This is a genomic window from Streptosporangium sp. NPDC000563 (assembly GCF_040299985.1).
In the GTDB taxonomy this organism is placed as follows: Bacteria; Actinomycetota; Actinomycetes; order Streptosporangiales; family Streptosporangiaceae; genus Streptosporangium.
This window is the reverse complement of sequence record NZ_JBEPDA010000016.1, coordinates 1-115,343: the sequence shown is the minus strand read 5'-3', so window position 1 is coordinate 115,343 and position 115,343 is coordinate 1. Positions and strand designations below refer to the sequence as shown.

Genomic DNA, 115,343 nt, shown 5'->3' with positions numbered 1-115,343 from the left:
TCGCAGGCCCGCATCGTCGCCGGCGGGCCCCGGCCTGCTCGGTGCTCGGTGCTCGGTGCTCGGTGCTCGGGACGAGCTTCAACATTTCCGTCACCAACGCCTCATTGGCGATATCGCCCGGTAGTCGTGGAAGGATCGCATCGTGCAGGACCGTTCCGCGTTTCCTCCCGGCCCAGAAGGACCGGGCCTTCACGCTGCAGGTGTTGAGTGAAGAACCTGCTCGACCGGATCAACACCCCGTCCAGGGCCGTCGTTCTGGCGTTCCTCGCGGTGGTCCTCACCGGTACGGGGCTCCTCTCGCTACCGGTCGCGGTCGCGGCGGGTGAGAGCGTCTCGTGGACGTCGGCCCTGTTCACCGCCACCTCCGCGGTGTGCGTGACCGGGCTCGCCGTGCACGACACCGCGACGCACTGGTCGTTCTTCGGCGAGATCGTGCTCATGGTGCTGATGCAGATCGGCGGCTTCGGGATCATGACGCTCTCCTCGATCCTCGCGGTGATCGTCTCGGGAAAGCTCGGTCTGCGCGCCCGTCTCAACACCCAGGCCGAGACCAAGACCCTCGGTCCCGGCGACGTGCGAAAGGTGATCGTGGGGGTCGCCAAGGTCACCCTGGTCGCCGAGGCGCTCACCGCCGCGGTGCTCGCCGCCCGCTTCATGATCGGGTACGGGGAGCCGTTCGGCCGCGCCGCCTATTACGGGATTTTTCATGCGATCTCAGCGTTCACCAACGCCGGATTCGCGCTCTGGCCGGACAGCATGATGAGGTTCGTCACCGATCCGTGGATCTGCCTCCCGCTCATCACCGCGGTGGTCGCCGGAGGTCTCGGCTTCCCCGTCTACGCCGTGCTGCGGCAGAACTGGCGCCGCCCGGCGCGCTGGACACTGCACGCCAAGATCACACTGGGGATGACCGCCGTCCTGCTGTTCGGCGGGGCGGTGGCCATCACCGCCACCGAGTGGAACAACCCGGGAACGCTGGGACCCCTCTCCCCCGGCCTGCGGATCATGGCCGGGTTGTTCCACAGCACGATGACCCGCAGCGGCGGCCTGAACTCCGTGGACACCTCCCAGATGAGCGAGAACTCCTGGCTCATCAGCGACGTGCTGATGTTCATCGGAGCGGGCAGCGCGAGCACCGGGGGCGGCATCAAGGTGACGACGTTCGCGCTGCTCGGATTCGTGATCCTCGCCGAGTTGCGCGGCGAGCCCGACGTGTCGGCGGGCCGCCGCCGCGTTCCCGAGCAGCTGCAGCGGCAGGCGCTCACGATCGCCCTGCTGAGTGTGGCGTCGGTCGCGATGGGCACGTTCGCCCTGATGACGGTGACACCGTTCAAGCTCGACCGCGTACTGTTCGAGGTGGTCTCCGCCTTCGGCACGGTCGGGCTCTCGACCGGGATCACCGCCGACGTCGGCACCGTGGGACACCTCATCCTGACCATCCTGATGTTCGTCGGACGGCTCGGTCCGGTGACCCTGGGCGCCGCGCTGGCACTGCACGTACAGACCCGTCGGTTCCGATACCCGGAGGAGCGTCCCCTCGTTGGTTGACAGGAAGGGCCGCAGCGACGCGGTCGTGGTGATCGGCCTCGGCCGGTTCGGCGGCGCGCTGGCGGCGGAACTCGTGAGCCGCGACGTCGAGGTGCTCGGCGTCGACAGCGACCCCAAGAACGTGCAGCACTTCTCCGGGCGGCTCACCCACGTGGTGTGCGCCGACTCCACCGACCCCGACGCCCTCGAACAGCTGGGCATCAGGGAGTTCGGCAGGGCCGTGGTCGGCATCGGCACCGACATCGAGGCGAGCATCCTGACCACCTCGATCCTCACCGACCTGGGAGTGGCCGACATCTGGGCGAAGTCGATCAGCCTGCAGCACAGCCGGATCCTGCGGCGGGTCGGCGCGCACCACGTGGTGCAGCCGGAGCACGACATGGGCGAGCGGGTCGCGCACCTCGTCACCGGGCGCATGCTCGACTACGTCGAGGTCGACGAGGACTACGCCATGATCAAGACCCTCGCGCCCCGGTGGGCCGACGGCAAGAGTCTGAGCAGCCTGGGCATCCGCAGCGAGTACGGGGTCACCGTGGTCGGGATCAAGAAACCCGGCGGCAGGTTCACCTACGCCACCTCCGACACGGTGATCCACAACGGCGACACCCTGCTCGTGGCGGGCGACACCGACAAGGCCGAGCGGTTCGCCGAGGAGACCTGAGCGCGGGAACGCGCCGGTGCGGACCGGAACTCGGCCCCGTCGCGCACCGGCGGGTTCCCGCCGCACCGCCTACCGGGCGGTGCAGGTCACCCCGGTGGGGGCGGTGTTGGCCCCGGACCAGGCGCCGTTGAACCCGAAGGAGGTGCTGCCGCCCGAAGACAGCGCGCCGTTCCAGGACAGGTTGACCACGGTGACGGCCGAGCCGCTCGCGGTGTGCGAGCCGCTCCACAGCTGGGTGATGGTCTGGCCGCTGGGGAAGGTCCACGCGACGGTCCAGCCGGTGAGCGCGGCGGTGCCGGTGTTCTTCACCTCGACGTTGGCTCCGAAGCCGCCGTTCCACTGGTTGGTGACGGTGTAGGTCGCGGCACAGGCCTTTCCGGCCGGCGTCGGGGTCGGCGTCGGAGTCGGAGTCGGAGTGGGCGTCGGGGTTGGAGTGGGCGTCGGGGTCGGGGTCGGGGTGGGCGTCGGTGTCGGCGTCGGGCCGCTGGTGCCGGCCTTTTCGGCCGTCCAGGCGCCGACCCAGGCCAGGACCGCGTTCCAGTTGATGGCGACCTCGTTCACCGACCAGGCGTCGATGTCGTCCAGGTAGCACTTCTGCGGCCGGCAGCCGCTGAGGCGCTGCTGGGCGACCGGGTCCTCCAGGCCGCTGTTGGGACCGCCCGCCAGGGCGCCGGGCGGCGCGATGGGCAGGGAGGAGTTGATCTGGTTGGCCCAGAACCGGTGGTGGACGTTACGGGAGGGCTTGTCGCCGTAGCCGGTGACGTAGGAGTAGCCCGTCGGGTTGCGGCCGAGCTGGTACGCCATCGTCTCGAACACCCCGGTGCGGAACCGCTCGGCGCCGGAGAAGTCGTGGGCCAGGGCCAGCACGACGGTGTTGTTGAGGATCAGGTTGTTGGACCCCCAGATGTAGCCGCCGCCGGACGGCTGGAAGGGCACCGGGTAACCCTGGCCGCGCATCACGTTCAGCAGGCCGTCGGCGGCCGAGACGAAGGAGGCCCGCAGCTGCTGGCCGATGGAGGAGGTCAGGCCGTTGGGCACCAGCGCCAGGGTGATGTCGCCCAGGCTGCCGACCTCCGCCCACAGGGCGCCCTCGTTCGTGAAACTGCGTCCGTAGTACAGCGAGGAGGAGGTCAGGTCGGTGCGGTAGGCCTGCTTGCCGGTGGTGGTGTACAACTCGGCGGCGGCCCAGTAGAACTCGTCGGTCACCTTGCCGTCGGCGTAGGAGCCGCCGCCGGTGCCGTCGGAGGCCGGGGCGAACCGCGAGGGGTTGGCCTTGGCCGCGGCGTAGGCCTTCTCCGCCGCGGTCAGGCAGCGGGCGGAGAACGCGGAGTCGATGGACGCCCACACCCGGGCGCACTGGGCGGCCGCGGCGGCCAGGTTCAGGGTGGCGGCGGTGCTGGGCGCCGACAGCACCCGGGCCTCGGGGTCCTGGGCGGGCAGCAGCGGCAGCCCGGTCCAGTTGGCGTCGTGGATCTTGTGGTGGGCCATGCCGGCCAGCGGGCGGCCGTCGGGGACCTGCATCTTCAGCAGGAAGTCGATCTCCCAGCGGGCCTCGTCCAGGATGTCGGGCACGCCGTTGCCGCGCTCGGGGATGGACATGGTGCCGTCGGCGAAGGCGCCTGTGTCGGCGCCGGGGATGTTCCTGGCCCGCTCGTAGGTGTTGACCAGCTGCCAGGCGGACATGCCGCCGTTGATCACGTACTTGCCGTGGTCGCCGGCGTCGTACCAGCCGCCGCGCACGTCCAGCCGGTAGCCGCAGTCGCTGCGGCACGGCACGTTGTTGTCACCCTGGTTGGGAGAGACGTTCAGGTGGCCGGCGGCGCGGGCGTACTGGCTTCCCCCGGCGTACTGGGAGGTGATCGCGATGCCGCTGCGCTGGTGGTAGAAGAACGCCAGCGCGTCGTAGGGCAGCTTCTTCCAGGCGGCGGTGCCGATGTCGAAGGGGTGGCTGGACTCGTTGTTCACCGTGAGCACGTAGTTGGTGCCGGTCCCGGTGTAGGACGAGAAGTCGATCTTGTGGACGGAGTCGCCGGAGGGGGAGTCGGCGCCGAAGACGGTCGTGGTGCCACTGGACACCACCTGGTCGGAACCGTTCAGCAGGCTCCAGGTCAGCGGTGATCCCGAGTTGCTGATCACGGTCGCCTGCTTGGCCGCGTCGGGCGCGTAGGCGACCTGGTTGACCTTGATGTTCTGGCCGAGCGCCGGTCGGACGACGGCATGGGCGGTTCCTGTGGTGACGGCCGCGGTGATCGATGCCGCGGCCAGGGCTACGGCCAGCGCCGCCGCCGACAGCCGAATCCGGCCTGACGTGTTCACGTGGAGTCCTCTCGGCCTGTACTGCGTGGGCTTCGCATCTTGGAACCCTCAGACCGGGAAAAGACAGTCACCACCATCGAAGAGAACGCTTCACGCAGCTCACAGCGATGTTTCCGGCGAATGACCGTGTAACTTTCATGGGGTTCCAGCGATTCGCGGAACCGGGGCGTGACCGCTTTTCCCACGGCCCGCACACATCTCCCCGCGTCCCCGCCGGGAGGTCACGTTCGCGCACATCACCAAGCCGACCGGCTCCGGGACCCCCGGGAAGGCCCGGCGGGCTCGGCGGGCCCGGCGGGCCATTGGGCCCCCTGAGCCCCCGCAGGGCGGCTCAGCCGGTCTCGGACGCCTCTCCGCGCTCCCTGATGAGGGCGGCGAGCTCGCGGACCTGGCGGACGGCACGGTCCTTCTCCGAGCCCTGCAGGCCCATCGCGCCGACCGTGGCCCCGTCGGTGAAATCGATCTTCGCCCAGGGCTCGTGCTCGATCAGGGTGACCCCGAGCACCTCGGGCCACTCGTAGCGGTGCACCCGCAGCGGGTTGACGACGGTGACCCCCTGCTCGTCGGCCTCCACCCGGACCCGTCCCAGCAGGTGCAGGACCCCGGCGACCACCCCGCCCAGCGCGATCATCGCGATCCTGTCGGCCAGGGTGAACTGCTCGGACAGGAAGATCGCCATCAGCACCGCGCCGAACATGATCAGACCGGCGAAGCCGTAGGCGGCGATCCGTCCCCTCTTGGGCCGCCACACGACGGGCAGCGGGGGCGGGGAGACGCTCTCCTGGCTCACTCTCAGATCACGATCCTTCGGAAAACCACCGGCAGGAACGGCTGTGACAGCTGGTCACGACGCCGTTGGCAACCTACCGCACGGCCCCGCCGCACCGACCACGAGGCACGGTGGAGCGGGGCCGCGAGCGATCTCTAGGAACGGAGTTCCCGCAGCAGCAGCGCCGTCTCCAGCGCGGCGACGGTGGCCTCGTAGCCCTTGTCCTCGTGGCTGCCGGGCAGGCCCGACCTGTCGAGGGCCTGGTCGAGGGACTCGCAGGTCAGCACGCCGTTGCCGACCGGGACCTCCTCGTCCAGGGAGATCCGGGTCAGGCCCGAGGTGACGGAGTCGCACACGTAGTCGAAGTGGGGGGTCTCACCGCGGATCACGACCCCGAGGGCGACGACCGCGTCGTACTTCCTGGCCAGGACCTGCGCCACGACCGGGATCTCCAGCGATCCGGTCACCCGCACCACGGTCATCTCCGCGCCGCTGTCCCTGCCCGCCTGCTCGGCCCGCGCCACGAGCTGATCGGTGATCTTCTCGTGCCACCGGGCGGCGACGACGCCGACGGTCAGCCCCTTCGCCCGCACGGCCTCGGCCGCCGGCCGTCCGACCCCGCTCACGCGATCACTCCGTGCCCGCTGCCCCGCTCCGCCCGGTGCACCCGCTCACTCATGCGCCCTCCCTGGGAATCTCGTGGCCGAGGCGGTCGCGCTTGGCCGACAGGTATTTCTCGTTGTGCGGGTTCATCGCCACCGGCATGGGCTCGCGGCCGAGCACCTTGATGCCGTAGCCGTCCATGCCGCGCAGCTTGGCCGGGTTGTTGGTCAGCAGCCGGATCGACTTCACCCCGAGATCGGCGAGGATCTGCCCGGCGTTGGAGAACTCCCGCGCGTCCACGGGCAGACCGAGCTCCAGGTTGGCGTCGACGGTGTCGCTGCCGGCGTCCTGGAGGCCGTACGCCCTGAGCTTGGCCAGCAGCCCGATGCCGCGCCCCTCGTGCCCGCGCAGGTAGACGACCACCCCTCTGCCCTCGGCGGCGATCCGCGACATGGCGTGGTCGAGCTGCACCCCGCAGTCGCACCGCAGCGACCCGAGCACGTCGCCGGTCAGGCATTCGGAGTGCGCCCTGACCATGACGTTCTCGCCGTCCTCGATGTCGCCGAGGACGAGGGCGAGGTGCTCTCCGCCGTCCAGCGAGCTCGCGAAGCCGTAGGCCCGCCACTCGCCGTACCTGTTCGGCAGCCGTGTCTCGGCGACCCTGGTCACCATCCGCTCGGTGCGGCGTCTGAACTCCACCAGCTGCTCGATCGAGACGAGCGCCAGATCGTGCTCGTCGCAGAAGTCGCGCAGCTGCGGCAGCCGCATCATGGTGCCGTCGTCGTTGACGACCTCGGCGAGCACGCCCGCCTCGCTCAGCCCGGCGAGCCTGGCCAGGTCCACCGACGCCTCGGTGTGGCCGCGCCTGGCCAGGACGCCGCCCTCCCGGTAGCGGAGCGGGAAGACGTGTCCTGGCCGCACCAGCTCGGCCGGCTCGGTCGCCGAGTCGGCCAGCGCGCGGATCGTGCGGGCCCTGTCGGCGGCGGAGATGCCGGTGCTCACCCCGTCCCTGGCGTCCACGCTGATCGTGTACGCGGTGCGCAGGCGCTCCTTGTTGTCGTAGACCATCAGCGGCAGGCCGAGCCTGTCGAGGTCCTCGCCGCGCATCGGCACGCAGACCACGCCGCTGCTGTGCCGGATGGTGAAGGCGAGCAGCGCCGGGGTGGCCCTGGAGGCGGCGAAGATGATGTCGCCCTCGTTCTCGCGGTTCTCGTCGTCGACGACCACGACGGCCTTGCCCTCGCGGATGTCGGCGATCGCGCGCTCGATCGGATCCAGCTTGATCACGAGGCCTCCTCGGGGGCGGGCACGGCGCTCCGGACGGATTCACCGGCCGGGACGTACGCCCCGACGAGCTTCTCCACGTGCTTGGCGATCACATCGACCTCGAGGTTCACCGGGTCTCCCGGCCGCTTCGCGCCCAGGGTGGTGAGGCTCAGGGTGGTGGGGATCAGGCTGACGGCGAAGCCTCCGGAGCCGACGCCCATCACGGTGAGGCTGACGCCGTCGACGGCGATCGAGCCCTTCTCGACCACGTAGCGGTCGAGCTCGGGCGGCAGGGAGATGTGGACGACCTCCCAGTGCTCGGCGGGCTCCCGCGACAGCAGGACGCCCGTCCCGTCCACGTGGCCCTGGACGATGTGGCCGCCCAGTCGCTGGTCGGCGCGGACGGCGCGCTCCAGGTTGACCGGGGAGCCGGGTCTCAGCGCGCCGAGGGAGCTGCGGTCGAGGGTCTCCTTCATCACGTCGGCGGTGAACACCTCGCCCTCCACGTCCACCACGGTGAGGCAGACGCCGTTGACGGCGATCGAGTCACCGTGCCCGGCGTCCGAGGTGACCGTTTTACCGCGGATCGAGAGCCTGGCCGCGTCGGTCAGCGGCTCGATTCCGGCGATCTCTCCCAGTTCTTCGATGATTCCGGTGAACATTCACAACTCCTTGCGGGGGACCGCCCGGACGGCCGGGCTCGGGAGAGGCGTCCGGGACGCCCAGGGACGCGGGCCGGGGGGCAGAAGACCGACAGAGCGTGTCCCAGGAAGGCGGGGCGCGCTCGGGAAGCTCAGGAAGGGGGAAATGCCGATGTGCCCGGACCGTGAACGGCCGGGCGGGGAATACGGGAAATGCGGGGAATGCGGGGAATGGTGGGGGCCGACGGCGCCGCGCCCGTGAGGGGCACGTCCGACCGCCTGGCGCGTCCGCGCCGGATCAGTCACCCGAGGTCTCCTACTCGCCAGTAGCTTTTCGCCACGGCGGGCCCCGGGGGATCAACGGATGCGTACACCCGATCGGTGAAGGGTGCCCGAAGACACTCCTTCACCCGCGCGCTTCCTCCCATCCGGACTTTAACCGTCGGTCCTGGAGTTTCACCAGGTCAACCGGTCGATGGCTTCGACCGGGTCGCGGACTGTAACCGCCGGCTCGGAATTTCACCGACCCCGGAGCACGCTGCTCTGCTTTTCTCGTTCGATCGAAGGGCACACCGCGGACGGCTCACCCTCCTCTACCAGTGTGCCATGTCCGGAAAACCGGACGACACGCTCTTCCATCATGTGGAACAAGCGAGCACTTGGTCGAGTTACGCCGCGCGCTCGGCGACCGCCTTCCGCGCCTTCAGCGCGTCCGGGGAGTAGCGCACCTGCTCGGGCACCAGGCCGATCCCGGCGTGCAGGGCCCGCAGGGAGGCCGTCGCCCACAGATCGCCCAGCGGGGTGGCGGGCAGGCCGTACAGCCTGCGGGCCCAGCGCGGCAGGGTCGCGAAGGCGAGCCCGGTGATGAGGGGGAACATCGGCTTGAGAGCGGTCAGGCGCGCCGGGAGCGGCGCGTTGAGCGACCGCAGGAGCGGGTGGGCCACCTCGGGGACGAAGTAGAGGCCGGGGCGACTGGCCCGGATGTAGTCGTCCATCTCACCGACCGAGCCGGGCACGTCCTCGGGACGAAGTCCGACCACCTCGGCCACCCGACGCCACTCGGCGACGAACCTGTCGGCCTCCCCGTCGGTCAGGCGCACTCCCGCGCGCCGGGCGACCGAGAGGTAGGAGTCGACCTCGCCGACGTGGACCCAGAGCAGCGCGTCGGGGTCGTCGAGGCGGAACCGCTCGCCGGTGTCGAGGTCGAGGGCGGTGAGGCCGGCATGGATCTTCCGAACCCTGGCTCCCGCCCGGGCGACCTCGGCGGTCGTGCCGTAAACGCGGACCCGGACGAACTCGGTGGTGCGCACGAAGCGGGACCACGCCTCGGCCGGGTCCATGAGCGCGGAGTTCTGCGCGACCCCGCGCATCGCCCGGGGGTGCAGCCCCTGCATGAGTAACGCGCGGAAACCGGCGACGAGCAGGATCCGCTCGCCCATCACCTTCCAGGTCACCGACTCCGGTCCGAACAGGCCGTGATCCATGCGTCGCCTCCCTCACACGTACTGACGACGTTACAGGAGGGGTCTAAACCCATATGTCCCGAATCTGCGACACAAGCGAGACGAGATCCGGGCAGGGGTGTCACGACCAGGTCATCAAAGTGTCACAGATCCGTGAAAACCACCATTTATGTGCGCCGATTCTTTCACTCCGCCCCCCCATCACGTCAACGGAATTGACGCTACGAACAGATGGAAATTACACAACGATAAAATGAGTAAGGAGCAGACCATTGATTTGACCTTCACTGCTTTGCGATGGTTCCAAGGATCAGGCTCAACCATGCTCGTTGGGAGCGCCCGCACGATGACCATCCCTGCACCAGCCGCGTCCACCACCGAGGACCCCCTCTCGGTGAAGGCAACGGAGACGGTGGGCCGTTCCCCCGGCCAGTTGATGTGGCTGCGCTTCCGTCGCGACCCCACCGGAATCGCCTCGGCCCTCGTGGTGATCTTCTTCTTCCTCGTCGCGATCCTCGCGCCGGTCATCTCCTGGCTCTACGGAAAGGACCCCTACACCCTCTACGGCCAGGACACCCCCGGGCTGCTGAACGACTTCGGCTACCCGGTGCTGCCCAACGGCGGTATGAGCTCGGACTTCTGGTTCGGCGTCGAGCCCGGCCTGGGCCGCGACGTGTTCATGCAGCTCGTCTACGGCATCAGGACCTCGCTGATGATCGCGATGGCCGCGACGCTGCTCATCTCGATGATCGGCATCGTGATGGGCATCGTCGCCGGGTACATCGGGGGCAGAACCGACTACTTCATCGGCCGCCTGATCGACATCGTCCTCTCGTTCCCCTCGACCCTGTTCATCATCGCGTTCATGCCGGTGGTGGAGAACCTCTTCGTCGACCCCTCGGAGGAGACGCCGGTCTGGCTGCGCGCGGTGACGCTCATCACCCTGCTGACGGCCTTCGGCTGGGCCGGCATCGCCCGGCTGCTGCGCGGCCAGGTGCTCTCCATGCGCGAGCGGGAGTTCGTCGAGGCCGCCAAGGTGACCGGCGCCTCCCCCGCGCGGATCATCTTCAAGGAGCTGCTGCCCAACCTGTGGACACCGATCCTGATCCAGTCGACCCTGCTGCTGCCCGCGATGGTGACCGCCGAGGCGGCCCTGTCCTTCCTGGGCGTCGGCATGATCGAGCCCATCCCCGACTGGGGCCGGATGTTCCTGCGGGGCACCGAGGTCTACCAGAACGACATCACCTACCTCATCTTCCCCGGCGCGGCTCTGCTCATCTTCGTGATCGCCTTCAACCTTCTCGGTGACTCGGTCCGCGACGCCTTCGATCCAAAGCTCAAGCGTTAGACCCGATAGGAGAGAGATGAAAGTCCGTACGCGGTCAGCGATGGCCGTACTCGCCATAGGCGCGCTCGCACTCACCAGCGCGTGCGCCGAGGGCAACCAGGGCGCCCCCGCCGCTCCCAGCGGTTCCGCCGGCGCGTCCGCCCCCGCCGCGGAGCCCTTCAAGCCGCCGACGATCACGGTCGGCACCGCGGAGGACTCCAAGGGTCCCGCCATCGAGCCGGAGGGTGTCGTCAAGGGCGGCACCGTCACGATGATCGACCGGGACGACTTCTCCCACCTGGACCCTGCCCAGCTCTACGTCAACACCGAGACGAACTTCTCCCTCCTGATCGCGCGTACCCTCACCGGCTACAAGCGCACCGACAAGAGCGAGTACAAGCTGGTCGGCGACCTCGCCACCGACACCGGCACCCCCTCCGACGGCGGCAAGACCTGGACCTTCACCCTCAAGGACGGGGTGAAGTGGGAGGACGGCACGCCCATCACGTCCGAGGACGTGAAGTGGAGCATGGAGCGGACGTTCGCCCCCTTCGTCACCCAGGGCCCGACCTACATCCAGCAGTGGCTCACCGAGGTCGACCACAAGAAGGCCTACCAGGGGCCCTACGACGGCAAGCGCCTCGACAGCATCGAGACGCCGGACGACAAGACGATCGTCTACAAGTTCAAGACGCCGCACGCCGACGCCAACTACGCCTTCGCCATGGGCGGCTACGGCATCGTCCCCAAGGAGAAGGACACCAAGGAGAAGTACGACAAGGCCCCCGTCTCCAGCGGCCCGTACATCATCAAGAACCACGTGGTCGACAAGTCCATCGACCTTGAGCGCAACCCGAACTGGGACCCGGCCACCGACCCGATCCGCGGCGCCTACCCCGACAAGTGGCGCCTGGAGTTCGGCCAGGAGAACCTGCAGATCACCGACCGCCTGATCGCGGACGCGGGCCCGGACCAGACAGCCTTCACCTTCTACGCGACGGTCCCGCCGGAGCGTCTGCAGCAGGTGCTCGGCGACGCCAGCCTGGCCCCGCGCCTGATGAAGAGCCCCTCCCCGTACGGGAACTACTACTACTTCAACCTTGACCGGGTGAAGGACCAGAAGATCCGCCAGGCCATCAACTACGCGTGGCCGTCCAAGCAGATCCAGCAGGTCTACGGTGGCCCGCAGGCGGCCGCGCTGCCGACCACCATCCTCAACGAGAACACCACGGTCGGCTACCAGCCCTACGACCTGTTCGGCAAGGAGGCCAAGCCCGAGGGTGACATCGAGAAGGCCAAGCAGCTGCTGGCCGAGTCGAGCAACCCGACGCCGACCATCGTCTTCGCCCACAACCAGACGCCGCTCCAGGAACAGATCATGGTCGTGATCAAGAGCGCCCTGGAGAAGACCGGCATCAAGGTCGTCGCCAAGCCGCTGGACCGCAAGACCTACTACGACTCCATCGGCCTGGTGAAGAACGAGTTCGACATGTACTGGGGTGGCTGGGGCGCCGACTGGCCGTCCGGCTCGACGGTCATGCCCGTCATCTTCGGCCCGATCGCCGACGGTGCGCCGAACTACGCGCACCTGAAGGACGAGGCGCTCACCAAGGAGATGGACGAGATCACCGCGATGACCGACATCGACGCCCAGAACAAGGCGTGGATGGACCTGGACAAGAAGATCCAGGAGACGATCACCCCGCTCGTGGTCGCCGAGAACCGGATCGCCAACACCCTGCACGGCTCCAAGATCGGCGGCGCGGAGATCGACCCGCAGTCGTGGGTCGTCCAGCCGAACAGAATCTTCGTGAAGCCGTAACGCCCACGAAGCCTTAGGAGACACCGGCGGCCGTGGCCTCGCGGGAGGGCGACACCTCCTCCCGCGAGGCCACGGCCAAGGGGCCGTCGGCCCCAGCAGCGGTCCCAGCCACCTCGGGAAACAGGCAATGCTTCCATTCATCACTCGCCGCACGCTCGGCGCCGCGGTCACGCTTCTGATCATCTCCGCGGTCACGTTCTTCCTCTTCTTCGCCGTGCCCGCCGACCCGGCGAGGCTCGCCTGCGGCAAGGTCTGCCCGCCCGAGCTCCTGGAGCAGGCGCGGCACAACCTGGGACTGGACCAGCCCCTGTTCGCCCAGTTCGTGGCCTGGCTGGCCGGTATCTTCGTCGGCCGCGACTACGAAAGCCTGGGCCACTGCCCGGCCCCCTGCCTGGGTTACTCGTTCGTCAACCGCGAGCCGGTGTTCGAGACGATCCTGGACCGGCTGCCGGTCACCGTCTCCCTCACCATCGGCGCGGCGATCGTCTTCCTGCTCTTCGGCATGGCGACCGGCATCGTCGCGGCCCTGCGCCAGGGCAAGCCGCTGGACAAGATCGCCAGCGTGGCGTCCCTCATCGGCGCCTCCGTGCAGATCTACTTCATCGGCACGCTCGCGCTCTACTTCCTCGTCTACAAGAACCAGATCCTCCAGCGGCCCCAGTACCTGCCGTTCACCGAGAACCCCGTCGCCTGGGCGAGCGGGCTCGCGCTGCCCTGGGTGGTGCTGGCGATCATCTTCACCGCCAACTACACCCGTATGACGCGCTCGACGATGGTGGAACAGCTCAGCGAGGACTACGTCCGCACCGCGCGGGCCAAGGGCATGTCAGGGCGGAGCGTGGTGCTGAGATTCGCCCTGCGCGGCACCCTCACCCCCATCATCACGATCTTCGGCGTGGACCTCGGCACGCTGATCGGCGGCGCGATCATCACCGAGACCACCTTCGGGTTACAGGGGCTCGGGCGGCTCTCCATCAAGGCCGTCGACAGCTCCGACCTGCCCATGCTGATGGGGACGGTGCTCGTGGCGGCCGCCGCGATCGTCTTCTTCAACATCGTCGTCGACGTCCTGTACGCCTTCATCGACCCTCGCGTCCGGCTGAGCTAGGAGTTCTGAAAAAGTGTCAACTCCCTTCCTCTCGGTCCGTGACCTGACCGTCGACTTCCACACCGAGGACGGTGTCGTCCACGCGGTGGACGGGCTCTCGTTCGACGTCGAGAAGGGCACCACCCTGGGTGTCGTCGGCGAGTCCGGGTCCGGCAAGTCGGTGACCAACCTGACCGTGCTCGGCCTGCACAACCCGGAGACCACCAAGATCAGTGGGGAGATCCGGCTGGACGGCGAGGAGCTGATCGGCGCCTCCAACTCCACCATGGAGAAGCTGCGCGGCAACAAGGTCGCGATGATCTTCCAGGACCCGCTGACCTCGCTCTCCCCGTACCACACCATCGGCAGGCAGATCTCCGAGGTCTACCGCAAGCACACCGGCGCGAGCCGCGCCGAGGCGAGGGACCGCGCGATCGAGATGCTGACCCGGGTCGGCATCCCCCAGCCGAAGACCAGGGTGGACGACTATCCCCACCAGTTCTCCGGCGGCATGCGGCAGCGCGCGATGATCGCGATGGCCCTGGTGTGCGACCCGGACCTGCTGATCGCCGACGAGCCCACCACCGCCCTGGACGTGACCGTGCAGGCCCAGATCCTGGACCTGCTCAAGGAGCTCCAGGACCAGACGGGCGCCTCGATCATCCTGATCACCCACGACCTCGGCGTGGTCGCCAACACCGCGCACGACGTGCTGGTGATGTACGCCGGGCGGGCGGTGGAGCGCGGGACCGTGAGAGAGGTCCTCCGCGAGCCCCGCCACCCCTACACCTGGGGTCTGCTCGCCTCCATGCCCCGCCTGAGCGCCCCCGTGGACGTGCCGCTGCGGCCGGTCCGCGGCACCCCGCCGAGCCTGATCAATGTTCCCTCCGGCTGCCCCTTCCACCCCCGGTGCGACTACATGGAGCTGGCCGGTCCCGAGCTGTGCCGCTCCGAGCGGCCGGAACTGTCCCCGCACCGCGGCCACGGCGACGCGTGCTACCTGACCCTCGCCCAGAAGAGGGAGATCCAAAAGTGAGCGAGACAACCGGTGAACCCCGCGGCGAGGCGCTGCTGGAGCTGTCCGGCCTGAAGAAGCACTTCCCGGTGATGGGCGGTCTCGTCTTCAAACGCCAGGTGGGCAAGGTCCACGCGGTGGACGGCATCGACCTGACGGTGCACGCCGGCGAGACGCTCGGCCTGGTCGGCGAGTCCGGCTGCGGCAAGTCCACCGCCGGGCGGCTGGCGTCCCGGCTGCTGGAGCCCACGGCGGGCAGCATCAGGTACGCCGGGCGGGAGATCGGCCACGCCACGCGCAGAGAGCTGAAGCCGATCCGGGCCGAGATCCAGATGATCTTCCAGGACCCGTACTCGTCGCTGAACCCCCGGCACACGGTGGGCAGCATCATCGGCGGTCCGATGGAGATCAACGGCATCAACCCCCCCGGCGGCAGGGAGAAGCGGGTCCGGGAGCTCCTGGAGATCGTCGGGCTCAACCCCGAGCACTTCAACCGCTTCCCGCACGAGTTCTCCGGCGGCCAGCGGCAGCGCATCGGGGTGGCCCGCGCGCTCTCCCTCGACCCCAAGCTGATCATCGCGGACGAGCCGGTCTCCGCCCTCGACGTCTCCATCCAGGCGCAGGTCGTCAACCTGCTCCAGCAGCTTCAGCGGGACCTGGGCATCGCGTTCCTGTTCATCGCGCACGACCTGGCGATCGTGCGGCACTTCTCCCAGCGGGTCGCGGTCATGTATCTCGGCAAGATCGTCGAGGTCGCCGACCGCGCCTCCCTGTACGAGCGCCCCCGTCACCCCTACACGCACGCGCTGCTGTCGGCGGTGCCCGAGGTGCTGGAGGACGAGGCGCCGCGCGAGCGCATCCGCCTGGCCGGGGACGTGCCCTCCCCGATCAACCCGCCGTCCGGCTGCCGCTTCCGCACCCGCTGCTGGAAGGCCCAGGAGAAGTGCGCGACCGAGGAGCCCCCGCTGCTCAGGCTGGAGGGCAACAGGGAAGGTCACCTGACAGCCTGCCACTTCCCCGAGGAGCCGACCGTGCACGGCGAGGACGTGGTGCTGGACCCGGCGCTGCAGACCTGACGGTCCCGCGCCTCGCCGCGCCTCGCCGCGGGACGCCTGGCCCGCGGCCGCGGACCCGGCGGTCCGATGGCGGCGTTTCCCCCGATCCTCACCGTTTTCCGGCACCGGCCGCCACCTCGGCGGCCGGTGCCGTCGGCTCGACGGCTCAACGGCCGCCCGCGGGGTGAATCGACGGCCGGCGGTCCAGCGCCGGGTGATCCGGTGGTCAGCGGCTCGGCGGCCGGCCACTCACGACTCGGCGGAGGTGGCGAGAGCGCGCAGGCCGTCGACCGCGCGGGCCGGGTCCTCCGCGCCGTAGACGGCGTTGCCCGCCACGAAGACGTCGGCCCCCGCCTCCGCGCAGCGCTCGATCGTCGTGTCGGAGACGCCGCCGTCCACCTGGAGCCAGACCTGCCCGCCGTGCCGGCCGATGAGTTCGCGGGCCCTGCGGATCTTGGGCAGCACGATGTCGAGGAACCTCTGCCCGCCGAAACCGGGATCGACGGTCATCACCAGCAGCATGTCGATCTCGCCGAGCAGGTCCTCGTACGGCTCGACGGGGGTGGCCGGGTTCAACGCCAGGCCCGCGCGAGCGCCCGCCTGGCGGATCTGGCGCAGCGTACGCACCGGGGCCTTGGCCGCCTCCACGTGGATGGTCACGCTCCCGGCACCGGCCTCGGCGTAGCCGGGTGCCCAGCGATCCGGGTCTTCGATCATGAGATGGCAGTCGAGTGGCGTCGAGGTCGCCTTGAGCAGAGACTCGACGACCGGCAGCCCGAGGGTGAGGTTGGGCACGAAGTGGTTGTCCATGACGTCCACGTGCAGCCAGTCGGCGTTGGGGACCGCCGCGGCCGCCTCGGCGAGGCGGGCGAAGTCGGCGGACAGGATGCTGGGCGAGATCTGTACGGCCATGATTGGCCGATTCTAGCGGCGGGCCCCCCTCCTCCGTCCGGCTCGGGTCCGCGACGCCCAGGACCGCGCGGCCGAGGGGCTACCGCCTGTCGCCCGGTCCCCCGTTCTCGCCGCTCCCGCCGGAGGCCGGCGGCAGGTCGCCCGGCCCGCCGCCCGCACCAGGAGGAGGCGGAAGGTCGTCCGGCCTGTTCAGCTCGCTCTTGAAGACGCGCAGGGAGCGGCCCACCGACCTGGCGGCGTCGGGCAGTCTCGCGGAGCCGAACAGCAGCACGAACACCGCCGCGATGATGAGCAGTTCGGGCAGTCCCAGGTCGGCCATGGGACGACCTCCTTTCGATCGGGCGTCCCCGTCTCCGGAGTCTGCCGGAGGACGGGGTGCGCCGCCGTGCCGCCGACGGTCGACGGTCCGGGCGGGTCAGATGTCGATCCGGACGCGGTATCTCTCCAGCCAGGCGTTGAACTGGAGGAGTCCCTCCAGCGACGCCCTGCCTCCTCCAGGGCCGCCGCCCGCCTCCGGCCGGTCGATCACGGCCCGTACCTTCTCCCTGTCGACGAACGGCGCGGCGGCGAAGTGGCCGCCGCCGAGCAGCCGGGCCGCCTCCGCGCGGACGGCCTGCTCGTAGGCGGGGTCCTGCGTCGAGGGGTAGGGGCTCTTGCGGCGTCCGACGACCGAGGGCGGCAGGACGTCCGCGGCGGCGGCGCGCAGCAGGCTCTTCTCCTGCCCGTCGAACGTCTTCATCGCCCAGGGGGCGTTGAAGACGTACTCCACCAGCCGGTGGTCGCAGAACGGCACCCGGACCTCCAGCCCGACGGCCATGCTCATCCGGTCCTTGCGGTCCAGCAGGATCTGCACGAACCGGGTGAGGTGCAGGTAGGAGATCTCCCGCATGCGCCGCTCCAGGCCCTCCTCGCCCGGTAGCCGGGGCACCTCGTCGAGCGCCCGCCGGTAGCTGTCGGCGCGGTAGCCGGGGATGTCCAGCTTGCGCATCAGGTCCTCGTCGAGGAGCGCCCCCACCCCCGCGAACCGTCCGAACCCCGGGGACGCCAGCCACGGGAAGGTGTCGGCGAAGACCGCCTCGGGGTCGAAGAACCACCGGTAGCCGCCGAAGACCTCGTCGGCGGACTCACCCGACAGCGCCACCGTGGAGTGACCCCGGATGGCGCGGAACAGCAGATGGAGGGAGGTGTCCATGTCCCCGATGCCGATCGGCAGGTCACGCGCCCTCAGGACCGCGGCGCGCACCGCGGGGTCCATGAGATCGGCGGAGTCCAGGACGATGTCGGCGTGCTCGGAGCCGATGTGCCGTACGACGTCGTGCACGTACGGTGTGTCGGGGGTGTCGCGCATCTCGTCGGGCGTGAAGTTCTCGCTGTATCCGGTGAAGTCGACGGAGAACGACCTGATCTTCCCTCCTCCCTGCCCCTCCAGCCCGAGCGCGGCGAGCGCCGTGATGGTGCTGGAGTCGAGGCCCCCGGAGAGCAGGGTGCACAGCGGCACGTCGGAGATGAGCTGCCGGGTGACGATGTCGTTCAGCAGTTCGCGCACGGTCCCGACGGTGGTGGTGAGGTCGTCGGGGTGCTCGCGGGCCTCCAGGTGCCAGTAGGGGCGCCGGCACAGGAAGTCGCGGGTCACCCGGACGGTGTGGCCGGGGCGCACCTCGTACATGCCCCGGTAGACGGCGTGTTCCGGGTTCTTCACGAAGGCGATCAGCTCGCGCAGGCCGTCGGCGTCGACGGCGGGCGTCCCGATCAGGGGGTTGGCCAGGATCGCCTTGGGCTCGGAGCCGAACAGCACACCGTTCGGGAGCGGGTGGTAGTACAGCGGCTTGATGCCCATCCTGTCCCGGACGAGCAGCAGCTCCTCGCGGCGGACGTCCCAGATCGCGAAGGCGAACATGCCGTTCAGCCGTTCGGGGAAGCCCTCACCCCATTCGAGGTAGGCCCGCAGGAGGACCTCGGTGTCGCTCCGGGTGGAAAAACGGTGGCCGTGGGCGATCAGTTCCGCGCGCAGCTCGACGAAGTTGTAGATCTCGCCGCTGTAGGTGAGGACCGCGAGTGTCTGCCCGTCCTCATCGGCGATCATCGGCTGGCGCCCGCCCTCGATGTCGATGACGGCGAGACGCCGATGGCCTATCGCGGCGTGCGGGGCGAGCCACAGCCCCTCGTCGTCGGGTCCGCGGCAGGCCATGGTGTCGGTCATGGCCTGCGCGATGGCCCGTGACTGTCGAAGATCGCGCTCGAAGTCCACCCATCCGCTGATTCCACACATTTCGCCACCCCGCATCCTGCTCGGAAGCAGTTACATTCAGGCGAACAGCCCTCAGTGTCGATATATGCCCAAATAATGTCCTCTGACCTGCGGTGATGATCTCATCCGCCCTCCTTCGCCAGGAGGGCGGCGTTCGTTCAGCGGCGGCGCAGCAGGGCGAGGAACATCGCGTCGGTGCCGTGCCGGTGCGGCCAGAACCGCGCGTACGGCCCCTCGCCCAGCCCCTCGACCTCGGGAAGCGGATCGCGGGCGTCCAGCGCCTCGACGTCGTCGCGGCGCCCCAGGACGTCACCGACCACGGCGACGGTCTCCGCCAGGTGCGGCGAACAGGTCACGTACGCGACGACGCCGCCGGGACGTACCGCGTCGATCGCCGAGTCGAGCAGGGCGCGCTGGATCCTGCCCAGCTCGGGAAGGCTCCGGGGATCGCGGCGCCAGCGGGCCTCGGGACGGCGGCGCAGCGCGCCCAGGCCGGTGCAGGGGGCGTCGAGCATGACCCGGTCGAAGACCCCCGGCCGCCAGGCCGGCGCGGTGCCGTCCGCGGTGATCACCGCGGCCTGCCGGGTCGTCTGCCACACCAGCCGCGCCCGGTGGTACTGCAGCTCGGCGGCGAGCAGGCGCGCCTCGCCCTTCCGGGTCGCGAGGGCGTCGAGCAGGCCCGCCTTGCCACCGGGACCCGCGCACAGGTCGAGCCAGCGGGAGTCGGAGCCCTCCAGCGGCACCCGCGTCAGGGCGAGCGCGACGAGCTGGCTCGCCTCGTCCTGCACGGCCGCGCGCGACTCGGCCACGGCGAGGATCGCACCGGGGTCGCCCTCGGCCAGGTAGGCCGCGTACGGGGAGTATCTGGCGGGTTCCGCGCCCGCCTCCAGAAGCTCGGCGACCGAGGAGCGGCCCGGGCGCGCGACGAGGGTCACCTTCGGACGCTCGTTGTCGGCCGCGAGCAGGGCGGCCGTCTCGTCGAAGTCACCGCCCACCGCGTCGCGCAGGGCGTCGACGATCCACCTCGGGTGGCTGTGGGCCACCGCCAGGTGACCCACCGGGTCCTCGGCCGGGTCGGGCGCCACGATCGGGATCCACTGCTCCAGAGAGCGGGTGGAGACCTTGCGCAGCACGGCGTTGGCGTACTTCGACGCGCCGATGCCCACACGCAGCCGCACCAGGTCGACCGTGGTGCCGACGGCGGCGTGCGGGGGCACCCGCGTTTTGAGCAGCTGGTGCACGCCCAGGCGGACGGCGTCGAGCAGCGGCGGGTCGACGTCCTCGGGCGCCCGGTCGCTGCAGGCCGCGATGACCTCGTCGTAGGTGCCGAGGCCGCGCAGGGTGCCGTAGGCCAGCTCTGTGGCCAGGCCCGCGTCGCGCCCGGAAAGGCGGCGCTCGCGCAGCAGCGCGGGCATCAGCAGGTTGGCGTAGGCGTCCCGCTCGTCGACGGCGCGCATCAGGTCGTACGCGGCGTTGCGCGCCTCGTCGCGGACCGGCTTGGGCGGGCGCCCGCCTCTGCCCCTGCCCCCGGCGCCTTTGCCCCCGGCGCCGCGTGAACCGCCCGCCGGGCCGTGACCCCCGCCGCGCGGGACGTTACGGCCGTTACCACTGCTCATGATCTTCAGGCCAGCCGATCCTCGTCGGTGGGCCGCACGCCGCGGGCCCACTCCCCCGCGCCCATCAGACGCTTGCCCTGCGGCTGCACCTCGCCCAGCTCGACCGGGTAGGTGGCGGTGCCGACCAGGACGGAGTTCTTGGACGCCGCGATCTGGCCGGGGGCCAGGCCGGAGGCGTCGGGAACCGGCCGCACGGGCCCCAGCTTGATCCGCCCGCCGCGGAACCCGGTCCACGCGCCCGGGGCGGGGGTACAGGCGCGGACCAGGCGATCGACCCGCATCGCGGGCGCGGACCAGTCGACCCTCGCGTCGTCGACGCTGATCTTCGGGGCGAGACTCACCCCCTCCGCGGGCTGCGGCACGGCCTCCAGCTTGCCGTCCTCGATCCCGTCGAGGGTGGCCGCCAGCAGCCCCGCCCCGGACTCGGCGAGCCGGGCGAGCAACTCCCCGCTGGTGTCGGTGGGGCGGATCTCCTCGGTCACCACGCCGTAGACCGGACCCGCGTCCAGCTCCTTGACGATCCGGAAGGTGGCCGCGCCGGTGATCTCGTCGCCGTGGAGCACGGCGTGCTGCACCGGCGCCGCGCCGCGCCAGGCCGGCAGCAGCGAGAAGTGCAGGTTGACCCAGCCGTACCGAGGGATGTCCAGGGTGGCCTGCGGCAGCAGCGCGCCGTAGGCGACCACCGGGCAGCAGTCGGGGGCGAGCTCGGTGAGCCGGTCGAGAAACTCCGGGTCGCCCGCCTTGGGCGGCCTGAGCACCTCGATGCCCGCCTCCTCGGCGAGCTCGGCGACGGGGCTCGGATGGACCTTGCGGCCCCTGCCCGACTGGGCGTCCGGGCGCGTGACGACGGCGACGACGTCGTGGCGAGGCGAGTCGATCAGTGCCCGCAGCGAGGGCAGGGCGGTGTCCGGGGTTCCGGCGAAGACCAGTCGCAAGGTTTCTACAGAGCCTTCCCTTGGGTGGCGTGCGGGGAGAACTTGAACGTGGGGGCCGACAGCCCGCTCCAGTCGGCCTCGCGGATCGCCTTCATCGCGAGTTTGCGCTGCTTGGCGTCCATCCGGTCGATGAACAGCACGCCGTCCAGGTGATCGGTCTCATGCTGGAAGCAGCGGGCCATCAGGTCGGTGCCCTCAAGGGTCACCGGCTCGCCGTGCATGTTGAAACCGGTCGCCACGGCCCGTATCGACCTGGGCGTGGGGAAGGACAGGCCGGGGAACGACAGGCAGCCCTCCTCCCCCTCCTCGTCCTTGTCCTCCGACAGGTCGAGGTTGGGGTTGATCAGATGCCCGAGCTGGTCGTCCACGTAGTAGGTGAAGACCCGCAGGCCGACCCCGATCTGCGGCGCGGCCAGCCCGGCTCCCGGCGCGTCCATCATCGTGTCGGTGAGGTCCTTGACGAGCTTGCGCAGCTCCTTGTCGAAGTCCTTGACCGGGTCGGCGGGCGTGCGCAGCACCGGATCGCCGAAAAGACGGATCGGCTGAATGGACAACAGGGGTCTCCTCACACTTCATGGGATGCCGCCAGTCTAAGGGCGGCGGCCGCCTCCCCCGGGCCCTCTTCAGGGCCGGGCACGAGACCGGCCGGACGAGCCGTCGCCGCGGAAGGACGGGCGTTCACCCGAGCACGTCCGTCCCCGGGGACACGGACATATCCGGGCGAGCCGTCGCCGGGGACCGGGAGGTGCCGGGATCAGCGGGAGCGGGCCTTCATCGCCGCCTTGCGGGCGGACTTGGCCACCGCCGCGTCACCGTGGCGAGAACCCAGCAGATCCAGGACGGCGAAGGTGTCCGGGTGGTCCACCAGAGCCATCTCCTCGATCACCCGGACCAGGTCCTCACCGGGTTCGAGGGTGTCGAACTCGCAGATCGCCTCCGAGGCGTCGCCGCGCTCGAGCAGCGAGGCGAGCGAGTCGACCGCGAGCCAGGTGTTGTCGGCGGGCGTGAGGGCGGGCGCGGGCAGGTGGCGGATGTGCAGCCAGGAGGCGGCGTAGCGCCACATGGCGGGCTCGGAGAGGGCCTCTCTGAGCGGGGCCTCGGCCTCGGGGCCGAGCTCCTCCAGGATCGTGCCCACGGCGCCACGGCGGCCGGCCGTACCCGAGGCGGCGACCTTGACCAGCTCGCGGGCGGCGGCCTCGGGGTGGCGGGACTCCAGCCACACGGTGACGGCGCTGGGCGCGGCGGAACCCTTCATGATCGCCTCGACCAGCTCCGCCGCGCCCAGGTCGGTGAAGACGGCGACCTCCGCGCCCGTCGGCGCGTCGTGGCCCTCCCGCATCAGGTCCTGGCGGACGGCCCACATGCCCAGCGGGGTCAGCCTCGGCCGCCCTGACCGCGAGGTCTCGACCAGCCCGCAGTAGCCCAGCAGCGACAGGGCCGACTCCAGCTGGGCGGGAAGCGCGCCCGTCAGCACCCGCATCTCCGCCTGGCGGGCACCGCAGGCCACCTCGTGCGACTGCAGGATGCCCTTCACCAGGGTCGCGGTGGACAGCCCCTCGCGCACGGCGTACAGCGTGGCGAGCATCTCGGCCAGATGGTCGTCGATCACCGGGGAACCGGTCAGGTCGTCGTCGGCACGGTCGAGGACGTCCATGACCACGCCGTCCCAGAATCCCAGCAGCGCCCGGGGCGGCAGGTCGGCGGAGAGCACGAGCGGGCCGGGCGTCACCTCACCGCGAACGATGCGGAGCATGCCGGTGTTGACGGCGACCACCCAGAGCAGGTGCAGCCGCGCGGGGCCCGGCAGTCCGAGCTCGGCGCACGGCGTGAACGGGTCGGGCAGCAGCCCCTCGGGGGTCACCCGGCGGGTGCCGGTCCAGACGGCCACACGCTGGGCGTCGATCACCAGCGGCACCTGCGGGACGTGCGCGGCCAGCTCCTCGTCGGCGGCGAGGTCGACCGGGGGAAAGCTCAGCGCGTCGCCGCGCGGGGGGCGACCTCGGCCCGTGGTGGTGACGGACTCCTCGAGAACGGCCGCCCGCAGCTCGCGTGGTGCCGTTCCCAGCTCGTCGACCAGCCTGCGCAGTTCGCCGATGTCGAAGACGTTCCCACTGTTCCCGCTCTTTGCCACTCGTGAAACTTACTGCACTCGCGCCTCACGCATACACGGCTCAGCCGATGGCGCGGGAACGCGCCTTGAAGGCCGCCTTGCGGGCAGCCTTGGCCGCTTCGTGATCTCTGAGGGAGCGTCCGAGCAGCTCAAGGACGTCGACGACCTCCGGATGGTCGACCCTCCACATCTCCTCGATCACGTGTGGCGGAGGACCCGAGGCGGACATGTTCTCGGCGAACGTCTCCGGATCCTCCTCGGCGGCGGGCATGGCCAGGGCGAGCATGTCCACGCTCATCCAGAGCATCTCCTCCTGGGTGAGCGTGGGAGCCGCCAGGCCGCGCGAACTCAGCCAGTGGATGGCGTGCGGGCGCAGCTCGGGCTCCTCCAGGAAGGCGCGCACCGCCTCTTCGGCGTCGGGGCCGAGGCGGTCGACGATCGTCACCGCGATGCCCCTCGCGACCGACGGCGCGCCGGAGACCGAACCGAACAACTCGGTGACCGCCTGCTCCGGTGTCCTGTTCTCCAGCCAGCCCCCGATGTCGGCCTCGGCCATCTCGGCGGGCATTCCGGAAAGCAGCCCCTCGATGAGCTCGGGCGCGTCGGCGGTGGTCAGATCGGCCGCCTCGGGGGCCTCGACGCCCAGGTCGGTGTAGAGCTCGCGCAGTCCCCACAGGGCCAGCGGGGTGAGTTCGAGCAGTTCCTCGCCCGGCTCGGCCATCCCGCAGTAGGCGAGTCGCCTGACGGCCTCGGGAACGTCGATCTCACCGCCCTCGACCAGGCCGATCTCCTCCAGGTAGTCCCTGACGAGGGGGATCGGCACGGGCGCCTGGAGGCGGTAGAGCATGTCGCACAGACCGTAGAGCTCCTCGTCGAGGGAGACGTCGCCCGTCACGGCGCCGCCGGTGTCCTTCTCGACGACGAACTCGACCGTGGCGGCCCAGATCTCGAGCGGATCGAAGTCCTCGCCGTCGAAGATCGCGCTGCCCTCGACCTGGACCAGGCCGGTGTGGACCGCGAGCTCCCACAGCAGCCCCGGGTCGGCCACCGAGAGCTGGGCGGCCGCCTCACCGGCGTCGCGGACCCGCAGGCGGCCCTTGAGGGTCGGGGTGCGGCCTCCGGCGAGCATCCACTGGACCAGCCTGCGCGCGTCGGTGACCAGCGGCACCCGCAGGGCGCTCTGGACAAGTGTCTCGCGGGGCGCCAGGCGCACGGGGGGAAGGGGCGAGCAGCCGGGACAGTCGCAGTGCTCGACGGCGGGCTCCTCGCGCACCGCGGAGACGGAGAGGATCGCGCTCCCGGCGTCCTGCTCCAGCGAGTCGGCGCCGATCGCGCTGAAGAGGCTCTTGGCCATGCCGAACCGGGAGGTGTCGGCGAGGGCGACGGGCATCTCGGGTTCGATCCGGTCGAGGACGGTCCTCATCCGGACGGCCATCTTGCCGCCGATCTCCTCGGTGGCGAGCAGGAAGTCGACCAGGGTGCGGGCGGCGGCGACGGTCTCCGGGGCGCTCTCCGGGGGGGCGATGACCTTGCGCGGGTAGATGTTGAGCAGCAGTTCCTCGAAGGTGACAGGGGTGAAGTCACCCAGCTCGTTCACGTCCAGATAGTCACTCGCGTAGTCGCAGAGCAGCCGCACCTCGTCCACGTCAACGTCAAGGCTGTGCGCACGCCCCCACGCGCGCAGGTCGTCTACGGCCCGATTCACCCATTCGATCGACACAGGGGAAAATTAACGGCTTACTGCCAGCACCGCGAATCGGGGAAACAACTCAAATCACATCTAGGGGGTCTATGCACACCTTGACCACCTCCGCCGCCTTGCGCGCGGAGCGTACTCCGGCGGCCCCTTTCAACGCCGCGGCCAGCGCCGGTCCCGAGCCCTGCGCGATCCGGACCATGGCACGTTCCCGCACTTGATCCCCCTTGGGAGAGGCCACCGGGACGGGGCCGAGCACCTGCGCCCCCGGGGGCAGGGTCATCTCGCCGATCATTTCCCGCACCGCCGCCGGAGATCCGGTGAGCGTCGCCATTTTCACCGCCGGGGGGAAACCGAGTTCTGTCCTGTCGGCCAGTTCTCTCTCGGCGTGGTTCACCGGATCCCAGCGCAGCAGAGCCTGTACGGCGGCGAGTGAGGAATCGGCCAGCACGACCAGTTCGGCCGAGGTCCGCAACAGGGCCGCCGCGTTCATCCACCGGCGCAATGTCTCCTCCGCGGCGCGCAGATCGGGCCTGCCGAGCAGCGCCCAGCCGTCCAGCAGCACCGCCGCCGCGTACCCCCCCTCGGGCACCGGCTCGGCGCCCGGGGTCGCCACCACCAGGGCGCGGCCCGCGCCGACGGTGGCGAGCACCCCGTCCCTGCCCGACGTCTTGACCTTCACCGAGGGGAAGGCCCTCCCCAGCTCCTCGGCCGTGCGGCGGGCACCGATCACCAGGGCCCGCACCCGGGCGCCGCCGCAGGACGTGCAGCGCCAGTCACCCGCGATCCGGCCGCACCAGCGGCAGTACGGGGCCACGTGACCGCCGCGCAGCGCGAACGGGCCGCCGCAGTGCCCGCAGCGGGCGGTCGCCCGGCAGCTCTGGCAGGCCAGCGCGGGCAGGTAGCCCCGGCGGGGGACCTGCACCAGCACGGGACCGCTCTCCAGCCCGGCACGCAGGGCCCGCCAGGCGAGGCTGGGCAGCCGGGCGGCCCTCGCCGCCTCGTCCCTGGCCAGCTCCGAGTCCTCTCCCGCCGGACGGACCCTCGGCGCCCTCGCCCTCACCGTCGCGCGGGCCGCGACGATGGGCCCCGCCCAGCCCGCCGCGATGAGCCTGGTCGCCTCCGCCGTACGGGCGTACCCCCCGATGAGCAGGCCCGCCCGCGCCCGGTGGGCGCGCAGGGCGAGAACCTCCCTGGCGTGCGGGTAGGGGGCGAGCCGCTCGGAGTGCAGGTCGTCGCCGTCGTCCCAGATGACCGCGAGCCCGAGATCCCTGACCGGGGCGAACGCCGCCCCCCTCGTCCCGACCGCGACCCGCACCTGCCCCCTGGACACCCGTAGCCATCGCCGGTAGCGCTCGGCGGGCCCGAGGTCGGCGGTGAGCGCCACGTGCGCGCCGGGCTCCAGAACGGCGCTCAGGGCCGCGTCGAGCAGACCCACGTCCTTACCGTCGGGAAGCACCACGAGGGCTCCCCTGCCCCCACGCAGGGTCTCCCGTGCGGCAACCGCGACCGCCTCCGGCCACGCGGGCCCGCTCTCCCCGGTGCCCGGCAGGGCCGTCCACACCGCGCGGGGGGCGTCCCCCTTCGCCAGGGCCGCCAGGAACGCCTCCCCCTCCGAGTAGTCCGCCCACGGCCCGGGCCCCTCTCCCCGCACCGGATCCTGGGCGGCTCGGGCCGGTGCGCCCTGGGCCGGGACGGCCGAGGGCGACACGGTCAGGACCGGGGTGACCGAGATCGAGTCGGCCGGGGTCGGGGCGCCCTGAGCCGGCGGGACCGAGGTGGTCTGGGCCGGCGGGACCGGACTCGGAGCGGCCTGAGCCGGTGAGGCCGGACTTGAGACGGCCGGGGTGGGGCTCTCGGCCTCGACCCTCGCGTGGCGGGGCGGGATGGCGAGGCGCAGGACGTCGGCCATGGTCCCGGCGTAGTGGTCGGCGACGGCGCGGGCCAGCGCGGCGATCTCCGGGGTGAGCACGGGCTCGGCGGAGACGACCCTCTCCAGGCGGGTCAGCTTGCCCTCGTGCTCGGTGGTCTCGGCCCGCTCCAGCAGGAACCCGTCGACGAGCTTGCCCGCGAACCGGATGCGGACCCGGGTCCCCGGCACGGCGGCGGCGGCCAGGGGGGCGGGGACGAGATAGTCGAACAACCGGTCGAGGTGCGGCAGCGGCGTGTCGACGAGGACCCGCGCGACCGGCAGTTCGGCGGCCGGCTCCGGCACCCCTCTCACCGGCTCGGCCACCCCGGAGGCTTTGGCCGTCCCAGCGGCCCTGACCACCCTGGCGGCCCTCACGGCCCCGGCGCGGCCACCCCGCGTCCTCGTGGGACCGCCCGGCACGTGCCGCTCACGGACCGCGTCGAGCGGCAGCAGGGCGTCGTCGTCCGGCGAAGGGCTGGCGTGGGTCACCCACCTGTCCTACCAGACCCGGGCACCCCCTCCAGACGACGGCGGGAGGACGGGCCGGTCCCTGCCGCCGGCAGCCCGGTCCCCGTACCGGTGACAGCCCGGTCCCGTGCCGCTGACGGCGGAAGGCGGACGCGGCGCGATCGCCCGCAGGGCCGGTCGAATGGAGCGGCCCTGTCGCAATCGTCCGCTGAGCCGATCAGATGGAGCGGACGCGGCGCGATCGCCCGCGAGTCCGGTCAGATGGAGCGGCGGTGGGTCCAGCGGCCGCCGAGCAGGGTGCCGAGGATCGGCATGTGCCGCAGGCCGTTTCCGTCCAGCCCGGCCGGATCGTACTCGGTGATCACCAGGTCGGCGGGGTCTCCCGGGCGCACCCCCGTACGTCCCCTGGCCGACGCCGCGAGTGCCACCGGCAGCGGGATCGCCTGCTCCGGGTGCCACGGCGGCCGCTCGTCGTCGGTCCTGGCCACGGCGGAGGCGATCCCGTCCCACGGGTCGAGCGGCGCCACCGGGGCGTCGGAGCCCAGCTCGACGACCGCTCCGGCCGCCAGCAGGTCGGCGTAGGCGAAGGCCCTGCCGGTCCGTCCCCGCCAGTGCAGGTCGGCCACGTCGCGATCGTCCGGCGCGTGGGCGGGCTGCACGCCCGCGACCAGACCCTGCCTGGCGAACCTCCCGAAGTCCTCGGGGCGGACGAGCTGCGCGTGCTCGATCCGCCCCGGGCAGCCGACCCGCTCGAAGGCGTCCAGCGCGATGCCCACCGCCAGATCGCCGATCGCGTGCACCGCCGGGTCGATCCCGTGCCCGGCCGCCAGGGCCATCACGCCGTACAACTCCTCGGGCGCCGTCTCCAGCAGCCCGCGCGCCTCGCCGCCGGGGTACGGGTCCTCGCAGTAGGCGGTCCTGGTGTTCAGCGACCCGTCCACGAACGTCTTGACCGGCCCGACCTCCAGCAAGCCCTCCACGCCGGCGACGGGATCGCCGGTACGCAGCCCGCGGCCGATCGCCTCCTCCAGCCGGTTCACCGGGATCGAGCAGCCGACCCGGACGTCGATCCGCTCCGCCCCCACCCGCCGGGTCCAGTCGGTGACGTTGTCGGCGAACTCGAAGTCCAGCACGCCCACGACGCCCCTCGCCGCGGCCGCGGTGGTGGCCTCGGCCACCCAGCGATCCAGCTCGTCCTGCGGCGGCGGGGGCATCTCCGCCATCGCGTCGTAGCAGTCGCGCTCGCGCAGCACCCCCGTCGGGTGCTCGCCCCTGCCGACCACCGCCAGCGCGGCCGGGCTGAACCAGGCGGTGTGCAGATCATTGCTGACCAGGACGATCGGGCGGTCGGGTGCCGCCGCCTGGAGCAGCGACTTGTGCGGCGTGTCCGGCCACAGGCCGTCGCGAAAGCCGTAACCGACCGTGAACCCGGACGCACCGGACCCGCCGAACGCGACAGGCGTACCGGATGTGTCCGCCCGCGAGACGACGAGATCGACCGCCTCCCGCGCCGACCGCGCCGAGGTGAGGTCGATCCTGCGCCGGGCCTGCGCCCACTGTACGGAGTGCACGTGCGCGTCCCACAGCCCCGGCAGGAGGGTGCCGCCCTCGACGTCGACCGACTCGTCGCAGGGGGGCGGCTCCGCGGCCACCTCCGCGACCCGGCCGCCGACGATCAGGACATGGCGGAGCGGCCCTCCGGGACCGATCCGTACGTCGCGCAGCAGCAAGCGGAAGGAGGAAGAAGTGGACATGGACCGACTTTAGGCGGACGGTCGGCCGGTCCTTCTTCTCGTTCATCACGGGTACCGACTCCGCCGGTGTGGTGGTTGCCGTGCAGCGGCGTCGACAGCTCAGCGGAGCAGAAATTTTCAATACCAGAACGGCGAAATCGGAGACTCAGGGACGAACTTTCCCCTGCCTATTCCCCCGAGGGCTCGATACAGGCGACCGTCCAGGCACGATGGTCAGGCGGCGTCGACACCTGCGGCGAAGTCATGGATGACCTTAGCCAGTTCTTCGGGGGCTTCCATCGCGGCGTAGTGACCGACGCCGTCGAGTGACACCGAGCTGACCTCGGTCGACGCGGCCCGGGACATGGTGTCGGCGGTGAACGAGCCTCCGCCCGCGCCGACCGCGAGCACGGGCGCACTCAGCCCAGGGCTCTCCGCGAGGGCATTGATTTCAGGGCCGTCCTTCAGCATCGACCTGTAGAGACCGATCGCTCCACGCCAGCCATGAGGGCGCGCATAGGTGCGGACGAACTCGTCGATGTCGGCGTCGGTGATCGCGCCCGGAGTCGCGCTCATGCCGGGGAATGCGTACTGGCCGAGAAACTCGCGTTCACGGCCGACGAGCAGCATCTCGGGAATGCCCTGCGCGACGAGAACACCGATGTGCCAGGCACCGCCGTGAGTGACGTCGGCCAGCATTTCAAGGCCGAACCCAGGCAACCCCATCTCGATGGCGGTGAAGCTGAGCACATCTTCCGGATGGGTGGTGGCCAGGCGGAAGACCGTCGCCCCGCTGATGTCCTGTCCGGTGAGGTGGACCGCTCCGACGCCGAGTCGTGCGATCAGCAGGTGCAGATCCTCTGCCGAGGTCCTGCTGTCGTACTCGCCCGGCCCGTTGTCCGAGTCGCCGAAGCCGCGCAGGTCGACGGCGAAAACGCGGTGGTCGACCGCGAGCAGCGGGATGAGCTTCCGGAAGGCCCACCAGGTCTCGGGGAAGCCGTGGACCAGCAGGATCGGCGATCCACCGGTTCCCGCGGCCACGTAGTGCAGGGTGGTTCCGTTGACCGCGACGCGGTGGTGGGTGATCTCCGGGGCGGTGGGACCAACCGGTGTGAGGGGCATGCCTCTCCCTAATTCGACAGCCTGGGTGTCGAATAATAGACACCCAGACTGTCGTTTGTCCAAACGCTGCGGTAGCCTGCTCCCATGTCCCGCTCTGGCGCCGATTTGGCACTGCTACTGCTCGGAGGCTTCCGCACACTCGTCGACGCGGCGATCGCCGAGCTGGCCCGGCGCGGCTACGAGGACGTACGTCCCATCCATGACTTCGCCATGCGGGCCATCGCCGCGGGAGCCGACAGCGCCTCAGAACTGGGTCGCCGCCTGTCGATCTCCAAGCAGTCGGCGGCGAGGACCATCTCGGTGTTGCAGGAACGCGGATACGTGACACGCGACACGGACCCCCTCGACGCCCGCCGCAAACGCCTTCAGGTCACCGCGCTCGGCTTCGACGTGCTGCGACAAGGCGAAGCGATCTTCGACGAGCTACGCGATCAGTGGGAACAGCAGATCGGCGCCGCCGAACTCGCGGCCCTTGAGACACACCTGACCGCCCTCGTGGGCGCCATGCCCATACGCTTCGACACCCCCGGCTGGATTGCCCAAGACCTCGGCGAGTCGATCTAGACGACGAAGGCACCCCCACCGAGACCGCTACTCCCAAGGCTCCCGAACAATCAAATTCCTATCCGGCTGCGATCCGGACGCCTAAAGTAAAATCGGGGATTGCCTTCGGCGGGAGACTTTCGATATGGGACCGAGCTCGCCTGCTCCATCGGAAAACGGGTCATCTCCGGATGAATACTCTGGAATCAATCCAGAGCTCATGGAACAATTCATCGCCTCACTGGAGCATGCGCGAAAGGTGATAGGTGAGCAGCTCCCGGCGATCCTCCGGCTGCTTTCCTCGGTGGACGCCGACCGGTCCGCGGCGTTGCCGATCCGCGAGATCGAAGGCTGGCTGGACCAGGAGATCCCGCGATTGCGCAGACGAAACCAGCTGATCCAGGAGCCCGACCTCCTGACGAACTGGGCCCCAAGCCTGACCGGTCCTGGTCTGCCGGGCCTCACGCCGGGACCGGGGCGCGAAGGACTCATCGCCTTCGACGAGAAGACCCTGGCCAGATCCGCTCTCGCCACCAACGAGGGCAGGCAGCTCGCGGAGACCCTCGCCGCCCAGGGGCACCCGACTCCCTATTCCTCCAAGAAACTCTATGACGGGATCTTCGGCCAACTCGCCGAGAGGCGGCAGGACCCCGACTTCACCGCGGGATTCTTCGCCACCCTCGGCCCGAAGGGCGCGGCCGCCGCGCTCAGGAAACTGAACGACTACCACGGAGAATCCGCCAAGAAGCACTGGAAGACCATGGGAGAGGCCCTCGCCACGGCGGTGGCCCGGCGCCCGAAAACGCTCGGCCCGTCCTGGGAGCCGGAGAACCTCAGGAAGATACAGGCGGGCAACCTGGGCCTGGTGCTCGGCCATGGCAGGTTCCCCTTCACGTGGCTCGCTAAGGTGATCCGTCCCCTCACCCAGAGATCCCCCGGCGCCGGGGCCTTCACCCGCCAGGCCGCCGACCTGAGCCACTTCCTGTCCGCTCTGGCCAACAATCCGGAAACGGCCAGGGCATTGTTCAACGGCATGTCTCCCGAAGATCGCAAGGACCTGTTCTCCGCACTCAACCGGGAGGTCGCCCTCTACACCAACGAGCACGACGAGATCGCCTTCGCCCCGGAGGCGGAGTTCGGCCGGATGCTCGCCGCCGGAGCCGGTGTCTTCGAGAAGCGCTCCCCTGGCCCCGAGGCGGTGCGATTCGCCTTCAACGCCATGACGACCATGGGCAATCTCCGGACGGAAGCGGACTTCCGCAATCCGGAGGGGCAGCCGATGGAGGTGGCGAAGGGCGCGAGAATCTTCATGTCGATGCTCGCGGGCGCCTACCCCGCCGAAATGATCGAGGGCGCCAGCTTTCGGGACGCCAACCGAACCAAGGACAGCGTTTTCGACAAGACAGACACGCTCATTCTGGGACTCAAACCGAAGTTCGTTCTCAGTCCAGGCGACACTTATCGGTTCATGAAGACATTTGCCGACTCCGTAGAGCGGATGAAGCCATTCACGGAGGGGATGGGGAAGTTCTCCAGACATCTCATGGACTCGGCCGCAGCAAAGGACCAGGGAAAGAACACTGAATACATGGGGCGCGCTTTCATGGGATTGGGCTATTTGGCAGGAATGCAGATCGCCGCCGCGAACGAAGTCCAGGGGAAAATGGATGAGTACGACCAGAAGGTGCGGGACCGAATCTTCTTCCTCTTGGGCCTGGGCGTCGACCTCGTAGGGTTCGGCATCGGGGAGGGGGGTGCCGCGTTGTTTGACCTCTCGGGTCCTCTCGTCGAGATGGACGGGGCCGACGAGCTGATCTGGTTGATGATCAGCAAGACCGCGAGCGAGACCATCGACTCGCACAAGGACATCGAAGGAACCCGCCTGGACAAGCTCAAGGAGAGCAACCGCCTGGCCACCTTGGGCAGCGAATACTGGATATTTCACGAGCTGAAGCGCTACGGGTTCTCGTACAAGGTGCCTCCCAGCGACCCCGCCTTCAGCGATCCACCCATCACCGGAGCCAATGGGAACCTCCTCCCCTTCGGCACGCTGGCAAAGGATCCGAAGGCACTGAAGAACCTTGCCAACTGGCTGATCAGCAACGGCTCGGGAAGTGGAGACAAAAGCACAGCCGGAGAAGCCGCAGCAGAAATCGACCTCCTCTTCACCGGCGCAAAGGGAAAAACCAGGGATAACCCCGCACCATGGGGGTGACGACAGTATCAAGAGGTTCTTAGACACTCGGTTTCCCCGGAGAGAACGAAGTTTTTTTCTTTGGGCGAAGTGGTCACCACTTTAACGTACGACTCTTTCTTGACCAGCTCGTCACGCGGCGCCACCGGATCAGCAGAAGCGACTTTATAGCCTCGCTTGATCAGGCCGCCGGCCAACAGATTGAGCGTACCTACCGGATCATCCACACTGGATGTGCTCACTCCAGTAATTCCATACGTCCGCTTGGACTTACCTTCCCCGCAAGGAATGTTCCTGCCACCTTCATTTGTCACTTTGACATCTTCCGCTTGAATCAGATTCATCAACCAGTCGATGTCCGCCTTCAGTGTCATCTCGGCCTGCGCCGCCGTCGGCCCTGGAGGATCGGAGGAGCACGCCCCCAGGGCCAGCACTCCCAGGGCAGCGACCATAGCTGACCCGATACGAGCGAATGCAGGATGCGCCACGAATCTCACCGTCCACGTCGGCCGACATCACTTAGCTCCCATGATGTCCGAGAGTTATGAAATTTCCAGGCAGAATTCCTTAAACGTCACTCACGATGGCCAGAGAACGTAGTCGCTCGTCCAGATCTCGAACATGTCTGCTCTCCGCCCATGGCTGAAGCCGGGCGCGCACCTGTCGGACGGACTTCGCGAGCCTCTCGGAGCTGTGAGTCGTGATGATGTTCGTGGCCTGACCGATCACCGCGACAGCCTCGGGAATCTCGCGCTTCTGGATCAAGGCGGTTGCGTATTCCAGTTGCAGGATGCCCCGTTCCCGAACAGAGTCGGCCCCCATCCTGGCGAGCCGCCGCTCGGCTTCGGTTATCGCCCGGTCTGGTTGCTTGAGTTCAAGGAGACAGAACACACCGTAGGAAGCGACGCGATCCTGGGTGAGCCAGAACAGGTGACGGAGGTTCGGATCATTTGGCTTCGCGCCCGCCAGGTCGGTGGCGCGATCGAGGAGTCGGAGCCCGCCGTGGTCTCGCCTGGTGCTGGAGATCACCCGAGCCACCTGGATGGAGGTCGCCGCCTGCTGTAGGGGGTTGCCGCTCTCTCTGGCCCAGCCTTCAGCGGCGAAGACGTGGTCCATGGCCACCGTGGGCTTCTTTTCATAAAGCGCCATGTAGGCCGCCAGCCCGTGCAGATGAGCAAGGAGGGCAGGAGCACGCAGTTCGTGGGCCGCTGTCAGCCCTTCGGCATACCGACGAGCAGCAACGGCGTAGTCCCTCAAATCAAAGTGACACCAGCCCGTCATGTGGCTCAGGCTCCAGTAAAGGCGCAGCAGCCGCTCGCGCAGGGGTGAGGTGAGAGAGCCCCGTTTCAGCAGGTCGTCGACCATGACGCGCTTGGCCTCGGCTATCGGCAGGACCCGCTGGGGGCCGGATGCCTCGTCCATGGCCCACAGCCGGGCCGTGAGTCGCTCCAGCACGTCGATGGTGGCCGCGTCGATCGGGTGCTGGTGGCGGGCGGCGACTGCCAGGCGTTCCCGTTCCGGTGGGGTGAGGTGGCGCAGCAGGCCCAGGGCCGGGGTTCCGCCCAGGAGCAGGGCGAGTTCGAAGAGCAGTTCGCGGCGTTTCACGTCGGCCTCCTCTGCGCCGACCGCGCGCAGCAGGTCGGCGCAGAGGGTGGGCGCGGGAACGAGTGGGGGAAGTGCCTTCGTTCCCTTGGTTCCCGGGATGGCCGGTGCGGACACCTCGCGGCGGTAGTGCGCGTCGAGGTGACGGTGATCCGTCTGGTCGATCAGGTCACGGTCGCGTACCCCGTAGGAGGCGTAGACCTCGTCGGTGACCAGGCGGCGGGCGGTGGTCTGGTAGATACGCGCGAAGATGGCGATCGCCCCGGCACCGGGACGTCGCCCGGCCTGCGGCCATGCCTCGTAGTCGTAGAAGCGCGCGGCGCGCAGGGTCGCGGTGCCCGCGGGGTCGAGGTCGTTGTAGGCGGCCACCACGTCGCCCGCCGTGCGACCGTGGGCGTAGCGGTACAGGCGCAACGGGCTGACCTGGTGATCGAGGGCGAACACCCCGGCGATCTGGTCGAACGTGAGGCGGCAGGCCCGCAGCACCTCGCTGCGCCGCCTGCATCCCAGCAGGATCCGGTATCCCTCTCCGGGCATCCTCGACTCCCTTCCCCGAATACACACGGATCGTATGCCTGTGGTCACGGAGAATGACAGCCTGCGAGGGAAGTGGGGATCCTCGACCGTTGAATGCGGCGTTCTCGCAGGTCAGCGCCACTGTGCGCGGAGTATCCGATCGGCGGCGTCCCGGAGGGCTACCGCGCGGGAGCGCCGGGCCACTGTTCTGCCAACGATTTTCCCCTGACCAGGAGAGCAGGAGAGCGCGCATGACCGCTGCCCACGACGGCGTGGCCCCGGAACTCATCGAGGCGATGGTACGGCTCAGCCCCGGCGGCATGACCTGGCGGCGGACCTTCCCCGGTCATCCCCGTCAGGTTCCCGAGGCTCGACGCTTCGTCCGGTTTCTCCTGGTCGACTCCCTCTTCGGCCAGGACGCGGAGCAGGTCGTCGCCGAGCTCGCCGCCAACGCGATCCGCCACACCGCGAGCGGGCGACCGTACGGCACGTTCGTCGTCGAGGTCGTCCGCAGGCCCGAGGTCACCCGCGTGACGGTCTACGACTCCGGCCAGGGCGCCGTCCCCACCCTCCTCCACCCCACCCTTCTCCGCGAGGGCGGCCGAGGTCTTCCCCTGGTCGTCGCCCTCGCCTCCCGGGTCGGCTGCCAGGGCACCCGGTCCCACGGCCACGCCGTCTGGGCCCAGTTCACCGGCGAGAAGCACCCCGCATCCCCCGAGTGCTCATGACGAGCGGGCCGTCATGAGCACTGGGGCCTGCTCGGAGTTCGAATTCTCAGCCGGCGTTCAGCCTGGTGATGAGCTCATGCGCGACGTCCATGAACTGATCGCGTGAGGACGTCGTCGTCTGCAGGTCGACGAACGCCTCGTGGGCACCGGCCTCGGCGAGGGTCAGCAGGTAGTCACCGATCTGCCGCACGGTTCCGACGTGCGGTACCTGGTCGTCGGGCGCGGGAGAATCGGTGATCTTCGGATTGACGCGCACCACCATTCGCAGGGCCGACGGGTCCCGGTCGACGCGTGCCGCGGTCTGCAGCGCCATATCCCACAGGGAGGTCAGATAGGGCATGGGTATCGCCGCGCTCAGCCAGCCGTCGGCTCGCCTGCCGATCCTCTCCATGGACGAGGGCGTGTAACCGGCGAGCAGGATCGGGGGGCGCGGCCGCTGGAAGGGCTTGAGGTCGATGTGCGACGGCGGCACGGTCCACAGCGCACCCTTGTGCTCGACGACCTCACTGCTCCAGGCGGCCTCCATCACGTCGAGCGTCTCTTCGAGCCGGGCTCCCCTCCCCTGCCAGGGCACCCCGGTCGCGGTGTATTCGTCACGCAGCCATCCGAGACCGATGCCGACGTCCAGCCGTCCGTGGCTGAGCAGGTCGAGCGAGGTCAGCATGCGGGCGAGCAGGACCGGCGGTTGCCACAGCGCGTTGAGCGTGCTGGTTCCCAGCCGGACCTCCCGAGTGCTGACGGCGGCGAGTGTCAACGCGGTCAGCGGGTCGAAGAACGTCGCGAAGGCCGGAGGGATCTCGCCGTCTCCTCCCGGGTAGGGGTCGCTGGGTTCGAGCGGCACCATGATCCGATCACCCGCCCACAGGCTGCTGTAACCCATGGCCTCCAGATCCGCGCTGGCCTGCCGGATGAAATCCGGGTCGGCGAAGGCGCCGTACTGCGGGACTGTATATCCGATCTGCATGAGCTGCTCCTTGATACTTCGCCATGGAAAGCCGGGAGGGACTGAGGCGCATATTGCGTACGCGTCTCGATACCCGGACGCTCCCGGTCTAACGTCCAGGGAGACGTTAGGCGACACCTCTTGGACATGATTTGCAATCGGGTTGGAGTGTGGCCTCCGGGCCCTAAAAGCCCACTTAAGACCTTGATGTGATGTCTCCTCGGGGCAGCACGACCGGGGCGTTCCTTGGTCTTCTGGTGGCCCGTCACGCAACCTTGGTCGGGTAACTGTTCCAGCTGCGGATGGGTGAGCCGGCGGCGAAGTTCGTCTTGGGCTGGGCTCGGGCGTTGCGCCGGCGCACGTAGGTACCGATCGCCGCGTTCTGCTGCCGGCCGGTCAGGACCGGGCAGGAGTGACCGGCGGAGCTGCGGGCTCAGCTCTTGAAGTAGTGTCCCGCGTTCAGATCGGCGATGAGCCCGGGTAGGCCGGGACGCCAGTCCAGCAGCTTCTGGGTCAGGGCGGAGGAGGCCGGCATGTCCAGCGTGACGAAGGGGGCCAGCCAGCCGAAGTGCTCGCCCGCCTCCCGCGCGGGGATCGCGGTCACCGGCACGCCGAGCCGGCGCCCGATGACGCCGGCGACGTCGCGTACCGGCACACCCTCCTCGGCGACGGCGTGCAGCCGCGCGCCCGCGGGAGCCTCCTCCAGGGCCAGCCGGTACAGGTGAGCGGCGTCCAGCCGGTGCACGCTCGGCCACCTGGGGTCGCCGTCGCTCACGTACACGGAGACGCCCTTCGCGCGGGCGATGCCGATCGCGGCCGCGACGAACCCCGGGTCACCTTCTCCATGCACCAGCGGCAGCCGCACTACCGAGACCCGCACTTCGCGCTCCGCGAACGACAGCGCCACCTGCTCGGCCGCCCCTCGGGGCGAATGCGTCCCCGGCTCGTCCTTCTCGGTGCCGACGCGGCCGGGCGGGAGCAGGCCGGTGCCCGAGGTGACCACGAGCGGCCGGCCGGACCCCGCCAACGCCTCGCCGAGCGCCGCGATGGCTCGCCGGTCGGTCTGGTTGGCGGCCTCGAAGTTCGCGAAGTCGTGCACGAAGGCCAGGTGGATGACGCCGTCGGCGGCGGCGGCCCCGTCGCGCAGGCCGGCGAGGTCGTCGAGCGAACCGGGGTGGGGCTCGGCTCCGGCGGCCCTCAACGCGGCGGCGGCCTCATCCGTACGGGCCAGACCGGCCACCTGATGCCCGGCCTCGATGAGCTCACGTACGACGGCGGACCCCACGAAACCCGTGGCGCCGGTGACGAAAACACGCATGATGATCTCCTTCTTCAGCGGTGTTCCCATCGTCGGAGCCGGTGCCGTGCGGCGTCCAAAGCCTGTCGCTCATCGGGCGATACGTTTCAGGCATCACCGCAGTAGGCTGCGGGCATGCCCCAGTCGCCCGATCTCGATCTGCGGCTCGTGCGCTACTTCACGGCCGTCGCCGAGCACCGGCACTTCGGCCGCGCCGCCGAGGCCCTGCACATCACCCAGCCGTCGCTGAGCCGGCAGATCCGCGCCCTTGAGCGGCAACTGGGCGCCATCCTGCTCGACCGAACCCCGCAGGGCACGCGACTCACCGAGGCCGGCGAGGTCTTCCTGCCCCGCGCGAAGACACTGCTGCACGCGGCCGCCCAGGCGGCGGCGCAGGCCCGCGCCGCCGCTCGGCCCAGCCGCATCACCATCGGGTACACGATGGGCCTCATCGTCACGCCGGCCGTGCGCGAGCTGCGCCGCCTGCATCCGGATGCCGACGTGCGCACCTCACACGTGGCCTGGAACGAGCCGCGCCCCGCTCTGCTCGACTACCGTGCGGACGCGGTGGTGACCCGGTTGCCGTTGGCGACCGACGGGCTCGACGTGACGATCCTGTACGGCGAGCCGCGTGTGCTGCTGCTCTCGCGCGACCACCGCCTGGCGGGCAGGGGATCCGTGACGCTCGCCGACATCGCCGACGAGCCGTTGCCCCGACTGGCCGACCCGGACCCGGCCTGGGAGGCGTACTGGCGCATCGATCCCAGGCCCGACGGCCGCCCGGCCCCCGACGGCCCCGTCATCACCGACATCGAGGACAAGGCCGAGCTGATCGCCGCCGGGGAGGTGGTGGCCATCATAGGCGGCCCGCCCCTTGTCAACCTCCGACCGGACATCACCTCGATCCCTCTGGAGGGCGTCGAGCCGAGCCCCGTCGTGCTGGCGACCCGGGCCGGCGACCGCAACCGCCTGGTGTCGGCGTTCCGCAAATCCGCCAGGGCGCTGCTCACCGGTTCGCGGGCACCCCTGAGGTCGTCGGAGGCGGCGGGTGGTCCGGCGGGTGAATGACGTACGTCACGCCGCCGCTGCCGGTGCTGCGCAGCCACACCTTCTCGAAGCCTCTCCGAGCAGGACCGGCAAGCCCTTGTCGAGCTGATCGACCACCGCTGCCACTACCGGCGCAGATCCCAACCATGATCCCGAGGTGTCACCGGAGTACTAGACGGAGGTGAAACCAAGCGCCGCGGCGGCCTCGCTCTGCGCGGTGTCACGACTGGCGAAGCCGAGCTTGTCCCCCGGCTCCTCCAGAAGCGGCACGGCCGCCAACTCCGCGGTGGCGAGATGCATGGCGTCGAGCGCACGAAGGGCATGGGCGTAGACGATCTCCACCGCCCGGCGCTCCACGGCGTCACGGGGAGCGCTCAGCAACGTGACCGGGCCGTCCTCTCCAAGGTCCGCCGCCAGTACGGCAAGTCTGGTGTCCAGTTCCAGCAGCCGCCTGGCGCGAGAGGCGCGGACCAGCACCCCGGTCACCTCCACCACGGTCAAGGTGCTCGTGACGAGGAGGTGTTCGGGGTCTTCGAGGAGGTCCCTGGCCCGGTCGTGACCGGGTTCGTCGCGGAGGTAGGCGCAGGCCAGGACCGAGGAATCGACGTAGGTGAGCACGAGGTCAGCGGCCTTCCGCCCAGAGGTCGTCGAGGACCGGTCCCGCGCCCTCGGTGGCCGCGAGCGCTCGCTCCCGGTCGGCTTCGGTCACGGGAGGGGAAGGGGGTCGTTCGGCGAGCACTCCGAGCCTTCGCGCTCGGGCACGAAGCTCCGCCCGGGCGTCCAGCGCCTCGTCGGAGACGCCGTGGGCGAGGATCTCCCCGGCGGTCGCGTTGATGGATCGGCCGGTGCGGCGGGCCCTTCGCGTTATGCGGCGATGAAGATCGTCATCGATGCGGAGAAGGAGTTGCTTCATTCATCGATGATATCAATTAAAGCCTTGAAAGTGATATCACTCGCCGTCGAGGGACACGCTTTCGCGGTCGTGATCCGGTATCCCGCCGGGCGGGACAGCGGCCGGGAACACGAACGGCCCCCGCGAAGGAGTTCGCGGGGGCCGTCTTGGAACGTGCGGGTCAGAGACCGGCGGCGGAGCGCAGGGCGTCGGCGCGGTCGGTGGACTCCCAGGAGAAGCCCTCGCGGCCGAAGTGACCGTACGCGGAGGTGCCCGAATAGATCGGGCGGAGCAGGTCGAGGTCGCGGATGATCGCGGCCGGACGCAGGTCGAAGACCTCGAGCACGGCCTGCTGGATCTTCTCGACGTCGGTCTTCTCGGTGCCGAAGGTCTCGATGAACACGCCGACCGGGTGTGCCTTGCCGATGGCGTAGGCGACCTGCACCTCGGCGCGGTCGGCGAGACCGGCGGCCACGATGTTCTTCGCGACCCAGCGCATGGCGTAGGCGGCCGAGCGGTCGACCTTGGACGGGTCCTTGCCGGAGAAGGCGCCGCCACCGTGGCGGGACATGCCGCCGTAGGTGTCAACGATGATCTTGCGGCCGGTCAGGCCGGCGTCGCCCATGGGGCCGCCGATCTCGAAGCGGCCGGTCGGGTTGACCAGGAGGCGGTAACCCTCGGTGGCGATCTCCAGACCGGCGAGGACCGGGTCGACCACGTGCTCCTTGATGTCGGGAGCGAGCATCTCCTTGAGGTCGATCTCGGCCGCGTGCTGGGTGGAGACCACCACGGTGTCGAGCCGGACGGGCGTGTCGCCCTCGTACTCGACGGTGACCTGGGTCTTGCCGTCGGGGCGCAGGTAGGGCACCGTGCCGTCCTTACGGACCTGCGACAGACGCTCGGCGAGACGGTGCGCCAGCAGGATCGGCAGCGGCATCAGCTCGGGGGTCTCGCGGCAGGCGTAGCCGAACATGAGCCCCTGGTCACCGGCACCCTGGCGGTCGAGGTCGTCGCCGGCCTCGCCCTCACGGTTCTCGTAGGCGTCGTCGACGCCCTGCGCGATGTCGGGCGACTGCGCGCCGATGGACACCGACACGCCGCAGGAGGCGCCGTCGAAGCCCTTGTGCGAGGCGTCGTAACCGATCTCGAGGATCTTCTCCCGGATGAGGCCGGGGATGTCGACGTAGGTCTCCGTCGTCACCTCTCCGGCGACGTGGACCTGACCGGTGGTGATCAGCGTCTCGACCGCGACACGGCTCTTGGGGTCACCCTTGAGCATGGCGTCGAGAATCGCGTCACTGATCTGGTCGGCGATCTTGTCCGGGTGGCCTTCTGTGACCGACTCGGAGGTGAAAAGGCGACGGGACAAGTCAGTGGCTCCTCATGCAGCGGCTGCTGGCGTCTGGGGGCTCTGGCGTCGGCGGACACCAGTAGCGCTCCGGCGAATTCTAGCCCCACCCGATGTGGAGCCGCGAAATCGTCTCAGATCGTGTCACCTTAAAGTCTCGGCGCGCATACGGGAAAGAGCCCTGCCCTCGGGCTTGAGAGGGCCTCGGCCACCGTACGAGGTGCGCTCGACCGCAACATAACGGCGAAGTACATCAAAGCCCGTTTTTACTCATAAATCAGGCAACGGGTCGGGAGGCAGCGTCTCCGGGGCGAAGACCTCGGCGTCGGCGGCGGCGATCACCGCGGCGTACTCCTCGTCGATCTCGAACACCATCCCGCCGAGTTCGATCGCCGCGCCCATGGAGAGCTCCAGCGGGCCGAGCCGGGTGCGACGGGAGTGAGTGGCGTACACCGAGGTCGGCTCGTCACGATCGAAGAACTTGGTGGAGATCACGCAGATGGTGCGATCGGTGACCACGATGAGGAAGGTCGCCATGCACGGATTTCCCACCGACAGCGCCGGCAGGACGTAGTGGATCTCCTCACCCGGGGGAAGCAACGCCCGGCATCGAGCCCTCACGGCGGCGGCGACCGGCATGATCGAAACCCCTCCCAGGCGCGACATCGCAGGTCATCTCGGACGAAGTATCCGCCGGGAGATGGCCTACGGCAAGGGGGCAGGCCAGGCGCGCGGCGACAAGACGGCCGCTCGGCCTCGGTCGGCGTCCGAGGCGCGGATCAGGCCAGGCGTGCGGCGACGAGATCCCAGACCGTGTCGGCGAGGGACTCCTTGGGCCCGCGCGGGATGTCGACCCGCCCCCCGTCCGCGGCCAGGACCACGGCCGCGTTGTCGGGCGTGCCGAAGGCGAGGCCGTCACCGACCTGGTTGACGACGAGAAGATCGCAGCCCTTACGGGCGAGCTTGGCCCGCCCGTTGGCGAGGACGTCGTCGGTCTCGGCCGCGAATCCCACGATCACCTGCGGGTACGGCTTGAGACCCTCGCGGCGCCGCTCCCCCAGCTCCGCCAGGATGTCGGGATTTTTCACGAGATGGATGGCATCAGGCTCGTCGGCGGTCTTCTTGATCTTCGATCCGCTCCGCGCCGAGGGCCGGAAGTCGGCGACGGCGGCGGCCATCACCACGGCGTCGGCTCCCTCCACCGCCTCCAGCACGGCGTCACGCAACTCCAGGGCCGACTCGACCCGGACGACCCTGGCTCCCGCCGGATCGGGCAGGGCGACGTTGGCGGCCACCAGGGTGACCTCGGCCCCCCGGGCGACGGCCGTGCGGGCCAGCGCGTAACCCTGCAGGCCCGAGGAGCGGTTGCCGATGAAACGGACCGGGTCGATCGCCTCGCGGGTGCCCCCGGCGGAGATCACCAGACGGCGACCGGCGAGGTCGGCCGGACGCCCGGCGATGACGCGGCGGCAGACCTCGAAGATCTCCTTCGGGTCCGGCAGCCGGCCGGGGCCGGTGTCGGCGCCGGTCAGGCGGCCCACGGCGGGATCGACGACGATCGAGCCGCGCTCGCGAAGCGTGGTCACGTTGGCGCGGGTCGCGGGGTGCTCCCACATCTCGGTGTGCATCGCGGGGGCGAACACCACCGGGCAGCGCGCGGTGAGCAGGGTGTTGGTCAGCAGGTCGCCGGCCAGCCCGTGGGCGGCCTTGGCGAGCACGTCGGCGGTGGCCGGCGCGACGACCACCAGGTCGGCGCCCTGCCCGATGCGGACGTGCGGAACCTCGTGCACGGACTCCCAGACATCGGTCGTGACCGGGTTGCCGGACAGCGCGGCCCAGGTCGGCTCGCCGACGAAGCGGAGAGCCTCCCTGGTCGGGACGACGCGCACGTCGTGGCCCGACTCGGTGAACAGGCGCAGCAGCTCACACGCCTTGTAGGCGGCGATGCCCGCGCTCACGCCGAGGACGACCCTGGGCCTGTCAGGAGACCCGGCTTCTTCGGGGGTCCGCATCGAGGTGGCTTCAGCCCTCGATCGGCTCGGAGGTGAGCAGGCCCTCGCTGACCTCGCGCAGCGCGATGGACAGCGGCTTCTCCTGCGCGTGGGTCTCGACGAGCGGGCCGACGTACTCGAGCAGGCCCTCGCCGAGCTGGGAGTAGTAGGCGTTGATCTGACGCGCCCGCTTGGAGCCGAAGATCACGAGACTGTACTTGCTGTCGACGATGTCGAGCAGGGCGTCGATCGACGGGTTGGTGATGCCTTCGGAGTAGGCGGCGCTGGTTGCCACGTGTGATTTCCCCTAGCTAGGTGAACGTCCGAGGTGCGAATCCTCGGGAGCATCAGCCAACAAGGCTATCAGCCGATGGCATACGTCCTGGACGGACGTGTTGACGAGTGTCAGGTCGAATTCCTGCTCCGCCGCCATCTCGATCCGGCCGGCCGCCAGGCGGCGGGCGATGACGTCCTCGGGCTCGGTGCCCCTGCCACGCAGGCGCTTCTCCAGCTCGCCCCACGTCGGGGGGGCCAGGAAGACGAGCAGGGCCTCGGGCATGGTCGCGCGGACCTGCCTGGCGCCCTGGAGGTCGATCTCCAGCAGCGTGGGCACCCCGGCCTCAAGCTTCTCGATCACGGGGCCGCGCGGGGTTCCGTACCGGTTACCGGCGAACTCGGCCCATTCCAGCAGCTCGCCCGAGGCGGCGAGGCGGTCGAACTCCTCGTCGTCGGCGAAGAAGTATTCGACGCCGTGGGTCTCCCCCGGACGGGGCTTCCTGGTGGTCACCGAGACCGACAGCCACACCTGTGGGTGTGCCCGCCGAAGCTCGGCGACGACCGTGGACTTGCCGACGCCCGACGGCCCGGACAGGACCGTCAGGCGCTTACCTGCCGGGAGCCCGGGGAAGGCTCGCGCCCTCTCCGGACCTACGGCCGGGGATGTGGAGCGACCGGCCCCGCCCTCGGCGGTTGCCTCCGGAGTCCGACTCTCGTCGGACCACGACGTTGCGGTCACTCCAAACCCCCCGTGATGCCGTCCCCCATGCGGGGCGAGCGTGGTCGTATGAACCGAGATTAGCTCTCGGCCCCGCCGAACTCACGCTCGAGCGAAGCTCGCTGGTTCGTACCCAGACCCCGCACACGGCGGGACTCTGCGATGCCGAGCTTTTCCATGAGCTGCTTGGCGCGGACCTTGCCCACGCCGGGAAGCGACTCCAGAAGAGCCGAAACCTTCATCTTGCCGATGACGTCGTCGGCCTGCCCGTCTTTGAGCACCTCAGCCAGAGAGACCGCACCGTGCTTCAGGCGGTTCTTCACCTCGGCACGCTCTCGGCGGGCCTTGGCAGCCTTCTCTAGGGCTGCGGCGCGCTGCTCAGGGGTAAGGGGAGGAAGAGCCACGCCGGGTCACCTCGAATTTCCTGTCGATGTACTCGGACGGGATGGGAAACTAGCTGGTCATGGCGCTTCAAGCAACGTCAAGGCCACTTTATCCCCCTAGAAAATCTACTTCGTGACTTTGTGTGCGCGCCATGTCGCTTTCCGTCGACAAAACTGCTCTCATCGCCGAGTTTTCAGGGGTTGTCTCACCCGCGACGCCCGACGGTCTCCCACGCCTCCCGACACGCGAAACCGGCTGGTTTCCCGCATCGCCTCGCGCGCGGAGCCGGGTGGTTTCCGGCGTTACCCCACCCGCGACGCCCGGGGTCCGCGGACCCCCGTCCGCGACGCCCGGCGGTCTCAAAACCCACCCGCGACACCCGACGGCTTCCAAATCTTCATCCGCGACGCCCGGCGCTCTTCGAACCCGACCGCGACCCCGGCCGGCCTTCCGAACCACCTCACCCCTGAACGCCGGACGGATCCCGGACCGTCCCCACCCGCGAACGCCCGACGGAATCCGGGCCACCTCACCCGCGAACGCCCGACGGATCCCGGGCCGTCCTCACCCACGAGACCCACGAGCGCCCGACGGAATCCCGGCCGTATCCCGGCCGTCCTCAGGCGCGCTGCCCCGTGGCGGCCGAAACCCGCCGCAGGGCGGCGGCGATGCCCGCGGCCGTCGCGCCCGGGTCGGCGGAGCCGGTGATCGGGCGGCCGATCACGAGGAGGTCGGCCCCGTCTGCCAGAGCCTGCTCGGGAGTGGCCACTCTCGCCTGGTCCTGGCTCGCGGCGCCCGCGGGGCGGACGCCGGGGGTGATGAGGGTGATGTCGGGTCCGACCTCGGCGCGCACCGCGGCGACCTCGCGCGGCGAGCAGACGAGGGCCTGGGCGCCCGCGGCGACGGCCAGCGCCGACAGACGGCGCACCGCGTCCTCTGAGGGGCCCCTGACACCCATCAGGTCCAGGTCGGCCTCCGAGAGCGAGGTGAGCAGCGTCACCGCCGCGATCTGGGTGTGGGGCATCGCCTCCACGGCCGCCCGGATCATCGCGGGGCCGCCGGCGGCGTGGACGGTCAGGATGGCGGGCTTGAGCCTGGCGACGGCCCTCGCGGCGCCCGCGACGGTGTTGGGGATGTCGTGGAGCTTCAGGTCGAGGAAGACCCGCACTCCGCTCGCCCCACGGACGGAGGCGATCACGTCGGGGCCGTAGCGGAGATAGAGCTCCAGACCGACCTTGACGGTGGTGACGTGCGGGGTGACCATGCTCGCCCAGTGGGCCGCGGTCTCGAGGTCTGGCGCGTCCAGGGCGACGGCGATGGGTGCGGGCGTCACAGGGAACTCTCCTCAAGATCAATCCGATGCCGGGTGGACGCCCCCGGCGGGCGGTGGGCCAGCCCGACCGCGTCGGCCAGCCGGTGGAACCCCCGGGCCGCCAGAAGCTCCTCCAGCTCGCGGAGGATGCGCAGGCAGGCGTAGGGGTCGTGGAACAGCGCCGTCCCCACGGCGACGACACAGGCGCCGGCGAGGATGAGCTCGAAGGCGTCCCTGCCGGTGAGCACGCCGCCCATGCCGATGATGGGCACGCTGGGCAGGGCCGCGTGGACCTGCCACACGCAGCGTACGGCCAGCGGACGGATGGCCGGTCCCGACAGACCGCCGGTGACCGCCGCGAGCGTGGGGCGCATCGCCTCGGTGTCGATGCTCATGCCGAGCGGGTTGTTGATCATCGAGAGCGCGTCGGCGCCGCCGTCCACGCACGCGCGCGCGACGCTCACGATGTCCATGACGTCCGGGGAGAGCTTGGCCACCACGGGCACGTCGTACCGCATCACCGAGCGCACCGAGGCGATCACCTCCGCGGAGGCGGCGCCGTCGCGGGCGAAGACCCGGCCGCGGTCCTCGATGTTGGGGCACGACAGGTTGACCTCCACGGCGGTGACGCCGGGCGCGTCGGTGAGCCTGCGGGCCAGCGCGGTGTACTCGGCCACGGTGCCGCCGCCGATGGACACCACGGTCCGTACGCCCCGCTGCGACAGCCAGGGCAGCTCACGCTCCAGGAAGGCGTCCACGCCCGGTCCCTGGAGCCCGACGGCGTTGAGCATGCCCGAGGGCGTCTCGGCCATCCTCGGGGTCGGGCGGCCCGCCCTGGGGGCCATCGTGATCGACCGGGTGGTCAGCGCGCCGATCCTGGCCAGGTCGAAGAACTGGGCGAGCTCGGAGCCGGACGCCGCGCACCCGGCGGCCGTGGTGACGGGGTTGACCAGCTCCACGTGCCCCAGGTACGTCCGCATGTCAACCGGCATGCCGCGTTCCCCCACCGGGTGCTCCCAGCGCGTCGAACGGGATCGTGCCGACGTCGTCGAAGCGGACGCGCTCGCCCCTGAAGACCGGTCCTTCGACGCACGAGCGCACCATCCGGGTTACCCCGTCGTCCCCGATCACCGGCAGCACGCACGTCATGCACACGCCGATCCCGCACGCCATGCCCTCCTCGACGGCCACCTGGACGGGGATGTCGAACTCGACCGCCACCGCGGTGACGCCGCGCAGCACCGGCATCGGGCCGCAGGCGTAGACGGCGTCGGCCCGCACGTCGGCGATCACCCCCGGCAGCACGTCGGTCACCCGGCCGCGCATGCCCAGGGAGCCGTCCTCGGTGGTGAGCGTGGTGGTCTCCCCCATCCTCCTGGCGCGCAGGGCGCCGAAGACCCGGTCGGCGGAGACCGCGCCGAGGACGAAGTCGACGCGGCAGCCGCGCCCCTGCAGGGCGTCGGCCACGGTGAACAGCGTCGCCGCACCGTGCTCGGCACCGACCAGGACGCAGGTCACCGGGTCCCTCGGCAGCGGGAACGGGCGGCCGAGCGGGCCCACCAGGTCGAGGGTGTCGCGGGCGCGGCGCTCGGCGAGCCAGGCCGTGCCGGGGCCGCGCACGGAGAAGACGAACTCGACCGTACCCCCGTAGTCGGGCTTGACGTCGTGGACGAAGAAGGCGCGGCGCGTCAGCATCGACGTCCGGGCACCGCCGACGGCCACCCCGACGAAGTGGCCGGGCCGGAAGCGCTCGGCGATGCCGGGCGCCACCACGGTCAGCGCATGGTAGGCGTCGACGCGGCGCGTCGTCAGCACCGTGCCGGTCACCTGTACCGGGGTAACAGGCGTCTCCCTCACCTCCGCTAAGGCACCGGCCCGCTCCTCAGCCGCTCCGCAAACGCTTCGCGTGCTCCTGGAGTGACCGTACGCCGATGTCGCCACGGACGATCGCCTGGATGCCCTGTACGGCCGCGGCGAGCCCCTGGACGGTGGTGATGCAGGGGATGGCGCGCAGCACCGCGGCGGTGCGGATCTCGTAGCCGTCCAGGCGCGGCCCCGCCTGGCCTGGACTGCCGAAGGGGGTGTTGACGATGAGGTCCACCTCCCCGTCCAGGATGCGCCGGACGATCGTCTGCTCGCCTTCGGGGCCCGTCCCCTCGCTGTGCTTGCGCACGATCTTGGCATGGACACCGTTGCGGCGCAGCACTTCGGCGGTGCCCTCGGTGGCGAGGATCTCGAACCCGAGGTCGGCGAGCGCCTTGACCGGGAAGATCATGGCGCGTTTGTCGCGGTTGGCCACCGAGACGAACGCCCGTCCCTTGGTGGGCAGCGAGCCGTACGCGGCGGCCTGCGACTTGGCGTAGGCGGTGCCGAAGAACTCGTCGATGCCCATCACCTCGCCGGTGGAGCGCATCTCGGGGCTGAGCACGATGTCCACGCCGCGGAAGCGGTTGAACGGCAGCACGGCCTCCTTGACCGCGATGGGCGCGTCCAGCGGCATGGTGCCGCCGTCGCCGGTCGCGGGCAGCAGGCCCTCGGCGCGCAGCTCGGCCACCGTGGCGCCCATCATCACCCTGGCCGCCGCCTTGGCCAGCGGCACCGCCGTGGCCTTGGAGACGAACGGGACGGTGCGGCTCGCGCGGGGGTTCGCCTCCAGCACGTACAGGATGTTGGCGGACATGGCGTACTGCACGTTGAGCAGGCCGCGCACGCCCACTCCCCGGGCGATCGCCTCGGTGGCGGCGCGGATGCGCTTGATGTCGTAGCCGCCCAGCGTCATCGGCGGCAGCGAGCACGCCGAGTCGCCGGAGTGGATGCCCGCCTCCTCGATGTGCTCCATCACGCCGCCGAGGTAGAGCTCCTCGCCGTCGAACAGGGCGTCGACGTCGATCTCCACGGCCTCGTCGAGGAACTTGTCCACCAGCACCGGATGGTCGCTCGCCGCGCCGGCCTTGGCCATGTAGGAGGTCAGGGTGTCGTCGTCGTAGACGATGGCCATACCGGCGCCGCCCAGCACGTAGGAGGGCCGCACCAGCACCGGGTAGCCGATCTCCGCGGCGATGGCCAGCGCCTCCTCCTCCGTCACCGCGACGCCGTGCTTGGGCGCGGGCAGGCCCGCCTCGGCCAGCACCCTGCCGAACGCGCCGCGCTCCTCGGCGAGGTGGATCGACTCGGGCGAGGTGCCGACGATCGGGACCCCGGCGTCCTTGAGCGCCTGGGCCAGGCCGAGCGGGGTCTGGCCGCCGAGCTGGACGATGACGCCCACCACCGGACCGGTCTGCTGCTCGGCGTGGACGACCTCCAGGACGTCCTCCAGGGTGAGCGGCTCGAAGTAGAGGCGGTCGGAGGTGTCGTAGTCGGTGGAGACCGTCTCGGGGTTGCAGTTGACCATGACGGTCTCGTATCCGGCCGACGACAGCTCGAAGGAGGCGTGCACGCACGCGTAGTCGAACTCGATGCCCTGGCCGATCCTGTTGGGTCCCGAGCCGAGGATGAGGACCTTGGGACGCTCCCCGTAGGGGACCTCGGTCTCCTCGTCGTAGGTGGAGTACAGGTAGGGGGTCTGGGCGGCGAACTCGGCGGCGCAGGTGTCGACGGTGTTGTAGACCGGGCGGACGCCGAGCGCGTGGCGCAGGTCGCGCACCCGCGGCTCGGTCATGTCGCACAGCTCGGCGATCTGCACGTCGCTGAACCCGTACCGCTTGGCCCCGGTCAGCACCTCGGCGGTGAGCTGTGGCGCCTCGCGCAACTCGGCGGCCATCGCGTCGATCGCGAAGAGCTGGTCCAGGAACCAGGGGTCGACGGAGGTCGCCTCCGACAGCTCCTCGATCGTGGCCCCGGCGCGGATGGCCTGCTGCATGGTGAACAGGCGCCCGTCGTGCGGGACGCGGCAGGCGGCCAGGAGCTCGTCCTTGGGGCCGGGCTCCCCCGCCCAGGTGAAGGAGGCGCCCTTCTTCTCCAGCGAGCGCAGCGCCTTCTGCAGGGCCTCGGGGAAGGACCTGCCGATCGCCATCGCCTCGCCCACCGACTTCATGTGGGTGGTGAGGGTCCGGTCTGCGCCGGTGAACTTCTCGAACGCGAACCTCGGCACCTTGACCACGACGTAGTCGAGCGAGGGCTCGAACGACGCGGGGGTCTCCTTCGTGATGTCGTTGGGGATCTCGTCCAGGGTGTAGCCGATGGCGAGCTTGGCGGCGATCTTCGCGATCGGGAAGCCGGTGGCCTTGGACGCGAGCGCCGAGGAGCGCGAGACGCGGGGGTTCATCTCGATGACGACCATGCGGCCGGTGCGCGGGTCGACGGCGAACTGGATGTTGCAGCCGCCGGTGTCGACGCCGACCTCGCGGATGACCGCGATGGCCACGTCGCGCATGTTCTGGTACTCGCGGTCGGTCAGCGTGAGCGCGGGGGCGACGGTGACGCTGTCACCGGTGTGCACGCCCATCGGGTCGATGTTCTCGATCGAGCAGACGATCACCACGTTGTCGGCCCGGTCGCGCATGACCTCCAGCTCGTACTCCTTCCAGCCGAGGATGGACTCCTCAAGGAGCACCTCGGTGGTCGGCGAGGCGTCGAGGCCCGCCCCGGCGATGCGGCGCAGCTCCTCCTCGTCGTGGGCGAAGCCGGAACCCACCCCGCCCATGGTGAAGGAGGGCCGCACCACCAGCGGGTAGCCCAGCTCGTGCGCGGCGGCCAGGCACTCGTTCATGGTGTGGCAGACGAACGAGCGCGCCGACTCGGCGTTGAGGCCGCGCTCGGCGGCGACCTTGGCCACGATGCCCTTGAAGAGCTCGCGGTTCTCGCCCGCCTGGATGGCGTCGACGTCGGCCCCGATCAGCTCGACGTCGTAGCGGTCCAGGATCCCGGCCTCGTACAGGGAGATCGCGGCGTTCAGCGCGGTCTGCCCGCCCAGGGTGGGCAGCAGCGCGTCGGGCCGCTCCTTCGCGATGATCTTCTCGACGATGTCGGGGGTGATGGGCTCGACGTAGGTGGCGTCGGCGAACTCGGGGTCGGTCATGATCGTCGCCGGGTTGCTGTTGACGAGGATCACGCGGAAGCCCTCGGCGCGCAGCACTCGGCAGGCCTGGGTGCCCGAATAGTCGAACTCGCAGGCCTGGCCGATCACGATCGGCCCTGAGCCGATCACCATGATCGACTGGATGTCCGTACGCTTAGGCACCCTTGCTTCCCTCCGTACTCATGGTCGCGCTCGGCTCCTCGCCGGCTCCGCGGACGCCTCGTCCCTCGCCGGCCACTCCGCCCGCTCGTCCCCTCGACCGCTCCGCACTCATGGTCGCGCTCGGCTCCTCGCCGGCCGTTCGCCGTCCGCCCGCCATCAACGCGCAGAAGTCGTCGAACAGGCCGGCCGAGTCGTGCGGGCCCGCCGCCGCCTCGGGGTGGTACTGGACGCTGAACGCCGGGCGGTCGAGCAGCCGCAGCCCCTCGACGCAGTCGTCGTTGAGGTTGACGTGGCTGACCTCCGCCGGCCCGTACGGCGTGTCGAACACGCCCTCCAGCGGTGCGCGTACCGCGAAGCCGTGGTTGTGCGCGGAGATCTCCACCTTGCCGGTGCCCCGGTGCTGCACCGGCTGGTTGACACCCCGGTGGCCGTAGCGCAGCTTGTAGGTGCCCAGCCCGAGCGCCCGTCCGAAGAGCTGGTTGCCGAAGCAGATGCCGAAGAACGGCACGCCCGCGTCGAGGACGCCGCGAAGCGCCTCGACCTGGCCGTCGGCGGTGGCGGGGTCGCCGGGACCGTTGGAGAAGAACACCCCGTCGGGACCGATCGCGAGGATCTCCTCGGCGGTGACGGAGGCGGGCAGCACGTGCACCTCGCAGCCGCGCTCGGCCATCCGGTGCGGCGTCATCGCCTTGATGCCGAGGTCGACGGCGGCCACGGTGAACCGCTTGGGACCGATCGCGGGCACGACGTACGGCTTCGGGGTGGAGACCTCGCCCGCCAGGTCGGCGCCCTCCATCGCGGGGCTGTCCAGCACCCGCTCCAGCAGCTCCTCGACCGGCGCCAGGGCCTTGCCGGAGAAGACCCCGGCCCGCATCGCCCCCCGCTCCCGCAGGTGGCGGGTGAGGGCGCGGGTGCCGGTGATGGCGATGCCGACGACGCCCTGCTCCTTGAGGTAGTCGTCCAGGGAACGGTTGGAGCGCCAGTTGGAGGCCACCCGGGCGGGCTCGCGGACCACGTATCCGGCCACCCACACCCTCGACGACTCCGGGTCCTCGTCGTTGACCCCGGTGTTCCCGATGTGGGGCGCGGTCATCGCGACGATCTGGCGGTGGTACGACGGGTCGGTCAGCGTCTCCTGGTAACCGGTCATCCCGGTGTTGAAGACCATCTCGCCGAAGGTCTCGCCCTCGGCGCCGTAGGGGGTCCCGTGGAAGACGCGCCCGTCTTCCAGGACTAGCACTGCGGTCACTCACACACCCCGATCATCTCGGTTACAGCTCCGCGAAGTATGAAATATCCGGCACGTTGGGTCGCCGCCCCGCCGCCGGAAGGGACACCCTCGTGTCCTCGGGAGGAACCCCCACGCCTCGGCGAGGGAGAGGAGAGGCCGTCGGGGGCGGCGCCCGCGACGGTCCGGGCTCGGCGGACGAGGCCCCTCACGTGAGCTTTCCGTCCAGGACGGTCGGCCGGCCGCGCAGGAGGGTCGCCACGACACGGCCCGGCAGGGTGAGGCCCTCGTAGGGCGTGTTACGGCTTTTTGAAGCGTAGCCCCCGGGGTCGACCGCGGCGCGCACCGACGGGTCGTAGAGGGTGATGTTGGCCGGGGCCCCGACCTCGATCGGCCGCCCCTGGCCCTGGAGCCTGCCGATCCTGGCGGGGGCGACGGACATGCGCTCGGCGACACCCGCCCAGTCGAGCAGACCCGTGTCCACCATCGCCTCCTGAACCACCGCCAGCGCCGTCTCCAGGCCGATCATGCCCATCGCCGCGGCGGCCCACTCGGTCTCCTTGTCCTCGACCGGGTGCGGGGCGTGGTCGGTGGCCACGCAGTCGATCGTGCCGTCGGCCAGGGCCTCGCGCAGCGCCTCGACGTCCTCGCGCGTGCGCAGCGGCGGGTTCACCTTGTAGATCGGGTTGTAGGAGCCGACCGGGGAGTCCTCGACGAGGTCGTCGGTGAGCAGCAGGTGGTGCGGGGTCACCTCGGCGGTGACGTCCCAGCCCTTGGACTTGGCCCAGCGGATGATCTCCACGGAACCGGCCGTGGAGACGTGGCAGATGTGCAGGCGCGAGCCGACATGGGCGGCGAGCAGGCAGTCGCGGGCGATGATCGCCTCCTCGGCGACCGCGGGCCACCCGGTGAGGCCGAGCCGCCCCGAGACCGCGCCCTCGTTCATCTGCGCGCCCGCGGTCAGGCGCGGCTCCTGGGCGTGCTGGGCGACGACGCCGTCGAACGCCTTGACGTACTCCAGGGCGCGGCGCATGAGCACCGCGTCGGAGACGCACCTGCCGTCGTCGGAGAAGACCCTGACCCGCGCGGTGGAGTCGGCCATCGCGCCGAGCTCGGCGAGGCGCTCGCCGCCCAGGCCGACGGTGACGGCGCCGACGGGGTGCACGTCGCAGTGGCCCGCCTCCTGCCCCAGGCGCCAGACCTGCTCGACGACGCCGGCCGTGTCGGCGACCGGCTCGGTGTTGGCCATGGCGTGTACGGCGGTGTAGCCGCCGAGGGCGGCGGCGCGGGTGCCGGTGTCGACGGTCTCCGCGTCCTCGCGGCCCGGCTCGCGCAGGTGGGTGTGCAGGTCGACCAGGCCGGGCAGGGCGATCAGCCCTTCCGCCTCCACGACCTCGCCGCCGGACAGTCCCCGGCCGATCTCCACCAGCAGGCCGTCGCGGACCAGGATGTCGACCGGCTCACCGCCGAGGATCCTGGCGCCCCTGATGACGATGCCGTCACGCGTGGCCCCGATGCGGTCGTTCATCAGATCTCTCCTCGGAGGTCGGCGCCGCCAAGCAACAGGTACAGGACGGCCATGCGTGCGGTCACACCGTTGGCGACCTGCTCGACGATCGTCGAGCGCGGCGAGTCGGCCACCTCGGCCGCGATCTCCATGCCCCGGTTCATCGGGCCGGGGTGCATCACGATGGCGTGTTCGGGCATCTTGGCGACGCGGTCGCGGTCGAGCCCGTAACGGCGGCTGTACTCCCGCTCGGTGGGGAAGAACGCCGCGTTCATGCGCTCGCGCTGCACGCGCAGCATCATCACCACGTCGGACTTGGGCAGCACCGCGTCGAGGTCGTAGGAGACCTCGCACGGCCAGGAGCCGACCTGGACCGGGAACAGGGTCGGCGGGGCGACCAGGGTCACCTCGGCGCCGAGCGTGGCCAGCAGCAGCACGTTGGAGCGGGCCACCCTGCTGTGCAGAACGTCGCCGACGATGGTGACCCTCCTGCCGTCCAGCGGGCCCAGGCGGCGGCGCATGGTGAAGGCGTCGAGCAGGGCCTGGGTGGGGTGCTCGTGGGTGCCGTCTCCGGCGTTGACGACGCTGCCGCGCACCCAGCCGGCCAGCCGGTGCGGCGCGCCCGAGGCGCCGTGGCGGATGACGACGGCGTCGGCGCCCATCGCCTCCAGGGTGAGCGCGGTGTCCTTGAGCGACTCGCCCTTGGAGACGCTGGAGCCCTTGGCGGAGAAGTTGATGACGTCGGCCGACAGTCGCTTGGCGGCGGCCTCGAAGGAGATCCTGGTCCGGGTGGAGTCCTCGAAGAAGAGGTTCACCACCGTGCGGCCCCGCAGGGTGGGGAGCTTCTTGATGGAACGTTCCGAGATCTTCGCCAGCTCGTCGGCGGTGTCCAGGATGAGCAGGGCGTCGTCGCGGGTCAGGTCGGCCGCGGAGATCAGGTGGCGTTTCATCGCTCGTCCCCCTTCAGCAGCAGGACCGCGTCGCTGCCGTCGTTCTCCTCCAGGTAGACCTTGACGATCTCGGACTTCGACGTCGGCAGGTTCTTGCCCACGTAGTCGGGGCGGATGGGCAGCTCGCGATGACCCCGGTCGACCAGGGCGGCGAGTTGCACGGCCTGCGGGCGGCCCAGGTCGTTGAGCGCGTCGAGCGCGGCGCGGACGGTGCGGCCCGAGTAGAGGACGTCGTCGACGAGGACGACCACCCTGCCGTCGATGCCGTCGGCGGGCAGCTCGGTGCGGCCGAGCGCGCGGGCGGGCCGCAGCCGGAGGTCGTCGCGGTACATCGTGACGTCGAGGGAGCCCACCGGGACCGAGCGGCCCTCGAACTGCTTGATGTGGGCGGCCAGCCGGCGGGCCAGGTGGACGCCGCGGGTGGGAATGCCCAGCAGGACGACGTTCTCACCGCCCTTGGTCCGCTCAAGGATCTCGTGGGAGATGCGGATGAGGGCCCGGTTGATGTCGGGCTGTTCGAGGACGGCGCGGGCGCCGCCCTGTGCGTGCGGCAGCGCACGCGAAATGGCCTCTGCCAAGGAGGAACACCACCTTTCCCGCCTCACGGGACGGGTCTTAAAGGAAGTCAACGACCTCAAGGTACCAGCTCGGTGACGGTTCGCCCGAACAGGGGTCCGCTTCGCGAACAGCGCGGGTCCGGCTCGACAATCTTCTCAAAAGTGAATAAATATCACGATCTTCGCTGACTTCCCCTTGGTCTTCCGGGTATGCGCTTTACATCCGCACCAAGGCGAAGCATGACGACCACCTCCCGGACACCTCCCGGACACCTCCCGGACGCGGCGTCCCGGCGTGCCCGCCCCCGGCCACTCCCGTCAACCAGCCGCTAAGGAAGAGAAATGACCTTTCACGTCGACTCCGAGGTCGGCCGGCTCCACCAGGTCCTGCTGCACAGGCCGGAACTCGCCCTGAAACGGCTCACGCCGTCGAACAAGGACGACTTCCTCTTCGACGACGTGCTGTGGGTGCAGCGTGCCGTGGAGGAGCACGAGGAGTGGCAGAGGCTTCTGGTCGACCAGGGCGTCACCGTCCACATGCTCTCCGACCTGCTCCACGAGACGGTCGAGATCCCCGAGGCGCGCAAGCACATCCTGGACGGCATCGCCGACGAGCGTTACTTCGGCCCGATGGCCGTCGACGCCATCCGCAACGCGCTCGACTCGATGGACTCCGTCACGCTCAAGCGCTATCTCACCGGAGGCATCACCAAGCGCGAGCTGGTGGAGCTGGGCACCGACCCCAAGAGCCTCGCCTTCCACACGCTCAGGCCGGACGACTTCGTCCTGCCCCCGCTGCCCAATCACCTGTTCACCCGCGACACCTCCTGCTGGATCTACGACGGCGTCTCGATCAACGCGATGAGGAAGAAGGCACGCCGCCGCGAGACCCTCAACATGGAGGCGATCTACCGCTACCACCCGGCCTTCGCGTCCGGCTACGACCGTCCGGAGGAGGGCGGCTACAACGTCTGGATGCCGGGTACCCCCGCGGCTCCCGCCACCATCGAGGGCGGCGACGTGCTCGTCATCGGCCGGGGCGCGGTGCTGGTGGGCATCAGCGAGCGTACGCAGCCCCAGGCGGTCGAGATGCTCGCGCGAAGCCTGTTCAGGCGAGGTGCCGCGACGAGAATCGTCGCGCTGGACATGCCGAAGGCACGGGCCTTCATGCACCTGGACACGGTCATGACCAACGTGGACGTCGGCGTCTTCACCAAGTTCGCGGGACTGGGCATGCTGCCCTCCTACACGGTCGAACCCGGCGACAACGAGAAGGAACTCAAGATCACCGACCATCCCCCCGAGGACATGCACCGGGCCATCGCCCGGGCGATCGGGCTGGACGACATCAAGGTCCTCAGCGCGACGCAGGACGTGTACTCCTCCGAGCGGGAGCAGTGGGACGACGGCTGCAACGTGCTCGCCCTGCGTCCCGGCGTGGTGGTGGCCTACGAGCGCAACACCACCACCAACAACCACCTGCGCGAGAACGGGATCGAGGTCATCACGATCCGGGGCAGCGAGCTCGGCCGGGGCCGGGGCGGCCCGCGCTGCATGAGCTGCCCGCTCGAACGCGAGGGCATCTGACCCTCCCGCGCGGGAAGCCGGGGACGGCGCTCGCGGGCCCGCGACCGGCACGCGGGCACGCCGCGGGCCGCCGTCTCCGGCGGACGGGACCGTCGCACCGGGTATTCCCCGGAGGGAGCGTCGTTCAAGATCATACGCCCGTCGCCACCCCCCGCGACGCCGCTGCCGCAAGCCATCCATAAGATGCGGGAATCAAGCGAAAGTACCGAAAAAATCGGAGTTTCCGTCATGTCGGGTAGGACAAGTGCGGCGTTTGACGCGGACCCCACCGGATCGGATTCGACATCTTTTTTCCAATCAGCTTGACCTTAGGCGCCCACAGCTTTACCGTCACTGTCCGTAACCACACCTCGTGGCGTTATCGGGTGAACCCTGACGCACCGGTCACCGAAGGTGCCAGCCTCAGGCACCAACCCGGTGAACGGGGCATAAGTTGCGAGGTAGCACAATCAAGTTGAGAGCACTACATAACAGAGCCGGGGGGCCACACCATGCCGTCTGAGTACGCCAAGTCACTGGGTGCAAGACTCCGTGCCATTCGCACCCAGCAGGGCCTGTCCCTGCACGGAGTCGAAGAGAAGTCCCGGGGACGCTGGAAGGCGGTCGTCGTGGGCTCCTACGAGCGTGGCGACCGTGCCGTCACCGTGCAGAAGCTTGCCGAACTGGCTGATTTCTACGGGGTGCCGGTCTCGGAGTTGCTGCCGGGGGGTTCGGCTCCGAGCCCTCTTGGCCCGACACCGAAGCTTGTGATCGACCTTGAGCGTCTCGCCCAGCTCCCCAAGGAGAAGGCGGGCGCGCTCGCCCGTTACGCGGCCACCATCCAGAGCCAGCGTGGCGACTACAACGGCAAGGTGCTGTCCATCCGCCAGGAGGACCTCCGCTCCCTCGCCGTGATCTATGACAAGTCCCCCAGTGAGCTCACCGAGGAGCTCATCGGCTGGGGTGTCCTGGACCCGGAGGCCCGCCGAGCCGTCGAAGCCTTCTGACGACCCCTGACCGGTCGTGGGTGCGCCGCAACCGGCGTACCCACCCCGCAGAGCTCCTCGTTCTCAGCAGAACCTGTCCTTAGTTCCGCCCCGGGCTACAGCCATTGTGGTAGGAAAAGGCAGACACGCATTTAGCGAGGTGTGGTGGACATGGCCAGGGAGGATGATCGGATCGATCACTCTCGATCGACCTCCGAGACCCGTCTCCGCACCGCCCCGGCGCAGCCGCGATCGACCAGGAGGCGTGCCTTCCCGCGGCTGCTGAGCTCGATCGGCACCAACCGCACCCAGAGCACCCTGAAGCTTCTGCCGTTCGTCGTGATGGCCGTGGTGGCCGCGATCGACTTCGGCACCGGACCCACGTCCGGCCTCCTGCCGCTGCTCGCCCTCGGCCCGGCCTTCGCCAGCGTGGCCTGCGACCTGACCCGCACCACGGTGGTCGGCGTCGTCGCCCTGGCGCTGTGCTTCGCGCTCGGCCTCTACAACGACATCCTCTCGTCCCGCATCAACATCACCCTCATCGCCATCCTCGGCGTCACCGTGGCCAGTGTGCTGGCCAGCGCCGGACGGCAGCGCCACGAACGCCAGCTCGCCGACGTGCGCTCGGTGGCCGAGGCCGCCCAGCGGGTGTTGCTGCGCCCGGTGCCCCGCCGCGCGGGACCCGGCATCGGCGTGGCCGTCTCGTACACCTCCGCCACGGCGGAGGCCAGGATCGGCGGCGACCTGTACGAGGTCGTCACCACCCCGCACGGGGTGCGGATCATCGTGGGAGACGTCCAGGGCAAGGGCCTGGAGGCCGTGGAGACGGCCGCGGTCGCGCTCGGGGCCTTCCGTGAGGCGGCCCACGACGAGAGGACGCTCCAGGGCGTCGTGGGCCGCCTGGAGAACGCCCTGACCCGCGAGCTGTCCGGCGAGCAGTTCGTGACCGCCGTGCTGGCCGAGATCAGCGGCGATTCCACCATCACCGTCATCAACTGCGGCCACCCGGCGCCCCTGGTGCTCGACGCCGACGGCGGGGTCTGGTTCGCCGACCCCCCGGACGAGGCGCTCCCGCTGGGCATGAGCGCCCTCAAGGCCGTCGAGCCGCGGCCGCACCACATCCCCTTCGAGCCCGGCGACCAGGTCCTCTTCTACACCGACGGGGTCATCGAGGCACGCGACGACGCGGGCGAGTTCTATCCGCTGCTGGAGCGGGCGCACCTGCTGGAGGGCGACGATCCCCAGGGCTCGCTGGACGCCCTGCGCGCCGACCTGCTCGGCCACGTGGGCAGGCCGCTGAGCGACGACGCCGCGATGCTCCTGCTGCGCCAGCGCGCCGCCCGCCAGAACTCCACGGCGGCGTGAGGAAGAGCGCCGACAGGGCCCCGAGCGGGAACGGCGGCGCGAAACCGGCTTCACGGCGGCGTGAGAGAACACCGGCAACGGCTTCACGGCGGCGTGAGAGAAGACCGGCGCGAGAAAAGCCTGGGAGAACAACGAGGCGCGAGGGGACGACGGCACGAGAACGTCCCCGTACGCCCTGCGCCCGCCGGCGGGACCGGCGGAGGCGAGACGTACGGGGACGCCGCCGATGAGCTCGGGCGGCCGCTCCCGGGTGGAGGACCGCTCCCGCTCTAACCGGCTAGCGGGATCCGGCCCGGGAGCATGGGCTGGCTCGGGACACCGAGCAGCTTCTCCACGGTGCTGACGAACCGCTCAGCCTCGGAGATGAGCTCCTCGGCGTCTCGCGAGGACACCGTGCGGGTCAGGCCCGCCTCGGCGGCGGCCCGCTTGGCCGCGCTCGTCTCGAAGTAGGGTGCCCACTCGGCCAGGCGGGGCTCGGCCTCGGGCAGCAGCTCCCAGGCGCTGCGCAGCCTGCGCCTGCGCCCCTGCATCGGACGGGGACGGGCCGCCAGGACGGCGGCTGCCGCCCTGAGCGCGGCGAGGTGGGCCGCGACGTAACGCGCGGCGGAGGTCCGGGCGGCGGCGGCCTCTTCGAGGCAGTCGCGCGCGTCTGAGAGGTGTGCCCGCACCGTGGGGGACAGCCGGGGCCCACCGGAATCGCCGAGCCGAGGGGTCATAGCGCTTCAGCCTCCTTGGTCGCAAGCGGCTCCGGCGTTTTCGCCGGTGGTATCACATTCGCAGACCCCACCGACAAATCCGCCGGACGGCCGGACGAGGAGCTTCCCCTCTCCCCGTCCGCCCTGACCTGGTCCGATCGTCTCCGCCGACGACATGGACCCGATCGGCCGCTCTTGGAACACGAGCCGCGAGCCCCGTGTCATCACATCGAACATAAATTCGATCACTAATACTGTCAAGTAAAACGACGAACAAAGGTTCGATCTTCGGGTCCCTGGAGCACGCGAAAAGGGCCCCGGGAGATCACCGTCTCCCGGGGCCCCTGCTCTCGACCGGCGCGGGCACGACCGGCGGATCGCGTTCCGCCGGCTCGCCCCTACCGGACGAACCTGCCTCGGACGTGCACCGGCACCCCCGTACCGAGCAGCCCGGGAAGGACCTCCGCCACGTGCATCGGCAGTCGTACACAACCGTGGGAGGCGGGCGCCAGCGGCACCGACAGCGCGCCGTGGAAGGCGATGCCCCCGTTGAAGAAGATCGGGTTGTAGAGCTGGCCCAGGTAGGACTTGTGCCAGCCGTCCCTGCGCCAGGTGGTCTTGTAGTCGCCGGTCGGCGTGCGCGCGTCGCCGCAGAACCGCTGGGTCCTGCCCTCCCAGGTGGCCGTCTCGCAGTAGGCGATCCCGCTGCCGGAGGAGGTGTGGCTGATCAGCTTCACCGTGCCGTTCACGTAGAGGACCATCACCTGCTTGGCGAGGTTGACCTCCACCCGGGTCGGCTTGCCGTTGGGGACGAGCACCTTCGGCGCCAGGGGAGCCTCCAGAGCGTCCCAGGTCCTGCGTGCCACGGTACTGGTCGGCGAGATGCCGTTCACCTTCTGGAAGGCCCAGATCGCCGTCAGGGTCGCCCCGCCGTAGCGGCCGTCGATCCTGCCCGGGGCGTAGCCGAGCTCGGCCAGCCGGGTCTGGAGCACCTTCACCGCGGCGCCCTTCGCACCGAGTTTGAGCGTTTTGCCGGGCGCGACAAACGAGGACACGCCCGTCACCCCCGCCGTGACGGCCGGGGAACCCGACGTCCCCGCCGCCGCGGCGCCGGCGGGAAGGGCGACGCCCACGAAAGACACGGAAGAGAGGAGCACGGCCCCCGCCGTCATCAGCGCGGCCACTCCCGGCCGCAGTCCAACCCCCACTTTCGATCAACTCCTCATATCACTATGGATCGGGTCAAGGGACCATAGCGCACGGTTTCCCTGTGCAGACGGCCGGTCATGAAACGGCAATCAACGGTCAATCTGTTTAGAGTGGCCGCGTGCCAGAAAAGTTGCATCCGAACATCGAGAAGGTCGCCGCCGTCCTGCGCGAGCACGGCGTCCCCGGCGAGATCGTCATCTTCGCGGAGGCCACCCCCACCGCCGCCACCGCGGCCGCGCAGCTGGGCTGCGAGGTCGGCGCCATCGCCAACAGCCTGATATTCGACGCCGACGGTGAGCCGCTCCTGGTGCTGACCAGCGGCGCCCACCGCGTCGACACCGACCTGATCGCCAGGACGGCCGGAGCGGCGAAGGTGAAGCGCGCCGCCCCCGCCTTCGTGCGGGCGGCCACCGGCCAGGTCATCGGCGGCGTCGCCCCGATCGGCCACCCCGCCCCGGTCAGAACCCTGGTCGACACCTGGCTGGCCAAGCACGAGGTCGTCTGGGCCGCGGCCGGCCACCCGCACACCGTCTTCCCGACCTCCTTCGACGAGCTCGTCCGCATCACCGGCGGGGTGCCCGTCGAGGTCGAATAACGGCTTCGCGCGGCTTTCGAACTCGGTGCCCACGGGCTCCGTGCCCACCGCCGGGCCTGCGCGCCCACGACCCGGCGGGCTCGTACGCGCGACACGACCGGTCCCACACCGAACGGGCCGCGGGCGAGCACGCCGGCGCTTCGTGCGCACGACGCTCGCGACCGCGCCCGGGAGCCGCACGGCTCCCGGGCGCGGTCGCGAGAAGCCGGTCAGGCCCTTCGTGACCGGGTCGGCAGGCGGGTGGGAAAGGCCGGGAAACTCCCTGGTGAGCGCCGGATGACCCTCCCTCGCCACACGGTGACCCGTGCCACGGCCACCCTGCTAGGGTGCGACGCGTGATCGGACTGCGACGGATCGGCCCCGACGAGTTCACGCTCCGGCTGGACGCGGTCCTCGGCGTCTACACCGAGGCGATGAACCCTCCGGCCGACCAGATCGCCGGCCGCAGGCTCATCATGGGAAACCACGCCACCCATCCCGCCTTCACCTGCCTGTTCGCCGAGCTCCCCGACGGCACTCCTGTGGGCATCGCCTACGGCTTCCACGGGGTTCCCGGGCAGTGGTGGCACGACGTGGTCAGGCGAGCCCTCGCGGACGAGTACGGAGAGGGCGGCGCCCACGACTGGCTGGGCGACGCGCTGGAGATCGCCGAGATCCACGTCCACCCCGACTACCAGGGCAAGGGCATCGGCCGGGCGATGATCACGGGGATGTGCGCGGGCCGCCTGGAGCGCACCGCCGTGCTGTCGACCCGCGACCGGCCCACCGCGGCACGCCACCTCTATCGCAGTATCGGCTTCGTGGACCTGCTCACGCAGTTCGTCTTCCCCGGTGGGCACGAGCGCTACGCGATCCTCGGGACTCCCCTGCCGCTGGGCGGCTGAGCCGTCCCGAAGGATCCGCGGTCTCAGGTCGGCAGCGGGGCGATCTCCGGCGTGTGGTCGAGCGCCTGGAAGACCTCCCGGGTCGCGCTCGAGCGGTTGAAGGTGATGAAGTGGATGCCCGGCGCGCCCTCGTCGAGCAGGGTCTGGCAGAGCTCGGCGGCGTGTTCGATGCCGAGGCTGCGCACCGCGGCCGGGTCGTCGGCGACGGCCGCGAACCTCTCGGCCACCTCCGGCGGGAACGGCGCGCCGGAGAGCTGCTCGGACCTGGCGATGGTGCTCATCTGCGTGACGGGCATGATGCCGGGGATGATCGGCGTGTCACAGCCGGCTGCGGCCACCCGGTCACGCAACCGCAGGTAGTCCTCGGCACGAAAGAACATCTGGGTGATCGCGTAGTCGGCGCCCGCACGGCACTTGCGCACGAAGTAGTCGGTGTCGGACTCGATCGAGGCCGACCGGGGGTGCTTGTACGGGAAGGCGGCCACGCCCACGCAGAAGTCGCCGGACTGCCGGATGAGCCGGACCAGCTCCTCGGCGTACAGAACGCCCTCGGGGTGGCGCACCCACTCGCCCGTCACGTCGCCGGGCGGGTCGCCCCGCACGGCGAGGATGTTGCGCACGCCCGCTCCCGCGAAGCGGCCGATCAGATGTCGCAGCTCGCGGACGGAGTGGTTGACGGCGGTGAAGTGGGCGACCGGGGTGAGCGTGGTCTCGTGGGCGATCCGCTCGACGATGTCGACCGTGCGGTCTCGGGTGCTGCCGCCGGCGCCGTAGGTGACGGACACGAAGGTGGGGTGCAGCGACTCCAGCTCACGGACGGCGCGCCAGAGCTGACGCTCCCCCTCGTCGGTCTTCGGGGGGGAGAACTCGAAGGAGAACGAGCGGGCACCGGCAGCGAGGAGTTCGCGGACGGTGGCGACACGATCAGGAAGGACAGACGCGCGACCCAGAGCCATGGGGTCAAGGATACTTGCCCGGCCGCTCGGCCGCCCGACCAGATCATCTTCGCCGGGCGTGGCGCGAACTTGTCACAATTAGCACGTAAACCACCACCCCTCTAGATCGAAATGTCCCCTTGGACCGTTAATCTCATTACCTGACCTCCTCACGCCGTCAAAGCCGGGGGATTCCAATTTTCATAGATTGGGTTCCCTGCCTCATCCTCAGTCGCAAGGAACCCGGAGGTGTCGTGCCCCACACCGGCTCCACAGGCGTTCCACCTCTCCGCCGGACCGGCGGAGAGGATCTTGTCCATCATGCGTACGGTGGTCGGGGTGTCATCACCGCCGGTCACGACGCCGGGATGCACGGCGCCGTACCGCGTTTTCCCCCCAGAGCTGAAGCCCAGGGTCTCCACACTGGAGGTATTCGATGATCACTTCTGCAGCCGCGTTGGACATGATCCGGTCCGAGGTGGATCGTTCTCTTCGGCGATTCGTCGAACAACAGCGCCCACAGGTCAGCGCTCCGGAGCTGGCGCCGCTCATCTCGGCGGCCGAGGATTTCCTCGCGGGCGGCAAGCGGCTGCGCCCCGCCTTCTGCTACTGGGGCTGGCACGGTGCGGGTGGGGGCGAGGAGCCCGCCATCTTCTCCGCCGCGGCCTCGCTCGAGCTGCTCCAGGCCAGCGCCCTGGTGCACGACGACGTGATGGACGCCAGCGATCTGCGCCGGGGCATGCCCTCGGCGCACCGCAGGTTCGAGGACCTGCACAGGAAGGCCCGCTGGCACGGTTCGGCCGAGCAGTTCGGCGAGGGGGCCGCCATCCTGCTGGGAAACCTGATGCTCATCTGGTCCGGTGAGATGTGGCGCAACAGCGGCCTGCCGGCCGCCTCCCTCGCGGCGGCGCAGAAGGTCCACGACGACATGCGCACCGAGCTGATGTGCGGTCAGTACTTCGACCTGCTGGAGCAGGCGCACGGCGAGGGCACCTTCGAAAGCGCGCTGCGGGTCGCCCTCTTCAAGAGCGGCAAGTATTCCGTGGAGCAGCCGCTCAGGCTCGGCCTGGTGCTGGCGGCCCGGGGCAGGGAGCCCTGGATCGACCGGCTCTGCGAGGAGTACGGGCAGTCGGTGGGCATCGCCTTCCAGCTGCGCGACGACATCCTCGGCGTGTTCGGCGACCCGGACGAGACCGGCAAACCGGCCGGCGACGATCTTCGCGAGGGCAAGCGGACGATGCTCATCGCCCGCACGCTCGCCGTGGCCTCGGAGTCCCAGGCCCAGGTGGTGCGCACCACGCTCGGCGACCCGGGCCTGGACGAGACGGGGATCGACCGGCTGCGCCAGATCATCGAGGAGACGGGGGCTCTCGTGGCGTGCGAGGACCTGATCAAGGGGTATCTGGAGAACGCCCTCGGTTCGCTGGAGGGCGCACCGATCCTCCCCGAGGCCCGCGCGGCCCTGGCCGACCTCGCGGTGGCCGCCACCTCCCGGCGGACCTGACCGTACCCGGCACATGACGGAACGGCTCACGACGGGACGGCCCGCGGCGTGGTCGCCCACGACGGAGCGGCTCCCGGCAGAGCCGGCTCCCGACGGGCGGCGAACAGGACCGGGCCGACGATCAAGGCGATCCGCCCGCCCGTGGGCACGGGCCCGCCGAGCGGCGAACCACCGGGGCGGCGGAAACCTCAGGCGGGGGCGTCCAGCCTCCGCCTGAACTCCGCCGCCGCCGCCTTGGGGTCGTCGGCCTCGGTGATCGCCCGGACGACCACGACCCTGCGCACGCCGTACGACATGACCTCCTCCAGGTTGGCGAGGTCGATGCCGCCGATGCCGAACCACGGCCGGTCGGTCTCCAGGGCCGCGGCGTGCCTGAGCAGGCCGGGGCCCGGGGCGGACCTTCCCGGTTTGGTAGGGGTCGGCCAGATCGGGCCGCAGCAGAAGTAGTCGACTCCGGGCTCGACGGCCGCGGCGGACGCCTCCTCGGGGGCGTGAGTGGAACGCCCGATGAGGATGTCGTCGCCGAGCATGTCGCGCGCGACCCGCACCGGCAGATCATCCTGGCCGAGGTGGAGCACGTCGGGACGGATCGCGTACGCGATGTCGGCCCTGTCGTTCACCGCCAGGAGGGCGCCGTGCCGGTCGCAGGCCTCGCGGAAGACGGCGAGGAGGTCGAGCTCCTCGCGCGCCTCAAGGCCCTTCTCGCGCAGCTGCACGATGTCGACCCCGCCCGCGAGGGCGGCGTCGAGGAAGTCCGCGAGGTCTCCCCGGTCTCGGCGCCCGTCCGTGCAGAGATACAGGCGGGCGTCAGAAACCGAGGGCTTGGGCACGTCTCTTCACCTCGGTGTGGCGGCCCGCCACGATCGCGTCCACCGGTGAGCCCGGCAGCGTGTCGTCGGGGGTGAAAAGCCAGCGAAGGGATTCGACGTCGTCGTATCCGGCGTCCAGGAGCACCGTGAGGGTCCCGGGAAGGCCCTTGATCACTTCTCCGTCGACGAGGAACACGGCGGGGACCTGTGGCTCTCCACCGCCCCTGCGCACTCCGATGAGCTTACGGTCCTTGAGAAGTTGCTTGGCGCGACCGGCGCTCAGGTTGAGCCTTCTGGCCACCTCGGTCAGGGTGAGCCACTCGCCCACCAGCTGGTCGGTTTCCCGGTCGATCTGCGCAACAGAAAGCGTCACGAATCCACCACTACCACATCGAGCCCTTCGCCAAACACCCGGCGGCGAGGTTACGCCACCGTACAATCGCGCAACGCTATCGCAGGGTCGGTGAGGCGATCGACGTCGAGGCGCTGGCCGCCCTCGATGAGGCGGCGCCCCTGGACCAGATCGCGGGGGCGGTTGACCGAGAGCACCGCGGTGAGCCGGTCGTCCTCGGTCACCCAGCAGATCGCCCACCTGGGCTTTCCCTCGGCCGCAGGGTCGCCGCGCAGGACGAGCCGGGCACCGTCGTGGTGGCCGGCGTACTGGACCATGTGGCCGAACTGCTCGGACCAGAAATAGGGGACCGGGTCGTAGACCGCGGCGTCGCCGAGGAGTGTGGCCACCGCGACGTCCGGGGCGCCCAGGGCGGTGTCCCAGTGCTCGACGCGCAGGCGGATGCCGTAGCGGCGCGACCACCAGGCGGCGCAGTCACCCACCGCGACCACGTCGGGCAGCGAGGTGCGCAGGTGCTCGTCGGTGACCACGCCGTTGTCGAGCCTGATGCCGGATCCGGCCAGCCACTCGGTCGCGGGCCGCACGCCCACGCCGGTGACGACCACGTCGGCCTCCAGCGCGGAGCCGTCCGCCAGGGTGAGCCCTCCGTGGTCGACGGAGGCGACCATGGTGCCCAGGCGCAGGTCGACGCCCGCCTCGGCGTACCAGGGGGTGGTGTACGCGCCGACCTGGCCGAGCGCGGCGGCCAGCGGGGTGCGGGCGGCCTCGACGACGGTCACGGCACAGCCCGCCCTGCGGGCGGCGGTCGCCACCTCCGCGCCGATCCAGCCCGCGCCGATGACGGCGACCCTGACTCCCTCGCCGAGCAGGGAGCGCAGCCGGAGCGCGTCGTCGATGGTGCGCACCACGTGCTGGGGGCCGTCCCCGCGCAGCCTGATCGGGCGGGCACCGGTCGCGACGACCAGGCCGTCGTAGGCGATCTCGCCCTCGGTGGTCTCCACCACACCGGGATGGAGCCCCTTGGCCGACACGCCCGCGCGAAAGTCGATCTCAAGCGCGTCGAGGTCGGAGTCGACGACCGTGGAATCGGTCTCGCCGAGCAGCACTCCCTTGGACAGGGGCGGGCGGTCGTAGGGCCGGTGCCGTTCCTCCCCGATCAGGGTGATCCTGCCGCCGAACCCACGGGCTCGTAACGCCTCCACGCTGCGCACACCGGCGAGGCCGGCTCCAACCACCACGACATGATTCACACTTCCCGACGATAAGCGGGAACCCCGTACTCCTACCAACGGTCGTTGATAACGAAAACGGGATTTACCTCACATCTAACGCGCTAAGCGTGTTGTCCCAGCCCTTAGGGTGAGAGGAGAAGACGCGCGGGAGCCCGGAACGCACCGGGCTGAGAGGAGGGCTGCGGACGAGGAAGGACCCCCTGCGAGCTGGTGATGTGCGAGGAGGAACGCCCCGCACGGCACGGCGAGCGAGGTCCGGAGACGACCGCGAGCGGGCCCTCGACCGCCACGAACCTGATCCGGGTCATGCCGGCGAAGGGAGCGGAGCACGTATGGCGGACCATCTCGACCTCCTCGTCGTGGGCGGCGGCGTGATCGGCCTGTCGGTGGCGTGGCGCGCCGCCGTCCGGGGCCACAGAGTGATGGTCGCCGACCCCGCGCCGGCCTCCGGCGCCTCGCACGCGGCGGCGGGCATGCTGGCCCCGGTGAGCGAGGTCACCTACACCGAGGAGCCGCTGCTGCGGCTTGGGCTCGCCTCACTGAAGCGCTGGCCCGCCTTCGCCGCCGAGCTGGCGGACGCGAGCGGGCACGACCTCGACTACCGCACCGACGGCACGCTCGACGTCGCCTTCGGCTCCGACGACCTGGCGGCGTTGGACGACCTCGCCGCCTTCGTCTCCAAGCTGGGGCTGCCCGCCGAGCGGCTCACCGGCCGCGAGTGCCGCCGCCTGGAGCCCATGCTCGCCCCCGCGGTCCGCGGTGGCCTGCTGGCCGGCGGCGACGCCTGGGTGGACCCCAGGCGGGTCACCGCGGCACTCCTCGCGGCCCTGGAGCGCGCGGGCGGCACCCTGGTACGCGCCCGCGCGGCCGAGCTGATCACCGCCTCGGGAAGGGCCACCGGGGTACGCCTCTCGACCGGCGAGAGTGTCGGGGCCGACCTGGTGGTCCTCGCCGCCGGAGCCTGGTCGGGCTCCCTGGAGGGGGTGCCCCCGGAGGCGCTGCCCCCGGTACGGCCGGTCAAGGGCCAGATCATGCGACTGCGCTCCCCCGCGCCGATCCTGCGGCGGTGCGTACGCGGGGTCGTTCACGGCTCACACGTCTACCTGGTTCCGCGCGGCGACGGCGAGACGGTCCTCGGCGCCACCCAGGAGGAGATGGGCTTCGACACCCGCGTCACGGCCGGTGGGCTGTGGGAGCTGCTGCGCGACGCGCGGGAGCTCGTCCCCGGGGTGACCGAGCTGGAGGTGGCCGAGATGACCGCGGGCATGCGTCCGGGCACCCCGGACAACCTGCCGTTGATCGGCGCCACGATCGTGCCCGGTCTCCACCTGGCCACCGGGCATCACCGGGGCGGGGTCCTGCTCGCGCCGCTCACCGCCGACCTCTGCTCGCAGGAGGCGGGCGAGGCGGACGCCGGGCTCTCCGCGATCTGCTCGCCGCTCCGCTTCGGTGATCGCGATGCTCAGGACCGCCACCGGGAACAGCGGGAACATCAGGAACATCAGGAACATCAGGAACACCGCCTCGGAGAGCACCACCGGAGGCACGACTCCCGGGAACTCGATTCCCCAGAACCTTCGCCACGGGAGCACCGCCTCCGCGACCACACACCGCAGGAGTACAGATGAACGTGACCATCAACGGCGCCGCGCACGAGTTGCCCTCGGGCGCGACCGTCGCGCAGGCCGTACGGCGGCTGACCGAGGTGCGGAACGGGGTGGCCGTCGCGGTGAACGACGAGGTCGTCTCGCGCGGCGCCTGGGATTCCACGGCGCTCGCGGAGGCCGACCGGGTCGAGGTGCTCACCGCGGTCCAGGGAGGCTGACCGATGACGACGGACGCGAGAGGGACCGACCGGTCGATGACGGACGCCGGGGAGGCCGACCGGCCGACGGCGAAGGCGAGAGGGGGCGACAGGGTGACGACGGACGCGAGGGAGGCCGACAGGTTGACGGCGGACCCGGTGGACGACCTGGTCATCGGCGGGGAGAAGTTCTCCTCCCGCCTCATCATGGGCACCGGGGGCGCCCCGTCCCTGGAGATCCTCGACCAGGCGCTCGCCGCCTCCGGGACCGAGCTGACCACCGTCGCGATGCGGCGGCTCGACCCGTCCGCGCGGGGTTCGGTGCTCGACGTGCTGCGACGGCGCGGCATCAAGGTGCTGCCGAACACCGCGGGTTGCTTCACCGCCGGTGAGGCCGTGCTGACCGCCAGGCTCGCCAGGGAGGCGCTGGAGACCGACTGGGTCAAGCTGGAGGTCATCGCCGACGAGCGCACCCTGCTGCCCGACCCCATCGAGACCTTCGACGCGGCGGAGCGGCTGGTCGCCGACGGGTTCACGGTGCTGCCCTACATCGGCGACGATCCCGTACTGGCACGCAGACTGGAGCAGGCGGGCTGCGCGGCGGTGATGCCGCTGGGTGCGCCGATCGGCTCGGGACTCGGCATCCGCAACCCGCACAACATCGAGCTGATCGTGGAGTTCGCGAGCGTGCCGGTGATCCTGGACGCCGGGATCGGCACGGCCAGCGACGCGGCACTCGCCATGGAGCTCGGCTGCGACGCGGTCCTGCTGGCCACGGCGGTCACCCGGGCACAGCGTCCCGACCTGATGGCCCAGGCGATGCGCTCGGCCGTCTGCGCAGGCCGGTTCGCGCGTATGGCCGGGCGGATACCCCGGCGTCGCTACGCGGAAGCCTCCTCTCCCTCGATCGACAGGCCGCCGACGGTCCATCGATAGAAAACCACCACGTCTCGGCATCGGTTTGGGATTCGGGGATCCTGTCGGCGCCAAATCGCCCGTAAACTCGGCCACGTGGACACGACGCTTACGGACCCCCTGGTCGGGAAACTCCTCGACGGGCGTTACCGCGTCGAGTCCCGGATCGCCCGGGGCGGAATGGCGACCGTCTATCTGGCCCTGGACGTCCGGCTCGACCGCACGGTCGCCGTCAAGGTGATGCACCGCTCGCTCGCCGAGGACCCCGCCTTCGTGCGTCGCTTCATCGGCGAGGCCAAGTCGGTGGCCAGCCTGTCGCACCCCAACGTGGTGCACGTGTTCGACCAGGGCACCGACGGCGACAACGTCTACCTCTCGATGGAGTACGTGCCGGGCCGGACCCTGCGCGACGTGCTCCGTGCCCGGGGCAGGCTGCCCGCCCGCGAGGCGCTGGAGGTCATGATCCCGGTCCTCGCCGCGCTGGGCGCCGCCCACCAGTCCGGCCTGATCCACCGGGACGTCAAGCCGGAGAACGTGCTGCTCGCCGACGACGGCCGGGTCAAGGTCGTCGACTTCGGCCTGGCCCGCGCGATCGAGGCGAGCAACCAGACGCGCACCGGTGTCATGATCGGCACCATCGGCTACATGTCGCCCGAGCAGGTGACCGCGGGAGGCGCCGACGCCCGCAGCGACGTCTACGCGGCCGGCATCATGCTGTTCGAGCTTCTGACCGGCCGCCAGCCCTACGAGGGCGAGACCCCGATGTCGGTCGCCTACCGGCACGTGCACGACACGGTTCCCGTGCCCTCGGCACTGCTGCCCGGCTCTCCCCCGCTGCTCGACACCCTGGTGGCGAAGGCGACGGCCCGCGATCCCGCGAACCGCCCCGTGGACGCCACCGCGCTGCTCGTCGCCGCCGTCGAGGCCCACCGGATGCTGCCCAGGGAGAGCGGCCCGGTGCCGTCCCTGCCCGCCGGCCCGCCGCACGGCTCCGAGACGGCGGCGCCCACGCCCCCCGCCCCGGCCAACCACACGCTGATCCAGCCTCGCGTGGAGTTGCCCACCGGCCCGGCCGACGGCCACCACACGACCGCTCCCAAGGCACGCGGGAGGTCCGGCGCCCGCTGGTTCCTGATCGGGCTCGCCGCGGTCATGGTGATCGCGGTGGGGGTGACCGGCTGGCTGTTCTCGCAGAACACCTCCATCGTGGTGCCCTCCACCCTGGTGGGCAAGAACATCACGGCCGCCACCGGTGAGGCCAAGCAGCGCGGCTTCACCGTCGAGACCGGCAAGGCCGAGCACGACGAGAAGGCCCCGAAGGGGACCGTGCTGCGCACCGAGCCCGTGGCCGGCACCGAGGCCGAGCCGGGGAGCAAGCTGATCCTCATCGCCTCGGCCGGCCCCAAGCGGGTCGCGGTGCCCAATGTGGTGGGGATGACCGAAGCGCAGGCCAGGAGCAGGCTGGCCGAATCCTCACTCCTCGTCGACGACGTCAAGAAGCAGCAAAGCGAGACCGTGCCGCGCGGCCAGGTGATGCGGACCGTCCCCGCCGTGGGAAACCCGGTCAGGGAGAACAGCAAGGTCGACCTGATCGTGAGCGCGGGCCTGCTCATGCCGGACGTGAGGGGCATGCCCCGCGACCAGGCCGACGGGGTGCTGCGCGGGGCGGGGTTCGCTCCCGAATTCGTCGAGCAGACCGACTCGGCCCAGCCGTGCACCGTCATCGCCCAGGACCCGCAGCCCAAGGCCGAGATCGACAAGGGCGCCGTGGTCCGGCTCACCCTGTCGCAGTGCGCCAGCGAGTGGCGCTGGCCCTGGGAGCGCGACGGCGAGGTCCCGCCCGGGGACAACGGAGAGGGCGGCGGCAACGTCGTGGTGGTCCCGAACATCGTCTTCAAGGACTACCGGGCGGCGAGAGACGAGCTGCGCGCCGCGGGGGTCACGGTGAAGATGAAGCGCACCCTGGGCAAGGGCAGGGTGCTGGCCCAGATCCCGCCGGGCGGCCAGGCGGTCCCGCCCGGCACCCAGGTCACCATCTGGTACTGACCCCTGTACGGCCCTCGCGAAGGAGGCCGTACCGGCGTGGTGCGGGCCGGGGTCGCCGCCCGTCGCCGGGACCGCGTCAGCTCTCGGTCTCGGTGAGGAAGCCGTGCAGGCGGACCCTGGCCAGGCCGCCGTCCGGATAGATGTCCACCCTGGCGTACGTGGCCGCGGGCGCGTCGCGGATGCGGAAGCGGTGCCGGGTGTCGGGCAGCAGGCGGGTCCTGGGCAGCAGCGGGAACCAGGTGGTGCCGTCCGCGGTGCCCGTGACGGAGACCTCGGCGGGGGCGTTGAACACCAGGTTGGTGGTGTCGATCTCGGCGAGGCCGACGACACCGGAGCCCGCCAGGCGGATCACCAGCCAGTCGTTGCCGCCGTCGCGGCGGCGCGCGGTCTCCCAGCCCTCGGCCTGGTGACGGGCGAGACCCGGTGAGATGGCGTTGTTGGGCGAGGAGTAGAACTCGTTGGAGCAGGCGGTGACGAGCGCGCCGTTCTCCAGGGCGGCCAGGTCCAGGCCGAGTCCTTCGTACAGGGACAGGTCGGGCCTGACCTCGCCGTGCACTCGCAGGCGGGCGATGCCCCCGTCGGGAAACATGTTCAGCCGCACGTGCGTGTAGCGGCGCTCGCCGGACACCGCGAAGAGGTGCTCGGCGTCCCCCTTGAGACCGCTTCTGGGAACGATCTCCACCCAGTCGGCCGCCTCCAGTTCGGCGACCGTCGGGTAGCCCTCGACCTCGACGGCCTCGACGGAGGCGTACGGCGGGTAGTTGCCCTTGAACCAGGCGGTGTCGATCACCACGCCCCTCACCACGCCGGGCATGCCTAGCCTGACCAGGGCCCAGTCGTGGCCGGGCTCGCGTCGCCTGCGGGTCTCCCAGCCGTCGTAGACCTGGCCCTTGGCTCCGAAGGTGTGCGGCATGAAGCCGGGACGACCCGGCCTGATGAGGCTCTCCCTCTCGGCGAAGGACTCGTCGTTGGCCGCGACGACCGCGCCGCCGAGGGTACGCAGGGCGAGGTCGGGCAGCGCGGTGAATCCGGCCGCGTCGGTCGCGTCGGTCGCGTCGGTCGCGTTGGCCGGTTCGGTCACGTCGGTCGGTTCGGCCGCGTCGGTCGGTTCGGCCGCGTCGGTCGCGTCGGTCGCGTCGGTCGGTTCGGTCGGTTCGGTCAAGGAGAGGGCCTTTCTCACGGTGAACCGGCCGGGCCGCCGTGGCGGTCCCACCGCGGACCGGGATCGTCATGGCGCGTCGTCCTACAGGAGGGTGCCCTGGGGATCGTTCCCCACGACCCGGCCGCGCAGCCATGTCGTACGGACCTCGCCCACCAGCGTCCTGCCGTGGTAGGGGGTGACCGGATTTTTGTGGTGAAGGGTGGAGACGTCCACCGTGTGGACGGCGTCGGCGTCGAAGGCGACGAGGTCGGCGTCCGCGCCCACGGCGATGGCGCCCTTGCCGCGCAGCCCGGCCAGCGCGGCCGGGTGTTCCGCCATCCAGCGCACGACGTCGCCCAGGCCGTGCCCGCGCCGTGCCGCCTCGGTCCAGACGGCGGTGAGGCCGAGCTGCAGGGAGGAGATCCCACCCCAGGCGGCGGCGAAGTCGGGCACCTTCAGGTCGGGGGTGGACGGCGAGTGGTCGGAGACGACACAGTCGAGCACCCCGTCGGCGAGGCCGCGCCAGAGCTCGTCACGGTTGGCCGAGGAGCGGATCGGCGGGCAGCACTTGAACTGGGTGGCGCCCTCGGGCACCTCCTCGGCCATCAGCGTGAGGTAGTGCGGGCAGGTCTCCGCGGTGATCCTGACCCCCTCCCGCCTCGCCTTCGCCAGCGGTTCCAGGCACAGCGCGGACGACACGTGCAGGATGTGCGCCCGTACCCCGGTCTCCCCCGCCAACGCGGCGACCCGTTCGACGGCGCGGCACTCGGCCTCTCCTGGCCGGGAGCCGAGGAACTCCGGGTATCCCGGTCCTTCCGGGTCGGCGAGCAGCGCGGGGTCCTCGGCGTGGACGACCAACAGCCCGTCGAAGGAGGCGATCTCCACCATGGCGGCCCGCAACCCGTCCTCCTCCAGCGGCGGGAACTCGTCCACGCCGGACGGGGACAGGAAGCACTTGAACCCGCGCACGCCCGCCTCGTGCAGCGGCCGCAGGTCCCCGGCGTTTCCGGGGATCGCCCCGCCCCAGAAGGCGACGTCCACCGCGCACTGCCCGTCCGCGGCCTCGCGCTTCACGGTCAGGGCGTCCGCGTTCACGGTCGGCGGCAGCGAGTTGAGCGGCATGTCCACGATCGTGGTCACCCCGCCCGCGGCGGCCGCCCGGGTGGCGGAGGCGAACCCCTCCCAGTGGGTACGGCCCGGCTCGTTGACGTGCACGTGGGTGTCGACCAGGCCGGGCAGCAGCGCGACGTCGCCGAGGTCGACCTGCTCGACGGCGTCCGGCGCGGCGTCGTGCGAGTACACCCCGACGATCCTCCCGCCCCTCACGGCGACCACCGCCGGGCCCTCTCCCTCGGGCAGTACGACCCTGCGGGACCTGATGACCAGATCCGCCACGTCCTCAACCTCTGCGCTCATCCACTCTCCGTTCCTCACCGTCCATGAGCCGTCCATGAGCCGCCTGCCGGTCGGCCGCCTGTCAGAGGTGCCTTTCCGCGACCGTGCGCGCGAGCCGTTCCAGCAGCGGGCCCGCCTGGGACATGCACACGGCCGGGTCGGGCTCGATGTCGGTGAGCGCGTAGGCGGCGGTGATCCCCGCCGCGTTCAGCTCCTCGTCGCCCAGCGTGCGGCGCCCGCAGACCGCGACGACCGGGACGCCCGCCTTGGCGGCGGCGCTCGCGACCCCGGCGGGGGCCTTGCCGCGCAGTGTCTGCTCGTCGAGCGAGCCCTCGCCGGTGATGACGAGGCGCGCGCCCTCAAGCCGGTCGCGGAAGCCGAGCAGCTCCAGGAGGTAGTCGATGCCGGGCCGGAAGTCGGCCGCGAGGAAGGCGAGCGCGGCGAAGCCCACTCCCCCGGCGGCGCCCGCGCCCGGCCGCCCCGCCACCCCCATCGAGCGGACGACACCGTCGTGCTCGATGGCGCCGACCAGTCCGTGGGTGTGCGCGGCGACGGCGGCGAGCCTGGCGAGTGCCCGGTCGAGCAGCTTCACGTCCTCGGGGCTCGCGCCCTTCTGCGGTCCGTACACGGCGGCGGCGCCGTGTGGGCCGAGCAGCGGGTTGTCCACGTCACCGGCGACGACGAACTCGACCTCATCAATCGCGATAAGTCCCGAAATATCGATTTTTTCCAGGTCGCGGAGGGCCGCTCCCCCGAGGGGAAGTTCCCGTCCCCCGGAATCCAGGAAGCGGACGCCGAGCGCCCGCATCATGCCCGCGCCACCGTCGGTGCAGGCGCTGCCGCCGAGGCCGAGCACGACCCGCCTCGCCCCGCGCCGTACCGCGTGGGCGATCAGCTCGCCGGTGCCGTGACTGGTCGCGGTGAGCGGGGCGAGTTCCACCCCCTCGTGCGCGGGAGATCCCTCGGTGGCCGCGCGCCCCGAGGCGACCGGCAGCCGCCGCAGCCCTGACGCCTCGGCCAGCTCGACGACCGCCGTCGGCACGTCCACTCCCGCGAGCGCGCCCTCCCCCGAGGAGGCGTCGCACCAGGCGTAGGAGGCGAGGACCGATTCGCCGACGGGGCCGGTGACCTCGACCTCGACGCGGGTGAACCCGCAGGCCACGACCGCGTCCACGGTGCCGTCACCACCGTCGGCCACCGGTAACGCGACCGTGGCGACGCCCGGCCCGAGGCCCGCCGCGACCCGCGCGGCGACCTCGGCGCCGGTGAGCGAGCCCTTGAACTTGTCCGGGGCGATCACGACGTGTCCCGAAGACTCAGACAACCCTGCTCCCTGCTGACGGACGGGGGGCACGCGCCCCCGGCCGGCGTGACCGGCCGGGAGGCGGACGCCGGACCCCGATGAGACGGAGCACCATCATCACATTCGTCCCCGCGCGTCCTCGACGCCCGGCCCCGCGCCCCGTCTCATCCGCCGACCTCCTTCGCCGCCGTGAAGCCCTGCTCCTCGGCCAGCCGCATGAGACGGCGGTGCGCCTCGCCTCCCGCGCGGCCGAGCTCGTCCTGGGCGACGGTACGCAGTTCGTCGTCCTCGACGACGGTCTCGCCGCCGACCAGCAAGCGGGCCAGCGGAGGCTGCCGGGCGCCGAACACCAGGGCGCAGACCGGGTCGGCGACCGCGGAGGCGAAGGCGTCGGTGCGCCAGAGGGCGATGTCGGCGAGCTTGCCCGCCTCCAGGGAGCCGAGCTCCTCCTGGCGGCCCAGGTTTCTCGCCCCGCCGAGGGTCGCGATCTCCAGGGCCTGGCGCGCGGTGAGCGCGGTGGGCCCGTACCTCGCCCGCTGGAACAGCAGGGCCTGGCGCATCTCGCCGGAGAGGGAGGTGAGCTCGGCGGAGGCGCTGCCGTCCACGCCCAGGCCGACGTTCGCCCCCCGGTGGAGCATCTCGGAGACGCGGGCGATCCCGGCGCCGAGGCGGCCGTTGGAGCTGGGGCAGTGCGCCGAACCCGTACCGGTCTGGGCGAAGACGTCGATGTCGCCGTCGCTCAGGTGGACGGCGTGGGCGAACCACACGTCAGGGCCGAGCCAGCCGAGCTTCTCCATGTAGTCGACCGGGCGCTGCCCGACCTGCCGCAGGCAGTGCTCCTCCTCGTCGAGGGTCTCGGCGAGGTGGGTGTGCAGGCGCACGCCCTTGGACCTGGCCAGCGCGGCGGCCTCGGTCATCAGGTCGGCGCTGACGGAGAACGGCGAGCAGGGGGCGACCGCGACACGCAGCATGGAGGAGAAGGACGGGTCGTGGTAGGTGTCGACGGCCTCGGCCGTCGCCTCAAGGATCTCGTCCAGCCGCTCGACCACGACGTCCGGCGGCAGGCCGCCCTGCGACCTGCCCCGGTCCATCGAGCCCCGCGCGGGGTGGAAGCGGAGGCCGACCTGCCTCGCCGCCTCGATCTCCGCGGCGAACAGGTCCCCGCGCCCGGAGGGGAAGATGTAGTGGTGGTCGCTGGAGGTGGTGCAGCCCGACAGGGCCAGATAGCCCAGCCCCGCGCCCGCCGCGCCCCTGACGACCTCGGCGTCCATCGCGGCCCACACCTGGTAGAGCGCCGTCAGCCACTCGAACAGGGTGGCGTCCTGGGCGAGCCCCTGGGAGGCCCACTGGTAGAGGTGGTGGTGGGTGTTGACCAGGCCGGGGGTGGCGAGACAGCCGGTGCCGTCGATCCTGGCCGCCCCGGGGACGTCCGGCGCGGGGCCGGCGCCCAGGGCCACGATCCTGTCGCCCTCGACGTGGATGTGCCCCGAGGGAATCTCCTCGCCCACCACCGGGGCGATGTGGACGTTCTCGATCAGGGTGGCGCTCACGAGGCCTCCGCCTTCCGCGCCGCGGCCAGACGCACGGCGTCGAGGATCTTCTCGTAGCCGGTGCACCGGCACAGGTTGCCCGCCAGGGCCTCGCGGATCTCCGCGTCGGACGGCCGCGCGACCCGTTCGATCAGGTCATGGGCCTGTACGAGGAGGCCGGGGGTGCAGAAGCCGCACTGGACGGCGCCGCACTCGACGAAGGCCTCCTGGATCGGGTCGAGCCGGTCGCCGTCGGCGAGCCCCTCGACGGTGCGGACCTCACGCCCCTCGGCCTGCCCGGCCGCGACCAGGCACGCGCAGACGGGGATCCCGTCGAGGTAGACCGTGCAGGAGCCGCACTCGCCCTGTTCGCACGCGTTCTTGGAACCGGGCAGGCCGACGCGCTCGCGCAGGACGTACAGGAGGCTCTCGCCCTCCCAGACGTCGTCGGCGACCTCCGTGCGACCGTTGACGGTGAAGGTGACGCGCATCATCCGGCCCTCCTCTCGAAGTGTCCCGAGCGGAACTCGTTCCACGCCCAGGTGAGGGTGCGCCGCGCCATCACCGCGATGGCGTGGCGCCGGTAGTCGGCGGTGCCGCGCACGTCGTCGATCGGGGAGACGGATCCGGCCGCCAGTTCCCCGAAGCGTTCCAGCACCCCGGGGTCGAGCCTGGCCTCCCAGTCGAGCTCGGCGGCGAGGAACTCCTCGGCGGCGACGGCCCGGCGGGGGGTCGGGGCGGCCGAGCCGATGCCGGTGCCGACCCGGCGCTCGCCGGGGTGCAGCGCGATCGCGAACGAGCAGACCGCGATCACCATGGCGTTGCGGGTGCCGACCTTGGAGAAGTACTGGGGGCCGCTCGCGGGGCTCATCCAGAACGCCCGGATCAGCTCGTCGGCCTCCAGCGCGCTGCGCTTGACCCCGAGGTAGAACTCGTCGGCCGGAATCATCCGCGTCCCCCTGTCCGCGGACTCGACCTCCACGACCGCGCCGCCGGCCAGGAGCGGCGGGTGGCTGTCCCCCGCGGGCGAGGCGGCGCCGAGGTTGCCCCCCACGGTGCCGCGGTTGCGGATCTGCGGCGAGCCGACCGTGCGGGAGGCCTGCGCCAGGCCGGGGAGCCGGTCGCCCAGCTCGCCGATCAGGCGGGCGTACGTCACGCCCGCGCCGATCCTGAGCCTGCCGTCCGCCTCCTCGCTCCACGCCGTGAGCTCGGCGACGCGGTTCAGGTCGAGCAGCGCGGCGGGCCGCCGCACGTCGAAGTTGAGCTCGACCATCATGTCGGTGCCGCCCTGGATGGGCACGGCCTCCGGCAGGTCGGCCTTGGCGGCGAGTGCCTCCGCCCAGGTGGCGGGTCGCAGGAAGTCCATGGTCGTCACTCCCAGGCGAAGCGGGCGTCGGGGGCGTCGTCGCGGAGCACGTCGCCCTCGATCAGCCCGTAGGGACGGTCGGCCGCGTAGAACACCTCGTTGGGGTTGTCCAGCCCGAACGGGGTGAGGTCGACCAGGAAGTGATGTTTGTTGGGCATCGCCAGACGCACCTCGCAGACCTCCTCTCTGGCGTTCAGTACCCGCTCGCCCATCGCGTAAAGGGTCTGCTGCAGCGACAGGCTGTAGGTCTCGGCGAACGCCCCGAGCAGGTGGCGGCGCACCTCGTCGTACGACTCCCGGTACGCCGTCCGCTGCCCGGCCACCCCCGGCAGGTGCCGCCAGCGGGCCGAGACCGCGGTGGCGAGGACCCGGTCCTTGGTGGGGGCGAGGGTGGTGTACTCGTCCTGGACGAAGCCGGAGAACTCCGAGTCGGTCGAGTTGAGCACCGTCAGGTCCTTCAGCCCGGAGACCACGGTGGTGGTGCCGTCGCGGTCGTGGTGGACGACGCAGGTGCGCGTCTCCCTTCCCGAGCGGACGAAGGAGTGCCGCCCGCCCTTCCTCTCGGCCTCCTCCGACACCGGGATGCGGTCCCAGAAGTGCTCCTCGATCTCCACGCGGGCGTGGTGGACGGTGGGCTGCGCCTCCACGTAGTGACGGGCCAGCAGGATCGCGAAGTCCTCGATCTCCGCCACGCCGTACTTCCTGGCGAACACGTACACGGTGTTCTTCTGCGTGTCGGTCGGCAGGACCGCGGCGTTGTCGCCGGTGAGGTGGACCTCCTCCATCGTGCCCGACAGCGCCGAGCCGACGGTGACGTCCTTGATGTGGTGGACGCCGCCGTCCCTGACGACGCGGACCAGGCGGGTCTCCGCCTTGCCGTAGCGGTTGGGACCGAGAACGACGGCCATCTAGCTCCCTCGATACGTCGAGTAGGCGAACGGGCTGAGCAGCAGGGGAACGTGGTGGTGCTCACCGGGGTCCGCCACCGTGAAGTCGATCGAGACCCGGGGGTAGAAGGCGTCCACCGCGCGGGCGGCGAAGTAGCCGCCGGTGTCGAAGACCAGGCGGTGCTCTCCCGCCCCGCAGGTCCACCCCGCGATCCGCCCGTCGGCGTCGGTGACCCCCTCGGCGAGCACCTCGCCGTCCCTTTCCAGGCGTACGGCGACCCCCGCCGCGGGCCTGCCCAGGGCGGCGTCCAGCACGTGGGTGGACAGGCTCATGGGGCGGCTCCCAGAAGTTTCGCCAGTCGCAGGCGGGTGATCTTCGCGAGTTCGGTCCTGACGACGTCCCGCTCGGTGTCCTCGTCGTTGCCGAGCCGCTCGGTGAGACGGGCCAGCATCTCCTCCGCCGACAGACCGGTGGCGCAGATCAGGTAGACGTGGCCGAACCGCCGCTCGTAGGCGCGGTTGCCCTCCGCCAACCTGTCGAGGACGTCCTTCCCCGCCGTGTCCACCCCCGCCTGCTCCCCGCGCGACCAGGCCGCCTCCCTTTCCGAGTGTTCCGGACGTTCCTGGCGTTCCGGGTGCTCCGGGTGCTCCGGGTGTCCTTCCGGGCGATCGGCCGGCCCGGGACCCGGCACCGGCCCTCCCTCGCGGGACGGCTCCTCGGCGGGGGACCGCTCCGCCGCGCGAGGCGGCTCGCCGATCCGGGGGTGGGCGGCCAGCGCCTCGCGGACACCGGACCAGTCCAGCCCTCGTACGACGGCCTCCGCCGTCTCGGCCAGCCGGTCGAGGTCACGGTAGGGGCGTGACGCGGCCACCTCCCTGGCGAAGGTCCGGCAGGCGCAGCAGGCGAGCAGACCGGCCTCGGCCTCCTCGGCGCCCAGCGCGTTGAACGCGGCCAGCCCCGAAACCGGCGGCGCGGAGTTCACGTTAGGCATGGCAGCAGTACACACACCACCGGTGTGTGTGGTCCAGCGCCACGAAGCGCAAACTGAGCCATGATTTGCCCCGGATTTTCGTAACATGCTCCAAACTCGTTGATCTCCACCCTCCGCCCGTCTCCGTGGCGGGCGAGGTCACACGATAAGAAACGCCGATCGCCGGGAGCGGGGCGGCCCCCTGGACGGTGCCTAAGATGTTTGCACTATGACTTCACTCTCCCTCATCGGCGGGCACGTCTCCGTCACCGGTGGCCTCGCCAAGGGCGGGTTGCGCTACGCCGCGGACATCGGCGCCGAGATGATCCAGGTGTTCGTCAGCAACCCCCGCGGCTGGGCGCTCGCCGCAGGCGACCCCGTCCAGGACGCCAAGCTGCGCGAATCGGGCATGCTCTCCTTCGTGCACGCCTCCTACCTGGTCAACATGGGATCTCCCAGTCCCGAGACGCTGGAGAAGTCGGTGGCCGCCGTGCGGCACAACCTGCTGCGTGCCCACGCGATCGGCGCGAAGGGAGTGGTGATCCACACGGGGTCGGCGGTGAGCCAGTCCCGCGAGGCCGCCCTGCGGCAGTTGCACGAGCATCTTCTGCCGCTCCTGGAGGAGATCCCCGAGGACGGCCCCGACCTGTTGCTGGAGTCGATGGCCGGGCAGGGCGGGGTCCTCTGCGCGACCGTCCAGGACCTGGAGCCCTACCTGGAGGCCCTCGGCTGGCACCCGAAGGCGGGCATCTGCTTCGACACCTGTCACGTCTTCTCCGCCGGGCACGACCTGTCGACGTCCGAGGGCCTCAACGAGACCCTGGACGCCCTGCACGCCATCGCCCCCGGGCGGCTCAAACTGGTCCACGCCAACGACTCCAAGGACCCGTGCGCCTCCAGGAGGGACCGGCACGAGAACATCGGCGCCGGCCACATCGGCGCCGCGTCCTTCGCCGAGATGATGCGCCACCCCGTGGTGGCGGGCGTCCCGTTCTGCATCGAGACGCCGGGCGGCGCGGAGAAGCACCGCGAGGACATCGACCTGCTCAAGAAGCTCCGCGACACCTGACGCGACGACCGGCCGCCTTCCGGTGTTCGTCCCGGTCTCACCCGCCTGTTCGGCTCGGCGTTCGCCCGGACGATCGTCTCGGTGTTCCTTCCGGCCTCCGTCCGGGCGTTCGCCGTCCGACGGAGCCCGCGTCACCGGGCTCGTGGGGTCGGACGGGACGCCCGTCCTCGTGATCCGACCGCCCCCGTGTGGCCGGATCACGGTCCGGCCCGTCGGCTACGCGCGGGCGTCCCGTCATATCGGAGATCGGCGGCCCCTCCCCTTTTGGCCGAGGACCCGGCGGCCGAGTGACCGGATGTCGCCGGCTCTCGACGGTCACCCGATGTCCGCACGTCAGGTCTTACCCGAGCCTCGCGGCTCTCTGTCCCCCCCTGACGCGGCGGGTCCCGCTCTCCGATGAGGGAACACTAGAGGCGCGTCCAGACGAGCGAGCGGCGCTTTCCCTCCAGCGCGATTAACGGTTCGTAGTTGTCGATGTGCGGAGAGCGTCGGCACGACGAGCGGCCGTCGGCGGACGACGAACGGTCGATCGGGGGCTCGTGGAGCCTGTGTGGACACCGGTACGGAGAGATGTCGGCAGGGCGCACGAAACGCCCGCGACCGGGAGTCCGGCGACGGCGGGTGGGCGCCCCAGGCGGAGGCGTCTACGCGTGGCACTGGCCTCCCCGGCCCGCCACCGAGGCGGGTGCGGGTCACCCTGGACCCGATCGCTCTGAACGGACACATGTCGCCCTGGACCAACCGCCGGGACGGGTGCGGGTCACCCCGAGCCGGTTGTCGGGGGCGGCGATCGGGGACACGGACGAAGGTCCACCGGCCGAAGGTGGGCATGCCGGTGTCCACACGGGCGTGAATCGCCACAGGAGGCCGCGACGGCGCCGACCCCAGGGGGAAACTCCCGCGGCGGTCTACGGCCGCGAGAGGAGTGAGTAGCCGCCGGGAAAACCCGCACGGGGTCCGGCAGGACGCCGTGAAAGCCACAAAAGACGGAGAACGGGCGGGGCACGCCCCCGGCCCCGCGTCTTCGAGCGGTGAGTCCTGATCGTCGGCGCCAGGTTCGCGTCGGCGAAGCCGACGAAACCGGTGCGGAACTCCCCGCCGGAGCCGGGCCGGCGCGACGGAACTCTCGTGAGAAAGGGGCGGCCGGATCCGCTGGACGGGCCCCTCGATCCGCGAGGGAGACGCGGGTGGCTAGCGCAGGGCGGCGGAGGGCAGGGGCCTGGTCCGGGTCACGCCGGGAACGGCCGGACGGTCGCGGAACTGGCGGACGAGCCGCTCGCGGACCTGGCGGGTGTGGCGGCGGCTGACCGGGAGCGTCTCGGTGCCGACCCTGAGCATCACCCGGCCGCCGTCGAAGCGCAGCTCGCTCACGTGCCGCACCGAGACGAGCGTGCTGCGGTGCACCCTGATGAACCCCGATCCCGCCCACCGCCGCTCCAGCGCGGCGAGCGGCATGCGGACCAGGTAGCTGCCCTCGTCGGTGTGCAGCCGGACGTAGTCCCCCTGCGCCTCGGCGAACCAGACCGCCTGCTGGGGCACGAACCTCGTCCGTCCGGCGAGCTCGACCGGGATGACGTCCTCGGGCACGAGGGCGGGCGCCGCGGGAACCATGGACTCCAGACGCCGCACCGCCTCGGCCAGCCGGTCGGCCCTGACCGGTTTGAGCAGGTAGTCCACCGCCTCCAGCTCGAAGGCCTGCACCGCGCAATCCTCGTGGGCGGTGACGAAGACCAGCCGGGGCGGGTTGGGGAAGCCCGCGATGAGCCTGCCCAGGTCGAGGCCGTCGAGGCCGGGCATCCGGATGTCGAGGAAGACCCCGTCCAGCCGCTCGCCCGTACCGATCATCTGGACCATGTCCTGGAGCGCGGTGACGCCGCCCAGGGCTGTGGAGACGTGCTCGATCCGGGGGTCCTGGCGGAGGAGATGGGCGATCTCCTCAAGAGCGGGGACCTCGTCGTCAACGGCAAGGACTCGCAACATGGCCCTACGCTGCCCTTCCAATCGCATCCGCCGCAAGCCTCACGGCGACTTCAGGTAATAGTTTGACTACAAATAGCTATCGGCGGTGGGAGCTTGGGAACGCGGAGCCTCACCGTGGTGCCCGCGTTCGGGGCACTCTCCACGACCAGGCCGTAGTCCTCTCCGTACATCTGACGGAACCGCACGTCGACTTCGGCCAGCCCGATCCCACCCTCCCCGTCCTCGGGCGGGCCTCCCGGTGAGCCCTCATGTGAGCCTTCACGCGGGAGGCCGCCGTCGAGGAGCAGCCGGGTCCGCTCGGGTGGCATGCCCAGGCCGTCGTCCTGCACGCTGATGTGGGCCTCGGGTCCGGCGTCGCTGACGACCACCCGGACCTCGCCGCGCTGTCCCGCGGCGGCCACCCCGTGCTTGACGGCGTTCTCCACCAGGGGTTGCAGGCAGAGGAACGGGACGGAGAGCGACAGCACCTCCGGCGCGACCTTGAGGGTGACGTGCAGCCGGTCGCCGAACCTGGCACGTTCCAGCAGCAGGTAGCGATCCACGCAGTGCAGTTCCTCGGCGAGGGTGGCGAAGTCACGGGCCCGGCGCAGCGCGTACCGGTTGAAGTCGGCGAACTCCACCAGCAGTTCCCGCGCCCGGTCGGGGTCGGTACGGACGAACGAGGCGATGGTGGTCAGCGCGTTGTAGACGAAGTGCGGGGACATCTGGGCGCGCAGCACCCGCATCTCGGCCTCCATCGTCCGCCGCCGCGAGGAGGCGACCTCGGCCAGCTCCAGCTGCCCGGAGACCCAGCGGGCGACCTCGGTGACGGTACGCGCCAGTGCCGCGCCCATCACGGTGTCGTACGCGGCGAGTGCGCCGACCACCCGCCCGTCGACGGTGAGCGGTACGACGACGCCGCTCCGGATGACGCAGCCCGGCGTGCCACAGCTCAGATCCTGTCCTGCCACCGCCCGAGGGCCGGCCGGGGCCAGGACGCCGCGGGCGTGCTCGGGCAGGTGGTCGCGATGGCAGCCCGCCGCGCCGTCCCAGGCGAGCAGGCCGCCGGTGTCGGCGACCGCGACGGCGCCGGTGCCCAGCAGGGCGCGCAGGTGGCGGGCCGCCTTGCCGGCGGACTCGCGGGTGAGCCCGGCCCGCAGCGAGGGTGCCGCCATCGCCGCGATGTGCAGTGCGAGGAAGGTGGCCTCGTCCATCGGGGTGCCCGAACGGTCCGGATGCTCCCGGCGCGGGCGGGGGAGGAGGAATCCGAGGATGGCGCTGAAGGCGCAGAGCAGCGTCCAGCCGGTGGTCGACATGCGGGAAACGGTAGTCAACCGACCCCTCTGATCAGGGGCGAACACCGATCACGGTGGACCTTCGCCCGCTTCCTCCTGATAGGAGTAGCGCTGCTCACGCCAGGGGTCGGCGATGTTGTGGTAGCCGCGCTCCTCCCAGAAACCGCGCCTGTCCTCCAGCAGGTACTCCACGGCGCGGACCCACTTGACGCTCTTCCAGGCGTACAGGTGCGGGACGATCATCCGCACCGGGAAGCCGCGCTCCGGGGAGATGGGTTTCTCGTCGAACTCCAGCGCGAACATCGTCTGGGGGCGGGTGAAGTCGCCGATGCGGATGTTGGCGCTGTAGCCGTACTCACCCCAGATCATCACGTGCCTCACGTCGGGCGCGGGCGGGGCGATCTCCATCAGCGTCGCCGTGGACACCCCGTTCCACTCGTTGCCCATGATCGAGAACTTGGTGACGCAGTGGAAGTCGGCCACGATCGTGGTGCGTGGCAGTTCCGAGAACTGCGGCCAGCTGAAGCGGTGCTGCTCGCCGGAGGCGGTCGCCCCCATGACGTGCAGCTGCCAGGTCGCCGGGCGGAACGTGGGCACCCGGCCGTAGTGGATCACCGGCCTGCCCCGGGGGACGTACTGGCCCGGGGGCAGGCGAGACTCCTCCGAAGGTTCGGACTGCTCCACCATCACTCCCCTCGCCGTTTCCCCCATGGCACGGGGTAATCCTGCCATCGCGGATTTCCCGGCCTCTCGGTGGCTGTCGCATAGCGCTCTTCTGCCTGGCCCCGGGGTCGCGGGAAGGGTGTGCTCTCCGCGTGCGCTATCATTTCCCGCTATGCGCACCGCGTTCTGGTTTTGGTATGGCGACGGACCCTCAGGTCGGACCGTTCGCCTCCAGATGCTGCGCTGACAGCCTGGCGAACAGAAGGCCCCGGGTCCGGTTTTCGGACCCGGGGCCTTCTGCTTTTCCGGCCTTCGTCGAGAACGTCACAACCACTGCGGGAAACATCGGAGCCGGCCGGGATCGGCGGGCGCCGACGGAGTGATCGAGAGGGAGAGAAATGGTCATCGTCATGGGTCCGGACGCCACGCGGGAGGACGTCGAGTCGATCGTGAAGATCATCAGCTCGGTGGGAGGGGAGGCGTTCGTCAGCCGGGGGGTGAGCCGCACGATCATCGGCCTGGTCGGCGACATCGCCCAGTTCGCCACCCTCGACCTGCGCGGGATGCCCGGGGTGGCCGACGTGATGCGGGTGAGCGCGCCGTACAAGCTGGTGAGCCGCGACAACCATCCCGAACGGTCCACCGTCCGCGTCGGCGGCGTGCCGATCGGCCCGGACACGGTCACCCTGATCGCCGGGCCGTGCGCGGTGGAGACCCCCGAACAGACCCTGAAGGCCGCCCTGATGGCGAAGGCCGCCGGTGCCACCCTGCTGCGCGGCGGCGCCTACAAGCCCCGCACCTCCCCGTACGCCTTCCAGGGGCTCGGTGAGGCGGGCCTGCGCATCCTCGCCGACGTGCGCGAGGAGACCGGGCTTCCCGTCGTCACCGAGGTCGTCGACGCCGCCGACGTCGAACTGGTCGCCTCCTACGCCGACATGCTCCAGGTCGGCACCCGCAACGCGCAGAACTTCGCGCTGCTGCAGGCCGTCGGCGCCGCCGGCAAGCCGGTGATGCTCAAGCGCGGGATGAGCGCCACCATCGAGGAGTGGCTGATGGCCGCCGAGTACGTCGCCCAGCGCGGCAACCTCGACATCGTGCTGTGCGAGCGCGGCATCCGCACCTTCGAGACCGCCACCCGCAACACCCTGGACGTCTCGGCGGTGCCGCTCGCCCAGCGGCTGTCGCACCTGCCGGTGATCGTCGACCCGTCCCACTCGGGCGGGCACCGCGACCTGGTCCTGCCCCTCACCCGCGCGGCCATCGCCGTCGGCGCCGACGGCGTGATCATCGATGTGCACCCGAACCCCGCCCAGGCCCTCTGCGACGGCCCTCAGGCGCTGGTCGACGCAGACCTGGAGGAGCTCGCCCAGGTGATGGAGCACCTCCCGCCGCTGCTGGGCAAGGTCGCCGCCGGCGACCTCCTCGCCCCCGCCTGACGGGAGCCGCCGGTTCGGTCTCACCGGTCGGCTCGGCGGCCCCTCAGTAGCGCCCCTGTGGCCCTCGTGGTCCTCGTGGCCCCTCGGTGGCCCCGTAGCACCCCCTCGGGCGACGCCCGTCGCCCGAGGGGAACGGTTCAGGCGTCGAGCCTGTACTCCTGCAGGGACCCGGCGAGCTGGACGGCGAGTTCCTCGGCGTCCAGGCGGCGCTCGATCTTCTTCAGGTCGGCGACCTTCGCGGCGGTCTCGGCCCGGCGGGGGGCGAGAAGCGTGCAGCAGTCCTCGTCGGGCAGCTCGGAGATCGCCAGGGTGCCGATGCGGCGCGCCTCGGCCATGATCTCGGTCTTGTCGAGGCCGATGAGGGGGCGCAGGATCGGCATGTCGACGGCGTCGTCCTGGGCGGTGATGTTCTGCAGCGTCTGCGAGGAGACCTGTCCCAGGGAGTCACCGGTGACCAGGGCGCCGGCGCGCAGGCGACGGGCGACCTCCTCGCCGGTCTTCAGCATCAGGCGCCGCTGGGTGATGATCGCCAGGCGGTCCTGCCCCGAAGCCTTGATCGACTGCTGGGCCTTGCCGAAGGGGACGACCCACAGCCGGGACCCGCCCTGGAACTTGTCGAGCGCTCTGACCAGCGCGTACGCCTTGTAGATGGACTCGGAGGTGGTGAAGGGGATGCCGGAGAAGTGCAGGAAGTCGACCCGCAGGCCCCGGCGCATCATCCGGTAGGCGGCCACCGGGGAGTCGATGCCGCCCGACATCAGCACCAGGCCCCTGCCGCTGGTGCCGACCGGCAGCCCGCCCTGGCCGGGCTGCCCGCCGGTGAAGACGAACGCCTCGTCGCGGTCGACCTCGATGGAGACGACCAACTCCGGGCGCTTCAGGTCGACCGGCAGGCCGTAGATGTCGTTGAGCTCGCCGCCGACCGAGCGGTCCAGCTGCATCGAGGTGAGCGGGAAGCGCTTGTCGCGGCGACGGGAGCGGACCGCGAAGGAGACGCCGCGCCTCACGTCGTCGCGGTCGGCCAGCAACTCGATGGCCGCCTTGGTGATCGCCGAGGGGTCCTTCTCCACCCGCCAGGCGCGGTGCACCCAGACCAGGCCGGGGACGTACGAGACGCGCTCGGCGACCGCGTCGGCGACCTCGACCTCGCTGCCGTCCGGCAGGAAGAGCGCGATGACACCGTGGCGCTGTCGTACGTCGACCTTGACGCCGACGTCCTTCAGGGCGGCCTTGATGTTGGCCTGCAACCTGCGTTCGAAGAGCTCGCGGTTGTTGCCCTTGAGGACGACCTCGCCCAGTTTGAGCAGAACGCAGGGCTCGCCCAAGGCGGACATGGTCATGGTGCGACCTCCGGTGGAGCTTCGAGGGGAACGGGGAGTCGGGGACGTCGGGGAGTCACCGTCAGGGAGTCGTCAGGGAGTCACCGTCAAGTCTCTCGCGTACTCGCGCAAAGACAACGTCTCGACCTTGCCACTTTAGTCGCGCCGTCAATCCGATTGCGCCGTCACCCGGATCGTCCCCGCACCCCGCCGAGACCCGTCCACGTGATCGCCGTCCGGAGCGCCTCCGCCCTTCGGCGAAACCCGTCCGCGTGATCGCCGTCCGGACGCCTCCGCCGCACCCGGGTCGTCCCTACGACCCGTCGAGGCCCTGTTCGATCGCGTAACGGACCAGTTGCACCCGATTGTGGAGCTGGAGCTTGTTCAGCGTGTTCTGGACATGGTTCTGCACCGTCCGGTGGGAGAGCACGAGACGCTCGGCGATCTGCTTGTACGACAGGCCCTTGGCCACCAGGCGGAGCACCTCGGTCTCCCGCTCGGTCAGGCGGGGCGTCGCCTCGGGCGCGGGTCTGGCCGCCAGCCTGCGGTACTCCCCCAGGACGAGTCCCGCCAGCCCTGGAGTGAACACCGCGTCGCCCTCGGCGGTACGCCTGACCGCGTCGAGGAACTCCTCCTTGCTCGCGGATTTCAGGAGATATCCGGACGCGCCCGCCTTGATGGCCTCCAGCACGTCCTCCTGCTCGCCGCTGGCCGACAGGACCAGCACCCGGGGCGGCGAATCAGCGGCGGCCAGGCTCCTCGCCACCTCGACCCCCGGCAGGTCGGGCAGTTGCAGATCGAGCACGACCAGCTCCGGCCGGACCGCCGCGGCCACCCGGACGGCTTGGCGCCCCTCCCCGACCGTGGCCACGACCTCGTACCCGGCCTCGGCCAGATCCCTGGCCACCCCGTCCCTCCACATCGGGTGGTCGTCCACCACCATCACGCGCATTGGCCCACCTTAGGACTGTTCCGTCCCGGGCGACACGCCTGGAGCGCCGGTCGAGTACAGCCCACGCGGTGTTCGGCCTTCGGGTGAATCGCAGGTCGCGACAGGTCGGCCCGGCCGCGTCCAATGTTGATCAACACTTTGTGCGGTTACCCGACCGGCTCCCTAGCCGACCGGGACCGACATCTCGATCTCGGTGCCCCGGCCGGGACCCGAGATCACGGTGACCGTGCCGCCGAGGTCGGCGATACGGCCCCTGATGGACTGCGCGACACCGAGGCGCCCGTCGGCGGCGGCCTCCTCCAGGCGTCCGGGGGCGATGCCCGGCCCCTCGTCCCGCACCGTCACGGTGACCAGCCCGTCTTCGCCCTCGGCGAAGACCCAGGCGGGCGCCCGCGCCCCGCAGTGGCGGGCGACGTTGTCCAGGGCGGCCCCGACCGCGGCGGCCAGCTCCGTCGCGGTGGCCGCGGGCAGGGTGAGCGGGGTCGCCGGGGCGGAGACGGTGACCGTGGCCGAGCCGTACCGGTGCAGCAGTGCGCACAGGTCCGCGGTGCCGAGGGCGGGCGGCTCCGGCCTGAGCCTGACCAGCTCGCGCAGGGCGGCCTCCTGCTCGCCCGCGAGCCTGCCCAGCTCGGCCGCCTCACCACCGATCTCCTGCCCGCGTCGCTGGACCAGCGCGAGCACCTGGAGCACCGAGTCGTGGATTCCCCTCGCGAGCCGTTCCCGCTCCCGGCCGGCCGCCTCCAGCTCGATCGCCTGCTGCATGCGTTCCTCGGCCTTCTTGGCCAGCCGGGCGACGTGCCCGACGACCACACCGGCGAGGAAGAGCAGGACGGTGCCGTTGATCGGCAGCGTCTCGAAGTCGCCACCGGGAATGCCGTGCAGCCACAGGTCGGCGAGCGAGACGATCAGCGCGGCCACCGCCCCCAGCCGCCGCCCGCCGTACACTCCCCAGGCGAGCACCGCCCCGCCCATCCAGGTGCCGGTGATCGGCAGGCTGCCCTGCTGGTAGACGCCCTGTACGGCCGGGGTGGCGAGCAGGCAACCCATGGTCACGAGCATGTCGGCGGCGAGCAGGGGCCGGCCGCGGAACTCCTCGACGGAGTAGGCGAAGATCATCGCCACGGTCCACAGCGCCATGACGCCGATCACCACCCAGCCGGTCGCCGGGTGGGCGTACCCTCCGGCGCGGATGAGCAGGACCGCCGCGTACGCGAGGGACGCGACGCGGAAGACCGCGATCGCACGCCAGAACGGATCCTCGATTCCCGTCACCCGTCGCCCGCACCTTTCATCGGATAGGCGACGAGCCGCTCATCGGAAAGGCGACGAGCCGCGATGATTCGCCGACGAGAGATCCGTCACTCTTCGGCTCCCGTTCGTCCCCGAGCGGTTCGCGCCCGGTGGGTCCCGGAGCGAGGAGGGCGATGGTGTACGGCTTGCGCCCCCGCTTCTGCCTGGTCAAGGCGCAAGCCGTACACGGAGGGGAATCGCGGGCGGCCGCCCTGCCGGGAGGTTAGGAGAGGCCGCTTGCAGAACGCTTGCAGGCGTCCCCGCAAGGGGGACGCCTCGGAAAGCGTGGCTCAGCCGAAGAAGACCTCGGCCTCCTCGTAACGGCCGGTCGGCACGGTCTTCAGCTCCTTGGTGGCCTCGTCGAGACCGACCCGGACGATCTCGGTGCCCTGAAGGGCGACCATCTTCCCGAAGTCGCCCTCCTGCACCGCGTCGATCGCCTGCAGGCCGAACCGGGTGGCCAGCACCCGGTCGAAGGCCGTGGGGGTGCCACCGCGCTGGATGTGGCCGAGCACGGTGGTGCGGGCCTCCTTGCCGGTGCGCTTCTCGATCTCCTTGGCGAGGGTCTCGCCGATGCCGCCGAGCCGCACGTGCCCGAAGGCGTCGAGCTCGCCCGCCTGCAGCGCCATCTGGCCCTCGACCGGGTGCGCACCCTCGGCCACGACGATGATCGGCGCGTACTTCGTCTCGAAGCGGGACTCGACGTAGGCGCACACCTTGTCGATGTCGAAGGGCTTCTCCGGGATGAGGATGACGTTGGCGCCGCCCGCCATTCCGGCGTGCAGGGCGATCCAGCCCGCGTGGCGGCCCATGACCTCGCAGATCAGCGCGCGGTGGTGGGACTCGGCCGTGGTGTGCAGCCGGTCGATCGCCTCGACGGCGATGTTGACGGCCGTGTCGAAGCCGAAGGTGTAGTCGGTCGCGTTGAGGTCGTTGTCGATCGTCTTGGGCACGCCGACGACCTTCACGCCCTTGTCGAAGAGCTGCTTGGCCACGCCGAGGGTGTCCTCGCCGCCGATCGCGATCAGCGCGTCGACCCCGCTCTTCGCGAGGTTCTCCTTGATCCTCTCAACGCCGTTTTCGATCTTGATCGGGTTCGTCCGCGACGAGCCCAGGATCGTTCCGCCACGGGGCAGGATTCCACGTACGGCATTGATGTCGAGCGGCATGGTCTCGCCCTCGAGGGGACCCCGCCAGCCGTCGCGGAACCCGACGAACTCATGCCCGTGAACACCCACTCCCTTGCGCACGACGGCGCGGATAACGGCGTTCAGGCCGGGGCAGTCGCCGCCGCCGGTGAGCACTCCGATACGCATGGCATCCTCCGGTAATGAGTGTCGGTTCAAGATGGCCAGACTAGGTGGCTTGGTCGTCCGGCAACGGATTTTCGCCACCGACGCAACGCATTCTGCCCGCAGATGCGCCCAGTGGTCTAGACCAAGTGTAGTCGTCCTCACATGTCGTTTCTCACGATCGACGGCGGAGCGCACGGGCCGCGCGGGGGCGCCCCTCTCCTCCCGCGTCCTGCCCGGCGCGCACGTCGGAGGCTCACCGGACGCCTCGGGAAAGCCTCCGGTGAGCACCTTCACGACGAGGGCGGCGGGGGCCCTGCGGGAGCGGCCGTGTGACAGCGCCCTGTGACGGCGTCCTATGACAGGGCCCCATGACGGTGTCCATGACGGGGCCCTATGACAAGGGCAGTACGCAGGAGGGGGTGCCGACGGCGAAGACCTCTTCCGCGGGCTGAGGGAGGCCGGACCTGAGCGGGAGCACGGCGACGCCGTTCGAGCGCTGGTTGGCCACGTACATGTGACCGTCGGCGATGGCGAAGTGCCGCGGCCAGACACCGCCGCAGGGAACCTCGGCCACCCGCTCCGGTTCGGGGCCGGAGAAGACCGAGATCGTGTCGGGCCCGCGGTTGGCGACGTAGACGAGGCCGCCGGAGACCTCCAGGTGCGAGGGCTGGTTGTGCCCCTCGCTCCCACTGGCCGCGACGACCGCGATCTCGCGCCACTGCCCGCCGGAGGGACCGGAGGCGTCGGAGACCTCGTAGACGCGCACGGTGCCGTCCAGTTCGCCCGCCACGTACCAGTGGCCGTCCGACCAGGCCATGTGCCGGGGCCCCATGCCGGACGCGAGCCGCACCGGCCCCGCGGGGTGCGGGACCACCTCGTCCCCGACCAGGTAGCGGCGGATCTCGTCGGAGCCCAGGTCGCTCACGTGCAGCACCCCGTCGGGGCCGAAGACCGCCTGGTGGGCGTGGGCGCCCTCACGGTAGGGGAAGATCCACACATCGGTCAGGAGGCCGGATCCGTCGATGCCGTGCACGCTGACCGTGCCGTCGCCGTAGTTGGTCACCGCCAGACGCGTGCCCGTGGGGTCCACCGCGAGGTGGCAGGGGGCCGATCCCTCACTGGGCCGCTGCGCGAGCGGGCTCAGCGTGCCGTCCTCGGCTCGGGCGAAGACGCCGACGGTGCCGCGCTCGCTCTCTCCCACCGCGTACAGGATCGGGAGGGTGGGGTGGACGGCGAGGAAGGAGGGACCGGAGGCCGTCGTCTCCCCGAGCCGCGCGAGGCTCCCCAGCTCGACCAGGGTGATCCCCGGCCCGGACCCGTCGGTGTCGGGGGTGTACCCACCGATGTACGCGACCTCAGCCATCATGCTCCCGTCATGGGCACGGCACGCGCCGCCCCCAGAATCATCATCCGTTCTCGGGCAAAATGCGAAGTTAGCGCAGTGAACGGCCGATCTCACATCGGCCCGTGCCGATTAATTCATTGACTGCGTCAATAAATCGGTTGATGCTGTCAAGCATGGAAAGACACGTGGCGGACGTCCGCGCCTTCAACCGCTTCTACACCGGGCACATCGGCCTGCTTCACCAGGGGATCCTCGACAGCTCCTACTCGCTCACCGAGGTGAGGGTGCTGTTCGAGCTGGACCGGGCGGGCCGGATGGAGGCGAGCGAGCTGCGGCGGCTGCTCGGCCTCGACGCCGGATACCTCAGCCGGATGCTCGGCAGGTTCGAGGGCGAAGGGCTCGTGGTGCGCGAGCGGTCCACCGCCGACGCGCGGCGGCAGGTGGTCGAGCTGACCGGCGAGGGCAGGACGAGGTTCGCGGGCTTCGACGAGCGCGCGGCGGCGGAGGTGCGCGAACTGCTCGCCGGACTGACCGAGGAGGACCGCGGACGGCTGGTCGCGAGCATGGCGACGATCGAGGAGATCCTCGGCCGCGCGCCGAAGCCGGACCGGCCGTACGTCATCCGCCCGCCACGTCCCGGCGACCTCGGCTGGGTGGTCTACCGCCACGGCGCGCTCTACAGCCAGGAGCAGGGCTGGGGGATGGACTTCGAGGCGCTGGTGGCCGGGGTCGTGGCCGAATACGTGAACGACCACGACCCCCGGCGCGAGGCGGGCTGGATCGCCGAGGTGGACGGCGAGCGCGCCGGGTGCGTCTTCTGCGTACGCAGGGACGACGAGACGGCGCAGCTGCGGATGCTGCTCGTCGAGCCGTCCGCGCGCGGCATGGGGATCGGCACCCATCTGGTGGACGAGTGCATGCGCTTCGCCAGGGCCGCCGGATACCGGCGGATGATGCTGTGGACCAGGGACGTGCTGCTGGGCGCGAGGCGCATCTACCGGGCGGCGGGCTTCGAGCTGGTCGAGAAGGAGCGGGGCCGGGACGGCAAGGACGGCAAGGACGGCAAGGACGGCAAGGACGGCAAGGACGGCAAGGACGGCAAGGACGGCAAGGACGGCAAGGACGGCAAGGACTTCGTCGAGGAGATCTGGGCCCGCGACCTCTGACCCCGTGGAGGAGATCTGGACCCGCGATCCCCGGCCCTTTCTTCGAGGAGACCCGGGCCTGCGACCTCTGACCCCACCCCCTTCGCGGCGGAGCGGGAGCGCCGGATCCGCCACGACGGCGCGTCTCCCCGCCGGACGTGCCCGCCCTCCGTCCGGCGGGTGGGCGGACGGGGTTCAGCCGGACAGGCCGATGCGGGCGTGGAGGCGGCGCAGGGGGCCCGGGGCCCACCAGTTGGCCTCACCGGCCAGGCGCATCGTGGCGGGAACCAGGATCGCGCGGATCACCGTCGCGTCCACGAGGATCGCCACCGCCATCCCCACGCCCAGCATCTGCACGAAGACCACCTCCGCGGTGCCGTAGGCCGCGAACGACACCGCCAGGATCCCGCCCGCCGCCGTGATGAGGGGGGCACCGCGCTGGAGCCCGGTCACCACGGCCCCCGAGGTGTCGCCGGTCAGGTCGTACTCCTCCTTGATCCGTGACAGCAGGAAGACCTCGTAGTCCATCGAGAGCCCGTACGCGACGCAGAACATCAGGATCGGGATGCTCGGGTCGAGGGTCCCCGTGGGGGTGAAGCCCAGCCAGCCCGACAGGTTGCCGTCCTGGTAGATCCAGACCAGGGCGCCGAACATGACCGAGAGGCTGAGCAGGTTGAGCACCGTCGCCTTGAACGGGATCAGCACACTGCCCGTCATCACGAACAGCACCGCGAAGGTGATCGCCAAAACCAGTCCGAGCAGCGGCGGCAGCCGCTCGATCACGGCCTGCCGGTAGTCGGCCAGCTCGGCCGGGTAGCCGCCGACCAGCACCTCGAACGGCGCCTTCAGCGCCCTGACGTCGTGGACCAGCCGAACGGGGTCGTCCTCCATCAGCTCTGCGGAGGGGACCACCGACAGCCAGGTGCCCCCGGCTCCCGCGAACCTCGACGGGTCTCCGGCCGAGATCCGGGCGCCCTTCGCGTACGACCCGGCGGCGGAGTCGACCTGGGCGACGCCCGGGAGGCGGGAGAGCGCGGCGGCGTAACCGGGCACGGCCTCGGGGGGCGCTCCGGCCGCGCCCACGGAGACGACCTGGAGGGCGTCGGTCTCCTCGGCGGGGAACTCCGCGCGGATCACGTCCGAGGTCTGCCTGGCGGGCGCGGACACGGGCAGGACACGGTCGTCGGCGACGCCGAAGCGCAGGCCGAGGAAGGGTGAGCCGAGCAGCAGGAGCACCGCGGCCGCGACCCCGCCGTAGACGACCGGCCTGCGCATGACGCGGGCCGCCAGGCCGCGCCAGAGGGTTCCTCCCGCCGCCCCGGGCCGGCGCGACAGCACCCGGTCGCCGACGGCGGCGAGGATCGCGGGCAGCACGACCACGGCGCCGACCACTCCCCCTGCGACGACCGCGATCCCGGCATAGGCGAAGGAGCGGAAGAAGTCGAAGGGCATGAACAGGAGCACGCTCAGCGAGGCGGCGACCGTCACCCCACTGAAGATCACCGTACGGCCGGCCCGCTCGACGGCGTGGGCGACCGCCTCGTGCCTGTCCCTGCCCAGCCCCACCTCCTCCCGGAAACGGGCGATCATGAACAGCGAGTAGTCGACGCCCAGGCCGAGTCCCATGGCCAGGGTGAGATTCAGCGCGAACGTCGACACGTCCGCGTACAGGAGCGGTATCCGCAGCAGCGCCAGCCCGATCACCATGGCCAGCGCGCCGAGCACGACCGGTAGCACCGCGGCGAGGACGCGCCGCAGGTGGACCCAGAGCAGTACGAGCACGATGGGGACGACGACCAGCTCGGCACGGACGAAGTCCTGCCTGGCCAGGGGCACGGCCTGGCGGAAGACCTCCTCGCCGCCGCCCGCCCTGACGGTGGTCGCGGCGTCGCCGCGCAGGACCTCGGGAATGATCTTTGGCAGGATCTCGGAGCGGACCCGATCGGCGTCGCCGGGGATGCGGGCGACCACGAGCGCGTGCCTGCCGTCCTCGCTGCGCAGCGTGGCGGGGTTGCCCCGCGACCAGTAGGACGCCGTCTCGGCCACGCCCTCGAAAGCCGCCAACCGGGTGGTGAGCGCCCGTCCGGAGGCGGCGACGGCGGGGGTGTCGACGGTCCCGCTCCTGGCGGTGACCAGGAGGACCAGGTCGGCGCTCCCTGTGCCGAACCTCCCGGCCAGCTCCGCCTGCGCCCGGTCGGACTCCGAGCCGGGCGCCTCGTACCTGGCCAGGGAGAGCGCGGACACCGTACCCGAGGCCAGCGCTCCCAGCACGACGGCGCCGAGTAGGGCGAGGACCATCACCAGGCGGCGTCGCCGTACGAGGAGGCGGCCGAGCCGTCTCAGCGGCGGCCCGGGAGGCGCCGCGACCGGACGCGGATCAGTCTTCATGATCATCCCCGAAATTCGGTAAACTGCTCGTGTTTTAGGGTTCGAGACAGAAATACAAGTAAATGCTCGTATTTGTCAACGGGATGACGCATGCCTGAGAAACGTCCGGCGACCGGACAGCCGGCGGACGACCGGCCCACGACCGCGCGAAGGACCGGTGGGCGGGCGACCGCCCGGCACGCCACCGACCAAGCCGCCGACGACCAGGCCGGCGACAGCCGGGCCGCGACCGCGCGGCGGCCGGTCAGACGGCAGGCGCGCGGCCTCAGGCGGATGGAGGAGATCCTCGACGCCGCCGAGGAGGTGATCGCCGAGGTCGGCTACGCCGACATGACCACGAACGCGGTGGCCGAGCGGGCGGGCATGTCCCCGGGCTCGCTTTACCAGTTCTTCCGCAACAAGGAGGAGATCCTGGACGGCCTGCTCAGCCGCTTCACCGATGGGCGGAGCGCGCACTGGGAGGCCAGGCTCACCGGCGACGCCATACGGATGCCCGCGGCCGACCTGATCGACCAGGTGGTCGACGAGATCGTCGCCTACAAGGCCTCCCGCCCGGCCTACTGGGCCCTGCTGCACGGCTCCGCCACCGGCGACCGGCTGGCGGCGGCGTCCGAGCGGCTCCACCGGGACATCGCCCGGCGCATCGCCGAGGCCCTCTCCGTACGCGCACCCCGCCTCGGCGAGGAGCGGCGCCTGCTGATCGCCACGATGATGCTGGCCACCATCAGGGCGGTGCTCCCGCTGGTCGCGGCCGGACCGCCGGAACGCGCGGCGGAACTGACCACCGAACTCAAGACCCTGCTCACGGGCTACCTGTCGGCCTCCACGGACTCCGGCGGGGAACCGGGAACCTGAATCACCGGCCCGGAAGACCCGCGCGGCCGGCCATGAACCTTGAGGTCAGGCCCCTGTCCTGGCCACTCCCTAATTCCCTCTTTATAGATAGGTATTATGTGGTTACTATCGGGGGCGCCACCCCGTTCCGTATGAGCCCGATGAGGCGAAGATGCGCTTGCACTGGTTCCTGCCGACCACCGGCGACGGCCACCATGTCAGGCCCGCCACGACCACCGTCGCGGTGGGCGGCGCCGCGGCCAGGCCCGCGACGCTCGACTACCTGTCCCAGGTGGCCCGCGCCGCCGAGGCGGCGGGTTTCGAGGCGGCGCTGACCCCGGTCGGCGCGGGCTGCCCCGACCCGCTGGTGGTGTGCGGCGCCGTCGCGGCGCGGACCGAGCGGATCAAGCTGCTGGTCGCCTTCCGGCCGGGCTTCACCCTCCCCACGCTGCTCGCCCAGCAGGCGCAGACCTTCCAGGAGATCAGCGGGGGACGGCTCCTGCTCAACGTGGTCACCGGCGGCGACCCCCTGGAGCAGCGCGCCTACGGCGACTTCCTCGACCACGACGCCCGCTACGAGCGCACCGGCGAGTTCATCGAGGTGCTCAGGCGCACCTGGGCGGGCGAGCCGTTCGACCACCTGGGCGCGCACTACCGGGTGTCGGGGGGCGGGCTCGCCACACCGCTCCTCGACACCCCCGACATCTACTTCGGCGGGGCCTCCCCCGCCGCGGAGCGAGTGGCCGCCGCCGGGGCGGACGTCTACCTGATGTGGGGCGAGCCTCCAGCGATGATCGCCGAACGGGTCGCCAGGATGCGCAAGCTCGCCGCCGAGGCGGGCCGCGAGCCGCGGTTCGGCATCAGGCTCCACGTCATCGCCCGCGACACCTCCGAGGAGGCCTGGACGCACGCCCGGCGCCTGCTCGACGGCATGGACCCGGACAGGATCGCCGCCGCCCAGGCGCGGTTCGCCCGGATGGACTCGGTGGGACAGCGCCGCATGGCCGACCTCCACGGGGGTTCGGCGGACGCGCTGGAGATCTCGCCCAACCTCTGGGCGGGGGTCGGGCTGGTCAGGGAGGGCGCGGGCACCGCGCTGGTCGGCAGCTACGCGGAGGTCGCCGAGCGCCTCCGCGAGTACGCCGAGCTGGGCCTGTCGGAGTTCGTGCTGTCCGGCTGGCCGCATCTGGAGGAGGCCTGGCGGGTGGGCGACTTCGTCCTTCCCCGGCTCGCGACCCCCGCCCTCGTCACGTGAGCGTCCTCACCGCCCCTCCCCGCCTCCCCCGTCTCCGCCCCCGCCGCACCGGCGTCTCCGGAGGCGAGCAGGGCCCCGGATTGTGGCGGGCCCTCGCGCTGCGGGCCGGGGCGATCGTCGCGCTGGTCGCGATCTGGCAGGCGGTGGCCATGGCCGGGATCTGGCCACCGGTCTTCGTGCCGGAGCCCGTCGCGGTCTGGGATCAGTTCCTGCGCACCACCGCCGAGGGGGTGAGCGGCCACACCCTCCAGGAGCACCTGCTGACCAGCCTGCGCCGTATCCTGCTCGGCTGCCTGTACGGGGTGACGGGCGGCATCGCGCTGGGACTGCTGATCGGCATGGTCCCCACGCTGCGCGCGCTGCTCGGCCCGCTGGTCACGTTCGTGCGCACCCTGCCGCCGCTGGCGTACCTCAGCCTGCTGGTGATCTGGTTCGGCATCGACGAGGAGCCCAAGATCTGGCTCCTGCTGCTCGCCGCGCTCCCGCCGGTCGCGGTGGCCACCGCCGACGCCGTACGCGGCGTGCACGAGGACTACCTGAACGCGGCCCGCTCGCTGGGTGCCCGCCGGCACGAGCTGCCGCTGCGTGTGGTGCTGCCGAGCGCGCTGCCCGAGATCATCACGGGGGTACGGGTGGCCGTGGGCGTCGCCTACACCACGGTGGTCGCCGCCGAGACCGTGAACGGCGTGCCCGGCATCGGCGGGATGGTCCGCGACGCCCAGCGCTACAACCAGACGGACGTGGTGGTGCTCGGGATCATCGTCATCGGCCTGTCCGGCCTGCTCATCGACTTCCTCCTGCAAACGCTGGACCGCCGCCTGGTTCCCTGGCGCGGCCGTACCTAGGAAAGACCCCCATGAAACACCTGGCAATGACCCCCGTGAAGCGGGCCGCGCTCGCCCTGACCGCCGCCGTACTCGCCCTGACCGCCTGCGGGTCCGGCACGGAGGAGGCGAAGCCCGCCGCCGACGGCTCCCCCGCGACCCTGCGCATCGGCTACCAGCTCATCCCCAACGGTGACCTGATCGTCAAGGACCAGCAGTGGCTGGAGAAGGCGCTGCCGAACACCAAGATCGTCTGGAGTAAGTTCGACTCGGGCGGCGACGTGAACACCGCGATGATCGCCGGATCGCTCGACATCGGGCTGGCGGGCAGCAGCCCGGTCACCCGCGGCCTGTCGGCGCCCCTCGACATCCCGTACCGGGTGCCGTGGATCTTCGACGTGATCGGCGACAACGAGGCGCTCGTCGCCAGGGGCGGCGTGACCGACGTCAAGGGGCTCGCGGGCAAGCGGGTCGCCGCCCCCTTCGCCTCGACCACCCACTACAGCCTGCTCGCCGCGCTCGACGAGGCCGGGCTGTCGGAGGCCGACGTGAAGATCCTCGACATGGAGCCGCCGGACATCCAGGCCGCCTGGCAGCGCGGCGACGTCGACGCCGCCTACGTCTGGACGCCCACCCTGGCCGAGCTGCAGAAGAACGGCGGCACGACGCTGGTCACCAGCCGTGAGCTGGCCCGGCGGGGCAAGCTCACCGCCGACCTCGCGGTGGTGAGCGACGACTTCGCGAAGAAGTACCCGAAGGCGCTGCACGTCTGGCTCCAGCAGCAGGACCGCGCGGTCAAACTGGTCAGGAGCGACAAGGACGCCGCCGCCGCGGCCATCGGCCGCCAGCTCAACCTCGACCCGGCGGAGGCCGCGCGCCAGCTCGGCCAGCTCGTGCTCCTCGACGCGACGGAACAGCGCTCGGCCGAGTATCTCGGCACTCCCTCGGCCCCGGGGAAGTTCGCCGAGAACCTGCGCAGCTCGGCCGAGTTCCTCAAGGGCCAGCAGAAGGTGGACGCCGTGCCCGAGCTGAGCGTCTTCCAGAAGGGCCTGGCCACGCAGGAGCTCGCCGATGCCTTCGCCGGAAGCTGAGACCACTCGCGCGGGCACGGACTCCGGCCGTGCCCGCACGACCCCCGACACGGCCGCGACTCCCGGCCCGGCTCACCCCGATCCCGACACAGCCGGCCGGAACACCGGATCCGCCCGTACGGACCTCGGCACGGCTTCCGGTGGGAGCGCCGGATCCGAAGACGCCGGCCCTCCCACCACGGCGCTCACGCTCGCCGGAGTGTCGCACTCCTACCGGGGGCGCGCGGGGACGGTCGACGCCCTCGGGCCGATCGACCTGGAGATCGCCGCCGGGGAGTTCGTCACGGTCGTCGGTCCCTCGGGGTGCGGCAAGAGCACGCTGCTGCGGCTGGTGGCGGGCTTCACCGCGCCGTCGGCGGGGACGATCACGGCCTCCGGCGAACCGGTCGTGGGCCCCGACCCGGCCAGGGGGTACGTGTTCCAGCAGCATCGGCTCTTCCCCTGGCTCTCGGTCGAGGGGAACGTCGGTTTCGGGCTGCGCGGCCTGCCCAGGGCGACGCGGCGCGAGCGGGTGGCCGAGCTGCTGGAGCTGACCGGGCTCACCGACGTCGCCAGGGCCAGGCCGTACGAGCTGTCGGGGGGCATGCAGCAGCGCGCGGCGATCGCCCGCGCGCTCGCGCCGGGACCCGCGCTGCTGCTGATGGACGAGCCGTTCGCCGCCCTGGACGCCTTCACCAGGGAACGCATGCAGGAGGAGGTCCGCGAGCTGTGGCGGCGGGCGGGCACGACGGTGGTGTTCATCACCCACAGTGTGGACGAGGCCGTCTACCTGGGCACCCGCGTGCTAGCGCTGAGCGGCAGGCCGGGCCGGGTGGTCCTCGACCGCGCCTCGAACCTGCCGTACGGCGACCATCCCCGCACCGACCCGCTCTTCGCCGGGTTGCGCGAGGAGCTGACGGAGGTCGTCAGGCAGGCCGCGTCGCCCAGCGGCGGAAGTGGCCGGTGACCTGGTAGACGACGATGTCGGAGGGGATCTCGGCCGCCCCCGACGACGCCGAGGCTCCCCCGCCGCAAACTTTGCGGAAACCGCGGAGCAAACATCCGTCAAAACAGGTCGACCTATCGCCAAGATCGCCATCTGCCCCGCCCGACGCGTCCACAGTTAGATGACCGCCGTCAGATCGGGAGGACCGTTGAGCGAGGGACTCGCGTTCGCGAATCCAGTCTTCGAGACCACGCCCCACGTGGGCACCCGCCGAGCTCTCGTCTTCCTCGACTCTCCTCCCGCCGCGCCCCCGCCACCGTCCCTGCTCTCGCCACCCGCCCCGGCCGTGTCCCCGGTTCCGTCCCCGTCCGCGCTCTCTCCCGACGCGGGCATGGGTGTGGGTGTGGGCACGGCCCCGGAAACGCGACCGGACGCGCGGCTGGCGAGCGCCCTGCGCGCCGAGGGGTTCACCGTCGAGGCCGAGGTCAGCGAGGGGGCGGGCCCGGACGGCGAACGCGTGTGGAATCTGCTGCGCTCGGCGCGGGAGGGCGACCTGCTGGTGATCCGGCTGCCCGCCGACGGCGGCTGGACCTCCGGACAACTCGGATCGATGATCGGCGCGTTCGGGCGGCAGGTCGGCGAGTCGCTCGCCGCCGCCGTACTGATGATCGTCGACTTCGGCTGGAGCGCGCTGAGCGGCTCCGCGGAACCGGTCAGGCAGCTCGCCGTGGCCGGGGAGCCGAGGGTCGCCGCAGCCGCGCTCACCCTCACCCTGAGGTTCGACGAGACGGCGCCGGGACCGGCGCGCACGCTGACCGACGTCATCGCGGAGGGCCTGCTGACGCGGGCCGCCGACCTCGACGGGGACGGGACGATCAGCGTCGGGGACCTGCACGCCTACGCGCTCGCCCGCTACGCCGCGGCCTCCGCCGCCCGCACCCCCATCCTGATCTCGTACGGGGCCGTCACGGGGGTCGCCCTCACCCCGGCGAGGGACACCGCCGCCGTACCGCACGCCGCCTTCGCCCACGTCCTGGCGCGGCTCGGTGACCACGCCCCGCCCGCCTGCGGAGTCGAGATCGTACGGCGGGTCTACGAGCTGCACCTGAGTGAGGCCGCCAGGGAACTGCTGCGCAGGGCCGCCCTCCTCGACGAGGACGAGCCGATCGACGAGATCCTCGGCGACGCCGCCGAGCTGCGGCAGTGGGGCCTGCTGGGCGAGACGACCACGTTCGTCCACCCCGACGTCCGGGTCTTCGGCCACTCGCGGCTGTCGGCGGCCGAACGGGCGCAGACCTCGGCACTGCTGCGCCGTCGCAGGGCCGGGCTGCGGACGGTACGGCCCAGGGCGAGGCTCACCGCCGACCGGTGGACCACCGAGGACCAGCTCGGACACCGTGTCTACGCCGAGGCGATCGCCGCGTTCGTCCGCCACCCGGAGACCCGGCCCCCGCTCACGATCGGCGTCAAGGGGCCATGGGGGGCCGGCAAGACCTCCCTGATGCGGATGATCCAGGACCTTCTGGACCCCGGAGCCGCCGGGGACGCCGCCGCCCCGATCCACCTGCCCGGCTCCCGCGCGGAACGGGCACTGACCAATGCCGAGGTGCTGGCCAGGACCGGACGGCGCCCCCGGGAGAACGCCGGTCGGGCCGAGCCGGGACCGCTCCCGCTACGGCCGGCGGACTGGCGGCCCACCGTCTGGTTCAACCCGTGGATGTACCAGAACGGCGAGCAGGTCTGGGCCGGACTGGCCCACGAGATCATCAGCCAGGTCACCCGGCGGCTGCCCCGCGCCGAGCGGGAACGGTTCTGGCTGGAGCTGAACCTGTCCAGGATCGACCGGGAGGCGGTCCGCAGCCGCGCCTACCACCTCGCGCTCACCCGCCTGGCCCCGGTGGCCCTCGGCCTGGTCGCCACCGTCGTCCTCACCGGGGCGCTCCTCGCCGCCGCCACGCTGCTGCCCGCGCTCGGCACCTTCCTGGGGAACACCGCAGCGGCCGTCGGCTCCGCCGGATCCGCGGTGGTGGTCGGGGCGGGCGCGCTACGGCTGGCGCGGTTCTTCGGGGAGTCGGCGGACAACGCGTTCCGCGGCCTGGTCACGCAGCCCGACCTGCTCGGCCCCGGAGCGGCGGAAGGACTCGTCAACGAGGCCACGGCCGGCCCCGGGTACCGGTCGAGGACCGGCTTCCTGCACCTGGTGCAGACCGACATGCGCCAGGTCCTCGACCTGGTCGCCACCGGGGAGCGCCCGCTGGTGGTGTTCGTGGACGACCTGGACCGCTGCTCGTCCGCCACGGTGGCGCAGGTCATCGAGGCGATCAACCTGTTCCTCGCCGGCGAGTTCCCCAACTGCGTGTTCGTCCTGGCGATGGAGCCCGAGGTGGTCGCCGCGCACGTCGAGGCGGCCTACCCGGAACTGGCCGGGACGCTGCCGGGTGCCGGGCGGTCCGGCCTCGGCTGGCGGTTCCTGGAGAAGATCGTGCAGCTCCCGCTGAGCGTGCCGCTGCTGGACGACGCCGACCGGCTGCCCGCCTTCGTACGCGCCCTGCTGGGCGTGCCCGACCTGGCGCGGCCCGCGACCGACGTGGTCGCGAGCGTCCCCACGGGCAGTGTCTCCACGCTCGGCATCTCCCCGGGAGACGTTTCCACGAGCATGGAGACCACGCGACCCCAGGCCCCGGAGACCACATGGACACCGAATCCGGCCGGACCGCGTCCGGCGGGTCCCCCAGCCGCCCTGGAACGGCTCGACCCGCCACCGGATCCGGCCGGACCGCGTTCGCGCGGTCCCCTGCCTCCCGCACGGCCCTCCCCGCTCGGCGCGGTCACACCGGGCTTTCCCGGCACCACCGCGCCACCGGGAGCGGCCGTGTCGGGACAGCGGGCGGAGCCACGAAGACCAGGACCGCGCACGCCGACGGAGACACCGGAACCCGGATCGCAGGCGGCGGAACCGCCCGATCCGGTCCAGGTGAGCCGGTTGCAGGACGCCATCTGGGCGCTGCGCCCGACCACGACGACCCTTGACGAGGCGGCGCGCCTGGCGCAGGACGCCCTGGGCATCCAGTGCTCCGACGCCGTCGGCGGTCTCTGCGCGGCGACCCGCGAGGCCGCCGACCGGGTCTTCGACGACCTCTACAGCGACGAGAACGCCTACCGGGCGATCGAGTTCGTGCTCCCGGCCCTGACGTTCTTCAACCCGCGCGAGATCAAGCGGTACGTGAACGTCTTCCGCTTCTACTCGTTCCTCACCTACCGCCGCGCCCTCGCCGGGGCGGCCCCCGCCTCGGACGGCGAGGTCGCCAAGCTCGCGGCGCTCGCCGTCCAGTGGCCGCACCTGCTCACACTGCTGGCGATGGAGACGGACGGGGAGAGCGTGCTGCGACGGCTTGAGGACGCCGCGAACGACGACGCGGGCTGGGAGCGGGCCGTCCGCGACACCGGCCTCGTCGCCCACCACACCTCCGGCGGCGCCCACCTGGACACCCTGCGCGACCTGCTCTCCCGCCCCCACCCCATCGCCGATCTCGCCCGCTATCTCCTCTGATGCACGCGTCCTTCCGGCTCCGACCAATGGAGACGGAAATGAGTAGGGGTGCACTCATCTGCCGGACGGCGCGGGTTCGCACGCTGAGACGGCGGCTCCGCCCGGCTCGTCGGCGTCGGCGCACGCTCGAAGACCGGCGGACACGATCCGCCGGTACGGCTCACGTCTCGCGGACTCCGACGACCTCCCGCATGCTGACGGTGGTGCCGGCCGACTCGGCGCAGATCGCCCGGCAGACGAAGACGCCACTGGTCAGGAGACGGATTGCGCCACCAAGGCCATGGCCTGCCGCATGGCGTTCCGTACCTCGTCAGGTCCGTCACCGCGCTGCAGGGCGGTCAGCGCGGATGCGCTGACCGCGCCCACCATCGCGCCGACCAGGGCGGAGGCGGTGATCGTGTCGAGCCTGTCGGGGAACGCCCGCTGCAGCGCCTGGGCCAGTTCGGTCTGCGCGGTGAGGTAACGCTGCAGCAGCCGGGCCTGTAGCGCCGGCACCGAGGCCGCCAGCCGTGCGCGAAGTGCCGCGAGCCCGCTGGGGAGGTCGCTGTCCCAGGTGTTGGCGATCATCTGGTCCATCGCCCGCACCAGCACCTCGGGCAGCCGTTCTCCGGCGCGGCGCTCGGCGATCGCCTGCAGCGCCAGATCGACGCGCACGTCAGCATTGGCCAGGAGCACATCCTCCTTGGCCTGGAAGTGGAGAAAGAAGGTGCGGGGGGAGACCTCCGCGGCGTCGGCGATCTCGGCCACGGTCACGTGGTCGTAGCCCTTGTCCTCGAACAGACGCACCGCCGCCTCGATCAGTGCCTGCCGGGTGCGCTGCTTCTTACGCTCTCGCAGTCCGTGTTTTTCCACCACGCAGGGCAGTTTAGTTCATCTTCCGAATTGATGCATAGTATGAATTAATACATAGACTGCAGTCACTGAAAGGTGGTCGTTCATGGGAAGTCTGGACCGACGCGTCGTCCTCATCACAGGAGCAGGGCGCGGCATCGGGCGTGAAGAGGCGCTGTTCTTCGCCGCCGAAGGTGCCCAGGTCGTCGTCAACGACCCCGGCGTCGCCATCAACGGCACGGGCGGCGACGCCGACGTGGCCGCGAAGGTCGTCGAAGAGATCACTGCTCGCGGCGGACAGGCCGTGGCCAACACCGACAGCGTCGCCGACTGGGACGGCGCCCGCCGCATGGTGGAGACGGCCCTGGAGTCCTTCGGCGACCTGCACGTCGTGGTCAACAACGCCACCATCGAACGCAACATGGGCCTGACCGACCTGTCGGAGGAGGACTTCGACGACGTCGTGGCCGTCAAGCTGAAGGGCACCTTCGCGGTGACACACTGGGCGGCCCGCCACTGGCGCGACCGCTATCAGGCTGGTGACCACACCGACCGCGCCGTGGTCAACACCTCCTCCGGCTCCGGACTGCTCAACCCGCTGCCCACGCAGGTCTCCTACGCGGCGGGCAACGCCGGGGTCGCGGCGCTGACCACCGTGGCCGCCCTCGAACTCGGCCGCTACGGCGTGCGGGTCAACTGCATCTCACCCTCGATGGTCCGCACCCGCCTCACTCTCGCCGTTCCCGGCATGAGCCAGGAACCGCCGGCGGGCCGGTTCGACCCACAGCACCCGGCCGCCAGCGCGCCTGTCGCCGCCTACCTGGCCGGCGCAACCTGCCCGCTCACCGGCCAGGTGCTGTCGGTGCGGGGCGGAACGGTCACGGTCAACCACGGCTGGTCCCTCGGCGGGCACATCCACAAAGACGGGTTGTGGAGCGTGGCGGAACTGGCCGAGAAGGTGAAGGAACTGCCGATGGACGACCCGTTCGACAAGCTCGCCCAAGCCCTGACCGGCGCACTCGGCACCGTCGGACGCGACCAAATCCAAGGGATGATCAACGCCCTGCTTGACCAGGGAGCCCACTCCGACGCGGCCTCCGCATGACGCGGTGAGCCACATCCTGGACCGCGTGCTCAGTCACACGGTCCGGGGACGGGGAGCCACCGGCGTACACCAAATGGCCCCCTTCACGATCGCATCTCGGGCACCTTCAGGCGCTGAGGGCCCGCGCGACCGTGAGGCTGTCCTCGTAGATGTGATAGCGGGTGACGAGCCCGTCCTCGACGGTAAGGTGCAGCGCGAACGGCGAGGTGTACGCGGCCCCGTTCTCCCGCACCGTCTGCACGATCTCCCCGAACACGACGGCGTGCGCCCCGTCGACCAGGATCCGCGTCACCGACGTGCCGTTCAGCTCGGGCACGTGATGGGCCTCCAGCGACCGGAAATGGTCCGCCACCTCGGCCCGGCCGGACCGAGAGCGAATCCACGGCACCGCCGGATGCCCCTCGGCGGGCCAGTTCAGCTGCCAGTCGACCGGCTCGGCGAACAACTCCGCCGTACGGTCGTGATCGCCCTTGACCATCCGACCCAGCAGTTCTTCCACGACGTCACGGGTTTCACCACTCATGCCGCAAGCATCCCTATTTCGAATGCCACCCGTCGATTACCGCCGAGGTAGGGCGGGCTCGCGAAGGCCGAACCTGGAAAGCGCGCCGCGCTCGACCGCGTCCCACCACCCCGATGGACTACGCCATCACCCAAGGTCGTGCCTCATCGTGAACCGGTACGGTCAGCGGGCGGGAAAATCGAATTCGCCGTCCTTGACACCACCGACGAACGCCTCCCACTCAGCGCGGGTGTAGACGATCACCTCGGCCTCGGGACGACGACTGTGCCGCACAGCGACCCGCCCACTACCATCACCCAGCGGACCGGCCTCGACACACTGACCACCCGCATCTGGGCTCCTGGTACTGATATGCCAGGCGACACCAACTAGTTCTTTGGGGTCGATCATCATGCGCTTCTCCCTCTCGCTCGTCCGACACGACCGATCGCAGCCCGAATGACAGTCGCGGACTCATCCGGGTTGAGAGCAATGCTATGGATGGAATTGTACGCTCGCGTGAAGTTCTCGGCGCCCTCTGCTTCGCTATAAACAGCGCCGCTCCGGGTTTCCACACAGGCGATGTCGGAATACGGCTCTCGCATGTCAAAGATCGAAAAAGAGCCCTCCAGGCTGGCGTGCGCCCCAGCAGTGAACGGCAGAATCCGAATGGTCACATTCGGCCTGTTCGCAATCTCGGATAGATGCTCCAACTGGGCGCCCATCACCTTCGAATCACCGATCATGCGGTGCAATACAGCCTCATCAAGGATGACCTCCAGGCTCGGAGCGGGTTCGGCATCGAACACACATTTCCGGTCCATCCGGAAGTCCACCCACCGCTCGATCTGCTCGCTGGAAGCATCCATGCCACCTGCCGCGATGACCGCCTGCGCGTAGTCCCGAGTCTGAAAGAGACCAGGAATGACCATCACTGCGTAGAAGCGGATTCTCTCCGCCCGGGTTTCGAGCCAGGCATGATCAAACATCACACCAAGGGGAGCTGCGGCATAACCGTCCCACCAGCCCTTGCGCCAGATATCGCGGCTCAGCTCTTCTAATCCGTCACGAATCTTATGGTCGTCGACGCCGTACAGATTGAGGAGTGCCAGCACGTCAGAGGCCCTCGCCGGGATAATTCCGGACTCCAGTCGGCTGATGGTCGCGGCGTCACGCTGCAGGTAATCTCCCGCCTGCTTGAGCGTTATTTTTGCCGACTCGCGGAAATCTTTCAGATGTTTGCCGAGCCATTGCGCCCGCAGGGTGGGTCCTCGCCTCGCGCCCATCGTTGCCTCCTTCGAGTTCACGCTGCCCTGTTACCACTTCTGGGTAAATCCGAACAAATCCGGCAAGCTCGTTACGTAAGCTTGCGCAAATTCGAATTCGATGTCACGCTACCGAAGCGTCGGCCGTCACGCTCGGTGTTCGCTCGAAAACGTAGAGAAATCAGGGCGGAGCGGAGCCGTACGGCAGATCTTCACCCAGGTTCAGCATCGGAAGGGAGCACCGACATGGAGCACCACCCTGGTTCCGACCAACCATCCGCCTGCCATGGCCCGGCCTTCGGCGAGCACCACCCGCGAGAGGTGGCTCTGGAGCGTGCGTACACGCTGACCGGCGATCTCCCCCGCATGTTCGCCCTGGTCCAGGACTTCACCGAAAGCGAGGAGAGTCACCCCGAGGTGGTGGCCTACGGGCTGGCGCTGCCGGGAGGCACGGCGACGACCGTCGGCGCGAACGGCCGCGGTTTCGGCCTGTGGACAAGCCCTCGCAGCGCGGCCCGTCGTCTCCACTCCGACCTGGTCTGGTTCGGGAACGACGGCACATGGAATCCCACGTCGTAGTGCCCATGCGGTCATGATCACCCTCTCCCCGCGTCCGGAGAGCCGTGAAATGCCCTGGAAATACCAGAGGTCCGGAAAACACGAGATGGCCTGTGGCGCCTCAGCCCTGGACTGGGTCGTGCACGGAACGCTTCAGCTACGGCGACCCGCCCTGGAGGACCGGTAAAGGACGCTTCAGCGGCGACGGGTCGCCAGGGCGGCCGGAAAGAAAGCGACTACGGCCCGCACCCCGTACGGCCGGAACACGTGCAGCGGAGGTGGGCGGGTGCTCCGGCCGGCTTGAAAAGAGCCCGCAACCACCACGCCCGAGCAGGCCGGAGGCCTGAAACACCAGACAGTAACTGAGACGGCCGGCCGGAGCACCCGCCCACCGCAGCGGGCACGAAGAGCACCCCACCCGCCCGCACACGAGCACGAACACCACAGCGAACACCGAGAACAACCACCCCGCACACTCGGGAAACACGAAAGGCACCCCGCCCGTCACGGGCCGGGGTGCCTTGAAAGACGATCTAGCGCTGGGCCTCGATCATCCAGTGGTGCTTCTCCAGATCCTGCGTGATCTCGATGAGGATGTCCTGGGTGACCAGGTCGGGCTTCTCGGTGGCCGCGATGCGCTCGCGCATTCGGCGGACGATGGACCCGAGGATGTCCGTCATCGCCGCCACGACCTTGCCGTCGTGGATGTAGCCCGTCTCCAGTTGCGGCACCTCGCTGGTCTTGGCGAGCGTGGAGGCCCGGCCGTCGGGGTTGCACCCGAGGGCTACGGCGCGCTCCGCGACGGTGTCCGCGTGCTTCCTCGCCGACGAGACGATCTTGTCGAGCTGCAGGTGCAGCGACCGGAAGTTGTGGCCGATCACGTTCCAGTGCGCCTGCTTGGTCAGGAGTGACAGGTCGAGCAGGTCGACGAGCGCGCCCTGGAGCACGTTGCCGACGACCTTCTTGTCTTCCGGGTTGAGTGGACTGGTGATCGCAGACATAGAGTTTCCCCCTGTTTCGAACCTAGTGTCCTCTTTGCTGCTAAATGTCCGTACCCATCTACTCGCCCCCTATGCCGGTCGAAATGTTGACACTGTCATGATTACAGTGTCACTATCGAGGCATGGAATGGACCATCGGTGAACTGGCTGAGCGGGCATCCGCGGCGCTGGCCCCCACCGCCCAGCTCAACGGGCGGGTGCGGGACATGCCCAACGAGCGCCTCATCCGCTGGTATTCGACGATCGGCCTCCTCGACCCCCCGTCGGCCCGCCGAGGTCGCGTCGCCATGTACGGCAGGCGCCACCTGCTCCAGATCGTCGCCGTGAAGCGACGCCAGTCCGACGGCCGCACCATCGCCGAGATCCAGGTCGAGCTGGCCGGGGCCACCGACCAGACCCTGGAGTCGATCGCCCGTCTCCCCGACCCCCCACCGCCTCCGGCGGCGACCGGCACGCCGGCACGCCCGCGCTTCTGGGCCGGACCGCCCTCCCCCGCAGAGCCACCGACGCCACCGAAGCCGCCGACGCCGCCGAAGTCACCGGAGCCGGTGAAACCAGTGAAACCGGAGGTGCCCGCACCGCCGCCCCGACCGGCCGCCGCACACGCCGCACAGCCGCCACCACCCCCCGCCACCGCTCCCGCTCCCACTCCCGCCGAGACCCGGACCGCGCCGCCCTCGCCGCCCTCGCCGCCCTCGCCACCCGCCCCGAAGGCCGTGGCCGTCCACGGCGTACGGCTCGCGGACGGCGTGACGCTCCTGCTCGACACAGGTGAGCACGCCCCCACCCCCGACGACCTCGCCGAGATCGCCGCCGCCTCGGAAGGGCTCCTGTCACTCCTCCGCGAACGCGGCCTCACACCTCCGGAAGGAACTCGCCCATGATTACCTCGATCACAACACTGCCGCCGGAGGAGTGCCGTCCCGTCCCCGACACCGGGCTGGGGGCGCTCGCCACCGAGCTCGGCAACCTGCCGCTGGAGAGCGTGGACGTGACCGCCGCCGTGTCCGGCCTGAGCGCCGGGGTCGAGGTGGTCCAGGGTTTCCGCAACCCGCACGACGTGGCGCTTGAGGCGACGTACGTCTTCCCGCTGCCCGACCGGGCCGCCGTCACCGCCTTCAGGATGGAGGCCGACGGCCGGGTCATCGAGGGTGTGCTCAAGGAGCGCGGCCAGGCCAGGGCCGACTACGACCAGGCGATCTCTCAGGGCAAGCGGGCCGCGATCGCCGAGGAGGACCGGCCGGACGTCTTCACCATGAGGGTCGGCAACATCGTGCCGGGCGAGCGGGTCACCGTGCACCTCACGCTGAACCAGCCGCTCCCGTACGAGGACGGCGCGGCCACCTTCCGCTTCCCGCTGGTCGTCGCCCCCCGCTACATCCCGGGCACCCCGCTGGACGGCGAGCGGGCGGGCGACGGGTGGGCACCGGACACCGACGCGGTCCCCGACGCCTCCCGGATCACCCCGCCGGTGCTGCTGCCCGGCTTCCCCAACCCGGTCCGCCTCTCGCTCGCCGTCTCCGTCGACCCCGCGGGCCTGGAGCTGCGCGAGGTCCGCTCCAGCCTGCACGTGGTCCAGGAAGAGGGCGGTGTGATCCGCCTCCAGCCGGGTGAGCGGCTGGACCGCGACTTCATCCTGCGCCTGGCCACCGGCGCCTCCACCTCCCTCGCGCTCGCCCCCGAGGAGAACGGCCCGGAGAACGATGAAGGCACGTTCACACTGACCGTCGTCCCCGAACCTGCGCCCGCGGGGGCCAGGCCCAAGGACGTGGTGCTCGTCCTCGACCGTTCGGGCAGCATGACCGGCTGGAAGATGGTGGCGGCCCGGCGCGCGGCCGCGCGCATCGTCGACACGCTCACCTCGGGCGACCGGTTCGCGGTGCTCTCCTTCGACAGCGTCGTGGAATACCCGGAGGGTCTCGGCGAGGGGCTGTCGGAGGCGTCCGACCGCAACCGCTACCGGGCCGTGGAGCACCTGGCCAGGTTGGAGGCGCGCGGCGGCACCGAGATGCTGTCCCCGCTGGAGCGGGCCGCCGAGCTGCTCGCCGACTCCGCCAGGGACCGGGTGCTGGTGCTCGTCACCGACGGGCAGGTCGGCAACGAGGACCAGATCCTGGCGCGGACCGGCGCCGCGCTGGCCGGGGTTCGGGTGCACACGGTCGGCATCGACAGGGCGGTCAACGCCGGGTTCCTGGGCAGGCTGGCCGGGGTGGGAGGGGGTAGGTGCGAGCTGGTCGAGTCCGAGGACCGGCTGGACGAGGCGATGGAGCACATCCACCGCCGGATCGGCGCCCCGCTCGTCACCGACCTGTCCATCGAGGCCGACGGGCTCGACCTGATCAGCGAGACGATCAGCCACATCGGCTCGGTCTACTCGGGCGTCCCGCTCACCGTGCTCGGCCGCTACCGTGGCCCCGCCGAAGGGGCGATCACCGTACGGGGCGTGGGCGCCGACGGCTCGCCGTGGGAGCGGAGGGTCACCGCCTCCGTGGTGCGCAATCCGGCCGTACGGGCGATCTGGGCGCGGGCGCGGCTGCGTGCCCTGGAGGACCGCTACGCGGCCGGTGACCGGTCGCTGGAGGCCGAGATCGTCGAGACCTCGCTCAGGTACGGGGTGCTCTGCAGGTTCACCGCCTTCGTCGCGGTCGACACGCAGGTGGTCGCCGAGGGCGGTCCCGGACACCGGGTGATCCAGCCGGTGGAGCCGCCCAGCGGCTGGGAGAACCCGATCGCCGCCGCTCCGATGATGATGACCTCGATGGCCTTCGAGAACGCGGCGGCCCCGCCGCCCCCCGCGCCCACGGGACCGCCCGGGATGGCCCGCCCCGGCTCCATGCCGAGGTTCGCGGCGAGCCCCGCCGTCGGCGGCATGCCGCACGAGGCGGCGGCCGGAGGCTTCGACGACCGCGCCAGGATGCTGCGTCCCGCACCGGCGGGGGCCGCCCCGAAGCGCGGCAGGTCCCAGGGCGCCCCCCAGGACCCGCCGAAGGAGCAACTCGCCGAGGAGCTGAAGCGGCTGCGCGCCGCGGCCTCCCTGCCCGCCGCCGAGCGGCTGCTCCTGCTGGAGGACCTGGGCAGCCGCCTCGCGGCCCTCGTCGTCTACCTCGGCGGCCACGCCGAACTCGCCGCCCTGGCGAGCGAGCTGCAGGCCGGTGGGGACGTGGACGTCCTGTGGCGGAGGGCTGTGGAGGTCCTGGAGTCCCTGACGGGTTCCACCGGGCGACGTCCGTTCTGGAAGCGGTGACCCCCGGTCCCGCCGCCCCGAAGAACGGAGCGGGACCCACGGGACGCCACGGCGGCGACCTGAGGGGCGGCGGGGCCGATAAGGGACAGAGTGGGCCGGGGACGGGAAGAGCGGGGTTCCAACCTCGGCCGTGCCACATAAAGTAGCGGGATGGTGATTCTGGACGGCGGCCTGGCCACCCATTTGGAGGAGCTGGGCGCGGACCTGCGAGACGACCTCTGGTCGGCGAAACTCCTGCTGGAGAACCCCTCCGTGATCCGGCAGGCGCATCTCGACTACTTCACCGCCGGCGCCGAGGTGGCGATAACGGCGAGTTATCAGGCGAGCATCCCCGCGTTCGTGAAGCGAGGGCTGAGCGCCACCGAGGCCGAGGACCTCATCCTGCTCTCCGTGCACCTGGCCGCCCAGGCCAGGGACGCCCACGGTTCGGGCACGGTGGCCGCGAGCGTCGGCCCGTACGGCGCCTATCTGGCCAACGGCGCCGAGTACACCGGCGCCTACGACCTCGACGAGGACGGCCTCACCGACTGGCACCGCGACCGCTGGCACATCCTGGCCGACAGCGAGGCCGACCTGATGGCCTGCGAGACCATCCCGTCCTACACCGAGGCGAGGGCGCTGAGGCGGCTGCTCGCCGAGACGCCGGGGATGCGGGCGTGGGTGAGCTTCTCCTGCCGCGACGGCGAGCACATCAACGACGGCACCCCGCTCAAGATGGCGGCCGGTCTGTTCACCGGCAACCCCCAGGTGATCGCGATCGGCGTCAACTGCACGGCACCGCGCCACGTGCCCAGCCTGATCTCGCAGATCAAGGGCAAGCCCACCATGGTCTACCCCAACTCGGGCGAGGTCTGGGACTCCGCGAACCGGCGCTGGCTCGGGCTGGCCGACCCGGTGGAGTTCGGGGAGGCCGCGGCCGAGTGGACCGCCGCCGGCTCGGCCTTCGTCGGCGGCTGCTGCCGCACCACCCCGGAGCACATCCGCCAGATCCGCGCCCACCTCACGGGGGCGGACACCCCGTGAGGTCCTGACCGGCCACCGCTCCTGCCACGCCCGCGAACGCCGGATCTCCTGCCTGAAGGGGGTTGGCAATTGCTCAATTTTTTATAAGCAAAGATGATCACACGTAGTCATGTATCTTGCGCGCGTGAAGCTTTCGGAGTGGGCACGCCGGCA

The 115,343-nt window shown here is 70.6% G+C and carries 101 protein-coding genes and 1 riboswitch; of the genes, 35 read left to right on the top strand and 66 right to left on the bottom strand.

The features are described 5' to 3' along the window. The first annotated feature begins 207 nt into the window (after positions 1-207). Both ABT352_RS28805 and ABT352_RS28800 read left to right on the top strand, forming a co-directional pair. On the top strand, positions 208-1,548 hold the full coding sequence (locus ABT352_RS28805; protein ID WP_350948079.1) for a TrkH family potassium uptake protein: 1,341 nt from the start codon (positions 208-210) through the stop codon (positions 1,546-1,548). Continuing rightward, positions 1,541-2,209 carry a potassium channel family protein gene (locus ABT352_RS28800; protein ID WP_350948078.1) on the top strand — a complete coding sequence of 223 codons (669 nt, stop codon included), beginning with the start codon at positions 1,541-1,543 and terminating at the stop codon, positions 2,207-2,209. Before ABT352_RS28805 ends, ABT352_RS28800 begins: the two co-directional genes overlap by 8 nt. A 69-nt stretch (positions 2,210-2,278) precedes the next feature. Here the strand turns inward: ABT352_RS28800 and ABT352_RS28795 are convergent, their stop codons facing one another. From ABT352_RS28795 to ABT352_RS28770, 6 genes are all read right to left on the bottom strand, one after another. Beyond that, positions 2,279-4,525 (bottom strand): glycoside hydrolase family 9 protein, encoded by a 2,247-nt coding sequence (locus ABT352_RS28795; protein WP_350948077.1) that lies wholly within the window; start codon positions 4,523-4,525, stop codon positions 2,279-2,281. A 331-nt stretch (positions 4,526-4,856) separates the two neighbouring features. Next, complete coding sequence (locus tag ABT352_RS28790; protein WP_350948076.1) at positions 4,857-5,315, bottom strand: PH domain-containing protein; 459 nt, start codon at positions 5,313-5,315, stop codon at positions 4,857-4,859. Between the two features lie 134 nt (positions 5,316-5,449). Beyond that, positions 5,450-5,920, bottom strand: coding sequence for a 6,7-dimethyl-8-ribityllumazine synthase (gene ribH / locus ABT352_RS28785; protein ID WP_350948075.1), 471 nt, complete (start codon positions 5,918-5,920; stop codon positions 5,450-5,452). Between the two features lie 49 nt (positions 5,921-5,969). Continuing rightward, entirely contained in the window at positions 5,970-7,184 is a 1,215-nt protein-coding gene (locus ABT352_RS28780) for a bifunctional 3,4-dihydroxy-2-butanone-4-phosphate synthase/GTP cyclohydrolase II (RefSeq protein ID WP_350948074.1), read from the bottom strand. Beyond that, positions 7,181-7,825: a riboflavin synthase gene (locus tag ABT352_RS28775; RefSeq protein WP_350948073.1), complete on the bottom strand. Its 645-nt coding sequence runs from the start codon at positions 7,823-7,825 to the stop codon at positions 7,181-7,183. The genes ABT352_RS28780 and ABT352_RS28775 overlap by 4 nt, the downstream gene beginning before the upstream one ends. A 389-nt stretch (positions 7,826-8,214) precedes the next feature. Further along, a riboswitch (FMN riboswitch) is annotated at positions 8,215-8,345 on the bottom strand. A gap of 127 nt (positions 8,346-8,472) precedes the next feature. Further along, positions 8,473-9,288 (bottom strand): oxygenase MpaB family protein, encoded by an 816-nt coding sequence (locus ABT352_RS28770; RefSeq protein WP_350948072.1) that lies wholly within the window; start codon positions 9,286-9,288, stop codon positions 8,473-8,475. 325 nt (positions 9,289-9,613) lie between these two features. Here ABT352_RS28770 and ABT352_RS28765 point away from each other — a divergent pair, with 325 nt between their 5' ends. The 5 genes from ABT352_RS28765 to ABT352_RS28745 all read left to right on the top strand — a co-directional run bounded on the left by ABT352_RS28765 (position 9,614) and on the right by ABT352_RS28745 (position 15,594). Further along, on the top strand, positions 9,614-10,615 hold the full coding sequence (locus tag ABT352_RS28765) for an ABC transporter permease (RefSeq protein WP_350948071.1): 1,002 nt from the start codon (positions 9,614-9,616) through the stop codon (positions 10,613-10,615). A gap of 16 nt (positions 10,616-10,631) precedes the next feature. Next, positions 10,632-12,416 carry an ABC transporter substrate-binding protein gene (locus tag ABT352_RS28760; RefSeq protein ID WP_350948070.1) on the top strand — a complete coding sequence of 595 codons (1,785 nt, stop codon included), beginning with the start codon at positions 10,632-10,634 and terminating at the stop codon, positions 12,414-12,416. Positions 12,417-12,543: 127 nt separating this feature from the next. After that, positions 12,544-13,524, top strand: coding sequence for an ABC transporter permease (locus ABT352_RS28755; protein WP_350948069.1), 981 nt, complete (start codon positions 12,544-12,546; stop codon positions 13,522-13,524). 13 nt (positions 13,525-13,537) lie between these two features. Further along, complete coding sequence (locus ABT352_RS28750) at positions 13,538-14,539, top strand: ABC transporter ATP-binding protein (protein ID WP_350948068.1); 1,002 nt, start codon at positions 13,538-13,540, stop codon at positions 14,537-14,539. Beyond that, the gene (locus tag ABT352_RS28745; RefSeq protein WP_502992898.1) at positions 14,536-15,594 is read left to right on the top strand and encodes an ABC transporter ATP-binding protein; all 1,059 of its coding nucleotides are present in this window, start codon (positions 14,536-14,538) and stop codon (positions 15,592-15,594) included. Before ABT352_RS28750 ends, ABT352_RS28745 begins: the two co-directional genes overlap by 4 nt. A gap of 228 nt (positions 15,595-15,822) precedes the next feature. Here the strand turns inward: ABT352_RS28745 and rpe are convergent, their stop codons facing one another. From rpe to ABT352_RS28690, 11 genes are all read right to left on the bottom strand, one after another. Next, positions 15,823-16,485 carry a ribulose-phosphate 3-epimerase gene (rpe, locus tag ABT352_RS28740; RefSeq protein WP_350948067.1) on the bottom strand — a complete coding sequence of 221 codons (663 nt, stop codon included), beginning with the start codon at positions 16,483-16,485 and terminating at the stop codon, positions 15,823-15,825. 79 nt (positions 16,486-16,564) lie between these two features. Then, a complete protein-coding gene (locus tag ABT352_RS28735; protein ID WP_350948066.1) occupies positions 16,565-16,804 on the bottom strand; it encodes a twin-arginine translocase TatA/TatE family subunit in 240 nt (79 codons plus the stop codon). A 96-nt stretch (positions 16,805-16,900) separates the two neighbouring features. Next, positions 16,901-18,754, bottom strand: a complete 1,854-nt coding sequence (gene asnB, locus ABT352_RS28730; RefSeq protein WP_350948065.1) for an asparagine synthase (glutamine-hydrolyzing) — start codon at positions 18,752-18,754, stop codon at positions 16,901-16,903. Positions 18,755-18,891: 137 nt separating this feature from the next. Continuing rightward, positions 18,892-20,349 carry an RsmB/NOP family class I SAM-dependent RNA methyltransferase gene (locus tag ABT352_RS28725; protein ID WP_502992897.1) on the bottom strand — a complete coding sequence of 486 codons (1,458 nt, stop codon included), beginning with the start codon at positions 20,347-20,349 and terminating at the stop codon, positions 18,892-18,894. Between the two features lie 5 nt (positions 20,350-20,354). Beyond that, positions 20,355-21,284, bottom strand: coding sequence for a methionyl-tRNA formyltransferase (gene fmt / locus ABT352_RS28720; protein WP_350948064.1), 930 nt, complete (start codon positions 21,282-21,284; stop codon positions 20,355-20,357). Between the two features lie 5 nt (positions 21,285-21,289). Continuing rightward, positions 21,290-21,838, bottom strand: coding sequence for a peptide deformylase (gene def, locus ABT352_RS28715; protein WP_350948063.1), 549 nt, complete (start codon positions 21,836-21,838; stop codon positions 21,290-21,292). A 200-nt stretch (positions 21,839-22,038) separates the two neighbouring features. Further along, the gene (locus ABT352_RS28710) at positions 22,039-23,415 is read right to left on the bottom strand and encodes a hypothetical protein (protein WP_350948062.1); all 1,377 of its coding nucleotides are present in this window, start codon (positions 23,413-23,415) and stop codon (positions 22,039-22,041) included. A 40-nt stretch (positions 23,416-23,455) separates the two neighbouring features. Next, complete coding sequence (locus ABT352_RS28705) at positions 23,456-25,114, bottom strand: hypothetical protein (protein WP_350948061.1); 1,659 nt, start codon at positions 25,112-25,114, stop codon at positions 23,456-23,458. A gap of 49 nt (positions 25,115-25,163) precedes the next feature. Continuing rightward, positions 25,164-27,491, bottom strand: coding sequence for a primosomal protein N' (locus ABT352_RS28700; protein ID WP_350948060.1), 2,328 nt, complete (start codon positions 27,489-27,491; stop codon positions 25,164-25,166). A gap of 236 nt (positions 27,492-27,727) precedes the next feature. Next, on the bottom strand, positions 27,728-29,224 hold the full coding sequence (locus tag ABT352_RS28695; RefSeq protein ID WP_350948059.1) for an amidohydrolase: 1,497 nt from the start codon (positions 29,222-29,224) through the stop codon (positions 27,728-27,730). A 213-nt stretch (positions 29,225-29,437) separates the two neighbouring features. Further along, entirely contained in the window at positions 29,438-30,325 is an 888-nt protein-coding gene (locus ABT352_RS28690) for an alpha/beta fold hydrolase (RefSeq protein ID WP_350948058.1), read from the bottom strand. 84 nt (positions 30,326-30,409) lie between these two features. Here ABT352_RS28690 and ABT352_RS28685 point away from each other — a divergent pair, with 84 nt between their 5' ends. Both ABT352_RS28685 and ABT352_RS28680 read left to right on the top strand, forming a co-directional pair. After that, the gene (locus ABT352_RS28685) at positions 30,410-30,889 is read left to right on the top strand and encodes a MarR family winged helix-turn-helix transcriptional regulator (RefSeq protein ID WP_350948057.1); all 480 of its coding nucleotides are present in this window, start codon (positions 30,410-30,412) and stop codon (positions 30,887-30,889) included. A 199-nt stretch (positions 30,890-31,088) separates the two neighbouring features. Beyond that, positions 31,089-33,083: a hypothetical protein gene (locus tag ABT352_RS28680; protein WP_350948056.1), complete on the top strand. Its 1,995-nt coding sequence runs from the start codon at positions 31,089-31,091 to the stop codon at positions 33,081-33,083. An 8-nt stretch (positions 33,084-33,091) separates the two neighbouring features. Here the strand turns inward: ABT352_RS28680 and ABT352_RS28675 are convergent, their stop codons facing one another. After that, positions 33,092-33,514, bottom strand: a complete 423-nt coding sequence (locus tag ABT352_RS28675; protein ID WP_350948055.1) for a hypothetical protein — start codon at positions 33,512-33,514, stop codon at positions 33,092-33,094. A gap of 115 nt (positions 33,515-33,629) precedes the next feature. Next, positions 33,630-35,201, bottom strand: a complete 1,572-nt coding sequence (locus ABT352_RS28670) for an NsdA family TPR-like regulatory protein (protein WP_350948054.1) — start codon at positions 35,199-35,201, stop codon at positions 33,630-33,632. Between the two features lie 230 nt (positions 35,202-35,431). Here ABT352_RS28670 and ABT352_RS28665 point away from each other — a divergent pair, with 230 nt between their 5' ends. Beyond that, complete coding sequence (locus ABT352_RS28665; protein ID WP_350948053.1) at positions 35,432-35,908, top strand: ATP-binding protein; 477 nt, start codon at positions 35,432-35,434, stop codon at positions 35,906-35,908. 46 nt (positions 35,909-35,954) lie between these two features. On the opposite strand, the gene ABT352_RS28660 is transcribed toward ABT352_RS28665, so the two are convergent. Together ABT352_RS28660 and ABT352_RS28655 are read right to left on the bottom strand one after the other, a co-directional pair. Beyond that, positions 35,955-36,872 (bottom strand): TIGR03619 family F420-dependent LLM class oxidoreductase, encoded by a 918-nt coding sequence (locus tag ABT352_RS28660; RefSeq protein ID WP_350948052.1) that lies wholly within the window; start codon positions 36,870-36,872, stop codon positions 35,955-35,957. A gap of 412 nt (positions 36,873-37,284) precedes the next feature. Then, the gene (locus tag ABT352_RS28655; protein ID WP_350948051.1) at positions 37,285-38,169 is read right to left on the bottom strand and encodes an SDR family oxidoreductase; all 885 of its coding nucleotides are present in this window, start codon (positions 38,167-38,169) and stop codon (positions 37,285-37,287) included. Positions 38,170-38,283: 114 nt separating this feature from the next. Between ABT352_RS28655 and ABT352_RS28650 the strand changes: the two genes are divergently transcribed. Continuing rightward, complete coding sequence (locus ABT352_RS28650; protein ID WP_350948050.1) at positions 38,284-39,216, top strand: LysR family transcriptional regulator; 933 nt, start codon at positions 38,284-38,286, stop codon at positions 39,214-39,216. 150 nt (positions 39,217-39,366) lie between these two features. Here the strand turns inward: ABT352_RS28650 and ABT352_RS28645 are convergent, their stop codons facing one another. The 16 genes from ABT352_RS28645 to pyrR all read right to left on the bottom strand — a co-directional run bounded on the left by ABT352_RS28645 (position 39,367) and on the right by pyrR (position 55,558). Continuing rightward, positions 39,367-39,813 carry a type II toxin-antitoxin system VapC family toxin gene (locus ABT352_RS28645; RefSeq protein WP_350948049.1) on the bottom strand — a complete coding sequence of 149 codons (447 nt, stop codon included), beginning with the start codon at positions 39,811-39,813 and terminating at the stop codon, positions 39,367-39,369. Positions 39,814-39,817: 4 nt separating this feature from the next. After that, positions 39,818-40,108, bottom strand: coding sequence for a FitA-like ribbon-helix-helix domain-containing protein (locus ABT352_RS28640; protein WP_350948048.1), 291 nt, complete (start codon positions 40,106-40,108; stop codon positions 39,818-39,820). Positions 40,109-40,268: 160 nt separating this feature from the next. Continuing rightward, entirely contained in the window at positions 40,269-41,456 is a 1,188-nt protein-coding gene (gene metK, locus ABT352_RS28635) for a methionine adenosyltransferase (protein WP_350948047.1), read from the bottom strand. A 249-nt stretch (positions 41,457-41,705) separates the two neighbouring features. Next, positions 41,706-42,101: a hypothetical protein gene (locus ABT352_RS28630; RefSeq protein WP_350948046.1), complete on the bottom strand. Its 396-nt coding sequence runs from the start codon at positions 42,099-42,101 to the stop codon at positions 41,706-41,708. Positions 42,102-42,214: 113 nt separating this feature from the next. After that, on the bottom strand, positions 42,215-43,447 hold the full coding sequence (gene coaBC / locus ABT352_RS28625) for a bifunctional phosphopantothenoylcysteine decarboxylase/phosphopantothenate--cysteine ligase CoaBC (RefSeq protein WP_350948045.1): 1,233 nt from the start codon (positions 43,445-43,447) through the stop codon (positions 42,215-42,217). Positions 43,448-43,457: 10 nt separating this feature from the next. Next, entirely contained in the window at positions 43,458-43,721 is a 264-nt protein-coding gene (gene rpoZ / locus ABT352_RS28620; RefSeq protein WP_030909981.1) for a DNA-directed RNA polymerase subunit omega, read from the bottom strand. 12 nt (positions 43,722-43,733) lie between these two features. Then, positions 43,734-44,306 (bottom strand): guanylate kinase, encoded by a 573-nt coding sequence (gmk, locus tag ABT352_RS28615; protein ID WP_350948144.1) that lies wholly within the window; start codon positions 44,304-44,306, stop codon positions 43,734-43,736. Between the two features lie 194 nt (positions 44,307-44,500). Beyond that, the gene (gene mihF, locus ABT352_RS28610; RefSeq protein ID WP_350948044.1) at positions 44,501-44,824 is read right to left on the bottom strand and encodes an integration host factor, actinobacterial type; all 324 of its coding nucleotides are present in this window, start codon (positions 44,822-44,824) and stop codon (positions 44,501-44,503) included. Between the two features lie 599 nt (positions 44,825-45,423). Further along, complete coding sequence (pyrF, locus tag ABT352_RS28605) at positions 45,424-46,137, bottom strand: orotidine-5'-phosphate decarboxylase (RefSeq protein WP_350948043.1); 714 nt, start codon at positions 46,135-46,137, stop codon at positions 45,424-45,426. Continuing rightward, positions 46,134-47,108 (bottom strand): dihydroorotate dehydrogenase, encoded by a 975-nt coding sequence (locus ABT352_RS28600; RefSeq protein WP_350948042.1) that lies wholly within the window; start codon positions 47,106-47,108, stop codon positions 46,134-46,136. Before ABT352_RS28600 ends, pyrF begins: the two co-directional genes overlap by 4 nt. After that, positions 47,098-47,973, bottom strand: coding sequence for a dihydroorotate dehydrogenase electron transfer subunit (locus tag ABT352_RS28595; RefSeq protein WP_389769027.1), 876 nt, complete (start codon positions 47,971-47,973; stop codon positions 47,098-47,100). Before ABT352_RS28595 ends, ABT352_RS28600 begins: the two co-directional genes overlap by 11 nt. A 25-nt stretch (positions 47,974-47,998) precedes the next feature. Continuing rightward, positions 47,999-51,295, bottom strand: a complete 3,297-nt coding sequence (gene carB, locus ABT352_RS28590; RefSeq protein WP_350948040.1) for a carbamoyl-phosphate synthase large subunit — start codon at positions 51,293-51,295, stop codon at positions 47,999-48,001. After that, positions 51,288-52,544: a glutamine-hydrolyzing carbamoyl-phosphate synthase small subunit gene (gene carA / locus ABT352_RS28585; protein ID WP_350948039.1), complete on the bottom strand. Its 1,257-nt coding sequence runs from the start codon at positions 52,542-52,544 to the stop codon at positions 51,288-51,290. Before carA ends, carB begins: the two co-directional genes overlap by 8 nt. 187 nt (positions 52,545-52,731) lie before the next feature. Continuing rightward, positions 52,732-54,051, bottom strand: coding sequence for a dihydroorotase (locus ABT352_RS28580; protein WP_350948038.1), 1,320 nt, complete (start codon positions 54,049-54,051; stop codon positions 52,732-52,734). Continuing rightward, the gene (locus tag ABT352_RS28575) at positions 54,051-54,980 is read right to left on the bottom strand and encodes an aspartate carbamoyltransferase catalytic subunit (protein WP_350948037.1); all 930 of its coding nucleotides are present in this window, start codon (positions 54,978-54,980) and stop codon (positions 54,051-54,053) included. Before ABT352_RS28575 ends, ABT352_RS28580 begins: the two co-directional genes overlap by 1 nt. Continuing rightward, positions 54,977-55,558, bottom strand: coding sequence for a bifunctional pyr operon transcriptional regulator/uracil phosphoribosyltransferase PyrR (gene pyrR, locus ABT352_RS28570; protein WP_350948036.1), 582 nt, complete (start codon positions 55,556-55,558; stop codon positions 54,977-54,979). The genes ABT352_RS28575 and pyrR overlap by 4 nt, the downstream gene beginning before the upstream one ends. Positions 55,559-55,879: 321 nt before the next feature. Between pyrR and ABT352_RS28565 the strand changes: the two genes are divergently transcribed. From ABT352_RS28565 to ABT352_RS28555, 3 genes are all read left to right on the top strand, one after another. Next, complete coding sequence (locus ABT352_RS28565) at positions 55,880-57,124, top strand: arginine deiminase (RefSeq protein ID WP_350948035.1); 1,245 nt, start codon at positions 55,880-55,882, stop codon at positions 57,122-57,124. 491 nt (positions 57,125-57,615) lie between these two features. After that, positions 57,616-58,110 (top strand): transcriptional regulator BldD, encoded by a 495-nt coding sequence (gene bldD / locus ABT352_RS28560; protein ID WP_350948034.1) that lies wholly within the window; start codon positions 57,616-57,618, stop codon positions 58,108-58,110. A gap of 150 nt (positions 58,111-58,260) precedes the next feature. After that, the gene (locus ABT352_RS28555; RefSeq protein ID WP_350948033.1) at positions 58,261-59,454 is read left to right on the top strand and encodes a PP2C family protein-serine/threonine phosphatase; all 1,194 of its coding nucleotides are present in this window, start codon (positions 58,261-58,263) and stop codon (positions 59,452-59,454) included. A gap of 269 nt (positions 59,455-59,723) precedes the next feature. On the opposite strand, the gene ABT352_RS28550 is transcribed toward ABT352_RS28555, so the two are convergent. Together ABT352_RS28550 and ABT352_RS28545 are read right to left on the bottom strand one after the other, a co-directional pair. Then, complete coding sequence (locus ABT352_RS28550; RefSeq protein WP_350948032.1) at positions 59,724-60,170, bottom strand: SAV_6107 family HEPN domain-containing protein; 447 nt, start codon at positions 60,168-60,170, stop codon at positions 59,724-59,726. 377 nt (positions 60,171-60,547) lie between these two features. Beyond that, positions 60,548-61,357, bottom strand: coding sequence for a L,D-transpeptidase family protein (locus ABT352_RS28545; RefSeq protein WP_350948031.1), 810 nt, complete (start codon positions 61,355-61,357; stop codon positions 60,548-60,550). Positions 61,358-61,476: 119 nt separating this feature from the next. On the opposite strand from ABT352_RS28545, the gene ABT352_RS28540 reads away from it, so the two are divergent. Both ABT352_RS28540 and ABT352_RS28535 read left to right on the top strand, forming a co-directional pair. After that, positions 61,477-61,953, top strand: coding sequence for a YbaK/EbsC family protein (locus ABT352_RS28540; RefSeq protein WP_350948030.1), 477 nt, complete (start codon positions 61,477-61,479; stop codon positions 61,951-61,953). A gap of 335 nt (positions 61,954-62,288) precedes the next feature. Beyond that, positions 62,289-62,837 carry a GNAT family N-acetyltransferase gene (locus tag ABT352_RS28535; protein ID WP_350948029.1) on the top strand — a complete coding sequence of 183 codons (549 nt, stop codon included), beginning with the start codon at positions 62,289-62,291 and terminating at the stop codon, positions 62,835-62,837. A gap of 23 nt (positions 62,838-62,860) precedes the next feature. Here ABT352_RS28535 and metF read toward each other — a convergent pair whose 3' ends face one another. Further along, positions 62,861-63,793 (bottom strand): methylenetetrahydrofolate reductase [NAD(P)H], encoded by a 933-nt coding sequence (gene metF / locus ABT352_RS28530; protein WP_350948028.1) that lies wholly within the window; start codon positions 63,791-63,793, stop codon positions 62,861-62,863. A gap of 415 nt (positions 63,794-64,208) precedes the next feature. On the opposite strand from metF, the gene ABT352_RS28525 reads away from it, so the two are divergent. Continuing rightward, on the top strand, positions 64,209-65,276 hold the full coding sequence (locus ABT352_RS28525; RefSeq protein ID WP_350948027.1) for a polyprenyl synthetase family protein: 1,068 nt from the start codon (positions 64,209-64,211) through the stop codon (positions 65,274-65,276). Between the two features lie 188 nt (positions 65,277-65,464). On the opposite strand, the gene thiE is transcribed toward ABT352_RS28525, so the two are convergent. From thiE to ABT352_RS28510, 3 genes are read right to left on the bottom strand one after another with little or no spacing between them, the layout of a single operon-like run. Further along, complete coding sequence (gene thiE, locus ABT352_RS28520) at positions 65,465-66,106, bottom strand: thiamine phosphate synthase (RefSeq protein WP_350948026.1); 642 nt, start codon at positions 66,104-66,106, stop codon at positions 65,465-65,467. Beyond that, positions 66,084-66,458, bottom strand: coding sequence for an Rv2175c family DNA-binding protein (locus tag ABT352_RS28515; RefSeq protein WP_350948025.1), 375 nt, complete (start codon positions 66,456-66,458; stop codon positions 66,084-66,086). Before ABT352_RS28515 ends, thiE begins: the two co-directional genes overlap by 23 nt. A gap of 50 nt (positions 66,459-66,508) precedes the next feature. Continuing rightward, positions 66,509-67,687 (bottom strand): NAD(P)/FAD-dependent oxidoreductase, encoded by a 1,179-nt coding sequence (locus tag ABT352_RS28510; RefSeq protein ID WP_350948024.1) that lies wholly within the window; start codon positions 67,685-67,687, stop codon positions 66,509-66,511. 314 nt (positions 67,688-68,001) lie between these two features. Here ABT352_RS28510 and thiO point away from each other — a divergent pair, with 314 nt between their 5' ends. The 4 genes from thiO (at position 68,002) to pknB (ending at position 72,434) form a co-directional block, all read left to right on the top strand. Next, positions 68,002-69,297 (top strand): glycine oxidase ThiO, encoded by a 1,296-nt coding sequence (gene thiO, locus ABT352_RS28505; RefSeq protein WP_350948023.1) that lies wholly within the window; start codon positions 68,002-68,004, stop codon positions 69,295-69,297. Next, positions 69,294-69,494, top strand: a complete 201-nt coding sequence (gene thiS, locus ABT352_RS28500; RefSeq protein ID WP_350948022.1) for a sulfur carrier protein ThiS — start codon at positions 69,294-69,296, stop codon at positions 69,492-69,494. The genes thiO and thiS overlap by 4 nt, the downstream gene beginning before the upstream one ends. A 3-nt stretch (positions 69,495-69,497) precedes the next feature. Next, positions 69,498-70,409, top strand: coding sequence for a thiazole synthase (locus ABT352_RS28495; RefSeq protein WP_350948021.1), 912 nt, complete (start codon positions 69,498-69,500; stop codon positions 70,407-70,409). A gap of 75 nt (positions 70,410-70,484) precedes the next feature. Then, positions 70,485-72,434, top strand: a complete 1,950-nt coding sequence (gene pknB / locus ABT352_RS28490) for a Stk1 family PASTA domain-containing Ser/Thr kinase (RefSeq protein ID WP_350948020.1) — start codon at positions 70,485-70,487, stop codon at positions 72,432-72,434. Between the two features lie 76 nt (positions 72,435-72,510). Here the strand turns inward: pknB and alc are convergent, their stop codons facing one another. The 9 genes from alc to ABT352_RS28445 form a co-directional block, all read right to left on the bottom strand. Continuing rightward, positions 72,511-73,596: an allantoicase gene (gene alc / locus ABT352_RS28485; protein ID WP_350948019.1), complete on the bottom strand. Its 1,086-nt coding sequence runs from the start codon at positions 73,594-73,596 to the stop codon at positions 72,511-72,513. Between the two features lie 81 nt (positions 73,597-73,677). Then, positions 73,678-74,991 (bottom strand): allantoinase AllB, encoded by a 1,314-nt coding sequence (gene allB, locus ABT352_RS28480; RefSeq protein ID WP_350948018.1) that lies wholly within the window; start codon positions 74,989-74,991, stop codon positions 73,678-73,680. A 61-nt stretch (positions 74,992-75,052) separates the two neighbouring features. After that, the gene (locus ABT352_RS28475; protein ID WP_350948017.1) at positions 75,053-76,294 is read right to left on the bottom strand and encodes a glycerate kinase; all 1,242 of its coding nucleotides are present in this window, start codon (positions 76,292-76,294) and stop codon (positions 75,053-75,055) included. 143 nt (positions 76,295-76,437) lie between these two features. Further along, on the bottom strand, positions 76,438-77,823 hold the full coding sequence (locus ABT352_RS28470; protein ID WP_350948016.1) for an 8-oxoguanine deaminase: 1,386 nt from the start codon (positions 77,821-77,823) through the stop codon (positions 76,438-76,440). Beyond that, positions 77,820-78,293 carry a (2Fe-2S)-binding protein gene (locus tag ABT352_RS28465; RefSeq protein WP_350948143.1) on the bottom strand — a complete coding sequence of 158 codons (474 nt, stop codon included), beginning with the start codon at positions 78,291-78,293 and terminating at the stop codon, positions 77,820-77,822. Before ABT352_RS28465 ends, ABT352_RS28470 begins: the two co-directional genes overlap by 4 nt. Beyond that, positions 78,293-79,168, bottom strand: coding sequence for an FAD binding domain-containing protein (locus ABT352_RS28460; protein ID WP_350948015.1), 876 nt, complete (start codon positions 79,166-79,168; stop codon positions 78,293-78,295). Before ABT352_RS28460 ends, ABT352_RS28465 begins: the two co-directional genes overlap by 1 nt. A gap of 5 nt (positions 79,169-79,173) precedes the next feature. After that, entirely contained in the window at positions 79,174-80,076 is a 903-nt protein-coding gene (gene pucL, locus ABT352_RS28455) for a factor-independent urate hydroxylase (RefSeq protein ID WP_350948014.1), read from the bottom strand. Next, the gene (gene uraH, locus ABT352_RS28450; RefSeq protein WP_350948013.1) at positions 80,077-80,388 is read right to left on the bottom strand and encodes a hydroxyisourate hydrolase; all 312 of its coding nucleotides are present in this window, start codon (positions 80,386-80,388) and stop codon (positions 80,077-80,079) included. Continuing rightward, on the bottom strand, positions 80,385-81,047 hold the full coding sequence (locus tag ABT352_RS28445) for a 2-oxo-4-hydroxy-4-carboxy-5-ureidoimidazoline decarboxylase (RefSeq protein ID WP_350948012.1): 663 nt from the start codon (positions 81,045-81,047) through the stop codon (positions 80,385-80,387). The genes uraH and ABT352_RS28445 overlap by 4 nt, the downstream gene beginning before the upstream one ends. A gap of 208 nt (positions 81,048-81,255) precedes the next feature. Between ABT352_RS28445 and ABT352_RS28440 the strand changes: the two genes are divergently transcribed. After that, the gene (locus ABT352_RS28440) at positions 81,256-82,095 is read left to right on the top strand and encodes a deoxyribonuclease IV (RefSeq protein WP_350948011.1); all 840 of its coding nucleotides are present in this window, start codon (positions 81,256-81,258) and stop codon (positions 82,093-82,095) included. Positions 82,096-83,286: 1,191 nt separating this feature from the next. On the opposite strand, the gene ABT352_RS28435 is transcribed toward ABT352_RS28440, so the two are convergent. Genes ABT352_RS28435 through ABT352_RS28425 form a run of 3 tightly spaced genes read right to left on the bottom strand, consistent with a single transcriptional unit; the run spans position 83,287 to position 86,036 of the window. Then, the gene (locus ABT352_RS28435) at positions 83,287-84,075 is read right to left on the bottom strand and encodes a LytR/AlgR family response regulator transcription factor (RefSeq protein ID WP_350948010.1); all 789 of its coding nucleotides are present in this window, start codon (positions 84,073-84,075) and stop codon (positions 83,287-83,289) included. Positions 84,076-84,125: 50 nt separating this feature from the next. After that, complete coding sequence (locus ABT352_RS28430; protein WP_350948009.1) at positions 84,126-85,370, bottom strand: sensor histidine kinase; 1,245 nt, start codon at positions 85,368-85,370, stop codon at positions 84,126-84,128. A 48-nt stretch (positions 85,371-85,418) separates the two neighbouring features. Beyond that, a complete protein-coding gene (locus ABT352_RS28425; RefSeq protein ID WP_350948142.1) occupies positions 85,419-86,036 on the bottom strand; it encodes a molybdopterin-dependent oxidoreductase in 618 nt (205 codons plus the stop codon). A gap of 374 nt (positions 86,037-86,410) precedes the next feature. Here ABT352_RS28425 and aroF point away from each other — a divergent pair, with 374 nt between their 5' ends. Further along, positions 86,411-87,448, top strand: a complete 1,038-nt coding sequence (gene aroF, locus ABT352_RS28420; RefSeq protein ID WP_350948008.1) for a 3-deoxy-7-phosphoheptulonate synthase — start codon at positions 86,411-86,413, stop codon at positions 87,446-87,448. Between the two features lie 137 nt (positions 87,449-87,585). Here the strand turns inward: aroF and thiI are convergent, their stop codons facing one another. The 5 genes from thiI to ABT352_RS28395 form a co-directional block, all read right to left on the bottom strand. Further along, positions 87,586-88,788 carry a tRNA uracil 4-sulfurtransferase ThiI gene (gene thiI, locus ABT352_RS28415; RefSeq protein ID WP_350948007.1) on the bottom strand — a complete coding sequence of 401 codons (1,203 nt, stop codon included), beginning with the start codon at positions 88,786-88,788 and terminating at the stop codon, positions 87,586-87,588. 292 nt (positions 88,789-89,080) lie between these two features. Then, positions 89,081-89,710: a response regulator gene (locus tag ABT352_RS28410; RefSeq protein WP_350948141.1), complete on the bottom strand. Its 630-nt coding sequence runs from the start codon at positions 89,708-89,710 to the stop codon at positions 89,081-89,083. 171 nt (positions 89,711-89,881) lie between these two features. After that, on the bottom strand, positions 89,882-90,991 hold the full coding sequence (gene macS, locus ABT352_RS28405) for a MacS family sensor histidine kinase (protein ID WP_350948006.1): 1,110 nt from the start codon (positions 90,989-90,991) through the stop codon (positions 89,882-89,884). A 308-nt stretch (positions 90,992-91,299) separates the two neighbouring features. After that, positions 91,300-92,325, bottom strand: a complete 1,026-nt coding sequence (locus ABT352_RS28400) for a 6-phosphofructokinase (protein ID WP_350948005.1) — start codon at positions 92,323-92,325, stop codon at positions 91,300-91,302. A gap of 370 nt (positions 92,326-92,695) precedes the next feature. Further along, the gene (locus tag ABT352_RS28395; protein ID WP_350948004.1) at positions 92,696-93,670 is read right to left on the bottom strand and encodes a lactonase family protein; all 975 of its coding nucleotides are present in this window, start codon (positions 93,668-93,670) and stop codon (positions 92,696-92,698) included. A gap of 152 nt (positions 93,671-93,822) precedes the next feature. On the opposite strand from ABT352_RS28395, the gene ABT352_RS28390 reads away from it, so the two are divergent. Beyond that, positions 93,823-94,815: a bifunctional helix-turn-helix transcriptional regulator/GNAT family N-acetyltransferase gene (locus ABT352_RS28390; protein WP_350948003.1), complete on the top strand. Its 993-nt coding sequence runs from the start codon at positions 93,823-93,825 to the stop codon at positions 94,813-94,815. 174 nt (positions 94,816-94,989) lie between these two features. Here ABT352_RS28390 and ABT352_RS28385 read toward each other — a convergent pair whose 3' ends face one another. Continuing rightward, a complete protein-coding gene (locus ABT352_RS28385; protein WP_350948002.1) occupies positions 94,990-97,182 on the bottom strand; it encodes an MMPL family transporter in 2,193 nt (730 codons plus the stop codon). A gap of 90 nt (positions 97,183-97,272) precedes the next feature. Between ABT352_RS28385 and ABT352_RS28380 the strand changes: the two genes are divergently transcribed. From ABT352_RS28380 to ABT352_RS28355, 6 genes are all read left to right on the top strand, one after another. Further along, positions 97,273-98,037 carry a TetR/AcrR family transcriptional regulator gene (locus tag ABT352_RS28380; RefSeq protein WP_350948001.1) on the top strand — a complete coding sequence of 255 codons (765 nt, stop codon included), beginning with the start codon at positions 97,273-97,275 and terminating at the stop codon, positions 98,035-98,037. Between the two features lie 151 nt (positions 98,038-98,188). After that, a complete protein-coding gene (locus ABT352_RS28375) occupies positions 98,189-99,271 on the top strand; it encodes an LLM class flavin-dependent oxidoreductase (RefSeq protein WP_350948000.1) in 1,083 nt (360 codons plus the stop codon). Then, positions 99,268-100,116, top strand: coding sequence for an ABC transporter permease (locus ABT352_RS28370; RefSeq protein WP_350947999.1), 849 nt, complete (start codon positions 99,268-99,270; stop codon positions 100,114-100,116). The genes ABT352_RS28375 and ABT352_RS28370 overlap by 4 nt, the downstream gene beginning before the upstream one ends. Positions 100,117-100,127: 11 nt before the next feature. Continuing rightward, positions 100,128-101,186 (top strand): taurine ABC transporter substrate-binding protein, encoded by a 1,059-nt coding sequence (locus ABT352_RS28365; protein ID WP_350947998.1) that lies wholly within the window; start codon positions 100,128-100,130, stop codon positions 101,184-101,186. Next, positions 101,167-102,132 carry an ABC transporter ATP-binding protein gene (locus ABT352_RS28360; RefSeq protein WP_350947997.1) on the top strand — a complete coding sequence of 322 codons (966 nt, stop codon included), beginning with the start codon at positions 101,167-101,169 and terminating at the stop codon, positions 102,130-102,132. The genes ABT352_RS28365 and ABT352_RS28360 overlap by 20 nt, the downstream gene beginning before the upstream one ends. A gap of 187 nt (positions 102,133-102,319) precedes the next feature. Then, the gene (locus tag ABT352_RS28355) at positions 102,320-105,661 is read left to right on the top strand and encodes a P-loop NTPase fold protein (protein WP_350947996.1); all 3,342 of its coding nucleotides are present in this window, start codon (positions 102,320-102,322) and stop codon (positions 105,659-105,661) included. A gap of 252 nt (positions 105,662-105,913) precedes the next feature. On the opposite strand, the gene ABT352_RS28350 is transcribed toward ABT352_RS28355, so the two are convergent. Next, positions 105,914-106,516 carry a TetR/AcrR family transcriptional regulator gene (locus tag ABT352_RS28350; RefSeq protein ID WP_350947995.1) on the bottom strand — a complete coding sequence of 201 codons (603 nt, stop codon included), beginning with the start codon at positions 106,514-106,516 and terminating at the stop codon, positions 105,914-105,916. 82 nt (positions 106,517-106,598) lie between these two features. Here ABT352_RS28350 and ABT352_RS28345 point away from each other — a divergent pair, with 82 nt between their 5' ends. Further along, positions 106,599-107,597 (top strand): SDR family NAD(P)-dependent oxidoreductase, encoded by a 999-nt coding sequence (locus tag ABT352_RS28345; RefSeq protein WP_350947994.1) that lies wholly within the window; start codon positions 106,599-106,601, stop codon positions 107,595-107,597. Between the two features lie 106 nt (positions 107,598-107,703). On the opposite strand, the gene ABT352_RS28340 is transcribed toward ABT352_RS28345, so the two are convergent. The 3 genes from ABT352_RS28340 to ABT352_RS28330 all read right to left on the bottom strand — a co-directional run bounded on the left by ABT352_RS28340 (position 107,704) and on the right by ABT352_RS28330 (position 109,406). Continuing rightward, positions 107,704-108,120 (bottom strand): nuclear transport factor 2 family protein, encoded by a 417-nt coding sequence (locus tag ABT352_RS28340; RefSeq protein WP_350947993.1) that lies wholly within the window; start codon positions 108,118-108,120, stop codon positions 107,704-107,706. A gap of 162 nt (positions 108,121-108,282) precedes the next feature. Further along, positions 108,283-108,513, bottom strand: coding sequence for a DUF397 domain-containing protein (locus tag ABT352_RS28335; protein ID WP_350947992.1), 231 nt, complete (start codon positions 108,511-108,513; stop codon positions 108,283-108,285). Continuing rightward, entirely contained in the window at positions 108,510-109,406 is an 897-nt protein-coding gene (locus ABT352_RS28330) for a helix-turn-helix domain-containing protein (protein ID WP_350947991.1), read from the bottom strand. Before ABT352_RS28330 ends, ABT352_RS28335 begins: the two co-directional genes overlap by 4 nt. A 204-nt stretch (positions 109,407-109,610) precedes the next feature. On the opposite strand from ABT352_RS28330, the gene ABT352_RS28325 reads away from it, so the two are divergent. Then, positions 109,611-109,943 carry a hypothetical protein gene (locus tag ABT352_RS28325; RefSeq protein WP_350947990.1) on the top strand — a complete coding sequence of 111 codons (333 nt, stop codon included), beginning with the start codon at positions 109,611-109,613 and terminating at the stop codon, positions 109,941-109,943. Positions 109,944-110,455: 512 nt separating this feature from the next. On the opposite strand, the gene ABT352_RS28320 is transcribed toward ABT352_RS28325, so the two are convergent. Further along, positions 110,456-110,923 (bottom strand): Dps family protein, encoded by a 468-nt coding sequence (locus tag ABT352_RS28320; RefSeq protein WP_350947989.1) that lies wholly within the window; start codon positions 110,921-110,923, stop codon positions 110,456-110,458. A 122-nt stretch (positions 110,924-111,045) separates the two neighbouring features. On the opposite strand from ABT352_RS28320, the gene ABT352_RS28315 reads away from it, so the two are divergent. The 3 genes from ABT352_RS28315 to mmuM all read left to right on the top strand — a co-directional run bounded on the left by ABT352_RS28315 (position 111,046) and on the right by mmuM (position 115,190). Then, a complete protein-coding gene (locus ABT352_RS28315; protein WP_350947988.1) occupies positions 111,046-111,807 on the top strand; it encodes a MerR family transcriptional regulator in 762 nt (253 codons plus the stop codon). Next, a complete protein-coding gene (locus ABT352_RS28310) occupies positions 111,804-114,167 on the top strand; it encodes a VIT domain-containing protein (protein ID WP_350947987.1) in 2,364 nt (787 codons plus the stop codon). The genes ABT352_RS28315 and ABT352_RS28310 overlap by 4 nt, the downstream gene beginning before the upstream one ends. A 150-nt stretch (positions 114,168-114,317) precedes the next feature. Next, positions 114,318-115,190 (top strand): homocysteine S-methyltransferase, encoded by an 873-nt coding sequence (gene mmuM / locus ABT352_RS28305; protein WP_350947986.1) that lies wholly within the window; start codon positions 114,318-114,320, stop codon positions 115,188-115,190. Positions 115,191-115,343: the final 153 nt, after the last annotated feature.

Excerpts from the sequence above, each read along its gene's own strand:
- ABT352_RS28775 (WP_350948073.1), bottom strand. The coding sequence starts at position 7,825 with ATGTTCACCGGAATCATCGAAGAACTGGGAGAGATCGCCGGAATCGAG.
- ABT352_RS28770 (WP_350948072.1), bottom strand. The coding sequence starts at position 9,288 with ATGGATCACGGCCTGTTCGGACCGGAGTCGGTGACCTGGAAGGTGATG.
- ABT352_RS28765 (WP_350948071.1), top strand. The coding sequence starts at position 9,614 with ATGACCATCCCTGCACCAGCCGCGTCCACCACCGAGGACCCCCTCTCG.
- ABT352_RS28760 (WP_350948070.1), top strand. The coding sequence starts at position 10,632 with ATGAAAGTCCGTACGCGGTCAGCGATGGCCGTACTCGCCATAGGCGCG.
- ABT352_RS28755 (WP_350948069.1), top strand. The coding sequence starts at position 12,544 with ATGCTTCCATTCATCACTCGCCGCACGCTCGGCGCCGCGGTCACGCTT.
- rpe (WP_350948067.1), bottom strand. The coding sequence starts at position 16,485 with ATGGCCGTACAGATCTCGCCCAGCATCCTGTCCGCCGACTTCGCCCGC.
- ABT352_RS28735 (WP_350948066.1), bottom strand. The coding sequence starts at position 16,804 with ATGGCCGACCTGGGACTGCCCGAACTGCTCATCATCGCGGCGGTGTTC.
- asnB (WP_350948065.1), bottom strand. The coding sequence starts at position 18,754 with ATGTGTGGAATCAGCGGATGGGTGGACTTCGAGCGCGATCTTCGACAG.
- ABT352_RS28725 (WP_502992897.1), bottom strand. The coding sequence starts at position 20,349 with ATGAGCAGTGGTAACGGCCGTAACGTCCCGCGCGGCGGGGGTCACGGC.
- ABT352_RS28695 (WP_350948059.1), bottom strand. The coding sequence starts at position 29,224 with ATGTCCACTTCTTCCTCCTTCCGCTTGCTGCTGCGCGACGTACGGATC.
- ABT352_RS28690 (WP_350948058.1), bottom strand. The coding sequence starts at position 30,325 with ATGCCCCTCACACCGGTTGGTCCCACCGCCCCGGAGATCACCCACCAC.
- ABT352_RS28685 (WP_350948057.1), top strand. The coding sequence starts at position 30,410 with ATGTCCCGCTCTGGCGCCGATTTGGCACTGCTACTGCTCGGAGGCTTC.
- ABT352_RS28680 (WP_350948056.1), top strand. The coding sequence starts at position 31,089 with ATGGAACAATTCATCGCCTCACTGGAGCATGCGCGAAAGGTGATAGGT.
- ABT352_RS28675 (WP_350948055.1), bottom strand. The coding sequence starts at position 33,514 with ATGGTCGCTGCCCTGGGAGTGCTGGCCCTGGGGGCGTGCTCCTCCGAT.
- ABT352_RS28670 (WP_350948054.1), bottom strand. The coding sequence starts at position 35,201 with ATGCCCGGAGAGGGATACCGGATCCTGCTGGGATGCAGGCGGCGCAGC.
- ABT352_RS28665 (WP_350948053.1), top strand. The coding sequence starts at position 35,432 with ATGACCGCTGCCCACGACGGCGTGGCCCCGGAACTCATCGAGGCGATG.
- ABT352_RS28660 (WP_350948052.1), bottom strand. The coding sequence starts at position 36,872 with ATGCAGATCGGATATACAGTCCCGCAGTACGGCGCCTTCGCCGACCCG.
- ABT352_RS28655 (WP_350948051.1), bottom strand. The coding sequence starts at position 38,169 with ATGCGTGTTTTCGTCACCGGCGCCACGGGTTTCGTGGGGTCCGCCGTC.
- ABT352_RS28650 (WP_350948050.1), top strand. The coding sequence starts at position 38,284 with ATGCCCCAGTCGCCCGATCTCGATCTGCGGCTCGTGCGCTACTTCACG.
- ABT352_RS28640 (WP_350948048.1), bottom strand. The coding sequence starts at position 40,108 with ATGAAGCAACTCCTTCTCCGCATCGATGACGATCTTCATCGCCGCATA.
- ABT352_RS28630 (WP_350948046.1), bottom strand. The coding sequence starts at position 42,101 with ATGTCGCGCCTGGGAGGGGTTTCGATCATGCCGGTCGCCGCCGCCGTG.
- coaBC (WP_350948045.1), bottom strand. The coding sequence starts at position 43,447 with ATGCGGACCCCCGAAGAAGCCGGGTCTCCTGACAGGCCCAGGGTCGTC.
- ABT352_RS28600 (WP_350948042.1), bottom strand. The coding sequence starts at position 47,108 with ATGCCGGTTGACATGCGGACGTACCTGGGGCACGTGGAGCTGGTCAAC.
- ABT352_RS28580 (WP_350948038.1), bottom strand. The coding sequence starts at position 54,051 with ATGAACGACCGCATCGGGGCCACGCGTGACGGCATCGTCATCAGGGGC.
- ABT352_RS28575 (WP_350948037.1), bottom strand. The coding sequence starts at position 54,980 with ATGAAACGCCACCTGATCTCCGCGGCCGACCTGACCCGCGACGACGCC.
- ABT352_RS28565 (WP_350948035.1), top strand. The coding sequence starts at position 55,880 with ATGACCTTTCACGTCGACTCCGAGGTCGGCCGGCTCCACCAGGTCCTG.
- bldD (WP_350948034.1), top strand. The coding sequence starts at position 57,616 with ATGCCGTCTGAGTACGCCAAGTCACTGGGTGCAAGACTCCGTGCCATT.
- ABT352_RS28555 (WP_350948033.1), top strand. The coding sequence starts at position 58,261 with ATGGCCAGGGAGGATGATCGGATCGATCACTCTCGATCGACCTCCGAG.
- ABT352_RS28550 (WP_350948032.1), bottom strand. The coding sequence starts at position 60,170 with ATGACCCCTCGGCTCGGCGATTCCGGTGGGCCCCGGCTGTCCCCCACG.
- metF (WP_350948028.1), bottom strand. The coding sequence starts at position 63,793 with ATGGCTCTGGGTCGCGCGTCTGTCCTTCCTGATCGTGTCGCCACCGTC.
- ABT352_RS28525 (WP_350948027.1), top strand. The coding sequence starts at position 64,209 with ATGATCACTTCTGCAGCCGCGTTGGACATGATCCGGTCCGAGGTGGAT.
- thiO (WP_350948023.1), top strand. The coding sequence starts at position 68,002 with ATGGCGGACCATCTCGACCTCCTCGTCGTGGGCGGCGGCGTGATCGGC.
- thiS (WP_350948022.1), top strand. The coding sequence starts at position 69,294 with ATGAACGTGACCATCAACGGCGCCGCGCACGAGTTGCCCTCGGGCGCG.
- ABT352_RS28495 (WP_350948021.1), top strand. The coding sequence starts at position 69,498 with ATGACGACGGACGCGAGAGGGACCGACCGGTCGATGACGGACGCCGGG.
- allB (WP_350948018.1), bottom strand. The coding sequence starts at position 74,991 with ATGAGCGCAGAGGTTGAGGACGTGGCGGATCTGGTCATCAGGTCCCGC.
- ABT352_RS28465 (WP_350948143.1), bottom strand. The coding sequence starts at position 78,293 with ATGCGCGTCACCTTCACCGTCAACGGTCGCACGGAGGTCGCCGACGAC.
- ABT352_RS28460 (WP_350948015.1), bottom strand. The coding sequence starts at position 79,168 with ATGGACTTCCTGCGACCCGCCACCTGGGCGGAGGCACTCGCCGCCAAG.
- pucL (WP_350948014.1), bottom strand. The coding sequence starts at position 80,076 with ATGGCCGTCGTTCTCGGTCCCAACCGCTACGGCAAGGCGGAGACCCGC.
- uraH (WP_350948013.1), bottom strand. The coding sequence starts at position 80,388 with ATGAGCCTGTCCACCCACGTGCTGGACGCCGCCCTGGGCAGGCCCGCG.
- ABT352_RS28445 (WP_350948012.1), bottom strand. The coding sequence starts at position 81,047 with ATGCCTAACGTGAACTCCGCGCCGCCGGTTTCGGGGCTGGCCGCGTTC.
- ABT352_RS28440 (WP_350948011.1), top strand. The coding sequence starts at position 81,256 with ATGACTTCACTCTCCCTCATCGGCGGGCACGTCTCCGTCACCGGTGGC.
- ABT352_RS28435 (WP_350948010.1), bottom strand. The coding sequence starts at position 84,075 with ATGTTGCGAGTCCTTGCCGTTGACGACGAGGTCCCCGCTCTTGAGGAG.
- ABT352_RS28430 (WP_350948009.1), bottom strand. The coding sequence starts at position 85,370 with ATGTCGACCACCGGCTGGACGCTGCTCTGCGCCTTCAGCGCCATCCTC.
- ABT352_RS28425 (WP_350948142.1), bottom strand. The coding sequence starts at position 86,036 with ATGGTGGAGCAGTCCGAACCTTCGGAGGAGTCTCGCCTGCCCCCGGGC.
- aroF (WP_350948008.1), top strand. The coding sequence starts at position 86,411 with ATGGTCATCGTCATGGGTCCGGACGCCACGCGGGAGGACGTCGAGTCG.
- thiI (WP_350948007.1), bottom strand. The coding sequence starts at position 88,788 with ATGACCATGTCCGCCTTGGGCGAGCCCTGCGTTCTGCTCAAACTGGGC.
- ABT352_RS28410 (WP_350948141.1), bottom strand. The coding sequence starts at position 89,710 with ATGGTGGTGGACGACCACCCGATGTGGAGGGACGGGGTGGCCAGGGAT.
- ABT352_RS28400 (WP_350948005.1), bottom strand. The coding sequence starts at position 92,325 with ATGCGTATCGGAGTGCTCACCGGCGGCGGCGACTGCCCCGGCCTGAAC.
- ABT352_RS28395 (WP_350948004.1), bottom strand. The coding sequence starts at position 93,670 with ATGATGGCTGAGGTCGCGTACATCGGTGGGTACACCCCCGACACCGAC.
- ABT352_RS28390 (WP_350948003.1), top strand. The coding sequence starts at position 93,823 with ATGGAAAGACACGTGGCGGACGTCCGCGCCTTCAACCGCTTCTACACC.
- ABT352_RS28385 (WP_350948002.1), bottom strand. The coding sequence starts at position 97,182 with ATGAAGACTGATCCGCGTCCGGTCGCGGCGCCTCCCGGGCCGCCGCTG.
- ABT352_RS28380 (WP_350948001.1), top strand. The coding sequence starts at position 97,273 with ATGCCTGAGAAACGTCCGGCGACCGGACAGCCGGCGGACGACCGGCCC.
- ABT352_RS28375 (WP_350948000.1), top strand. The coding sequence starts at position 98,189 with ATGCGCTTGCACTGGTTCCTGCCGACCACCGGCGACGGCCACCATGTC.
- ABT352_RS28365 (WP_350947998.1), top strand. The coding sequence starts at position 100,128 with ATGAAACACCTGGCAATGACCCCCGTGAAGCGGGCCGCGCTCGCCCTG.
- ABT352_RS28360 (WP_350947997.1), top strand. The coding sequence starts at position 101,167 with ATGCCTTCGCCGGAAGCTGAGACCACTCGCGCGGGCACGGACTCCGGC.
- ABT352_RS28345 (WP_350947994.1), top strand. The coding sequence starts at position 106,599 with ATGGGAAGTCTGGACCGACGCGTCGTCCTCATCACAGGAGCAGGGCGC.
- ABT352_RS28340 (WP_350947993.1), bottom strand. The coding sequence starts at position 108,120 with ATGAGTGGTGAAACCCGTGACGTCGTGGAAGAACTGCTGGGTCGGATG.
- ABT352_RS28335 (WP_350947992.1), bottom strand. The coding sequence starts at position 108,513 with ATGATGATCGACCCCAAAGAACTAGTTGGTGTCGCCTGGCATATCAGT.
- ABT352_RS28325 (WP_350947990.1), top strand. The coding sequence starts at position 109,611 with ATGGAGCACCACCCTGGTTCCGACCAACCATCCGCCTGCCATGGCCCG.
- ABT352_RS28320 (WP_350947989.1), bottom strand. The coding sequence starts at position 110,923 with ATGTCTGCGATCACCAGTCCACTCAACCCGGAAGACAAGAAGGTCGTC.
- ABT352_RS28315 (WP_350947988.1), top strand. The coding sequence starts at position 111,046 with ATGGAATGGACCATCGGTGAACTGGCTGAGCGGGCATCCGCGGCGCTG.
- ABT352_RS28310 (WP_350947987.1), top strand. The coding sequence starts at position 111,804 with ATGATTACCTCGATCACAACACTGCCGCCGGAGGAGTGCCGTCCCGTC.
- mmuM (WP_350947986.1), top strand. The coding sequence starts at position 114,318 with ATGGTGATTCTGGACGGCGGCCTGGCCACCCATTTGGAGGAGCTGGGC.